Below are 111,459 nucleotides of genomic sequence, written 5' to 3'. Positions count from 1 at the left end.
TCCGGCGGACCAGGTGTTGCGGCTTGCGGCCCTGGCGCATGAAAGTGGCCTCGACGGCGTGATCTGTTCGCCCCACGAGATCGCGGCGTTGCGCAAGCAATGCGGTCCCGATTTCGTGTTGATGGTGCCGGGCATCCGTCCCGTCGGCAGCGCCGCCAACGACCAGAAGCGAGCGATGACGCCGCGCCAAGCGGTCGATCTCGGCGCCACCAACCTCGTCGTCGGCCGGCCGATCTACCAGGCTCAGGACCCGCGCGCCGCCGCCGAGGCGATCGCGCGCGAGGCCGGCGTCAACGAACTATGACCGTCGAGGCCAAGATCTGCGGATTGTCGACGCCTGAGACGCTCGATGCCGCGGTCGAGGCCGGCGCGGGCTTTGTGGGCTTCGTCACTTTTCCGCGCTCGCCGCGCCATATCGAATCCCTCGACCTTCTGAAGGCGCTGGGTGAGCGCGTGCCGCGGACCGTGGTTCGTGTCGGCCTGTTCGTCGATCCCGACGATGCGTTGATCGATGCACGGCTGGCGACCGGCGCCATCGACATGCTGCAGCTTCATGGTGCCGAGACACCGGAGCGGCTGGCTGCGCTCAAGGCAAGGACCGGCAAGCCGGTGATGAAGGCGATCAAGGTCGCGGCGCCCGCCGATGTCGAGCGCGGTATCGCGGCTTTCGCCGGCGTCGCCGACCGGCTGATGTTCGATGCGGCGGATGGCACCCTGCCGGGTGGCAATGCCAGGGCCTTCGACTGGACCTTCCTGTCGGGCCGGACGGTGCCGCTGCCGTGGTTCCTCGCCGGCGGCCTCAATCCCGACAATGTGGCCGAGGCGGTCCGCGTCACCGGTGCGCGCGCCGTCGACGTGTCTTCTGGTGTAGAAGCGGCACGCGGTGTGAAATCCACTGAATTGATCCGCGCCTTTCTGGGCGCCGTAAGAGTGCTTTGAGGAGCAGGGGCATGAAAGTCGAAGAGCGGCTGAAGGAACTCGGCATCGAGCTTCCCGAGGCGACGACGCCGATGGGCAGCTATGTGAATGCGGTTCGCACCGGCAATCTGCTCTTCTTGGCGGGCAAGGGGCCCGGCCTGCCGGGCAAGCCGCTGCCGGTGGGCAAGGTCGGACGTGATTTCTCGCTCGAACAGGCCAACCGCCTCGCACGAGACACCGGGCTCAGCATTCTCGGCGCCCTCAAGGCCGAGTTGGGCGACCTCGATCGCGTGAAGCGCATCGTCAAGGTGCTGGGCATGGTCAATGCCACGTCGGAATACGGCAGCCATCCGGAAGTGATCAACGGTTGCTCCGATCTCTTCGTCGAGGTGTTCGGCGAGAAGGGCCGCCATGCCCGCTCGGCGGTCGGCATGGGCTCGCTCCCGCGCGGTATCCCGGTCGAGATCGAGGTGATCGTTGAACTCGAGGACGACGCGCCGCCGCCGAGCGTCGTCTCAGCCAGGCCTGCGGCCGCCAAGCGCAAGACTTCGCCCGCGCCCAAGGCAAAGGCGGCCCCCAAGGCGAAGGCAGCCAAGAAGAAGAAGGCCTAGGGCTTTTGACCGGCCCCTGCCGGGGCTGCTAAGCCGGCCAGTCCCGACAGGAAGAGCAATGTCCACCGTACCCAACAGTTTCCGCACCGGCCCCGACGAGCGTGGGCATTTCGGCATTTTTGGCGGCCGCTACGTCGCCGAGACGCTGATGCCGCTGATCCTCGACCTGGAGAAGGCCTACAACGAGGCCAAGGCCGATCCGCAATTCCAGGCCGAGCTGAAGTATCTGCTGACGCAGTATGCCGGCCGGCCGAGCCCGCTCTACTTCGCCAAGCGCCTCACGGAGAAGCTCGGCGGCGCCAAGATCTATCTGAAGCGCGACGAGCTGAACCATACGGGCAGCCACAAGATCAACAACGTGCTGGGCCAGGTGCTTCTGGCCAAGCGCATGGGCAAGACCCGCGTGATCGCCGAGACGGGTGCGGGCCAGCACGGCGTTGCAACCGCGACCGCCTGCGCCCTGTTCGACATTCCCTGCGTCGTGTTCATGGGCTCGGTCGACGTCGAGCGGCAGGCGCCGAACGTGGCGCGCATGAAGATGCTGGGCGCCGAGGTGCGGCCGGTGACGGCGGGGGCCTCGACGCTCAAGGACGCGATGAACGACGCGCTGCGGGACTGGGTCGCGACCTGCGAGAATACCTTCTACTGCATCGGCACGGTGGCCGGCCCGCATCCCTATCCGGCGATGGTGCGGGACTTCCAGTGTGTGATCGGCGACGAGGTGCGCAAGCAGATCATGGAAGTGGAGGGCCGCCTGCCCGACACGCTGGTCGCCTGTATCGGCGGCGGCTCGAATGCCATGGGCCTGTTCCATCCCTTCCTCGACGACCCGGGCGTGCGCATCGTCGGTGTCGAGGCGGCGGGTCGCGGTCTCGATACCGAGGAGCATGCCGCGTCGCTGACCGGTGGCCGCCCCGGCGTGCTGCACGGCAACCGTACTTATCTGCTGCAGGACAAGGACGGCCAGATCACCGAGGCGCATTCGATCTCGGCCGGCCTCGACTATCCGGGCATCGGGCCCGAGCATTCGTGGCTGAAGGAAATGGGCCGGGTCGAATACGTGTCGGCGACCGACGACGAGGCCGTCGAGGCGTTCCAGCTCCTGTGCAAGCTCGAGGGAATCATCCCCGCGCTCGAATCCTCGCATGGCCTCGCGCACGTGATGCGACTCGCGCCGACCCTGCCGAAGGACAACCTGCTCGTGCTCAACCTCTCCGGCCGTGGCGACAAGGATGTCCCGCAGATGGCCGAGCGCCTCGGAATGAAGATCTGACCATGAGCCGCATCGAAAAGCGTTTCGCCCAACTCAAGGCCGACAAGCGCGCCGGGCTCGTGACCTACATCACTGCCGGCGATCCCGACACCGACGTCAGCTATCAGATCCTGAAGGGTCTGCCGGCCGCCGGCGCCGACCTGATCGAGCTTGGCATGCCGTTCACCGATCCGATGGCCGACGGCCCGTCGATCCAGCTGGCCGGACAGCGTGCTCTGAAGGCCGGCATGACGGTCGACAAGACCTTCGACATGGTGCGCCGCTTCCGCAAGGAGACCGGGGACAACGACACGCCGATCCTCCTGATGGGTTATTACAATCTGATCTACCAGCGTGGGCCGGAGCGTTTCTGCAAGGAAGCCGCCGCGGCGGGCGTCGACGGCTTCATCCTGGTCGACCTGCCGCCGGAAGAGGCGGACGAGCTCAAGCCGTACGCGACGGCCAATGGCATCGACACGGTGCTCCTGACCGCGCCGACCACCGACGATGTGCGCCTGCCGGCGGTGCTGAAATACGCGTCGGGCTTCGTCTATTTCGTCTCCGTGCTGGGCATCACCGGCACCAAGTCGGCGCCGGAAGAGGCTGTGCGCACCCATGTCGAACGCATCAAGCGCCATACCGGGTTGCCGGTGGGCGTGGGCTTCGGCATCCGCACGCCCGAGCAGGCGGCGGCCGTGGCGCGCCACGCCGACGCCGCCGTCGTCGGCACCGCCATCATCGACCACGTCAAGGCGGGCCTCGACGACAAGGGCAAGGCCAAGCCCGAACTCGTGCCGGGCGTCTTCGCCTACATCAAGGCCTTGGCGGATGGCGTCAGGGGTGTGCGGAAGGCGTGATCGTCCACCGACAACTCCGTCATCTCGACCGGAGCGCGCAGCGCGGAGTGGAGAGATCTTCTCTCCACGATTTGCCGGCTTTTTGTCGAGGCAAGGTCTCTCTACTGCGCCTCGCTGCGCGAGGCTTCGGTCGAGACGACGAGACTTAACTAATCCTCGAAGTTCAGGTCCGCGACGTAAGGGTTGGTCTTGCGTTCCCAGCCGAAGGTCGAGGTCTGGCCGTGGCCGGGGACGAAGGTGATGTCGTCGCCGAACGGCCACAGGCGGTGGCGGATCGAATCGAGGAGCTGGTCGTGATTGCCGCGCGGGAAATCCGTGCGGCCGATCGAGCCGCGGAACAGTACGTCGCCCACGAACGCGATCTTTGCCGGCTTGTTCACGAACACGACATGGCCCGGCGTGTGGCCTGGGCAGTGCACCACGTCGAAAGTCACGTTGCCGAGGCTCACCGTCTCACCATGGGTCAGCCAGCGGTCGGGCACGAACGGCTTGTAGACCGGGAAATTGTACTTGGCGCCGGACTCGGGCAGGCCCTCGATCAGGAACAGGTCGTCCTCGTGCGGGCCCTCGATCTTCACGCCGTAATGCTCTGCCATGGTGCCGGCGGCGGATGCATGGTCGACATGTCCGTGGGTCAGCAGCACCTTGGTCACCTTGATGCCCTGCTGGTCGATCGCCTGGCGCAGCATGTCGAAGTCGCCGCCGGGGTCGACGGCGGTCCCCTCCATGGTCTCATCGCACCAGACGATGGAGCAGTTCTGCTGGAACGGGGTGACGGGGGCGATCATGACCTTGAGCATGCTTCCGATCTAATGCCTCCCGCGGGCCGTTGGAAGGGCGTATGCTGTCGGCTTCTCCGGCATCGATGGCAATGAACGTGCGTCTCCTGCTGTGTATTCTGGGCCTGTTCGCCCTCTCGCTGGCGCCCGCGCGGGCCCAGATCGCCTCCGTGGCCTCGCCGACCGGCCCCGTTCCGGCCGGCCCCTACGTCGTCGTCGACGCGGCGACCGGGGAGACATTGCTCGACCGCAATGCAGGCGCGCTCTGGCACCCCGCATCGCTCACCAAGATCATGACGATCTACATCGTCTTCGAGGAGTTGAAGACCGGCCGCCTGCAGCTCGGCAGCACGCTCGCCTTCTCGGAGAATGCGCGCAGGAAGCCCGCCTCGCATCTCGGTCTCGCGCCGGGTCAGGCCATCACGGTGGAACAGGGAATCCAGGCGCTGGTCGCCCGCTCCGCGAACGACGTCGCAACCGCGTTCGGCGAGCAGATTTCCGGCTCGGAGCCGGCTTTCGCCCAGCGCATGACCGACACGGCGAAGCGTCTGGGCATGACGGCCACGATCTTCCGCAACGCCAATGGCTGGCCCGATCCGGAACAGGTGACGACGGCGCGCGACATGGCCATTCTGGCGCTCGCGATCATCAAGGACTTCCCCGAGTATTACGGCTACTTCCGCACCAAGGACTTCATGCTGGGCAAGCAGCGGATCGGACCCGGCGTGAAGTTCCTCGAACTCTATTCGCCCTATGCCGACGGGCTGAAAACCGGGTTCATCTGTGCCTCGGGCTTCAACATCGTGGGCAGCGCGGTGCGGGACGGACGGCGGCTCGTCGCCGTCGCCTTCGGGTTCCGTCGCTCCGACCTGCGCGACGAGTTCCTGGTTCGCCTGTTCGACGAGGCCTATGCGCAGAAGACGGCCGGCAGCCGCCAGAAGATCTGGCAGACGAAGAACTCAGGCGGCGCGCCAACGACGGTATTTCCCTCCGCCGAATGCAATCCCATGCGCTATGACTATCCCGGCGATGCCGTGTGGCTCGGCACTTTCGGCGACTGGCGCACTGCCAAGAACGCGTTCGATGCCGGACAGGCCCGGCTGATGGCGATGGGCATAGCCCATGCCGGGAAGGAATGGATCCTGCCGGTCGCATCGAACCAGGTGACCAAACAGGCGGCCATCATCGCGGACCTGCAGCCGGAGACGGCGCAGAGGCTGTGCGCCGAGTATCAGGCCCGGAAATCCTTCTGCGTCGTGAAGAAATCCTCGGACATCGCCGCGCCGTTCAGCGGGTTCTGGCGCTGACCTTGGCCGGTCCCCTCATTCGTGCGATACCGCGCCCATGAACTGGCTGACCAACTTCGTCCGCCCCAAGCTGCGTGCGCTGGTCGCCCGCAAGGAAGTGCCGGACAATCTCTGGGTGAAGTGCCCCAAGTGCGAACAGATGCTGTTCACGCGCGACTGGGAGGCCAACCAGGAGGTCTGCAGCCATTGCGGCCACCACATGCGGCTACGGCCGATGAAGCGGCTGCCGTTCCTGTTCGACGAGGGTAAGTTCGAGCTGCATCCGCTGCCGCGGGTGAACGCCGATCCGCTCAAGTTCCGCGACACCAAGCGCTATGACGCGCGCCTGAAGGAGGCCCAGGCCAAGGCCGAGGGCACGACCGACGCGCTGGTCGTGGCGAGCGGCCTGATGGGCAGCCGCCTCTCCGTCGTGGCGCTGCTCGACTTCGGCTTCATGGGCGGCTCGATGGGCACGGCTGTCGGCGAAGGTCTGGTGATGGCCGCCGATCTTGCCGTCGCGCGCGGGGCGCCGCTAATCGTCTTCTCCGCTTCCGGCGGCGCGCGCATGCAGGAGGGCATCCTCTCGCTGATGCAGCTCACGCGCACGACGATCGCCGTGCGCAAGGTGAAGCAGGCAGGGCTGCCCTACATCGTCGTGCTGACCGATCCGACGACCGGCGGCGTCTCGGCTTCGTTCGCCATGCTGGGCGACGTCCATATCGCCGAGCCCGACGCCATCATCGGTTTCGCCGGCCCGCGCGTGATCCAGGACACGATCCGCCAGGAGCTTCCCGAAGGCTTCCAGCGCTCGGAATACCTGCTCGAGCACGGCATGGTCGATGCCGTCGTGCATCGTCACAAGATGCGCGAGACTCTGATCCGCATGGTCTCGCTGTTCATGGATCCGCTGATCGTCGAAAACCGCGCCCTCGCGGTGCCGTCTTCACGCTGAAGGAATTGCTGACGTGACCGCGAACGATCCGATCGTTCAGCGTCTGATGAGTCACCATCCGCGGGTCATCACCCTCGGGCTGGAGCGCATCGAACGGCTGCTCGTGCGCCTGGGTTCTCCCGAAAAGAAGCTGCCGCCGCTGATCCATGTCGCGGGCACCAACGGCAAGGGCTCACTGGTCGCTTACCTGCGCGCCATGGCCGAGGCTGCTGGCTATCGCGTCCATGTCTACACGTCGCCGCATCTCGTGCGTTTCAACGAGCGCATCCGCATCGCCGGCCGGCTGATCGACGATCATGAACTCGACGAGATGCTGACCGAGTGCGAGGAGGCGAACGGCGACACGCCGATCTCCTTCTTCGACATCACCACGGCGCTGGCGTTCCTGGCCTTCTCCCGCGTGCCGGCCGATCTCGGCATCATCGAGGTCGGCATGGGCGGGCGCTACGACAGCACCAACGTGATCGAGCCCGTCCTGTCGGCGATCACGCCGGTCGGTTACGACCATACGGGCTTCCTCGGCGACAAGCTCGAAGGCATCGCCTGGGAAAAAGCAGGCATCATCAAGCGCGCGACACCGGCCGTGATCGGCCGGCAGCGCGATGTCAGCGCCGAGGTCATCGGGACCGAGGCGGCCAAGCTGGCGGCACCGCTGTTCCGCATGGGGCGCGAATGGCAGGTGACGCCGCAGGAGACGGGTTTCCGCTACGAGAGCGATCTTCTCACGCTCGACCTGCCCAACCCGGCGCTGGCCGGCGCCCACCAGATCGACAATGCCGCGACCGCCGTCGCGTGCATCGAGCGCCTGCGGGCAGCACGCTTCGACATCGGCGACGCCGCGATCCGCACGGGGCTGGCGTCCGTCGAATGGCCGGCGCGGCTGCAGCGTCTCAGCAAGGGGCCTCTGCCGGGATCGATGCCGCCGGGTTGCGAACTCTGGCTCGACGGCGGGCACAACGAGGATTGCGGCATCGTGCTCGGCCGCATGGCGGCGGAATGGGCCAGGGAGCCGGCAGCACTGCCGCTCTACTTGGTCTTCGCCATGCAGACGACCAAGGACGCGTCGGGCTTCCTGCGCCCGCTCGCGCGCCACGCCACGGCGGCTCGGGCGGTGCCGTTCCCGGAAGGGCACGCCGCCTACACGCCGCAGGAGGCCTGCGCCAAGGCGGCCGATGTCGGCCTCGATTGCACGCCCGCAAACGACATCGGCGCGGCACTGGAAGACCTGTTGGCCACCCAGCCCACGCCGATGCGCATTCTCATCTGCGGCTCGCTCTATCTCGCGGGCGAAGTCCTCGTCCGCAACAGCTGAGCCGTTCCCGTCAGACGACGGTGTTGATCCAGCTCACCAGCTTCTGCTTCGGCTCGGCGCCGATCTTGGTGGCGGCGACCTGGCCGTTCTTGAACAGCAGCAGGGTCGGGATCGACCGGACGCCGTAGCGCGTCGGCGCCATCGGGTTCTCGTCGATGTTGATCTTCACGACCTTGAGCTTGCCGTCCATCTCCTTGGAGATGTCCTCCAGCGAGGGGCCGATCATGCGGCAGGGGCCGCACCATTCGGCCCAGAAGTCGACGAGGACGGGCGTGTCGGATTTCAGGACTTCCTCTTCGAAGGAAGCATCGGTTGCTTTGACGGTCATCGCGGGTTCTCCCAAATACACTACAGGCCGGTCGATGGGACCGGCGCCGCCCTTGGCCCAGAAGCTAGGAACGCACGCCCCCCGAGTCAAGATGCGGCGGCATAAGGCATTGATTTATCTAGGGTTTCTGCGGAGAGCTCCATGAGCCGCGGCGCCGCCGTCCAGAGCAGGAAAGCCCTCACCGTCCGGCCGGGATAGATCCGCTGGAGCAGGGCGCGATACAGCGCGAGCTGCCGGCGATAGGCCAGCGCCACACCGTCGGCCGCTTCGGGCGGCGGGCGGTTCGTCTTGTAGTCGACGATCAGCACTTCCGTGGACGAGACGGCCAGCCGGTCGACCTGGCCGCTGACGGTGAAGGTGCCGCGCGGCGTCTGCACGGTGCCGATCAACGGCACTTCCGCGCGCGATCCTTCGGCGAAAAGCGCGGCATGCGCCGGTGCTTCCGTGACGGAGAGCGCTTCGTTGGCCCATTGCCCGATATCCTCCGGCGAAAGCCCATGCGCGGGCTGCGCGAGGAAGCGGCGGGCGGCAGCAGCGCGCTCGGCGGCGGGCAGGCCGGGAAGATGGCGCAGCAGGTCGTGCAGCAGCAGGCCGCGCTGCCAGCGCCTGGGATCGTCGGCGATCAGCGGACTGTAGGCGCGCGGCGCGGCCGCCGCTTCGTCGGGGAGGGGCTGCGACGGGGCGAGCGGCGTCGGCGGGTCGGGCTCGCCCGGGGCGGGCTCGGTCCACCAGGGTGGCTGCGGCGCCTCGTCGGCGATCGGCAACTCGCGCTGCTCGGCTTCGACGACATGCCCTTCGTTCGTCAGTTCGAAGCCATCGCCCGACCAGCCGTCGGCCACGAGCGAGGTGAAGTCGAACCGCCGCGCCACGGCACGGCCGCTCCCGTCCTCGCTGCTGGCGCGTAGCCCGGCTTCGATGCGCTCGTACCAGCAGCCGCGATCGGGCTTCTTCGAGCCGACCCAGCCGCCGACATAGAGCCGGTCCTCGGCGCGGGTCATGGCGACATAGAGGAGCCGGTTCTGCTCCTCCAGCGCGCGCTCTCGCACGTCGCCGCGCCAGGCGCGCGCCGCTTCGTTGGCATCGTCGGTCCGCGGCAGCCAGAGACGCGCCTCCCCGTCGGCACCGGCCAGCAGCCGTTCGGAATCGCGCGGCACCCGCGTCGTGTCCGGCAGGTAGACGATCGGCGCCTGCAGGCCCTTCGAGGCGTGCACGGTCAGGATGCGCAGCTCGCGCCTGCGGTTCTGGTCAAGATCGCGCTTGATCTCGCCACCGCCGGTCTCGAACCAGCGCAGGAAGCCCTGCAGCGAACCACCCTCGATACCTTCGTACTGCAAGGCGCGCGCCAGCAGCTCGTCGATCGGATCCGAAGCCTCGCGCCCCAGCCGCTCCAGCAGCCGGCGACGGCCGCCTTCCGGGCCGAGCACGCGGGCGAAGAAATCGAAGGGCGTCTGGTAGTCGGCACGCCGCAGCCACTCGGCCAGGGTCGCATGGGCCGCGGCGAACGGCGCCTCGCTGGAGCGTTCGCGCAGGGCGCGCCAGAGATGACTGGGGCGCTTCCACGCCAGGATGAAGAGCTGGTCCTCGCTGAGACCGATCAGCGGAGACTTGAGGAGGGCGGCAAGGTTGAGATCGTCCTGCGGCAGCAGGACGAAGCGCGCCAACGCCAGCAGGTCCTGAATCGCGAGTTCCTGGCCGAGGTTCAGCCGGTCGACGCCCGCGACTTCGACGCCCTCGCGCTTCAGCGCGCGCACTAGCGCGTTCACGAACTCGTTGCGCCGTCGCACCAGCACCATGAAGTGACCGGCATGCAGCTTCTCGCCGTCGCGCGCGCGGCGCTCCGTGGCGATCAGGTGACTGGCGTGCGCGGCGATCAAACGGGCCAGCCGTTCGTGCGGCAACGCCTGAGAAGCGCTGCTTCCCGTGCCCTCGATGTCCTTCGTGTCGACCTTGTCTTCGCCTGCTTCGACCAGCGGCCACAACTCGACCCGTCCCGGCTCGTTCTTGCGGCTGGGCAGGTGGATCACGTCGCCCGGTTCGGCGACGCCCTTCGCCGCTTCGATTTCGCCGAACACCCGGTCGACGGCATCGAGCACGGCCGGTGTCGAGCGGAACGACACGTTGAGGTCGACCGGCACGAAGACACGGTCGGCGATGCGGCTGCGCTCGTCGAACCATACGCGCATCTCCTTCAGCTTGCGCGGATCGGCGCGCTGGAAGCCGAAGATCGACTGTTTGGTGTCACCGACGGCGAAGATCGTGCGGCTGCGGCCCACCGCGCCTTCGCCCACGAAGAATTCCTCGGTGAGGCGACGGATCACTTCCCACTGGTCGGGATTGGTGTCCTGCGCCTCGTCGACCAGCACATGATCGATGCCGCCATCGAGCTTGAAGAGCACCCAGGCGGCGCTTTCCGCCGTCTCCAGCAGGCGGCGCGTCGCGACGATCAGGTCGTCGTAGTCGAGCACGGCACGGCGGCGCTTGGCGCGCGTATAGCGATCGGCGACGTCGAGGCCCAGTCGCAGCAGGGCTAGGGTCAGTTCGACCAGAGCCTGTCCCCGCGCGCATTCGAGACGCTCGGCTTCGGCCTGGAGAATGTCGACGATGCCGGGCAGTCGCTTCTGTGCCGCCTTGGTCGCCAGCGACTTGCGCACCTGCCCTTCGCTGGTGAAGAACACGCCGCGATAGGCGGGACTCAAGTCATTGCGGTTGTCGGCCAGCCAGCTTGCGATCTTCTGGCCGTTCGGCGCATCGGTCTTGCCGCCTGTCTCGATCAAGGCCCGCGCCGCCTCGCGCAGGGCGGCTTCGTCGAGCGTCGGCACGCGCTCGCAGTTCAGTTGCCGGGACAGCCGGCGACTGAGCTTTGCGAGACCGGCTTCGTCGACGACATGGGCCTGCAGCCAGGCGCGCTCGCTCAGCAGCCGCGTCATCAGCTCCGCATATTCGGCGATCGAGACCTTGGCCGCGACCGTGGCGAGGGCGGCAGCCAGCGCAGGGGATGCCTCGCTTTGCGCCAGATCTTCCATCTGCTCGTCCTGCACGCGGCGCAGGATCGTCTGGGCCTCGGCCTCGTCGAGGATGTCGAAGCCGGGCGCCACGCCCGCCTCCAGCGGGAAGCGCTTCAGCAGCGCCTGGCAGAAGGCGTGGATGGTGAGGATGTTGATGCCGCCCGGCGCGTCGAGCACGCGCGCAAACAGGCGGCGCGCCACGATCCTTTGCACCGGGTCGGGCGTCTTGTCGATCAGCCTGGCGATGCCGGCGTCGAGCGTCGCCTCGTCGGCCAGCGCCCAGCGGCCGAGCTGGTGGGCGAGACGGTTGCGCATCTCGGCCGCCGCCGCCTTGGTGAAGGTGAGGCAGAGGATCCGTTCGGGCCGGACGCCGCCGAGCAGCAGCCGCGTCACGCGGTCGGTGAGGACCTTGGTCTTGCCCGTACCGGCATTGGCCTCGACCCAGGCGGAATGGTCGGGTGTGGTGGCGCGCCGTTGCGCGTCGGTCGCGAGCGCGATGGCGTCGAGTACGTCGCTCATTCGTCGCCCCCGCCTGCCGTCGACCATTCGGCGACACGTTCAAGATGGGCGTAGTCGTTGAAGTGCGGACCGTAGGCGGGCCAGGGCAGCGCCGCATAAGGCGTATCCGGGTTGGCGAAGTGCTCCGCCATTTTCTGGACGAGCGCCATCATCTCGGCCACCAGCTCGTCGCTGCCCTTGATCTCGCTCACCTTGCCGCCGTCACCCAGGCCGTTGGCCTGCCAGTAGGACAGGCGCACCGTCTCGGCCTTGCCCTCGATCTTCTCGAAGCCGCCGCGCTCGGCCATCGCAGCCTCGAGCAGGAGCTGTGGCGCGAACAAGGCTTCCAGCTCGTCCTTGGTCGGCACTCGACCGGTCTTGTAGTCGATGATCTCCCAGGTGCCGCGCTCCAGCTCGTCGACCCGGTCGGCCCGCGCCTCGATGCGCAGCGGATGCGCGGCAGGCCCCACGGTCATCGCGGCCTTGCTTTCGCTGGCCAGCAGCCTCGTGCCGGCGGCACGGCGCGCGTTCTCCGCGTCGACGAACCAGCGGGCGAGACGCTGGAAGCGCGGCCACCAGAAAGCCCGTTCAGCCGGCGCCGTCAGCAGGTCGGCGAGATGCTTCTCGCCCAGTTCTTCGAACTCGCGCACGGCATCGGGTGGCAACACGCCGGAAGGATGTGCCTTCAGGAATTCGTCGAGTGCGTCGTGCAGGGCATTGCCACGATCGGCCGCGCCCAGCTCAGCCTCCAGCGGATCGAGCGCCTCCAGTCCGAGGATGCGCCGGGCGTAGAGACCGTAGGGATCGCGCCGCCACTGTTCGACGCTGGAGACGGACAGACGCTTGGGCCGCGCCTCGAGCGGCGGGCGCGGCTCGGGCCGCAGCCACGGTATGTAGTCGTCCGGCCGGTCGATCTTTTCCGCCCAGGCGACGAAGCTGCGGCGGCCGCGCTGGATATATTCCGGGACCGGCGCCGAGCCGAGCTCGTAACCGAACAGGGCATCGAGGCGGGCCAGCCAGCGCGACGGCACGGTCGGCGCGCCGCCTTCGCGCTCGGCGCGCGTCAGCAGGACGCGCTCGGCGCCGAGGGCTGCCACGAAATCGTGCGCAGAAAGGCCGATTCGACGCTCCGGCTGCTGCAGGCCGAGATCGTTGCGCATCGGGCGGTTGATCCACGGTCCGGTCTCGACGGCGGGCGGCCAGGTGCCTTCGTTCAGGCCACCCAACACCAGAAGATCGGCGCGCTGCAGTCGGGCTTCGAGCGGGCCCCAGATCGAGAGGCGCGGATGGCGTCCGAAGGCGGGCCGGATGGTTTCCGGTTCCAGCATCGCGTCGAACAGGCCGGGCCATTCGCCGGATGCAATCGCGGGCCGGTCGGTCCAGGCGGTGCGCAGTCGCCCCAGCACGTCGGCCAGCGCACCGCCCGCGTCGCCCGACCATAGCGCCTCCACCGAGGCGATCTTCTCCGCTGCGGCGACGGTCGCGTCGAGCAGCGCATCCGGCGACGCGTCGCCCTGCATCAGCGCGACCAGTGCGGAGGTGGCGTCGCCCAGCCGATCGATCAACGTGCGCACGGCGGTGCGATCGGCGGGATCGCCGAATTTTGCTTCTTCGATGCGAGCGCGGATCGCGTCGAGGCCCGGCGCCGGCTTGAGGCCGCGCAGGCACTTGCGGTCGAGCCGCCGCGTCGCATCGAGGACGGCCGCGCGTTCGCTGCCCAGGGTGCACAGCGGATGCTTGAGCAGCGCCAGCAACTCGACCGGCGCGAAGCTCGAATCGACGGTGGCGATCAGCGCATGCAGAAGCGTGGCGGGCGGCGTGTCGGCGAGCGCCGCGCCGGCCGAATCGTCGATGTCGATCTGCCAGCGCTTCAATTCGGCGGTGACCCTCCGTGCGAGTTCGCGGTCAGGTGTGACCAGGGCTGCGGTGCGTGCCGGTGTGTCGAGGACGCTGCGCAGCGCCAGCGCCACGACCAGCGCTTCCTGGTGCGGCGTCGCGCAATCGGCGCGGGTCACATGCTCCAGCGACGCCGGCTCCGGCTTGACCCAGGAGTCGCTGGTCTCGGCCGGCCGCATCAGTTCGGTGATGAGGAAATGACGCGCCGAGCCGCCCGCGACCCCGGGCCATTCCGCCACGTCGCTGCGCGCGCGGCCCAGCGCGCTCAGCAATTCGCGAAGACCGTATTGCGGATGCGACGGATCGAGCGCCTCCCAGCTCGCGTCGTCCATGTCGTGATCGAGGCCGGGCAGGACGACCGCGCCCTGCGGCAGTTCGACGATGGCCGCCAGCAGGTCGCGGGTCGCGGGCTGCGAGCCGGTCGAGCCGGCGGCGATCACCGGTGTCTGCGGCGGCCGTTCACGCCAGCGTCTGGCCTGGTTGCGGATCGCCAGGGTACGCCGCTCGATGGCATCGATCCGTCCACGCGCGGCGAGCATCTGCGGCCAGTGTTCGCCGACGATGGCCAGGAACTTCAGCGTGCGCTGCCAGTGGCTGGCGAAGTTGCCTTCGACGAGGCCTTCGAGCCGATCGAACGACACGCCTTCGATGGCGAGTTCGTCGAGCAGGCGGCCGAGCTCGCGGGCAAGTTTCAGCGCCTGTGCCGCCGACTGCGCAATGGGATGGCCCTGGTCGTCGGTGAAGGCTGCCACGAGCTGTGCGAGCAACGCCTCGCGTTCTGCGGGCTCGATGGCGGGCGGCAGGGTGAGCGCGTCGCCGTCGCCCGAGGCGATCTCCCATTCGCCGTCGTCGACGTCGCCCAAAGGCGCCATGCGCGGTAGGATCGTGGGTGTGCCGTCGGCGGCCCGCAGGAAGGCTTCGCGCAAGGCGCGCACCGAGCGCCGCGTCGGCAGCAGAATCAGGACATCGGCGAGGGCGAGGGGATCGCCGCTGTACTCGGCCAACACCACCCGCGCCAGCTCGTCGGCGAAGCGCCGCTCCGCGCCGATGGTGAAGAGACCTTTCATCCCAGCACGCGTTCCGCCTCGGCAAGCGCCGACGGCGTGCCGACATGGAACCAGTCGCCATTGTGCACCAGGGCGAACAGGCGGCCCGCCTGCTCCGAGCGGTTCCACAGCTTCAGCAGAGAGAAGGGACCTTCGGGCGAGCCGTTGAACAGGCGTGAATCGCAGACCGAGACGCTGGCGAAGAGATAGGGTGCGGTCTCTGCCGTGCCGCGATGGCGCGCGCGGCCGTCCGGTTCGAGATAGTAGTCGCCGCGATCCTTCTCCTCGCGGCCGATGGCGCTGGCCAGCGGATGGAGCAGCAGCAACGCATCCATGCGATTGGGATCCCACGCCGACGCCAGCCGGCCCAGCATCGATTCAGGTCCGTCGCGCCACAGCCCGTCGCCGTTCAGGACGAAGAACGGTCCATTGCCGAGCAGGGGCAGGGCATTGCGCACGCTGCCGCCGGTTTCGAGCAGCCGGTCTTCATGAATGATGCGGGCGCGGCCACGCAGGCAGTCGGCGATCTGGTTGCCCAGGTGATGCACGTTGACCACGATGTTCTGCACGCCGCTGCTCTGCAGGCGGTCCATCGCGCGCTCCAGCATCGACCGGCCCGCGACCGGGATCAGCGGCTTGGGTGTCGAGTCGGTGAGAGGGCGCATGCGCTCGCCGCGACCCGCTGCCAGGATCATGGCGCTGCGGATCACGAAGTTGCTCCGATGCGGCGCATTGCCGAAGGCAGCGTGCGATCGACCCAGCGGCGCAGGGGCGACAGCGCCTCATGCTGCAGGGCGCGCTCGAACATGCGCCACACGCGCGGCAGGTGCTGCAGGTAGTCCGGCTTGCCGTCTCGTCGCAGCAGGCGGACGAAAAGCCCGATGATGCGGGCGTGGCGTTGCGCGGCCATCAGTGCGAAGCCGGTGCGGAAACCGGACGCGTCGGCGATCCCGGCTTCGCCGATGTAGCGGTCGAGGCAGGCGGCATGGACGGCGGGCGCCACATCGCGGCGGGCATCCTCGATCAGCGACACGAGATCGTAGGAAGGATGGCCACGCAGGGCGTCCTGGAAGTCGAGCAGGCCGCAGGCCTTCACCCCGGGCCGCGCCGGCAGCCAGAGGAGATTGTCCTTGTGGTAGTCGCGCAGCAGCAGCGTCTCGCCCGTTGCCGGCAGCACCGCCAGGCATTCGCGCCATGCGGCGACGTAGCGCGCGGTCTCCTCCGGCGGCGTCGGCTTGCCGGTCGCTTCCGGCAGGTACCATTCCGGCAGCAGCATCGCCGCCTCGATCAGCGTGTCGCCCGCATAGGCGCCCAGTCCGGGAATCAGGCTGCGCTCGCCCGCACGATAGATCTCGACCAGCACGTCGGTGGCGCGGCTGTAGAGCTCGCCTTCGTCGCCGCCCGCCGCCAGCACGCGCGCATAGGTGTCGTCGCCGAAGTCCTCCAGCAGCAGGAAGCCGTGTTCGGCATCCTCCGCGAGAATCTCCGGTGCGCTGAGGCCGAGGCCGATAAGGTGCCGGCCGATCTGCACGAAAGGCCGCACGTCTTCCTGCGGTGGCGGCGCATCCATGACGACGGCCGAGCGGCGCGGCCGGCTCAGCCGGAAATACTTCCGGAACGAGGCGTCGCCCGCCAGCAGCCGTTCGCCGGCATCGCCCCAGCCGGCCCTGCCCACGAACTCGGCGCGCAGCAGGTCACGTTCAGACTTCGCCAAAGCGGGAATCTCCTTCCAGGATTGCGCGCCGCCCCTCGCCCTCGACCGACAGGCGGACGGTGAGCCGCCGGCGCGGCAGCAACGGGCCCAGACGCTCCGCCCATTCGACCAGCACCACACCATCGGCGCGGGCTTCTTCCCAGCCCAGTTCGAAGACCTGCTCCGGCTCTTCGAGCCGATAGAGGTCGAAATGCCAGAAATTGCCGCGCGGGGTCTCGTAGACCTCGACCAGGGTGAAGGTCGGGCTGGGCACGATCAGCGCCGGATCGCCCGCGGCGGCGCGCAGGATGGCGCGCGCCAGGGTCGTCTTGCCGGCACCCAGGCCGCCCTCCAGCGCCACGACGTCGCGCGGTCTCAGGCGGGCGGCGATCGCCGCGCCCAGCCGCTCGGTCGCGGCCTCGTCGGGAAGGGACAAAGAAAAAGTCGGCATCTTTCGATGCCGACTTCTAGCATGCACGCCTGTGGGCGATTAGTAGCGGTAGAGGTCGCCCTTGAACGGGCCGGCCTCGGGCACGCCGATATACTTGGCCTGGTCGGGACGGAGCTTCGTCAGCTTGGCGCCGACCTTCTCCAGGTGGAGCGCCGCGACCTTCTCGTCGAGGAACTTCGGCAGCGTGTAGACCTGCTTCTCGTACTTGCCGGGGTTGGTCCACAGCTCGACCTGGGCCAGCGTCTGGTTCGAGAAGGAGGCCGACATCACGAAGCTCGGATGACCGGTGGCGTTGCCCAGGTTCACCAGGCGGCCTTCCGACAGTACGATGATGCGCTTGCCGTCCGGGAACTCGACCTCGTCGACCTGCGGCTTCACGTTGTGCCACTTGAAGTTACGCAGCGAGGCGATCTGGATCTCGCTGTCGAAGTGGCCGATGTTGCAGATGATGGCGCGGTGCTTCATCGCCTTCATGTGGTCGAGCGTCAGCACGTCGACGTTGCCGGTCGCGGTCACGAAGATGTCGGCCTTGGGCGCCGCTTCTTCCATGGTGACGACCTCGTAGCCCTCCATCGCGGCCTGCAGGGCGCAGATCGGATCGATCTCGGAGACCATCACGCGGCAGCCGGCCTGGCGCAGCGAGGCGGCCGAGCCCTTGCCCACGTCGCCGAAGCCCGCGACCATCGCGACCTTGCCCGACATCATGACGTCGGTGCCGCGACGGATGCCGTCGACCAGCGACTCACGGCAGCCGTAGAGGTTGTCGAACTTCGACTTGGTCACCGAGTCGTTGACGTTGATGGCCGGCCACAGGAGCTTGCCTTCCTTCGCCATGTTGTAGAGGCGATGCACGCCCGTCGTCGTCTCCTCGGTGACGCCGCGGATCGAGGCGCCGAGCTTGGCGTACCAGCCGGGCTTTTCCTTGTTGGTCTTGAGGATCGCCTTGTAGAGGACTTCCTCCTCCTCGTTGGTCGGCTTGGAAACGAGGGAGGGATCCTTCTCCGCGCGGGCGCCGAGATGGACCAGCAGGGTGGCGTCGCCGCCATCGTCGAGGATCATGTTCGGCTCGCCGCCGTCATGCCATTCGAAGATCTTGTGGGTGTAGTCCCAGTATTCCTCGAGGCTCTCGCCCTTGATGGCGAAGACCGGCGTGCCAGCCTTGGCGATCGCCGCAGCGGCATGGTCCTGCGTCGAGTAGATGTTGCACGAGGCCCAGCGCACATCGGCGCCCAGCGCCTTCAGTGTCTCGATCAGTACGCCCGTCTGGATGGTCATGTGCAGCGAACCGGCAATGCGCGCGCCCTTGAGCGGCTTCTTCGGGCCGTATTCCTTGCGGATCGACATCAGGCCCGGCATCTCGGTCTCGGCCATGTCGAGTTCCTTGCGACCCCAGTCGGCGAGCCCGATATCCTTGACGATGTAGTCGGCCATTTGGCGCTCCTTCTATGCCGGCGTCGGCAGGCGACGAATTGTGAAAAGCGGGCGTGTCATAACAGCGGTGCGGGACCGCCTCAACGCGCCGGATCAACATATAAGCAAGAATTTATGTCGATATGCGCGAGGCTTTATGCCGGGCGCGCAGGGCCTTCAATCTTCGCCGAACTTGCCCTCGACGAGCGTTGAAATGGCTGCCATCGCGTCTGCAGCCTGCCGGCCCGAGCAGATGAGCTCGATCGAGCTGCCGATGCCGGCGGCCAGCATCATGAGGCCCATGATCGACAGCCCCGAGACTTCCTGGCCCTTGTAGGAGACGCGCACGACGGCATCGAACTGGCCGGCGGTGCGGACGAACTTGGCGGCGGCACGGGCGTGCAGGCCGCGCTTGTTGCCGATCGCCAGGCTCCGCTTCAGGGCGCCGATGCCGGCCTCCGCACTCGAATTTTCTGCGATGTCGGTCACGAAGCTTCCTTGGCCAGGATTCGGGAGGCGACGGTGATGTATTTGCGGCCGGCTTCCTGCGCCATGCGCACGGCTTCGGCGATGGGCCGCGTGCGGACGCTGGCGAGCTTCACCAGCATCGGCAGGTTGACGCCGGCCAGCACTTCGACCCGCGCCTGCTCCATGATGGAGATCGCGAGATTGGAGGGCGTGCCGCCGAACATGTCCGTCAGCACGATGACACCCTCGCCCGTCTCGCAGGCGCGGACCCTCTCCAGTATTTCCCCGCGTCGTTTTTCCATGTCGTCGTCGGCGCCGATGCAGACGGTCGACATGCATTGCTGTGGACCGACGACATGTTCCAGCGCGGCTTTGAATTCCTGCGCCAGATTGCCGTGAGTCACGAGTACGATACCAATCATTCTGTGCTCTACCCTGCGCCCCCGGCCTCCCCGGCCGCCCCGACGTCCCGGTGCGAGAGAGTGACGGACCGGCCCGCACTCCGCAACCAGTCTGCAAGCTCCTCGGCCAGCGCCACGGACCGGTGCTTGCCGCCGGTGCAGCCGATGGCGATGGTCAGATAGCTCTTGCCCTCGGCGTCGAAACGCGGCAGCAGCGGCCCGATCAGCCCTTTCAGCCTGTCGACAAATGGATGGTAGTCGGGGTCGGTTGCGATGAACGCCGCTACCGCCGGATCGCGGCCGGTGAGGGGTTTCAGCGCCGGATCGTAATGCGGATTCTTGAGGAACCGGGCGTCGAACACCAGGTCGGACTCGCGCGGCAGGCCGCGGCGGAACGAGAACGACATCACGGAAATGCGCGTGCCGACACTGAGGCCGAGGCTGAAATGGCCGGCCAGGATCTGCTTCAGGCGGTGCGGCGAAAGCGACGACGTGTCGAGGGAGACGTCGGCTGATTCGCGCATCCAGCCGATCTGCCGCCGTTCCTCGATGATGCTGTCGACCACCGGGCGGTCGGGCGCCATCGGATGCGGCCGGCGGGTCTCGGTGTAGCGCCGCTGCAAGGTCTCGGTGTCGGCGTCGAGGAACAGCAGCCGGACGGCAAGGGCTGGATGCTTCCGCAGTTCGCCGATACGGGCCACGAGTTCCCGGGCGTCGAAGCCGAAGGTACGGGTATCGATGCCGAGGGCGAGCGGTCTGGCTTTCTCGCCCGCGTCGCCGCCGGTCGAGCGCATGAGATCGTCGAGCAGCGGCAGCGGCACGTTGTCGACGGCGACATAGCCCAGGTCGTCCAGCACGTTCAGCGCGGTCGCGCGGCCAGCGCCGGACAGGCCGGTGACCACGACGAACGGCCGGCGCATGTCGCGTTTCGTGTCGGGGGCGGGGGAAGTCGACGTGTCCGGCATGGGCTGTGCGCCGCAAATCATGCCGCTGCGATCTGCGCGAGGGCAAGGCGCAACTTCGCAGGGGCGGACGCCTCGAAGGGCGCGAGGGCCACGACCGGCAGGTCGATGCCCAGCAGATTTTCATGGGCCGGGTCGGGCAGGCGTTCGATGCGGTCGGGCGGCACGAGATCGACCAGGAGGGCGATCGTCGCCCGCGCGAGCAGTCGGGTGCGGCCGAGCTTCACGATGCCGACTCCGCGGACCTCCAGTAGGCCGGCAATCGTGCCCGGCGGCGTGCCGACGAGGCCCTTGCCGTGCTGGATCAGCGCGGTCTGGTCGTCGGCCACCAGGCGGGCGCCGGCCTCGACGAGGCGAAGCGCGAGATCGGACTTGCCGGCGCCCGACGGACCCCGCAGCAGGACGCCGCGCCAGACCTTGCCGGGACCCTGCAGGGCGATGCAGGTCGCGTGGACATAGGTCGTGACCTTGATCGCCACTCAGTACGTCACTTGCGACCGCTGGCCGCGGGCAGCCGTACGGTGAAGCGGGCGCCCAGCACCTTGCCGTCGGGACCGCGCCGGTTGGTGGCCGCGATCGTGCCGCCGTAGGTTTCGACGATCTGCCGGCAGATCGACAGGCCGAGGCCGGAATGCTGGCCGAAATGCTCGGTCGGGCGCTCGGAGTAGAAGCGCTGGAAGATCGATTCGAGATTGTCCTCGGGGATGCCCTGGCCCTCGTCGTCGATGGTGACGACGAAGGGGCCGTTGCGTGGCTCGCGGCTCAGTTCGACGAGAATGCGCGAGCCCTTGGGCGCAAAGGACAGGGCATTGTCGATGACGTTGCGGAACACCTGCCCGTAGCGGCCGTCATGGCCGTGCGCGATGAAGGGGGGATTGGCGGCGACGCGGAACTCGACCTCGACGCCGGACTTCTGGTTCGCGGTCACCGCGTAATGGTGGACCATGTCCCGCAGCAGCTTGTCGAGATCGACCGGCCTCACCTCGCCGCGCATCAGTTCGGCGTCGAGCCGCGAGGCGTCGGAGATGTCCGAGATCAGCCGGTTGAGCCGATTGATGTCGTCCATGACGATGCCCATCAGCTTGGCGCGGCGCTCCGCGTCGAGATTGGGATGGCCCGCCATCTCGATGGCCGAGCGCAGCGAGGTCAGCGGGTTCTTGAGTTCGTGCGCGACGTCGGCGGCGAAGCTCTCGATGGTGTTGATGCGCAGCCACAGCGCCTCGGTCATCGAGCGCAGCGCATCGTTCAGGTCGCCGATCTCGTCGCCGCGCTTGCCGAGGTCGGGAATCTCCGGCCGGCTCTCGCGCGCCAGGCGCACTTCGTCTGCGGCGCGGGCGAGGCGCACGATCGGCTGCGTGATCGTGCCGGCGAGATAGAGCGACAGCAGCACGGTGATGCCGAGTGCCGCCGCGGCGATCGTCAGCATGTCGTAGCGGACTTCGCGCAACGAGGCGGCAATGGCGCGGTTGTCGCGCGTCAGGAGGAGGGCGCCCAGCACCTGCTTGTAGCGCTGCACCGGCACCGCGGCGCTCAGCATCAGCCGTCCCTGCCCGGCGCTGCGCACGGCCGACGCGTTGAAGCCGCGCAGCGCGCTGGCCGCCTCGGGGAAGTCGCGCAGGGTCGGCACGGGCTTTTCGACATATTCGGGATAGTGGTGGACGCGGGAAAGCTGGCGGGCCAGCCAGTCGCTGACGCGCTCGCCGATACTGGCCTGGGTTTCGGACTCGGCCGGCACCTCGGGCGGCGGCAGCGGCACGACATGGATGCGTCCCGCCTCGTTCAGCATTGCCGAATCGCCCAGCAGCTCGCCGGTCTCGCTGAACAGGCGTGCCCTCACGCCGGTCGGGCGGACCAGCCGCGTCAGAAGCTGGCGTGCGGCCTCGGTGTCCATGCGATTCACCGTGGTCTCGCCACCGACCACCGCGACCTCGCCGATGCCGGCCGCCACCATCTCGCCCTGCACCAGCAGCGAGGCGAGTTCGGTGTCGATCAGCTCCTCCTCGTAGTCGCTGAGATAGACCGCACCGAGCGTCAGCAGCGCGACCGGGATGAGGTTGAGCAGGAGGATGCGCCGCGTGAGCGGCGAGTAGCCGCGGCCGGTGCTGCGTCGCCGGCGCAGCAGCGACGGCGACTCGGCCGCGCCAGCCGGTGCAGCACCGCCGGTCGCGGCTGGTGCCCTGCGCAACATGCGCGGAAACAACCGGCCGAGCGCCGTGGCGATCCGGGAGCCTGTGGTCTGGTGCCCGAGCGGCCGTGCGCCGGGGTCAGGAGTCGCGATATCGGTATCCGATGCCATACAGCGTTTCGATCTGCTCGAACTCGCCATCGACCTCGCGGAACTTTCGGCGGACGCGCTTGATGTGGCTGTCGATGGTGCGGTCGTCGACGTAGATCGTCTCGCCGTAGGCCGCGTCCATGAGCTGGTCGCGGTTCTTCACGTGGCCGGGTCGCTCGGCGAGCGACTTCAGGAGCAGGAACTCCGTGACCGTGAGGTGCACTTCCTTGCCCTTCCAGGTGCATTGATGACGGCTCGGGTCGAGGACCAGCTCACCACGCACGATGCGCTCGGCGGCGGATTCGCCCTTGGCGCCCCCCACATCGGCCCGACGTAGCACGGCGCGGATGCGCTCCAGCAGCAGGCGTTGCGAGAACGGCTTGCGGATGAAATCGTCGGCGCCCATGCGCAGGCCCAGCACCTCGTCGATCTCCTCGTCCTTGGACGTGAGGAAGATCACCGGGAACTGCTGCGTCTTGCGAATGCGGTTCAGCAGTTCCATGCCGTCCATGCGCGGCATCTTGATGTCGAAGATGCCGAGATCGGGAGGCGACTGGTTGAGGCCTTCCAGAGCCGATGCACCGTCATTGTAGGTCTTGATCTGAAACCCTTCGGCTTCGAGCAGCATCGACACCGACGTGAGGATGTTGCGGTCGTCGTCGACGAGGGCGATGTTCTTGCGCACGGCTTGGCTTCTCCTGCAGCGGACAACGGCTTCTCTATCATGCTATCATAGACCAGACCGCCGCCGCCGCCTTCCGGTCCACGATATTCACCGAACAATTGCGGCTTTTTTGATCCGAAAATGACCCAAGACGACATGTCCCGCACCGTGCGCGGCCTCTTGCGCGCCCTCGACCGGGCCGCCCTGGCCACCCTCCTGCCGGGCGAACCGGCCGGCTGGCCCTATGCCTCCCTGGTCCTGGTGGCGGTCGATCACGACCTGTCGCCGATCCTTCTGCTGAGCGATATGGCCGAACATACAAAGGCGATCAAGGCGGACGACCGCGTCGCCCTGCTGTTCGACGGGACCGGCGGACTGGACCAGCCGCTGACGGGCCCGCGGGCGACCGTGCTGGGCCGGGCGGAGCGGACCGGCGACGAACGCCTCAAGGCACGCTTCCTGGCACGCCATCCGGACGCCGCGCTGTACGCGGGGTTCAAGGATTTCGGTTTCTATCGCATCGCGCTGGAGCGGGCCCATCTGGTGGGCGGCTTCGGCAAGATCCGCTGGATCGATGAGGCCGAACTCGCTCCGCCGCGGGCCGAGGGCCTTGCCGAGGCCGAGGCAGGCATCATCGATCATATGAATGCCGATCACGCAGATGCCATTCAGCTCTATGCCGCAAAGTTGATCGGCCTGGCCGGCGACGGCTGGAAAATGACGGGGATCGATCCCGAGGGAATCGATCTGCGGCGAGGCGGGGAGGTGGCGCGCCTTGCGTTCGATGCGCCGTTGCAGGCGGCCGGCGAGGCGCGCAAGGTCCTGGTGCACCTGGTGGCCAGGGCCCGCTCGATACCGTGATTCCACCGTGGCGGGTGGAAGGTTTCGCGTCGCAGCATTCTTCTCGCGAGTGCGAAGGCCGATTCACACGCCTGTCACCACTAACTTGTCGCAAGGGACTTGCCTCCCCGCGGCCCTGCCAGTAGCGCATAGTAGTCAAACACCTCAGCCATTCGGATCGGCCGGAAAGCAGGAGAAACGCTGTGCATCAGGCGGGCTTCATCGTACCCAAATTTGGACTGGAAGCGCTCGGACTCAAGAACCTGAGCAATGTCTACTGGAACCTCCAGGTTCCCGCGCTCTACCAGGAAGCGATTCGCCGGCACGAGGGCGTGGTGGCTGACGGCGGCGCGCTGGTGGTGCGGACCGGCATCCACACCGGTCGCTCGCCCAACGACAAGTTCATCGTCGAGGACTCCGAGAGCAAGGGTCGCATCGACTGGGGCAAGACCAACAAGCCGATCACGCCCGACCGCTATCGCGCGCTCTACAACCGCATGATCGCCTACGCGCAGCGTCGCGATCTTTTCGTGCGCGACTGCTGGGCCGGCGCCGACCCTGCGCATCGCATCGGCGTACGCGTGGTCAACGAGACGGCGTGGCACAATCTCTTCGCCCGCAACATGTTCCTTCGGCCCAAGCCCGAGGAACTGGAGGGGTTCAAGCCCGAGTTCACCATCCTGAACCTGCCGGGCTTCCAGGCCGACCCGAAGCTCGACGGCACGGCGTCGGACTGCGCCATCCTGGTGAACTTCACCGAACGCGTCGTGGCGATCTGCGGCACCTGGTATGCCGGTGAAATCAAGAAGTCGGTGTTCACGATCCTGAACTACCTGCTGCCGGACAAGAACGTCCTGCCGATGCACGCCTCCGCCAACCTCGGTCCGAACGGCGACGTCGCGGTCTTCTTCGGCCTGTCGGGCACCGGGAAGACGACGCTGTCGGCCGATCCGACGCGTACGCTGATCGGCGATGACGAGCATGGTTGGGCCGAGGACAGCCTGTTCAACTTCGAGGGCGGTTGCTACGCCAAGGTGATCAAGCTCAGCCGCGAGGCCGAACCGGAGATCTATGCCACGACCGGCCGCTTTGGCACGGTGCTCGAAAACGTCGTGATCGATCCGGCGACCAGCCGCCTTGACCTCGACGATGGCGCCCATACCGAGAACACCCGCGCCTGCTATCCGCTCGACTTCATCCCGAATGCTTCTGATACCGGCATTGCGGGCACGCCCGAGAACATCGTGATGCTGACGGCCGACGCGTTCGGCGTGCTGCCGCCGATCTCGCGGCTGTCGCCGGAGCAGGCGATGTACCACTTCCTTTCGGGCTACACGGCGCGCGTCGCCGGCACCGAGAAGGGCGTGACCGAGCCGCAGGCGACCTTTTCGACCTGCTTCGGCGCGCCGTTCATGCCGCGCCATCCGACCGTCTATGCCAAGATGCTGGGCGAGAAGATGGCCCGCCAGAACGTCAAGTGCTGGCTCGTCAACACCGGCTGGTCGGGCGGCGGGTTTGGCGTGGGCGAACGCATGTCGATCCGTCACACGCGCGCGATGGTGCGCGCCGCGCTCGACGGCACGCTGGCTTCGGTCCCGTCCTCGGCCGACCCGCACTTCGGCATGCAGGTGCCGAACGCCTGCCCGGACGTCCCGGCCGAGGTGCTGAACCCGAAGAACACCTGGAAGGACAAGAAGGCCTATGACAGCGCCGCGCGCGATGTCGCCCAGCGCTTCGAGAAGAACTTCCAGCAGTTCGAGAGCCATGTCGACGACAAGGTCAACAAGTCGGCCATCCGCGCCGCCGCATGACCTGACGGGACATCGCTTCCGCGCGGCGGACATCCTATGATGTCCGCCGCGTGAGCCAGATTGTCGAAACAGCCCCTGCGAAAGCCCCCTCGCGCCGCCCCTGGCGGATGCCGCTGGTCGCTGCGCTGGCGCTGGCCTTCGTCTCGCTCTCGCTGATCTCCGGCGTCGCCTACATCGTCGTGCTGGCCGGTGCGACCGGCACCGCCGAACGGCTGCTGGTCGACCGGGCCGCCCGCGTGGTCGATGCCCAGGTGGCGCTGGTCCGCAGCCGCCTCGATCCCGTGAGCGAGCAGCTCGAGCTGATCGCGGCCCTCGCCGCCGGCGGCCGCGTCGACATCGAATCGCCGGTCGCGGTACGCGAGCTGCTGGCCGTGATGATGCAGCGGGTGCCTGCCGTCTCGGCGGTCGGCTTCGCCACGCTCGATCTCAAGCTCCATCGCGCCGTGCGTGAGCCCGACGGCACGATCGAGCGCGAAACCCTCTCGCTGGTCGACCAGCCGCAGGGCATGGAGCGCTTCCGCCAGCTGCAGACGGCGCAGCACACCTTCTGGGGGGCCCTGTTCTGGAGCGAGACGATCAAACAGCCGGTGGTCAACGTGCGCACACCGGTGAGGCGCATCGACAATGCCTTCATCGGCGGACTGATCGCCACGGTGGCCGTCGGCGATCTCTCCTATCTCATCGGTGACCCGAAATCCGGCGGCGATGATCGCTATTTCATCCTGGTCGGCCGCGACCACGTGCTTGCGTCGCGTCGCCTGATCGATCCGCGCGGGCTCGGCCTCTCCGAGCAACGCCCCTTGCCCACGATCAAGGAGGTGGACGATCCGGTCCTCGCCAAGATCTGGGATCCGCCGGTTCGTTCGCCGCAGATCGACCGCGCACTGGGGGCCTTGGGCCATGTCGTCGAGGAGGGCGGGCGGCGCTGGGTGTTCGTCTATCGCGAGCTCAGGCGGTTCGGGCCCGAGCCTTGGCTGGTTGGGCAGTATTTCCCGATCGAGGACGCGACCGGCGATCTCGACCGGCTGACCAACGGGGCGATTGTCGGTGGCATCACGCTGGCTGTCGCCGCGCTGCTTGCGCTGGTCATGGGGCTCAGCATGGCGCGGTCCATCCGCACCCTGACCTCTGCGGCCGAGCTGATCGAGCAGCTCAAGTTCGACGAGCCGTTCCATCGCAAGTCACGGCTGCGGGAGATCGACGACGCCGGCCACAGCCTCGACAAGGCACGCGGGGCGCTGAAATGGTTCGGTGCCTATGTGCCGCGCCGCCTGGTCTTCGGTCTGATGGAACTGGGGGAGGATGCGGTGGCGTCGCGCCGCCGGGTCGTTACCGTGATGTTCACCGACATCGTGGGCTTCACGCCGCAGGCCGAGGAGCTGCCGGAGCAGGAAACGGCCGACATGCTCAACCATCATTTTGCCCTGCTGGGCAGCTGCATCGAGAACGACCAGGGCGTGATCGACAAGTACATCGGCGACTGCGTGATGGCGGTGTGGGGCGGCCTGTCTTCCATGGAGGACCATGCCGACCACGCCGTCCATGCCGCGCTCGAGATGGGGCGCGTCGTGCACGAGGACAATCTGCAGCGCATCGCCGCCGGCAAGAAGGCCGTCCGCCTGCGTGTCGGCATCCATTCGGGCCCGGTGATCGTGGGCAACATCGGCGCGCCAGGGCGGGTCAACTACACCGTGGTCGGCGACACGGTGAACGTGGCGCAGCGCTTCGAGCAGATGGGCAAGGAGTTCATGGGCCCTGACGAGGACGTGATCATCCTGGTGAGTGGCGACACGATCGCGGCGATGAAGCATCCCGAAGCGCTGGGCGAATTGCCCAAGCCGGAACTGCGGCAGGTGAAGGGCCGGGACGAGCCGGAGCAGGTTTATCGCCTCATGTAACGGGCGCCACGTGGGCGGGCGCCTCCTGTGACGAGGTGCTGCGCTGGACGGGAAGCGGTCTTCGCAAGTAGTGTGCCGCAGGCTTCTTTACCGACATTGTGAGGGAACGAGCAGGACATGGAACGACGCAAACTTCTTGCATTGTCGACGGCCGCGCTCGCTCTCGCCCCCTTCCACGGGCTGCGCGCGCAGGACTCGAACAAGCCGTTCACGACCGAGCAGCTCGACCAGATGCTGGCGCCCATCGCCCTCTATCCCGACGCGCTGCTGTCGCAGGTCCTGATGGCCGCGACCTACCCGCTCGAGGTCGTGGAAGCAGCGCGCTGGTCGCAGGCCAATCCCAATCTCAAGGGCGACGCCGCCGTTGCGGCGGTGAAGGACAAGAGCTGGGACGTCAGTGTGAAGTCGCTCGTCGCATTTCCGCAGACGCTGCAGATGATGAGCAACCAGCTCGATTGGACGCAGAAACTCGGCGACGCGATGATCGGCCAGCAGAAGGACGTCGCGACGGCGGTCCAGCGGCTGCGCGCCAAGGCGCAGGCCGCCGGCAACCTGAAGTCGACCCCGCAGCAGACGGTAACGACCCAGTCGAGCGGCGGCGCCAGCGCGATCGTCATCGAGCCGGCCAATCCCGAGCTGCTCTACGTTCCCTATTACAATCCGGCCTGGGCGTATGGGGCCTGGCCCTATCCGGCGTATCCGCCGCCCTATTATCCGCCGCCGCCGAACTACGGTGCGGCGCTGATGACCGGCATGATGTTCGGCCTGGGCGTCGCCGCGGGTGCGGCCATGTTCGGCGGCTGGCACTGGGGTTACGGCGGCGGTGGCTGGGGCAACAGCTACACGACCGTGAACGTCAACCGGGCGACGAACATCACCAACAACTTCAATGCCGACCGCTATCGCAACGGCCAGTGGAGCCACGACCCGGCGCATCGCGACGGCGTGCCCTACCGGACGCCCGCCGAGCGGCAGGAGTTCGGCCAGCATCGTCCCGATTCGGCGGCGCAGCGTGAGCAGTTCCGCGGCCAGCTCGACGGGCGTGGCAACTACACGCAGCGCCCCGGAGAGAATCGGGCCGGCGAGAACCGGCCGGCGGAGAATCGCAGCTTCGAGAATCGGACGGCCGGCGATCGGGGCGCTTTCGGTGACATCAACCGCGGCGGCAGCGGCGCCACCCGCGACTTCGACCGTGGCAGCCAGTCCTGGGGCAACCGCAGCTGGGGTGGCGGCGGCGAGCGCTTCGGCGGCGGCGGCGAAAGGTTCGGGGGAGGAGGACGGCGATGAGCGGCACGATGTTCCGGCGCGGTCTCCTGGGCCTCGCGGTTTTCGTCGGTCTTGCAGGGGGCCTGGCCGGTGGTGCATTCGCCCAGCAGGCGGCCAAGCTCCAGGGGTTCCCGACAGCCGAGGCGGCCGCGACCGCCTTCACCGACGCGGTTCGCAAGGGCGACCAGAAGACATTGGGGGCTCTGCTGGGGCCGCAATGGGGCGAGTTCGTCCCGACGACGTCCGCGCAGCGTGAGGAGCGTCGGAAGGCCTATCTCGCCGCGTGGGACGAAAGCCATGAGGTGAAGGTCTCCGGTGACAAGGCGACCGTCATGGCCGGCAAGGCCGGCTGGACCTTGCCGATCCCGATCGTGAAGGACGGCGCGGAGTGGCGCTTCGATCCGGTCGCCGGCTGGCGCGAGATGCGCCTGCGCCAGATCGGCCATGACGAAGCCGCCGTCGTGCAGACGATGCTGGCGATCGTCGATGCCCAGCGCGACTACGCGGCCATGGATCCGATGAAGACCGGTTCGCCGGTTTATGCACGGCGCCTTCTCAGTTCGCCCGGCCGCAAGGATGGTCTCTACTGGGAGACCAAGGCCGGGGAGCCGCAGAGCCCGCTGGGGCCGGCGGTTGCCCGCGCCCAGGCCGACGGCAACTCTCCCGACGGCCATTACGGCTACTATTTCCGCCTGCTCTACGGACAGGGCGCGGCGGCGCCCGGCGGCGCGCGCGATTACATCGTGAATGGCCGCATGATGGGTGGTTTCGGCGCCATTGCCTGGCCGGTGCGCTATGGCGTGACCGGCGTGATGACCTTCATCGTCGACTACAAGGGCGAGGTCTACCAGCAGGACCTGGGGCCCGAGACGGCGCAAAAAGCAGGCATGATCAACATCTTCAATCCTGATAAGGGTTGGGTGAAGGCGGACATGACGCCTCCGTGACGGTGGCGTTGGCGAAGGGGAGAGGTGTGATGAAGACGAAGATCCTGACGCTGGTCGTCGCGGCGGGCTTCCTGGGCGGTTGCAACACCAGCAACCTGTCGGATGGCCAGACGGGCGCGATCGTCGGCGCCGCGGCCGGCACCGGCATTGGCCTCGCGACTGGCGGCAGCTTCGGCGCGGTGGTCGGCGCCGGCCTGATCGGCGGCGCGGTCGGCTATCTCGGTGGCACCGCCATCGGCAACAGCAAGTAAGGGGAGATGCGTATGACCTCCAGATTCCTCCTCTCGCTCGCGGCTCTCGTCGGCGTCTCGGCCTCCGCCCAAGCCCAGATGCCGCCGCTCAATTTCGACCAGGCGGCCTACATCACCTGCCGCGAGGCGCATGCGATGAACCCGGAAGCCCGCAAGGCGCTGGCCGTGTTCCTCGCGGAGCATTCGGCGCGGGTGCGCGGCGTCATGATCCCCGATGGCGAGCAGGGCGCCCAGCTCGCCCATCTGGTGCGCGGCGGCTGCACCCTGTCGCCGGATGCGTACCTGTTCACGGTGGTCGATCGTGCCATCGTCGCCGAGAGTTCCAAGCTCCCGAAGCGCCGCTAGTTACATCCAGCTACGGCTTCCAGCGGGTCACGCCGAGAGCTGCCAACACCAGGTGGGCGGCGTGACGTAGCCGGCAGAGGCGAAGGCCTGCGCGTCGGAAGTCCTCCATCTGGAGCGCCGTCGGATACCCCAGATACTGGCCATCCGAGAGCCGCTGCGGTTGTCCTGCGGTCCTGTCGGTCGCGAGACGCGCCACTGCGGCCGGCAGGGCGCGCGCACCGGCCAGGAAGAATTGCGTCGTCAGTTCCCCGACCGAGGTTGCGCCATCGATCGGCACTTCGACCTGGGCAATGATGCGGCCGGCGTCGATCGTGCGATCCTCAATCGCGTGAACCGTGGCCCCTGAAATGTGCTCCCGCCTCGCCTGTGCCCAAAGTACGGGACAGGGGCCGCGCAGTTTGGGAAGCAGGGACGGATGAACATTCAACGCAGCCACCTTCGGCAGGCCGATCAGCGGTGGCTGCAGGATCTGGTCGAAGTTCATGACGACGATGAAGTCGGGAGCGCACGCCTGTACGGCGGCAAGCGTTTCGGCGGAATTGACGTAGGATGTTTCGACGAACCGCGCATTATGACGCCGCGCCAGCTCGGGCAATGTCGCCAGTGCCGGAGTTCGGCGAGTGACCCGCGAAATCCAGCGCGCGAAATAGGCGACGATCGGCACCGATATCAGGTCGAAGCCTAGCCAGAGATTGAGCGGGATGCCGAAGCGCCGGAAGCCGGCGGTCGTCTGCTCCCAGAAGGTGCCGTGACTGGAGCCGAACCGCCGCGAGGACAGGACGAGACCGATGTCGTTCCCGAGTTCCGCGAACATCGCGTTCAATGCCGGGAGGCAACACAGGCTGTCGATATGGCAAAACACGATCGTACGCGTCTTCTGCCCGTTCTCCGGAGCGGACGCCATGCCGCCCTACTCCTTCAAGATCCGCGCACTCAGCCAGACCGGAAGCAGCGCCGTGAACCAGACGCCGAGGGCGACGCCAAAGGGGAAGGCGATGCGCGGTCTGTTGCGGGCGAGACCGTGGCGGATGATCTGCGAGGCTCGCGCGGCACTCATCGATTTGGGTCTGGGATCGGCGATCGCGTCGCTCATGCGGCTCGCCACATAGCCCGGGCAGACGACGCTCAACCCGACATTGGCTTTTGCGAGTGGGAATCGAAGACTCTCCCCCCAGACGCGTATGGCCGCCTTGCTCGCGTTATACGAAGCGGAGCGTGGGCGGCCGAAGAAAGCCGCGAGGGACGAAATCACGCCAACCTGTCCCTGGCGCCGCGCCATGAGGCGATCAATCAGCGGCTCGACCGTGTTCAGTACGCCCGTGACGTTGACCGCGATGGTCCTGTGAGCCGAGTCGAAGGGTTCGATGCCCAGGTTGTTCTGGTCGAGCGATATCCCGGCATTGGCAACCAGCAGGTCGACGGGATGGGCATCGTCGAATGCCTTCAACCAGAGTGCCATTGCGGACCGGTCGGTGGTGTCGACAGTCTCGGCAAGCACTGTCGCTCCCCTGGTCCGGCAGGTGTCTGCAACCGCAGACAGCCGCTTGGCGTCACGGCCCGTCAGGCCAAGAACGATGCCGGGCGCAGCATAGTCGATGGCCAGGGCTTCCCCGATGCCACTCGAAGCGCCAGTGATGATGATATGGCGGAATGTTTTCATGTTGGGCAAATGCCTTGAAATGATAGTGACCTTGCGAGTGCTGGACCACGCAATTATGTTGGCCGACAGCGCATTGACCGATGGTCGAAAGTCGGGACGTGACCCGTAGATTGCTGTTCGACGTCACCGGGCTGCTTCACTGGTACGCCTTCTTCTCGAATCCCTCTGGCACACAAAGGGTGGCTGAAAAGCTGCTTTCCTCGACGGCTGTTCAGCAGAACAGGCAGGTGGAGTTCGTGGCGCGGGCGCTCGGCGGCGACGAATTATACAGGGTCGATGGTGGCACATTGCGTGATCTCCAGGATCCGCGGCGGCGCCGGGCGGCGATAGCGCGCCTGCGCGCCCTCTTCACGATGACCATGCGACAGGCACGGCCAAGGGGCCCGCTGTCGGACATGACCATTATCCATGTTCCCTACTTCCTGCTCGGCATGGCCCATCTGGCGCCGTTGGTCGAGGCTTGGTTCAGCAGGCGATTGCCGACCGCCTTGCCGTCGCTGGAAGTCGTGCGGGAGCCCGGGCCGCAGGACATGTTTTTCAACTCAGGGGATTTGTGGTGGCAGAACCACTACGCCCCGTTCGTGCTTCGGCTGAAAGCCCGCACGGGGGTGAAGGTCGTGCAGTTGATCCACGATCTTTTCTTTATCGAACGGCCTGACTGGTTCTCACCAGCCTTCGCGCGCACTTTTACGTCCACCTTTGGCGGGGTTGCACCTGGCGTCGATCGCTGGCTGGCCAATTCGACCTTCGTGAAGGAACAGCTGGAGGCTTACATGGAAAGCCACCTGCTGCCTCCGAGACCTGTCGAGGTCCTTCCCATGGGCTGGGACAGTTTCGCGGCTTCAAGCGGAGAGGATCGCCCCGGCGCCGCGGCGGTGCTCCGGCGCTACGGCATCGTCGGTCAGCCATTCATCCTGTTCGTCGGAACCGTTGAGCCGCGCAAGAATCTGGCAACGCTCCTCGATGTCATGGAGGACCTGCGCCGGGACCTCGGTGGGCGCGTTCCAGAGTTGGTTGTCGTGGGCGGTTACGGCTGGAGCGCGAAGAGTCTTGCGGCGCGCCTGTGGCGCAGCCCGCAAACCAGGTGGCTGACCAGGGTTCGCGACGCCGATCTGTCTGCCGTCTATCGCGCCGCGCTCTTCACCGTATCACCTAGCTACTCCGAGGGATGGGGACTGCCGGTGCAGGAGAGCATCGCCCATGGCGTGCCCTGTATCGCCTCGACCGGCGGAGCGCTGCGTGAGTCCGGTCGGGGCCTCGCCGTTCACTTCGATCCATTGAATCCGGCGAGCTTGAAGTCTGCGATGGCCCATTGGATCACCGATGGCGCCGCCCTCCGGCGAGAGCGGATGAGAATTGCCGAGGCCCTGGACTCGGAGCATTTCCCGACCTGGGACGATGCGGGAGAGGTGTTGCTGAAGCAGGCGATCCTCGATGGGAACGGACGCGACCCGTGAGTGCAAGGGTGCTCTACGACCTGACGGGGCTGGTCCATTGGTATGCCTACTTCCGGCACCCCGGCGGCGTGCAGAGGGTCATCGAGAAGGTGGCCTCTTCCGATGTCATCCGCCAATCGTCCGCGGTCGAGTTCGTGGTGCGCATACTCGGCAGCGATCGATTCTACAGGATCGAACCCGAACTGATTGCCGACCTCGCCAGCAGGCGCTCGTCGGCAATTGCGCGCCTGCGACGCATCCTGGCACAGGGATTGAGATTGGCGTCGCTGCAGGAAATCGTGTCCGAAGGTCGATATTTCCACTTGCCGTATCTGGCGGCCGGCCTGACCCGGATGGAAGGTCTCATCGAGGCCTTGACGGAAGGAGCCGCGGGGCGCTCGTCGCCCGTGCTCGATATCGTTGCGCCGCCTGGCGCGCAGGACACGTTGTTCAATCCCGGCGACCTATGGTGGCAGAAGAAGTATGTCGCGACGGTCGCTGGCTTGAAGAAGCGAACGGGTGTGCGGATCGTCCAGATGATCCATGACCTCTATCTCATCGAGCGGCCAGAATGGACTCCCGCCGATTCGGTGCAGATCTTTGCCGGGCAGCTTCAGGGGATCGCCCCGAGCGTGGATTGCTGGCTGACCAGCTCGCAGTTCGTCAGGCAACAGGTGCAGCGCTATCTCGCCGACCGATCGGTCCCCGAAAAGCCGATCACTGTCCTGCCGATGGGCTGGGACAGCTTCGAGGCCTTGCGCGACGTGGGCCAGAATCGTCTCTCCGACCGGCTGGTCCTTGGGCGTCACGGGCTGATCGACAAGCCGTTCATTCTGTCGGTCGGCACGATCGAGCCCCGCAAGAATGTTCCGGCGCTGCTCGATGCAACTGATGAACTTCGCGCACGATTTGGCGACGTCATGCCGCGTCTCGTGATCGTCGGTGGCTACGGCTGGAAAGCAGCCGATGTGCGGGCCCGGCTGGCATCTGGATCCCGCAACGGCACCCTGGTCTGGCTCGAAAATCTTTCCGACAGCGATCTCGGGGTCCTTTACAGGAACGCTCTCTTCACGGTCATGCCGAGTCACGGTGAAGGCTGGGGGCTGGCGGTGCAGGAGAGCCTTGCGCTCGGGGTGCCCTGCATCGCCTCGGATGCCGGTGCGACGCGCGAGGCCGGCCTCGATCTCGCGACCTACTTCGATCCCTCGAGTGCCGAAGGCTTGACGCGGGCCATGGCCGCCTGGATCTCCGACGGCGAGGCGCTGACGGCGGCGCGGGATAGGATCGCGCAGGCGCAGGCGACACGGACGTTTCCCAGTTGGAACGATGCGGGAAGCGTGCTGCTCAGGTCAGCTTTATCATGACGTGCCTGGCATAGGCCGGGCGCGTCGTCAGCCGCTCGTACCATGCCCGCAGGTTCTTCAGCTCCGGTCGTTCGATTTCAAGTGCATACCAGCGGTAGACGAAGCAGCCGACCGGAATGTCGCCCATCGTGAACTGGTCGCCTGTGACGTAGCGCCGGCCCGCGAGCCAGCCGTCGAGCCGGCCGAACAGCTTGCCGGCCTCCGTGGCGGCCTTGCCGATCGCCGCCATGTCGCGCTTCTCCGGCGGCGTGCGGATCAGGCCCCAGAAGGCGAGGCGCATCGGCTCGGCGATGGTGCTGAGCTGCCAGTCCATCCATCGGTCGGCCTCGCTGCGCAGGCCCGGCTCCGTGGGCCACAGGCTCCCCGCAGCATACTTGGCCGCGAGATAGCGCACCGCCGAATTGCTCTCCCAGACGATGCGCCCGCCCTCGTCGATGGTCGGCACGACGCCGTTGGGATTCATGTCGAGGTACCATTTCTGGTCGTTGCCCCCGAACGCCCCGCCGACGTCTTCGCGCTCGTATTTCAGCCCGCACTCGTCGGCGCACCACAGCACCTTCATCACGTTGATCGAATTGGCGCGGCCCCAGATTTTCATCGGATCATTCTCCTTGTATTCAGCATTCCCATTCCGGCTTGCCATCGATGATGCGCAGGACTTGCTTTGCCGTCGGATCGTCGTTGGTAAAAAACGGCTCCCCTTCGAATCCGATCCGCGTGTCGTCCAGCCAGACGGGATTGGGGCGCAGAGCGTATTGCTGGCCGGCTCCCGGACAGGCTGGCATGGTCTTCACCTCGAGAATCGTCGGGGGATTCGTCTCCATATCTATGATCTGCAAGCCATTGCCGTAGGCTGGCGACAGGTCAGCTGCAACTGCGTGGCGACCGGACGGTGACAGAAGAGGCGGCGCGAATACCGGCGTGAGATGGCCATCGCGCTCCGAGATCAGGAAGGCCGTCCTTCCTTCGTAGAGGCCGACATCGATCACGTATTGACGATGCTTCGGCCACCAAGCCACCAGCTCGTGTCGGCGGACACTGTCAACAGGGCAGGCGTATGCAATGCAATCGACGATCCGCGCCGTTCGGTTGTCGTCGAGTCTAAGCCATAGGACGCCGCTCATGCGAACAGCTTGCTCGGGGATCGAAGCGAGTACTGCAGCCTCGGGTGAAAGGGCTGCGCTTTTGCGCTGGTCTTCGCAGCAGGTCCTGTTCTCGATTGTGACGTCTGACTCCGCGTGCACTGGCATCGCCAGGAGAAGAGTCAGAGTCGCCAAAATCGCGCGCATCGCTCGCTCCTAGTGCGCCGCCGCCCAGTTGTCGCCGACTCCGGTGTCGACGACCAGCGGCACCGTGAGCGAGGCGGCGCCTTCCATGATCTTGCGGGTCACGTCCCTGGTCTTGTCGAGCTCCTTCTCCGGCACCTCGAACAGCAGTTCGTCGTGGACCTGCAGGAGCATCCTCGCCTTGAGGTTGGCCGCCGTGAGCGCGCCCGGGAGGCGGATCATGGCGCGCTTGATGATGTCGGCGCCGCCGCCCTGCAGCGGGGCGTTGATTGCAGCGCGTTCGGCGAAGGCGCGCATGCCCTGGCTCTTGTCGTGGATGAAGCGCAGATGGATCTTGCGGCCGAACGGTGTCAGCACGTAGCCGTGCTTGCGTGCGAAATCCTTGGTCCGCTCCATGTAGTCGCGGATGCCGGGATAGCGCTGGAAATACTTGGCGATGTACTCCTTGGCCTCCTGCTGGCCGATGCCCAGCTGGTTGGCGAGGCCGAAGGCCGAGATGCCGTAGATGATCCCGAAATTGATCGCCTTGGCGCGGCGGCGCATCAGCGGGTCCATGCCCTTCACCGGCACGCCGAACATCTCGCTCGCGGTGATGGCATGGATGTCGTCGCCGCGCGCGAAGGCTTCCTTCAGCGCGGGAATGTCGGCGACGTGCGCCAGCAGGCGCAGCTCGATCTGCGAATAGTCGGCGCTCAAGAGCTTGTAGCCTGTCTCGGCGATGAAGGCCTGGCGGATCTTGCGGCCTTCCTCGCTGCGCACCGGGATGTTCTGCAGGTTGGGATCGGTCGAGGCGAGGCGGCCGGTCGCGGCGCCGGTCATGTGATAGGAGGTGTGGACGCGGCCTGTCTTCGGATCGACCTGGCGCACCAGCGCATCTGTGTAGGTGCCCTTGAGCTTGGCGAGCTGGCGGTGCTCCAGGATCTTCACCGGCAGCGGATGGCCCTGCGCCGCGAGGTCTTCCAGTACCGAGGCGTCGGTCGCCCACGAGCCGTTCTTGTTGCGCTTGCCGCCAGGCAACTTCTGTTCGTCGAACAGGATCTCGCCCAGCTGCTTGGGCGAGCCGACGTTGAACTCGCGACCGGCGATCTTGTGGATCTCGCCTTCGAGCTCGGCCAGCCGCTTCTCGAAATCGGCGCTCAGCCCCTTGAGCTTCAGCGCATCGACCTTGATGCCGGCGCTCTCCATCGACAGCAGGACCGGGATCAGCGGCCGCTCGATCGTCTCGTACATCGAGGTGACGCGCTCCGGGACCAGCCGCGGCTTGAGGCGCGCCCAAAGCTGCATGGTGACGTCGGCATCCTCGGCGGCGTAGTCGCGCGCCTTGTCGAGCGGCACCTTGTCGAAGGTCACCTGCTTGGCTCCGCTGCCGGCCACGTCGGAGAACTTGATGGTCTTCTGGCCGAGATGCAGCTCGGCCAGCTCGTCCATGCCGTGGTTGTTCTTGCCGGCGTCGAGGACGAAGGAGATCAGCATCGTGTCGTCGACCGGGCCGATTTCGATCCCATGCCGACGGAACACCGCCATGTCGTACTTGATGTTCTGGCCGACCTTCAGAACCGCCGGGTCTTCCAGCAGTGGCTTCAGCTTGGCGATCGCGACGTCGAGCGGAATCTGCCCCTCCAGCAGCTTGCCGGCATCCTGGGCGCCGCCGTCGCCCAGAAGATCGAGCGCCCCCTGCACGGCGGCGCCGGGGACACGATGCATCAGTGGCATATAGGCCGCGCGGCGGCGCCTCGAGTCGACGTCGCCCCAGGGACCTTCCAGCAAAGCCAGCGAAACACCGACCAGACCGGCATTGTTGGAATCGAGCCCATCGGTCTCGCAGTCGAATGCCACCGTGCCCGCCTTCGTCGCCTCGGCGATCCATTCGTCGAGCAGCTTCTCGTCCTGGATCAGCTCGTAGTCGGCGGTCGTGAAGTCGCGATTGGGCTTCTTCGACGAAGAGGCGGCAGGCGCCGGCGTCGGCTCGGCCTTCTTCGCCGGTGCTGGCGCGGAGGCCGGCGTCACCGGAGCGGTCGCGGCACCCAGTTCGCTCGTGAATCGCTGCAGCAATGTCCGGAAGCCCTGCTGTTCGAGCCACGGCAGCAGCACGTTGGGATCGGGCCGGCGCTTGTCGAAGGAATCGGGATCGGCCGGCGCCGGCACGTCGTCGCGCAACGACACCAGCTGCTTGGAGATGCGGATCAACTCGGCATTGTTCTCCAGCGATTCGCGTCGCTTGGGCTGCTTGATCTCCTTGGTGCGCTCGAGCAGCGTTTCGAGGGAACCGTACTCGTTGATCAGCTGTGCTGCGGTCTTGATGCCGATGCCCGGCGCGCCTGGCACGTTGTCGGTCGAATCGCCCGCCAGCGCCTGCACGTCGACGACCTTGTCCGGGGTGACGCCGAACTTCTCGAACACCGCTTCGGGCCCGAGCTTGATCTTCTTGATCGGATCCATCAGCTCGACGCCCGGCCGCACCAGCTGCATCAGGTCCTTGTCGGAGGAGACAATGGTGCAGGTGCCGCCGGCTTCCAGCGCCATGCGGGCGTAGGTCGCGATCAGGTCGTCGGCCTCGAAGCCTTCGAGTTCGCATACCGTGACGTTGAAGGCGCGGGCGGCCTCGCGGATCAGCGGGAACTGCGGGATCAGGTCTTCGGGCGGTTCGGGCCGATTGGCCTTGTACTTGTCGTAGATCTTGTTGCGGAAGGTGACGCTGCCGGCGTCCAGGATCATGGCGATGTGGTCGATCTCGGGGTTGTCCAGAAGATCGGCCACCAGCATGCGGCAGAAGCCGAACACGGCATTGATCGGCGTCCCGTCGGGCCGGTTCATCGGCGGCAGGGCATGGTAGGCGCGGAACAGATAGCCCGAGCCGTCGATCAGGTAGAGGTGACGGATCGGCTTGTTCTCGCCGTCTGCCGGGGTCGTCGCGGGAGCCTTGGATTTCGCCATGGCCAAGGCCTAGCACGCTGGGCCCTGCGGCGGGAGGTGGGGCTGTGTTACGATCGGTGCATGGCGATCGTCCTGTCCGAGAATTTCCGCGCATTGTTCTACGCGCCCTTCTATGCCGCCCATGCCAGCGGTGCCTTCAAACGGGCCGGCGTCGAGGTCGAGCTGCGGCCCTCGTCCGATCCGCTGGAAGCTGCGCGAGCGCTGCGCGCCGGCGAGGTCGACGTGATGTGGGGTGGGCCGCTCAGGGTCATGATCGCGCGCGACAAGGATCCGGCTTCGGATCTGGTCTGTTTCTGCGACGTGGTGGCGCGCGATCCCTTCTTCATCGTGGGGACAAGGCCGCGCCCGGATTTCAGGTTCGCCGATCTCCTGTCGGTCAAGCTGGCGACGGTTTCCGAGGTGCCGACGCCGTGGGTCTGCCTGCAGGACGACCTGCGGCGCGCCGGTCTCGATCCCGCGAAGGTCGACCGGATCACCGACCAGAGCATGGGCGAAAACGAGACGGCCTTGCGCGAAGGCAAGGTCGATGCCGTGCAGGTCTTCCAACCCTACGCCGAGAACCTCGTTTCCACGGGCGCCGGCACCATCTGGAACGCCGCCGCCGATCGCGGCCTCACCGCCTATACGACCCTGGTGACCCGGCGCGCCCTGCTGGGCGACCGCGCCGACGACCTCGCGCGCATGATCCGCGGCATGGATGCCACCCTGAAATGGTTTGCCACGGCGCCGTCCCTCGAGATCGTCGACGTCGTGCAGTCGTTCTTTCCTGACGTTCCGCGCGACCTGTTCGCCGCCTGCATCGATCGCTATCGCACGCTCCAGCTATGGGGCCGCGATCCGGTCATCCACCGCGAAGGCTATGACCGGTTGCACGCCGCGATGCGTTCGTCGGGAATCCTGTCGCGCGACATTGCCTTCGACGACGTGGTCGACACGAAGCTGGCCCGCCACGCGATCGGCGCTTGAAGAGACATAGTCAGCCGAGGTCCTTGAGGTAGCGCTCGACGGGCGCCAGCTTCTCGAGACGCGGCATGTCCTGCACGACCTCGCCGGGGCGGCACCAGGGATAGGGCAGGGCGGTGATCCAGCCCATGATGCTGGCGAGTTCGCGGGCCGGCAGGACTTCCATCACGTCGATGGTGATGACCAGTTTCTCGACCAGACAATTGGCGTCAGACGAGAATTGCCAGTCGTAGAGTCCGCTGCCGACACGAAGCCCGCCGTCGCTTCTGGCCGACATGGCGACGAGCCACGGGCAGGTGAAACGGCGTTGATCGGACGGCGTCGGCTGCCTCAGGCCGAAAGTGTAGACATTCTCGAAAGCCGTCGCGAAGCGTCGAACGAGGATTTCCTCGAGCTCGGGCAATCCGTTGGCGGTGCTGGGGAAGGAAATGGCGTCGGTCTTCACCACCATTTCCAGCCGGGCGTCTTGGGCGAAGGCGTGGCGCATCAGGAACGGGCGGTTGCCGTCCTTGGCGTGGAAGTACGTGCTGATGGCTTCGAGAGGGCTTGGCATGGGGATCAGCCTAGATCGTGGCGCACGCTCTTGCCATGCTGACGGATCGAATCATCAGGGGAGGTGGAAATGGCGCTGTACGAACTCAGGACCTACACGCTCTATGTCGGCAAGATGGGCGAAGCCGTGAAGCTCTATCAGGATTACGGCTTTCCGGCGCTCGACAAGGGCGGCCATGCGAGGAACCTCGTCGGCTATTTCCAGGGCGACACGGGCACCATCAACCAGATCGTCCATCTCTGGAAGTTCGACGACGATGCCCATCGGCGCCGTCACTGGGTCGCAGTCTTCGCCGACCCCGCCTTCATGGACGGCTTCGCGGTCAAGTTCCGTCCCCTAGTGATGAGCCAGGAAGTGAAGCTGTTGAACGCGGCGCCCTGGGGCCCGCATCCCTGACGCGTCAGCCTATTCGGGCCTGATGCCCTTGTCCTGGATGATCCTGCCCCAGCGCGCGGACTCGGCGCGCACGAAGGCGGTGAACTCGGCGGGCGTGTTGCCCCCGGGCTCGGCGCCCAGCGCCGCCATCTGCGTCTTCACGTCGGCGCTACGGAGCGCCTTGGCGACCTCGTCGTAGATCCTGCCGGCGATGGCGGGCGGCGTGTCCTTCACGAGGAACAGGCCGTTCCAGCCCACCACCTCGTAGCCCGGCACGCCGGACTCGGCGATAGTGGGAATCTCCTGTGCGAGCGCCGCACGATGATCCGTCGTCACGCCCAGCGCTTTCAGCTTGCCCGACTTCACCAGCGGCAGGGTGCCCGGCATGTTCTCGATCATGAAGCTCAACTGCCCGCTGACGAGGTCGGCCAGCGCCGGCGCACCGCCGCGATAGGGCACGTGCGTCACGTCGATGTTGGCCATCGACCGAAAGAGTTCAGTGGCGAGGAACGGCGTGCTGCCGACGCCACCCGAGCCGTAGTTGAGCTGCGCGGGCCTCGCTCGCGCCAGCGTGATGAGTTCCGTCACCGAGTTGGCCGGCAGCGAGGGATGCGCGACCAGCAGCAGCGGCGCCGTGTTGACCAGGGTGAGCGGGATGAAATCCGTCATCGGGTCGTAGGGCATCTTCGCCATCAGGAACGGATTCACCACCAGCGACGGGTTGCCCATCAGAACGGTGTAGCCGTCGGCCGGTGCCTTCGCGACGACGTCGGCGCCGATCGTGCCGCCGGCGCCGGGGCGGTTGTCGATCACGATCGGCTGGCCGAAGGCGGGACCGAGATGCTGCGCCAGCAGCCGCGCCATGATGTCGAGCACGCCGGCACCGGCCGGGAATGGTACGACGACCCGAATGGGACGATCGGGCCAGGCCTGGGCGCGGGCAGCGCGCGCAAGCGGCAGGGCGGACAGCGAGAGAGCGAGCAGGCGACGCTTGGACAGAGACGGCATCCGGTACCTCGAGCGAGTCCGCCAACTCTAGTGCACCGTGCCCGCCGCGCCAGCCTGCGTCGCAAGGCGTTCGCTGCAACCCGCGACGTTCCGGGCCTTGCGACGGTCGAGGCGGGGGGCTATCAGCATCCCGTCATCGGGGAGTAGCCGGCCTCACCCCAGAGGCGGATGTGTCAACAGACTTGGGTCCTTCGGGAACCATGGCCCATCCGGCGACCGACGGTCCGCAATGGACCGCGCTTGGCGAGACCTTTGGCTTTCCAGCATCTTCACCCGCGGGATCGGGCGGTGCCGGGAGCCACAGGTTCGTGCTCGGTCCCGCTATGTGTATCCGCCGTGGAAGCCTTCTTCGTTTCAACAGGACTCGTTGCCGTCGCCGAGATCGGGGACAAGACGCAACTCCTGGCCATGATCCTCGCCACCCGCTATCGCCGGCCGGTTCCCATCATCCTGGGAATCCTGGTCGCGACCCTGGCGAACCACGCGCTCGCCGCCTGGGCCGGCGCTGCCGTTGCCGCCTGGCTGGGTCCCGACGCGATGCGCTGGATCCTGGGCATCCTGTTCCTTGCGATGGCCGTGTGGTGCCTGATTCCGGACAAGGAAGACGAAGGCCCGAAGGTCGCCGGCGCCGCCGGCGCGTTCATCGCCACGGCCATCGCCTTCTTCCTGGTGGAGATCGGCGACAAGACCCAGATCGCCACGGTAGCACTCTCGGCACGTTTCAACGACCTGTTCGCGGTCACCGCCGGCACGACGTGCGGCATGATGATCGCCAACGTCCCCGCCGTGCTGTTCGGCGACGTGCTTTCACGCAAGGTGCCGCTCACGCTCGTGCGCTCGCTCGCGGCGGCGGCCTTTGCCGTGCTGGGTGTGATCGCCCTGCTCAAGCTCGATATGGGCCTGCTGGGCGGCTGATCCTCCGGCGTTGGGCCGGCGCTATGCCACCGCGTTCGACAGCCGGCCCAGCCCGTCGATCTCGATCGTGACGCGGTCGCCGCGCTTCAGGAACTTCGGCGGCGTGAAGCCGATGCCGACGCCGACAGGCGTGCCGGTGGCGATGACGTCGCCCGGCTGCAGCGTGATGCCGGCGGAGATCGTCTCGATCAGGGTCGGGATGTCGAAGATGAGGTCGCGCGTGTTGGCGTCCTGGCGCAACTCGTCGTTCACCCAGCACTTCACGCCGAGGTTTTCCGGATCGACCTCGTCGGACGTCACCAGCCACGGGCCCATCGGGCAGAACGTGTCCAGCGACTTGCCGAGGAACCACTGCTTGTGCTTGCCCTGCAGGTCGCGCGCCGTCACGTCGTTGATGATGGTGTAGCCGAAGACGTGGCCGTAGGCATCGGCCTTGGCGATGCCGCGTCCGCCCTTGCCGATGACCAGGCCGAGCTCCGCCTCGTAGTCCACGGAATCGCTGACTCCCTCGGGATAGCGGATGTCGGCGCCATCGGCGATCACGCACTCGGGTGCCTTGGTGAAGATGATCGGCGCCGTCGGAATCGCGTCGGCGGCCGAGCTGGCGCTGCTGTCGAAGCCCGAGCGCGTGAACTCCCTCGCGTGCTCGTGGTAGTTCTTGCCGACGCACATCACGTTGCGCGGCGGACGCGGGATCGGCGCCTCGATCTTCACGGCCGACAGCGGCAGGCCTGCGCCTGAAGGCTTGATCTTCGATCTGATCGTTTCGAATTCACCGACGACGGCTCCGAGGGTGGGGACGGCGCGCCCCAGCATCTCCTCGAGCGGCCAGAAGGTCCTGCCGTCCGGGCTGACGAGCGCGGCCTTCGAGGTGCCGCCGTGGGTGATCGTGGCGAGCTTCATTGTGCCTTGCCCTGCTCGGCGTCCTTGCCCCAGCCCTTCTTCTCGGCATCGAAGAAGGAAGCGAAGACCTTCCGGATGGTGCTCTCGCCGATATCGCGCGTGATGAACACGACGCGGCTCTTGCGGTCGTCGCCTTCCGGCCAGGCGTCGAGCGTGGCCGGCGGGTGGAAGACGTGCTGCACGCCGTGGATCACTACCGGCTTGTCGGTGTCCTTGACGTTCAGGATGCCCTTCATGCGCAGCAGGTCGGGGCCGCGATAGGTCACCAGCGCGTCGAACGCCGCGGCCACCGTCGACCAGCTCATCGGCTCGTCGAAGGTCATGCAGAAGGAGCGGATGCGGTCGTCATGACGGTTGACGTCGTGCGGATCCTGCTCGCCGTGCCCATGGGCGTGGTCGTGGGAATGGCCGTGATCGTGACCATGCCCGTGATGATGGTGGCCATGCGCGTGGTCATGGCCGCCCTCATAGGCCTCCGCCTGCAGCCACTTCTTCACATCGGCGCTCTTGGTCTCGGGATTGTAGAGGCCGGCATTGAGGATCTGGTTGGGATCGATCTCGCCCGTCGCGACCTCGTGGAAGGGGGCGCCCGGATTGAGATGCTGCAGGCGATGCTTCAGGTCCGCGAGCTTCGGCGCGTCGGCGATGTCGACCTTGGTGAGCAGCAGGCGGTCGGCCACCGCGGCCTGCTTCACCGCCTCCTCGTGATTGTCGAGCGTGCTCGCACCGTTCACGCCGTCCACCGTCGTCACGACGCCGTCGAGGCGGTAGCGCGACGCCAGAAGCGGGTCGGTCATCAGCGTGTGCAGGATGGGCGCGGGGTCGGCGAGGCCCGTGGTCTCGACCACCATGCGCTTGAACGGCGAGACTTCGCCGCGCGAGCGCTTCAGGAACAGCTCGCTCATGGTGCGCACCAGGTCGCCGCGCACCGTGCAGCACAGGCAGCCCGAATTCAGCGTCACCATGCCCTCGTCGTCGGACTTCTCGACCAGCAGGTGGTCGAGGCCGATCTCGCCGAACTCGTTGATGATCACGGCCGTGTCCGCCAGCTCGGGCCGGCGCAGCAGCTTGTTCAGCAGGGTGGTCTTGCCGCTGCCGAGGAAGCCCGTCAGCACGGTGACGGGAATGCGCTGCTCGGCAGCGTTCTGCGGATCGCTCATCGAAACATCCTGTGTTCGGGGATCACGCCCGCCAGAAGCGCTCGACCTTCCTGAACTCCTTCCAGGCCCGCTCCAGCTTGCGGCGGCGGCGCTTCTCGCCGCTTGCCGCCTGCCTGGCGAGGACCTTGAGCGGCAGTGCCGTGTCCTCGGAGGGACGGGAGGCCGTCGCGATGTCGGCCAGCATGCGAGCCGCCGTCGCGCGATCGTTCAAGGCGCCGAGCGCGCCCTGCAGGCGCACCGTTGCCTCGATATAGGGCTTGGCCGCGGGCGAGGCAAAGGCGGGGCTGAGGTAAGTCGCGGCGTAGCGCAGCTTCTTGATGCCGATTCGCAGCTGGTGGAGCTGCTCCTCGCTCAGGCGGGCGAACAGCCGGCCGCGGCGGACGACCTTGCCATGGCGGGAATCGAGGACGTGACGGCCGAACTCGTCGAGGCGCAACTCGCCCGGGACCCCCAAGGGGACCCGCTCTGCGGCGAAGGCGGCGAGCCTCTGGTCGAAGGCTTCATAGCGGGCGCTGCCGAGGGCGGCACGGGCCCGCTCCAAGTGGCTGGCCGCCAGCCGCGCACCGACCCGCTTCACGACCGGTGGCACGTCGGTCACGCTTTCGGCCAGGAAAACATGCAGGTCGCGTGCGGGACCGCACTCGCCGGCCAGCCACTTGGCCTCGGCCGACAGGGCGCGGACCTCCGGATTGTCGACCGCAGGGCGAAATACGCTGAACGCGGCCCGCAGGCGGCGCAGCGCGACGCGGGCCTGGTGGATGCCGATCGGCCGCCGGCTCTGCAGGACGATATCCCGGTATTTCGCCAGATCGGCCCGGCATGACGCTGCGATCATGCGAAGAGCCGCCCCGGGAGGCGTTTCAGGGGTGAGTTTTTGCCCGGAAGCCGACATTGCCTTTCGACCGTAGCGGCGCCCGGCGAGGGAGCAACCGCAAAGAGAGACAGTCTGATGAAGGTTTTATGTCATCCGGGCGACGGGGGGATGGTCCCGGTCCTCCGGATTTCACCCGTGGGTCCCGCCGTTTGGGGGCGTCTGTTACGGCGTCTTTGCAGTGGCGGCAGCGGCCCGGCGTGGCCTAGAATCATTCCATGAGTATCGATGCGGCGGCCTTCAAGAAGGGCATGCGCCACCTGGCGGCGAGCGTAACCCTCATCACCACCAAAGTTCAGGACCAGCGCGGCGGGCTCACCGCCACGGCGGTCTGCTCGGTTTCGGCCGAACCCCCGCAGATCCTGGTCTGCGTCAACAAATCGGCCAGCGCCCATGACCCGATCGGCGAAGCCGGCTTCTTCTGCGTCAACATCCTCTGCCCCGAACACCGCAAGCTCGCCGAGCGCTTCGCCGGCATGGACGGCACCGAGGGCGACGATCGCTTCCGTGACATGGGCGAGTGGACCACGCTCACCACCGGCGCGCCGGTGCTGAAAGGATGTCCCGTGTCGTTCGATTGCAAACTCGTCACCGAACTCTCGGCCGGTACGCACACGATCTACATCGGCGAAATCGTCGACGTGGCCCTGCACGACACGGCCGCACCGCTGCTCTACGCGGACGGCGCCTTCGTGCACGGTGACGCCCTGAAGAAGGCGGCCCAGGCAGCCTGACGAAGGCGGGGTTGCGCCCCGGCGCCAACCCACTATGTTCCCGCCCGCCCGAACGGGCGCCTGCTGGGGCGTCGCCAAGCGGTAAGGCAGAGGATTTTGATTCCTCCATTCCCAGGTTCGAATCCTGGCGCCCCAGCCATCGCGCCCCGTCCGGGGCTTCGACGTCCGTCTGCTTTCTTGGATGAACTGCTCGAGCGACAAGGTCTATGAACTTTCTCAAGAATACGCTTCTGGTCGTCGTCCTCACCGCCATTTGTGCGCTCTGCCTCGAGGGAATGACGCGGCTCTTCCTCGATACCGGCATGCTCTACGAACTCGAGATGTGGCGGTACGCACGCGACGTGAAGGTTCGGGACATGAATCCCGATCTCGGGCATCGCCATCGTCCCAATGCGCAGGCCCAGCTGATGGGCGTCGGGGTGACGACCGACAGCCACGGCTTCCGGTCGTCGGAGATCCCCGAGAAGGCGCCGCCGGGCGTGGCGCGCATCGCCTTCGCCGGCGATTCGACGACCCTGGGATGGGGTGTCGCGCAGAACGAGACCGCCGCCGCCCGCGTGACGGCCGCGCTGGTCGGCGAGGGCCGCAAGGTCGACAGCTACAATCTCGGCGTCGGCAATCACAACACGCTGCAGGAACTCACGCTGTTCCGCGAGAGCGCGGCAAAGATGAAGCCCGACATCATCGTGCTCAGCTACTTCATCAACGATGCCGAACCGATGCCGACCTATGGCCAGACCTCGTGGCTCGACGAGCATTCGGCGGCCTGGGTCGTCTTCAAGTATCGCCTCGATTCGCTGATGCGCCAGTTCGGCGAGGCGCCCGACTGGAAGCGCTATTATCGCGAACTCTACAAGGATGACGCCGCCGGCTGGCGGCAGACGCGCAAGGCCCTGCAGGGCTTCGCGACGACGGCGCGCGAGATGGGCGCCAGGCTCGTCGTGTTCAACATTCCCGAGCTGCGCGAGCTGAAGCCCTATCCCTTTCCCGAGGTCACCGCCAAGGTGAAGGCCGATGTCGAGGGGCTGGGCGTGCCGTTCTTCGACATGCTGCCGACGGTCGAGAACCTCGACCCGGCGAGCCTGTGGGTGACGGTTCCGGACCCGCATCCGAACGGCGCTGCGATGGCGGCCTTCACCACGATGATGGTGCCCGAGCTCAACAAGCTGCTGGACGGCCTGTGCCGGGATGAAGGCAAGGGCTGCAAGTAGAATGCGGTTCCTCAAGGACGCGCTTCTTGTCCTGATTTCGCTCGCGGTGAGCGCCGTCGTGGCCGAGGGCGTCGTTCGATACATCGACGGCTACCCGATCCTGCTGACGCCGCTCGGTGAGCCGATGGGCCTGGCCAGCGTGAAGCAGGATTCGGTCGACAAGGTCCCGCGCGCTGCCGGCGTCGAGCGCGCCTGGTTTTTCGACGGACCGCCGCCGCTGCCCAACAAGCGTGACGTGCCCGAGGACTGGGAACGCCTCTATCGCTTCGTCGAGGCCAATCCCGTCGGCGGCATGCGGTTTCGCCCCTCCGACGCCTTCAAGGTCTGGAACACCAGTTTCTCCGGCGATCCCTGCCGGCACTGGTTCCTGCGGTATGCGCCGGGCCAGCTCTTCCTCTACGACGCGCCGGACGGCCAGCCGCGGCCACCCTACCGGTTCCTCCCCGACGTCACGATCCCGAGTGGCCTGACCACCAACCAGATCGGCTGGCGCGGGCCGCCGATCGAGAATCCGAGGCCCGAGAAGACGGTGCGCATCGTCTTCGTCGGCTCCTCCACCGTCGTCGAGGCGCACCATCTGCCCTACTCCTGGCCTGAATATGTCGGTCACTGGATGAACGTATGGTCCAAAGCGAAGGGCCTGGGCATCCGGTTCGAGGTCCTGAACGCCGGCCGCGAAAGCATCATCTCGAGCGACATCGCGGCCGTCGTGCGCACCGAGGTGCTGCCGCTCAGGCCCGATCTCGTCATCTATCACGAGGGCGGCAACCAGTTCCGGCCGGCCTCGATCGTCGAGAAGGTGCCGCAGGATCCGGTGACCCGGCCGTCAAGCGCGCAGGAGCCGGCCGCCGTGAAGTGGCTGAAGGAGGCCGCGCGCTACTCCGCCCTGATCGGACGCGTCCAGGCGGCGTTCGCCATGGCCGGGGCCACCGCCGGCAACAACAGCGGCGCCGAGTGGCCCAAGCCCGACTACAAGGTCATCTGGCCCGAAGGGCTCGACGAGATGAACCCGGATCTCGACTTCGCCAACCTGCCGGTGAACCTGAACGTCATCCAGAAGGACCTCGACCAGATCCGGTCCGACCTCGGGAAGATCGGCGCCGACATGGCGCTTACCTCGTTCTTCTGGATGGTGAAGGACGGCATGGTCGTCGATCCGGTGCGGCACCGGTTCATCATCGAGCAGCTCAATGCCGCCAACTGGCCGTACCGCTATCGCGACCTGGAACGGCTGGCGAAGTTCCAGAACCGGCTGTTCGCCAAGTACGCGGCGGTCCACGGCATCGCCTTCATCGATCTCGTGGGCAACACGCCGTTCGACCCGGACCTGTTCGTCGATGCCGTGCACACGTCCTATGCCGGCACGCGGATCCGCGGCTGGGCGGCGTTCAACCTGCTGGTGCCGCTGGTCGAGAAGAAGCTCGCCGACAAGGCCTGGCCGCGCCCCTGGCCTGCCGGCGCATCGACGGCGCTGCCCACCTTCTCGCCGCGGCTGACCAAGCTGGAGTGCAAACCCTGAGGATCACTCCGCGTGGCGGCGGAGATGATCCAGGAGGAGTTCGTTGACCCGCGCCGGCACCTGGTCGGCGGCATAGTGGCCGACGCCGGGCAGCACCTCGAACCGATAGGGCGCGGCGATGAACTCAGCCGTCCCCTCCGCGGCCGCGCGGCCCACAGTGTCATCTGCATCGCCCCAAAGATAGAGCGTCGGGACCCTGATCGGACCGAGCAGCATCCGCTCGCCGCGGGCGCGATACCAGGCCAGCGCCGCTTCCATCGCCGGCGCGTTGCCGAGCACGGATAGATGAAGGTCGATGGCTTCCTTCGGCACGCCTTCCTTGGCGTGTCGCTTGCGCAGCCACGCGCAGTCGTCGGCCAGGACCTTCGGCACGGCATCGGGTTCGAGGAACGCCTGGTGATGGCCGGAGCGCCGCTTCTGCTCGCCATCGGGCATCGCCAGCGCCCGCGCGAACGACATCGGATGCGGACGCGACAGGATGGTGAGGGAACGCAGCCGTTCGGGATGCTGGAAGGCGATGGCCCAGGCGAGGCTCGCGCCCCAATCGTGGCCGACGAGATGGAAGCGCTTGTCGCCGTGTCCGACCGCCGCCGCCAGGTCGAGCGCGTCGCCGGTCAGCCTGTCGAAGCGGTAGGAATCGAGATTGGCCGGGGCGGGTCGGGCGCCGGCCGAGTAGCCGCGCTGGTTGGGCGCCACCGCGAAGTAGCCGGCCTCTCCCAGGACCGGAACCTGCGCCTTCCAGAAATGCCGCGACACACCGAAGCCGTGCAGCATCAACACCAGCGTGTCGCTGTCATTGCCTGCCACCGACACGTCGAACACCAGTCCGGGCGCGGTCTCGATCCTGCGGACGTCCATCTCGTTCATTCCCCTTCGCCGGCGCGGCCCCATTTCGCCTCGAGGCGGCGCCATGCGCGGGCAAGCCGTGCGGCGCGATCCTCGAACAGGTCAGGGGCAGCTTCCTTGCCCAGCAATGTTTCCTCGACTTCATAGTGGGGCCGCGCGCCGCCATCAGCCAACAGGTGCTCGACCGCGACGCCGCGCTCTGCGAGACGGCGCGACACCAGCACCGTGCGATGACAGTCGAGCGGTTCCTTCTCGGCGCACATCAGGCAAAGCACCGTGTCCGCCGCGCCATCGATCACGCGATCGAGCGCGGCCTTGAACTCGGGCCGCGCGGCGAGCTGGTCGTAGCTGCCGCCACTCTCGGGTTTACCGCCGAGCGCAGCGCCTTCATGGATATAGGTGATGCCGGCCTCGGCCAGAGACCGGACGAGGTTCTTCTGGCCGAACTGCGGATGTCGGCGCGACCACGGTGTCGAGCGCACGTCGACCAGCCGCTCGACGCCGCCTGCCTTCAGGAGCGCCACGAAGCGTTCGATCGGATGGTTGGAGTGGCCGATGGTCTTGACCGGTTTCATGCGAGGTGGCGCACCTTCTCGATGAAGGCCTGGGTCGCGGCGGAGGGATCGTCGCGCCGGCAGGCGAGGTTGAGCGGCACCTTGATCGCGGGCCGCCCGGTGAGAGGGCGGTAGGTTACACCCTCCAGCGGCAGCCGGCTGAGCGATGCCGGCACGATCGTGATTCCAAGGCCGGCCGCCACGAGATTGAGCGTCGAGACGATGCGGGGCGCTTCCTGGCTGACATGGGGGCTGAAGCCCGCGGCGCTGCAGGCCGCGATGATGACGTCGTAGAGGCCGCGCCCGTCGGCCCGGCGATAGAGGATGAAGTCCTCGGTCGCGAGGTCCTTGAGGGTGAGCTTCGGCCGGCGCGCGAGGCGGTGGCGCACGGGCAGGGCGGCCGACATCTCTTCGTGCAGCAGCTCGTACAGCTGCAGGCCCTGTGGCTCGACGAGTCCGGAGCGGATGAAGGCGATGTCGAGCCGCTCGTCGTGCAGCGCGGCCAGCAGGTCGCCCGAACTGTTCTCCTCCAGGACGAAGGAAATGTCGGGCCGCTCGCGGCGGAACTCGCGGATGGCGCGCGCGACCAGCGGATGGAAGGGGGCGGAGGTCGTGAAGCCCACGGCGATGCGGCCGGTCTCTCCACGCGCCGTGCGCCGCGCCTTCACCGTGGCGCGATCGACGGCGGCGAGGATCGCCTCGGCATCGGCCAGGAACGAGCGGCCGGCATCGGTCAGGCTGACGCCGCGCGGATGACGCAGCAGCAGGGCCGCGCCGATCTCCCGCTCGAGCGCGCGGATCTGCTGGCTGAGCGGCGGTTGCTGCATGTGCAGCTTCTCGGCCGCGCGGGTGACATGACCCTCATGCGCCACAGCGACGAAATAGCGGAGGTGCCGCAGTTCCAATGGCATATCCAGAAAGTATGGAAAGTACACTTATCATATATTTGAACACTGTCGAAGCCAGTCCTAGAAAGCCCACGACCTCACCCTGAGGAGCGCGCAAGGCGCGCGTCTCGAAGGGTGGGCAACGGCTCCGGTGGGTGCCCATGCTTCGAGACGCCGCTGCGCGGCACCCCAGCATGAGGAGGCCGCCGGATCGGCGAGGGGTGAGATGGCGATATCGATGGCCCTGGGGCTCGGCCTCCTGATGGTGTTCACCGCCTTCCTGTCCGGCATCTTCGGGATGGCGGGCGGCATGGTGCTGATCGGCGTGCTGCTGTTCCTGCTGCCGCTGCCCATGGCCATGGTGCTGCATGCGGTGACGCAGATGGCGTCGAACGGCTGGCGGGCGCTCCTGTGGCGGCGGCATATCCAGTGGCGCATCACCGCCTTTTACGTGATGGGCTGCTTCATCGCGGTCGGGATCTGGTCGCTGACCCTCTACGTGCCGGAGAAGGCCGTCGCGCTCCTGATGCTCGGCCTCTCGCCCTTCGTGCTGCGGATCGTGCCGACGCGGTGGATGCCCGCGACGCTCGGCCCCATGCAGGCGCTGGGCGGCGGCATCGCCTGCATGGCCCTGATGCTGCTGACCGGTGTGACCGGGCCGCTGGTCGACCAGCTCTTCCTGCGCTCCCCGATGAACCGCCAGCAGATCGTCGCCACAAAGGCCTCGTGCCAGGTGTTCGGCCACGGCTCGAAGCTGCTCTACTTCGGCGCGCTGATTGACCAGGCGGGATCGGTCGAACCGTGGGTTCTGGTGATGGCCGTCGGCGCCTCGATGCTCGGCACCTCGCTCGGCAAGCAGATCCTCGAACGCCTGTCGGACGCCCAGTTCCGCGCCTGGGCGGGACGACTCATCACGGTGCTGGGTCTCTACTATGTCGGCTACGGCTTGGTGCTGCTGGCCGGGATTGCCTAAGATGGCGCGTGGACATTCCAGCAGGTTTTCGAGAACTCACTGAGGCGACCGGATTCACCGCGGCCAACGGGCCGTGGTTCGAGAAGGTCGAAGGCAACAGGGTCTGGCGGGGTTTCATGCCCGGCCCGCAGCATGCCAATGCGCTGGGCATCGTGCATGGCGGCATGATGGCCGCCTTCATCGATGCGGCTCTGGGCTCGGTCGTGTATCACGCCATCGACCGGCGCTGCGTCACCCTGAAGCTGACGCTCGACTATCTGACGCCGGCGCGGGTCGGCGACTGGCTCGAGGCCACCGGCGAGCTGCTGGGGCATGACGAGCATGTGGCGCAGGTGAGGGGCCGTCTTTATGGTCCGCGCCACGATGTGCTGGCCGGGTTGGGCGATTTCGCGCTGCTGCGGCCGGGACGCCCTCTGAAAGTCCGGAGCTAGAGTGTCTTCTTCCGAAATTTCCGACAATCCGCCCGAAGGCTTCAAGCTCGTCGATTTCGCCCGCGGCCGGCCCGAGCCCACCTTCAACACCCATGTCGGCAACATGTACGTGAAACGCGGCGAGAAAGGCACGCGAGACGAGTTCGTGCTGGCGATCCGTGTGCGGCAGAACATGTGCAACCCCGCGGGCGGCCTGCATGGCGGCATGATGATGACGGTGGCCGACCTCGTGGGCACGATGGGCGGCGGCTATCTTGCCGGCCTGCGCAAGTTCCTGCCGACCGTCAGCATGACCTTCGACTTCGTGGCGCCGGCGCGGGTCGGCGACTGGGTCGAGGGCCGCGCCGAGCTGATCCGCCAGACGCGCACCCTGCTGTTCACCAACATCTACCTGACCGTGGGCGAGCAGAAGATCCTGCGCGCCTCGTCGATCGCCAAGATCTCGTCGGGCGACGGCACCGGCTACACGAAGGCCGACGCTACCGCCCCGGCGGCCGCGACCTGAGGGACGACTTCAGGAAGTCGACGAAGGAGGTGACGCGGGCCGAGATGCCGCGTCGCGCCGGGACCAGCGCCAGGATATCGGCGCCCTCGAACGACCAGGGTGCCAGCACGCGTTTGAGTTCGCCGCGCTTCACGAAGGGGCCGGCATCCCATTGCGAGCGCAGCATCAGGCCGAGGCCGGCCAAGGCCCAGTTGCGCACGACCTCGCCGTCGTTGCTCGTGAGGGTCGGCGTCACGCGCACGGCACCGGCGCGGCTGCCGCGCTTGTGGCGCCACAAGGTCACGTCCTCGTTGTTCTCGCGCACGCAGAGGCAGTCGTGCTGCAGCAGGTCGCGCGGATCTTCCGGCGTGCCGCGCCGGTCGAGATAGGCGGGCGCGGCGCACACCCAGCGGTCGTTGCGCGCCAGAACGTGCGCCACCCAGGTCGAATCGCGGACGGCACCGATATGCACGACGACGTCGGCATCCTCGCTGTCGGTCCAGGGCCGTTCCGACAGATCGAGCGTCACGCGGATCGCCTTGTGCCGTTCGGCGAAGCGGGCGACCAGCGGCGCCACGTGCAGCCGGCCGAAGCCGAACGGCGCGACCACCCGCAGCGGACCCGATAGCGCGCCGCCCTCTTTGCCGAGCAGGTCGGTGAGCGCCCCCATCCGGGCAAGCATTGCTTGCGCCTCGCTCACCAGATGCTCGCCTTCGCCCGTGAAGCGCAGGCGCCGCGAACTGCGCACGACCAGGCTAACGCCGAGCACCTGTTCGAGCTTCTTGAGGCGAAGCGACAGGGCCGGCGGGGTGACGTTGAGCGACCGCGCCGCGCCGCTCAGCGAGCCGGTGCGCGCCAGCGCTTCCATGAACTGCAGGTCGGTCAGGCTGATCATTCAGTTTTCCTTAACTGAACTGTTCATCCGATTTAAGCACGAAGGGCCCGCGACTTGCTACGTTCGGGGCATGACGACGACCTTTCCCAAAGCCGTGCTCTTCGATCTGCTGACGGCACTCCTCGACTCCTGGACCCTGTGGAACGACGTGGCGGGCTCGGAAGAACGCGGCCGCGCCTGGCGCGCCGGGTATCTGCGGCTCACCTATGGCTGCGGCGCTTACATCCCCTACGAACAGCTGGTGCGCGAGGCGGCGGTGGCGACCGGCCTGCCGGGCGAGGCCGCGGACGCGCTGGAGGCGCGCTGGCTGGAGCTGCCGCCCTGGAGCGGCGCGCAGGCGGCACTCGATGCGCTGGCGGGCCGCACGAAGCTCGGCGTCGTCACCAACTGCTCGATCCGGCTCGGCCGTCAGGCGGCGAGTCGCCTGAAGGTCCATTGGGACTGCGTCATCACCGCCGAGGAGGCCGGGTGCTACAAGCCCGATCCGCGGCCCTACCGCCGGGCGCTGGAAGCACTGGGCGTCGCGCCCGGCGAGGCCGCCTTCGTCGCGGGCTCCGGCTACGACCTGTTCGGAACCTCCGCCGTCGGCCTCAGGACCTACTGGCACAACCGCGTCGGCCTCGCGCGCCCCGACGGCGCACCGCCCGCCGCGCTCGAGCGCTCGACGCTCGACGATCTTCTCCCCTGGCTGGAAGGACGTTTGTCATGATCTTGCGCCGACTTCTGCTCACCCTCGCGCCGCTCCTGCTGGCGGCCGGCACGGCCACCGCCCAGGGCTTCCCCACCAAGCCGCTCACCCTGATCGTGCCGTTCCCGGCGGGTGGCCCCAGCGACGCGCTGGCACGCGCGCTCGCGCAGGGCATGGCGGCGGATCTCAAGCAGACCGTGGTCGTCGAGAATATCGGCGGCGCCAGCGGCACGATCGGGCTGACCAAGCTCGTGAACGCCACGCCGGATGGCTACACGATCGGCTTCGGCACGATCGGCACGCATGTGGCCAATGCCGCCCTGTTCAAGAAGCTGCCCTACGATCCGCTGACCGGCTTCGAGCCGATTGGCCTCGCCGGCACCGCGCCGCTGTTGCTGGTCGCCAAAGCAGGCCTGCCGGTCTCGAACCTCAAGGAGTTCATCGCCTATGCCGAGACGCACAAGGCGGACATGACCTATGGCAGCGCGGGCGTCGGTTCGATCTCCCACTATGCCTGCGTCGTGCTGCTGTCGGCGCTCAAGCTTAACATCACCCACGTGCCCTATCGCGGCGTGGCGCCGGCGATGAACGACCTGATGGGCGGCCACATCGATTTCATGTGCGACCAGACGACGACGGCGCTGCCGCAGATCGCCGGCGGCAAGATCAAGGCGCTCGCGGTGCTGAGCGACCAGCCTCTGCCGCAGCTCCCGGGCGTCGCCACGGCGGCGAGCCAGGGCTACGACGTGAACCTGCGCTCGTGGAACGCGCTGTTCGCGCCCAAGGGCACGCCGCAACCGGTCATGGCGCGGCTGAACGAGGCGCTGCGGGCCGCGGTGGCCGATCCGGCGCTGGTGAAGCAGATGAATGCGGTGGGCGTTGATCTGCCGTCGCCGGATGCGCTGCAGCCCGCTACCGTGACGGCGCTGATCGCGCGCGGGCTGGAAAAGGACGTGCCGGCGCTCAAGGCGCGCGGCGAGTATCTCGACTGAAGGGTGGAAACTTGAAGCTGATCGACATCGAGACCCCGGCGGCGCTGATCGACCAGCGCCGCATGGAAGGCAACATCGCGCGCATGCAGGGCCATCTCTCTTCGCTCGGCGTGCGCCTGCGGCCGCATGTGAAGACCTCGAAATGCATCGCGGTGGCGCGTGCCCAGCAGAAGGCGGGCGCCGTGGGCATCACGGTCTCGACCCTGAAGGAGGCCGAGCAGTTCTTCGCCGCGGGCTTCGGCGACGTGCTCTATGCGGTCTGCATCGTGCCGGACAAGCTCGACCGCGCGCTTGCGCTGATCCGCAAGGGCTGCGCGCTGACCCTGCTCGTCGATTCGGTGGCGGCGGCCGAGGCCGTCGTGGCCAAGGGCAAGGCGGCCAACCAGAAATTCCAGGTCATGATCGAGATTGATTCCGACGGCCACCGCTCGGGCGTGCAGCCCGAGGCGCCGGAACTGATCGCGATCGGGAAGGCCCTGCAGCAGGGCGGTGCTGCGGTGAAGGGCGTGCTGACGCATGCTGGCAGCTCCTACGATCTCGACACGCCGGCGGCCTTGCAGGCGCTGGCGGAGCAGGAGCGGGCTCTGTGCGTGCGCGCGGCGGAGCGGCTACGCGCGGCGGGCATCGCCTGCCCGGAAGTCAGCATCGGCTCGACGCCGACGGCGATCGCTGCGCAGCATCTCGAAGGCGTCACCGAGGTGCGGGCCGGTGTCTACGTCTTCTTCGATCTCGTGATGTCCAACGTCGGTGTCTGCACGCCGCAGGACGTGGCGCTGTCCGTGCTGACCGAGGTGATCGGCCACCAGGCCGAAAAGGGCTGGGTGATCGTCGATGCCGGCTGGATGGCGATGAGCCGCGACCGCGGCACGCAGCGCCAGAAGATCGACTATGGTTACGGCGCCGTGTGCGACGTCGCCGGAAACATGATCGACGGGCTGATCGTGTCAGGCGCCAACCAGGAACACGGCATCGTCTCGCGCCGCGACGGCACGGCCGACACCGGCCTGATCGAGCGCTTCCCGATCGGCACAAAGCTCCGCATCCTGCCGAACCACGCCTGTGCCACGGGCGCGCAATACCCGGCCTACGTTGCGGTGACGCCCGAAGGAACGACCGCGTCGTGGCCGCGCTTCCAAGGCTGGTGAGCCAATGGAGCGCGCAACTCCAGTTGCGCTCATGTCTTGCCTGTCGACAGAGCTTGAGCGCAACTGGAGTTGCGCGCTCCAATGGGACAGTTGAACCCTAAACGGTCGCGCCGAAGTGGCTCCCGAGGGCGCGGCGGCCTGAATCCGTCAGGCGCACGGTACGGCTGCGGCGTAGCCGCTCGGCCCAGCCGCGCCTGAAGAAGGTGTCGGCGATGGCGGCGCCCAGGGCGCCCGAGATGTGCGGCCGGCGTTCGCTCCAGTCGAGGCACTGGCGCGCGAAGTGGCGTGAGCTTGCCTGGCGCGCCGTGTCGAGATCGACGCCGAGCCGGTCGCAGAACTGTTCGCCCGATTGCGTGAGCTGCCAGTCGCGCGGCCCCTTGGGTTCGAGATGGCCCTGCCGGGTCAGGGAATCGGTGACGGCGATGCCGACCTGGCCTGCGAGATGGTCGTAGCAGGTGCGGCAGAAGCGGAGATCGGGATCGCGCCGCCATGCCGCGCTCATCGATGCCGGCGTCGCCCGGGTGCCGGCCAGCGCCATCAGCGATTCGATGGCGTGGGCCACCTCGGACGAGGCGAGGCGATAGAAGCGGTTGCGGCCCTGGGCGCGGGCCGCCAGCAGGTTGGCCTCCACCATGCGCGACAGGTGCCCGCTCGCGGTCTGGGCGGTGATGCCGGCATTGTGCGCGAGGTCCGACGCGGTATGGGCGCGGCCGTCCATCAGCAGCGACAGCATGGAAGCACGCGCCGGATCGCCCATCAGGGCGGCGATCTCGGAAAGGGCGTTCACGGTGGTCATGGGCGGACTCTATGCCCGGCCATCCGCGCTCGCCACGGTCAATGGTTCGGCGGCGGCCGAAGCGTCAACGCCACTTCGGATTGGCGATGGCGATCTTGTCGGCGATGGTGGCTTCGAGATGGGCCATCAGGGCGGCGTCGGTCTCGTCGCGTTCACCGGTGCGCAGTTGCCGCGCCAGCTCGCGGTTCAGCTCGTCGAGCGGGGCCTCGCGGCCGAGAAGCCTGGCGAGGCGCTCATGCTCTCTCGCATCGGCGGCCGGTCCGAGGCGTACCTCGCGTTCGAGGATGGCGAGCGAGTTCACGGCGACCCGCATCTGGAAGCCGAGCCGCGGCTCGGTGCGATCGAGTGCGGGCGTCGCTTCCTCGCGCAGGAAGTCGGCGATGGCGGCGAGAAGCTCGGCGGCGGTGGGACGGTCCTGGGCCACGATCACGCTCCCTGCTTCAGCAGTTGCAACAGATCGACTTCGGTCTCGACGGCGCGCCGGCCGATCGAGGCGTGCTCCATCGACTTGATCGAGCCCGAGAGGTGCTTCCACGCCTGGTTGAGGCAGATGACGCCCCAGTGCACCGTGCCGAAGACTTCCCACCAGTGCGCGCGAGCCGGATCGACCCTGCCGCCGCCGGCGCGCTCATAGGCGGCCCACAGTTCCTCGCGACTGCCGAAGCCGCCGGCCGGCTTGTCGATCGCGCCGAAGCGCCAGCTCTTTACGCAGAGCCAGCCCAGATCCTCCACCGGATCGCCGAGATGGGCGAGTTCCCAGTCGAGGATGGTCGTCACGCCGGTCTCGTCGACGAGGTAGTTGCCGGTGCGGTAGTCGCCATGCACCAGCACCGGCCGTTCGAGCGGTGCAGGTTTTCGGCGATCGAGCCATGACAGGGCCAGTTCGAAGACCGGTTGCGACCGGCCCAAGGCGTCGAGCGAGCGGCGGAGCTCGGCGATGTGGTCGGCGGCCTCGCGGCGCGGAAGAGGTGGCAGGGTGGCGGAATCGGTCGCATGGATGCGCGCCAGGATCTCGCCGAGCTGGCCCGCGATCTTTCCGCGCGCCGCTTCATAGGGAGCATCGCGCAGCAGTTTGCGCGCAATCGCAATGCCGCCGACCCGGCGCATCACATAGGCCTCGCCCAGCCCGTCCTGCGGCGTGAGTTCGAACAGCGGCTCGGGGGCGCGCACGCCGGCCTCGTGGGCCGCGCGCAGCACCCGGAACTCGGTGGCGCGGTCGATGGCGACGGCTCGTTCGCGCTCGGTCTTCCCCTGCGCCGGCGGGTCACGGCGCAGGATCAGCGGCTGGCGCGTGCCGTTCACGATGGCGTCGAAACTCCAGGTCTGGCGCGAGGCACCGCCGGATTGCCGGCTCAGCCGCTCGATGGTGACGAGGCCGCCGAAATGGCGGCTGGCCGCCTCGCCGAGGACGCGGGCGACGGTTTCTGTTTCAGTCGACGTGTGAACGCTCATTTACCGGGACTGTGGCACAGGCTCCGCCGCATGGTAAGAGGACCGCGCCAACTGGGGAGATCAAGCAAGTGTCGAGTGCCTTCGCCGCGATGAACGGCCTGTACCTGGAAGACCTCAAGCCCGGCATGTCGGCGATGTTCGGCAAGACCGTGACCGACGCCGACATCAAGGCCTTCGCCGGCGTGTCAGGAGACACCAATCCCATCCACCTGCACGACGGCTTCGCGCGGACCACGCGTTTCCACCAACGCATCGCGCACGGCATGCTGAGCGGCAGCTTCATCTCGACCGTGATCGGCACCAAGCTGCCGGGGCCGGGCGCGGTCTACATTTCCCAGACCATGAACTTCATGGCGCCGGTCCTGATCGGCGAGACGATCACCGCCGTCGCGACCATCACCGCCATCGACGAGAAGCGCCGCCGGGTGACGCTGAAGACCCAGTGCCTGAACGGCGACAAGGTGGTGATCGACGGCGAAGCTGTCGTGCTGGTGCCGCGACGCGACGCGGCCTGAGCGCATCGCATGGTTCCGGTGTTCGACGACTGGCATTCGGTGCCGGCGGAGTGGGCGGGCGGCGTGGTGGCGCTCGGCAATTTCGACGGCGTGCATCGCGGCCACCAGGCGCTGCTGGCGCAGGCGCGCGAGAAGGCCGGGGAGCTCGGCGCACCGCTGCTCGCCTTCACCTTCGAGCCGCATCCGCGTGGCTTCTTCGTGCCCGACACCGGCCCGTTCCGGCTCACGCTCGCGCCGGCCAAGACCCGGCTGCTCGCCGAGCATGGCGTGAAGGCCGTGCTCGCCCAGCATTTCGATGCGGCGTTCGCGGCCCTTCCGGCGGCCTCGTTCATCGGGGACGTGCTCGTGAAGGGGCTGCGTGTGCGCCATGTTGTCTGCGGCTACGACTTCACCTTCGGCGCGCGGCGCAGCGGCAACGTCGAGATGCTGCGGGCCGAGGGCACGGGGCTCGGCTTCGACGTCTCGGTGCTCGATCCGGTGACGCATGAAGGCGAGATCTATTCGTCGACGCGCATCCGCGAGGCGCTGCGCCATGGCTGGGCGCGCGACGCCGCCGGGCTGCTGGGCCATCAATGGGAGATCGAGGGTAAAGTCGAGCTGGGCGACCAGCGCGGCCGCACCATCGGGTTTCCGACCGCGAACGTGGCGCTCGGCGAGCACCTGCGCCCGCGCTTCGGCGTCTATGCCGTGCGCGCGCTGGTCGATGGCCAGGAAAGCCAGGGGTGGCGCAACGGCGTCGCCAATCTCGGCAGGCGTCCGACCTTCGGCAAGCTGCAGGAGAATTTCGAGGTCCATCTGTTCGATTTTGCCGGCGACCTCTACGGCAAGATCCTGCGGGTCGCGCTGGTGGATTTCATCCGGCCGGAGATGAAATTCGCCGGCCTCGACCAGCTCAAGGCCCAGATCGCGGCGGACGGGGAGCGCGCCCGCGCTATCCTCGCGGCCTGAGAAGGGCGTCGAGAAAGAGATCGAGCGCGGCGTCCATCGCCGCGAGGGCTTCGCCCGAAGACGACACGCCCCACTGGGGCAGGTGGCCGTCGATGCGCATGCGCGCCAGTCCGTAGACGAGGGCGCGGGCGGCCAGCTTCGCGCCGGTGGGCGCACCTGCCGCATCGAGCAGGCGGCCCATTAGCGCCTGGATGTCCTCGTTCTCGCGCTTCATCGACGACGAGCTTTCGTAATCGATCAGCCCGCGATTGGAGACGACGGCGAAGTGCGTCGGATTGTCGGAAGCCCAGTGGAGATAGGCGCGGCCGATCGCCCGTAGCTGCGCGAGCGGAGGCTTGGCCGCGATCGGCTCGACGGCCGCCAGCACTGCCGCGTGCAGCCGGTGCGTCGCTTCCTCGGCCACCGCGGTCATGAGGACGGTCCGGTTGGGGAAGTGGCGGAACGGTGCGCCCGAGGACACGCCGGACCGGCGGGCCGCTTCGCGCACCGTGACGGCCTCCGGCCCGCCTTCTTCGACCAGCCGCAGAGTCGCCTCTATCAGCGCTTCGCGCAGCTTGCCGTGGTGATAGGTGCGGCTCGGCTTTTTCTTCGCTTTTGCATCGGGGCGTCTGGCCATCCGGACACGCTAGCATCACGCGCATGTGAATGTAAGCAGTGTCTACATCGCATTGACCGGCCTTCGACTGGCAAAGTAATCAATGCTTACATTGCAGAGGAGTTCCATGATGAAGATCCGATTGCTCGAAGGCTGGTCGCTGCTCGGCCTGCTGTCCCTGATTCTCCTGGCGATTTCCGGTGTCTGTCTCGCAAGCCATGAATACGACGTCGCCGGCGTGCGCTCGGTGATCCGGCTCACCGCGCGTACCTCGCTCGTCCTGTTCGCCCTGGCCTTCAGTGCACAGGCGATGTTGACTCTGTGGCCCACTGCGCTGACTCGCTGGCAGCGCCGCAGTCGCCGGCAACTGGGCCTCGCCTTCGCCGCCTCGCACACGATCCACGCAGCGGCAATCGTGGCCTTCGCCCGAATGGATCCGCAGGGCTTCCACGAGCATGTGATGACAGGAACGCTGGTGAGCGGCGGCCTGGCCTATGTCTTCATCGTTGCGATGGCGGTGACCTCGTTCGACCGGACGGCCGCTTGGATCGGACCGGCGGCCTGGCGGTCGCTGCACTGGCTGGGCGGCTACTATCTCTGGGTGTCGTTCATCGTGACCAACGGCAAGCGCATCGGTCAGAGCCCGCTCTATGCCCTGCCGGTGGTCCTGATGCTGGCGATCCTGCTTCTCCGGATTGCCGCGCGGCGCCGGACGAGGTTGCTGTCGACCGCGGCCTGACGATGCGGAAAGGCAGACCGGCGGCTGCTCGTGAGGTATTGAAGCCCGTCACCTGGCGGGAGAAGGCAGATGAAGGCGTCCGAAGCGGGAGCGTTCTGGGAACGCAACGCCGAGACGTGGACGCGCCACGTGCGCGCCGGCTACGACATCTACCGCGACGCGCTGAACTCTCCGACCTTTCTCGACGCGCTGCCGCCCATCGATGGCCGGCGCGGGCTCGACATGGGATGCGGCGAGGGCGCCAATACGCGACACCTCGCCCGGCGCGGAGCCCGCATGGAGGGCATCGACATCGCGCCGACCTTCATCCGCCATGCGCGAGAAGCCGAATCCACTGAGCCGCTCGGCATCTCCTATGCCGTGGCCGACGGCACGTCCTTGCCCTTTGCCGCTGGCAGCTTCGACTTCGTCACCGCCTTCATGTCGCTGATGGACATGCCTGACATTGACGGCGTGCTGGCGGAGGCACGGCGCGTCGTCCGGCCGTGCGGCTTCCTTCAGTTCTCCATCCTGCATCCCTGCTTCTCGCCGCCGCACCGCAAGGTGCTGCGCGATGCCCGGGGCGAGGCGAGGGCGGTCGAGGTCGCAGATTACTTCAACGGGCGGGACGGCGAAGTCGAGCGATGGGGCTTCGGAAGCGCTCCGGCGGCGGAGAAGGCGGCCAGCCCGCTCTTCGAGGTGCCGCGCTTCCACCGCACCCTGTCGCAGTGGATCGATGCTCTCGTCGGTGCCGGTTTCGTCCTGGAACGCATGGTCGAGCCGTGCGCCACGCCGGAACTGGCGGCGGCCCAGCCGGTGGTCGCCGACACGCGCGTCGTGCCGCAGGCGCTGATCGTGCGGGTTAGGCGGCCGCGGGAGCCGGCGGGCGCTCCTTGACCCCCCGGACCCCCATCCCTAGATTGCGCGCCCTATGTTCACCAGGGCTTTCCAGGAGCGAATTACCCGCCCGGTCCGCTGACCGCGGCCGGGTCGTCTTGCCTGCCAGCGGCCGCCCGACGGGCGGCTGGAATTTGCTCCCTCCTGCGCCGAGTTTCTTGTGACAACTGATTATAAAACCAGCGTTTTCCTCCCGAAGACCGACTTCCCCATGCGCGCCGGCCTGCCCAAGAAGGAGCCGGAGCTCCTGAAGCGCTGGGCCGACATGAAGCTCTGGGACCGGATTCGCGAGGAGAGCAAGGGTCGCCCGAAATTCGTGCTGCACGACGGCCCTCCCTACGCCAACGGCAACCTGCATATCGGCCACGCGCTCAACAAGATCCTGAAGGACCTCGTCTCGCGCACCCAGCAGATGATGGGCAAGGACAGCCACTACGTGCCGGGCTGGGACTGCCACGGGCTCCCGATCGAATGGAAGATCGAGGAACAGTACCGCGCCAAGAAGCAGGACAAGGACCAGGTTCCGATCGTCGAGTTCCGGCGCGAATGCCGCGCCTTCGCCGATCACTGGATCACGGTGCAGCGCGAGGAGTTCAAGCGCCTCGGCGTCGATGGCGACTGGGACAATTACTACTCGACGATGAAGTACGAGTCCGAGGCCGTCATCGTGAAGGAACTGGGCAAGTTCCTGCTGAACGGCGGCCTCTACAAGGGATCCAAGGCGGTGCTCTGGTCGGTGGTCGAGAAGACCGCGCTGGCCGAGGCCGAGATCGAGTATCACGACCACACGTCCGACACGATTTACGTTCGCTTCCCCGTCGTGAAGTCGAAGGGCGGCAAGCTCGACGGCGCCTCGATCGTGATCTGGACGACCACGCCCTGGACCATGCCGGGCAACCGGGCGCTCGCCTACGGCCAGGACATCGCCTACGCGCTGGTCGAGGTCGCCGCCGTCGCCGAAGGCAGCAAGGCCCGGGTGGGCGAGCGGCTGGTGCTCGCGCGCGAGCTCGTCGATGCGGTCGCCGAGGAGACGAAATTCACGCCGAAGCTCGTGGCCGAGGTCACGGCCGAGGATCTGGAGGGGCTGATCGCGGCCCATCCATTCCGCGGCCAGGGCTTCGAGTTCGACGTGCGCCTGCTGCCGGGCGGATTCGTCACAGCCGATGCCGGTACCGGTTTCGTGCACATCGCGCCGGGCCATGGCGCGGACGACTACGAGCTGGGCATCGCCAACGGTGTCGAGGTGCCGGACACGGTCGCCGAGGACGGCAGCTACTATCCGCACGTGCCGTTGTTCGCCGGCAAGCGTGTCTATACGCCGGAGGGCAAGAAGGGCGACGCCAACCGCACCGCCATCGCCCTGCTCGACGAGGCGGGCAAGCTGCTGGCCTCGGGCCGCATCACGCACTCCTATCCGCATTCCTGGCGGTCCAAGGCGCCGGTCATCTTCCGCAACGCGCCGCAATGGTTCATCGCCATGGACAAGCCGATCCCCGAGATCGGCGGCACCCTGCGCGAAAAGGCGCTGGCGGCGATCGACGCGACGCGCTTCGTGCCGCCCGCCGGCTACAACCGCCTGCGCTCGATGATCGAGACGCGTCCCGACTGGAACGTGTCGCGCCAGCGCGCCTGGGGCGTGCCGATCGCGGTGTTCGTCGACAAGAAGAGCGGCGAGCCGCTGCGTGACGCCGAGGTGATGGGCCGCGTCGTCGAGGCGTTCCGCGCCGAGGGTGCCGACGCCTGGTTCGAGAGCCCGCCCGAGCGCTTCCTCGGCAACAAGTACAACGCGGCCGACTTCGAGCAGGTGACGGACATCCTCGACGTCTGGTTCGACTCGGGCTGCACCCACGCCTTCACGCTCGAGGGCAACGACCAGCTGAAGTGGCCGGCCGATCTCTATCTCGAAGGCTCGGACCAGCATCGCGGCTGGTTCCACTCCTCGCTGCTCGAGAGCTGCGGCACGCGCGGCCGCGCGCCCTATGACGGCGTGCTGACGCACGGCTTCACGCTCGACGAGCAGGGCCGCAAGATGTCGAAGTCGCTGGGCAATATCACGGCGCCCCAGGCGGTCTGCGACCAGTATGGCGCCGACATCCTGCGCCTCTGGGTGGTCGGCACCGACTACACCGAGGACCAGCGCATCGGTCCGGAGATACTGAAGCACCAGGCCGAAGCCTATCGCCGCCTGCGCAACACGCTGCGCTACCTGCTGGGCAGCCTCGACGGCTACTCGTCGGACGAGGCGGTGGCCCATGCCGACATGCCCGAGCTCGATCGCTGGGTGCTGCATCGCCTGGCCGAGCTGGACGCGGTTCTGCGCCGTGCGGTCGACGACTACGACTTCCACACGATCGCGACCGAGCTGCATAACTTTTGCGCCGTCGATCTCTCGGCCTTCTACTTCGACATCCGCAAGGACTCGATCTACTGCGACGCAGCCGGCTCGCGGCGCCGTCGCGCCGCGCGCACCGTCATGGCCGAGGTCTTCTCGTTCCTGACGGCGTGGCTGGCGCCGATCACCTGCTTCACGGCGGAAGAGGCCTGGCTGGCGCGGCCCGGCGACATGCCGGATGGCAAGGCCGAGAGCGTCCACCTGCGTCTCTATCCCACCATCCCGCCGGCCTGGCTCGATGCCGCGCTCGGCGAGAAGTGGAAGACCGTGCGCGCGCTGCGCCGCGTCGTCACCGGCGCCCTGGAACTGGAGCGGGCCGAGAAGCGCATCGGATCGAGCCTGCAGGCCGCTCCGCACGTCCATGTCGCGCCGGAATATCTGAAGGCGATGGAAGGTCTCGACCTGGTGGAGATCTGCATCACCTCGGGCGGCGATCTGGTCGCGGGCGAGGCGCCGGCTGGCGCCTTTACCCTGCCCGATGTGCCCGGCGTCGCCGTGGTGGCGAACCTCGCCGAGGGCACCAAGTGCGCGCGCTGCTGGCAGGTCCTGGAGGAAGTCGGCAAGTCGGCCGCCCATCCGCTGATCTGCCGGCGCTGCGAAGAGGCGGTCTCGGCATGAGGCGGATCGACCGCCAGGCCATGATCCTGCTCGCCGTCACCCTGGTGGCGGACCAGGTCTCCAAGCAGCTCCTGCTGGGATTCCTGCTGAAGGCCGGCGCCATCGTGCCGGTGATCGACGGGTTCTTCCGGCTCGTCATCGTCTGGAACCGCGGCGTCAGCTTCGGCCTGATGGGCGGTGACCAGGCGCTGCCGCCCTGGGTTCTGTCGGCGGTGGCGATCGCCGTCTGCATCGGCCTTTTCCTGTGGCTGCGACGAACCGACCGCCCCCTGACCGGATGGGGCATCGGCCTTGTCATGGGGGGAGCCATCGGCAATGTTATCGACCGTGCCCGTTGGGGAGCGGTGTTCGATTTCGCCGATTTCCACATTGGCCAATGGCATTGGCCAGCCTTCAATGTCGCCGATGCGGCGATCGTCGTCGGCGTCGGGCTCATGCTGATCGACTCGCTGCAAGGCGAAAAGAAACCGGCGCCCTGAAGCGGCCATGATCGGCAGACAAATATTCAAGACCAAGGACGGACGATGAAACCGACTCTCCTCCCGATTCCATTGGCCCTCCTGGCCTGCGGCAGCCTCGCACTGGGCGGCTGCGGCGCCTTCGACAATATCGGCGGCGGCAAGAAGACGTCGCCCGATGAATTCAAGATCGTCTCGCATTCGCCGCTGACCATGCCGCCCAACGCCGAATTGCGGCCGCCGCGGCCGGGCGAGCCGCGTCCCCAGGAAGTCACGCCCGCCGACCAGGCCAAGGAGGCGCTGTCGCCGGCGCTCGCCGGCCGCACACAGGCCCGCGTCAATGCCGGTCCCGACGCGGCCCGGTCGGGCAGCAGCTCCGAGCAGGCGCTGGTTGCCCGCGCCGGCAAGGGCGGCATCGATCCCAACATCAGGGGCCAGGTCAACACCGATACCAAGACCCTGGCCGAGAGCGACAAGTCGTTCATCGACAGCCTGATCTTCTGGCAGGACTCGCCGCCGCCGGGCGTGTTGGTCGATCCGGCCAAGGAGCAGCAGCGAATTCGCGATGCCCAGGCCTCCGGCCAGCCGGCCGCCGGGCCGACGCCGACGATCACGCGTCGCAAGCGCGGCCTGCTCGAAGGCATCTTCTGAGTTCGATGCCGCTTCCCGGCCGCCGCACCCTGCTCGGCGGCCTCCTCGCGGGCGCGGCCCTCTCTCCGTCCGGGCCGGCGCTCGCGAAGCTTTTCGCGGTCGGACAGCGCAACGCCGAGACCTTCACGCTCCCCAACGGCCTGCAGGCCATCGTGCTGCCGTCGCGCCGGGCGCCGATCGTCACCCAGGTCGTGGTCTACAAGGTCGGCAGCGCCGATGAGACGTTCGGCCGTACCGGCGCCGCGCATTTCCTCGAACACATGATGTTCAAGGGCACCGACAAGGTGCCCAGCGGCGAGTTCTCGCGCATCGTCTCGCGCAATGGCGGCCGCGACAACGCCTACACCACCTTCGATTCGACGGGCTACCATCAGACCATCGCGGCCGAACGGCTCGATCTGGTGATGCGCATGGAAGCCGACCGCATGACCGGCGTGCACATCACCGAGCGCGAGATCGTGCCCGAGCGGCAGGTCATCCTCGAGGAACGCCGCATGCGCACCGACAACGTGCCGGCGTCGCTGCTCGACGAGGCGGTGCGCGAACAGCTCTACGGCCGGCATAAGCCCTATGCCATGCCGGTCATCGGCTATGTCGACGACATCAAGCGGCTGGGCGTCAACGACCTCGCGGGCTTCTATCGTCGCCATTACGCACCCAACAACGCCGTCCTGATCGTCGCCGGCGACACCACGACGGAGCAGGTGCGCAAGCTGGCGGAGCGGTATTACGGCCCGATCGCCAGCCGCAAGATCGAGCCACGCCTCCGTCCCTCGCAGGGCGGCACCGACCTGCCGCAGAAGGTGATCCGAGCCGACGCACGGGTCGTCGAGCCGCGCTGGTCGCGGCTCTGGCTGGCGCCGTCCTACAAGGTCGGCGATACGAAGTATGCCTATGCGCTGCAGGTGCTGGCCCGGCTGTTCGGCGGTACCGAGACCAGCCGCCTGTCCCGGGTGCTGGTGGAGGAGCGCAAGACCGCACTGTCGGCCTGGGCCTCGTACGGCCCGTCGAGTCTCGGCCTCACCTCGTTCGACATCGGCGTGCATCCCGCCAAGTCGACCAGCCTCAACGCCGTCGAGGAGGCGGTGACGGGCGAGATGAAGAAGCTGCTCGACGGCGGCGTCACGGCCGGGGAGGTCGAGCGTGCGCAGAACCAGCTCCTGGCCGCCGCCATCTACTCGCAGGATTCGCTGGCGAGCGGCCCGCGCATCTATGGCACGGCGCTGAGCACCGGGAGCACAATGGCCGACATCGACGCCTGGCCACAGCGTATTTCCGCCGTCACGCCGGCCGAGGTGCTGGACGCCGCCCGGCATGTCTGGCGCGACGAGGGCGCCGTCACGGCATTGCTCACGCCCGCCGAAGGCAGCCGGTGAAGCCGCTGCGTCTCCTCGCGGCCGCACTCGCCGGCCTGTTCGCCCTGCTGCCCGCGGTGGCGGGCGCGATCGAGATCAAGGAGATCACGACGCCGCTCGGCATCAAGGCGTGGCTGGTCGAGGACAAGAGCACGCCCATCGTGGCGCTGTCGTTTTCATTCTCCGGCGGCACCGCCACGGATCCGGCGGGGCAGGCCGGCATCACCGACCTGATGGCGGGCCTGCTGACCGACGGCGCGGGGCCGCTGGATGCACAGGTTTTCCGCCAGCGCCAGGAGGACGCCGCGGCGTCGCTGGGCTTCAACGCCTCGCTCGACCGGCTGACCGGTTCGCTGCGCGTCCTGTCGGCCAATCGTGACGAGGGCTTCGAACTGCTGCGGCTCGCGCTGACCGCGCCGCGTTTCGATCCCGACATGGTGGCGCAGCGCCGGGCGCAGACGATTGCCGGCATCAACCAGGCGGCCCAGCGTCCGGGCTCGGTGGCGAGCCGCACCCTGATGGAGACGCTGTTCGCCGGCCATCCCTATGCCGCCGATCCCGACGGTACGCCCGAGGGGCTGGCGGCCGCGACGCCGGACCTCCTGAAGAAGCGGGCCGGGGAATTGTTGCTGCGCAACAGCCTGATCGTCGCCGCGGTCGGCGATATCAGCGAGGCCGAGCTGGCGCGTCAGCTCGACCGGTCTTTCGGCCTGCTGCCCACCGGCACGCCGCCGGCGCTGCCGCCGCAATGGGTGCCGCCGACCAAGCCGCGTGTCGTCGTCGTCGAGCGGCCGGTGCCGCAGAGTTCGGCGCTGATGGCGCTGCCCGGCATCCCGCGCGACGATCCCGACTGGTACGCGGCGCTGGTGATGAACCATGTGCTGGGCGGCGGCGGACAGCAGTCGCGGCTGTTCAACGAGGTGCGCGAGAAGCGCGGCCTGGCCTACAGCGTGTCGAGCGGCCTGCGCACCTACAAGCGCGCCTCGCTGCTGGTGATGTCGACCGGCAGCGCCAACGAGAGAGTCGCCGAGGCCATCAAGGTGATCCGTGCCGAGATGGGCCGGATGCGCAACGAGGGCATCACCGAGGCCGAGCTGACCGACGCCAGGACCTACCTGACGGGCGCCCTGGCGCTGTCGCTCGATTCGTCGGGATCGATCGCGGGCCTGCTGCATTCGATGCAGATCGACGGCCTGTCGCCCGATCACCTGACGCGGCGTGCGGCGCTGATCGCCGCGGTCAAGCTGGACGATGTCCGCAAGGTCGCGCGGCGCCTGCTGCGCGACGAGGCGCTGACCACCGTGGTGGTCGGCCGGCCTGTCGGTGTCACACCCGAACCCTGAGGATCGGTTTCTCATGTTCTACAGCCACGTGATCGACGATGCGCTCGAAAGCAAGGTCGGCAAGCAGGGACTGCATCGCGCCGCACTCGATCGCGAAATCGCGAACGCCAGCAAGGCCCTAGACAAGTTCCGGCAGTGGAAGGCCGACGGTACGTTGCCGCTGCTCAGCCTGCCCGGCACGCGCGACGATCTCGCGCTCCTGAAGCCGCACGCCGCGCGATTCGCGAAGTTCGAGCATGTGATCGTGCTGGGCACCGGCGGCTCGAGCCTCGGCGGCCAGACCCTCGTCGCTCTGAAGGACCAGGGGTTCGGGCCTCTGCAGGGTCACCCGAAACTGTGGTTCATGGACAATGTCGATCCGTCGACCTTCACGGAACTGGCCGCCCGCCTGCCGCTCGCGCGCACCGGCCTGATCGTCATCTCGAAGTCCGGCACCACGGCCGAGACGCTGACCCAGTTCCTGACCCTGCTGCCGGAGTTCGAGGCCAGGGTCGGCAAGGACAGGCTCGCCGAACATGTCATCGCGATCACCGAGCCCAGCGACAATGCACTCAGCCGCCTGGCCGGCCGCATCGGCTGCCCGATCCTCGATCACGATCCCCGGGTGGGTGGCCGCTTCTCGGTCTTGTCGCTGGTCGGCCTGCTGCCCGCGATGATCGCCGGCCTCGATGTCGGTGCGGTGCGCGAAGGCGCGGCGAGCGTGCTCGATCCGGTCCTCGAGGCGAGCGATGCCGGCGATCTGCCGCCGGCTGTCGGCGCGGCGCTGTCGGTCGGGCTCGCCAGGGAACGCGGCATCGGCACCACGGTGCTCATGCCCTATTGCGATCGCCTCGGCTATTTCGGCTTCTGGTATCGCCAGCTCTGGGCCGAGAGCCTGGGCAAGGGCGGCAACGGCACGACGCCGGTGCGGGCGATGGGTACGGTCGACCAGCACAGCCAGCTCCAGCTTTATCTCGGCGGCCCGGCGGACAAGATGTTCACCGTGCTGATCCTCGACACGGCGGGGAAGGGCCGGACGATCGCTCCCGAGGCGCTGGGGGGCGACAAGTCGCTGGGCTATCTCGAGAACCATTCCCTGGGCGACCTGCTGCTGGCCGAAGCCGAGGCCACCGCCGCCACCCTGGCAAACAACGGCCGGCCGACGCGCGTCATGCGAATCGCCACACTCGACGAAAGGGTGATGGGCGCGCTGATGATGCATTACATGCTCGAGACGATGTTCGCCGCCCATCTGCTGGGGGTCGACGCCTTCGATCAGCCGGCGGTGGAGGAGGGCAAGATCCTCACCCGCCAGTATCTCGCCGCGCGCGTATCTTCCACAGGACATCGGTCCTAAAATGACGGCGCCATGAGCGCCTCCCGAACCCTGCGTCGCCTGCCCTCGACGCTCGTCAACCGTATCGCTGCCGGCGAGGTGGTCGAGCGCCCGGCCAGTGCGGTGAAGGAGCTGGTCGAGAACGCGCTCGATGCCGGCGCGCGCCGCATCGCGGTCACCCTGAAGGAGGGCGGTCGCACCTTCATCTCCGTGGTCGACGACGGCGTTGGCATGTCGCCCGACGAGCTGCGTCTCGCGGTCGAGCGGCACTGCACCTCGAAGCTGCCCGACGACGACCTGACCGACATCCGCACGCTCGGCTTCCGCGGCGAGGCGCTGCCCTCGATTGCCTCGGTCAGCCGGTTCACCATCACCTCGCGCCCGGCCGGCGCGGACACCGCCTGGAGCCTCGAGATCGACGGCGGCGCCAAGGGTGAGCCGCGGCCCGCGGCGCATCCGCAGGGCACGAGGGTGGAAGTGCGCGAGCTGTTCTTCGCGACGCCGGCACGCCTCAAGTTCCTGAAGGAGCCGCGCACCGAGTCGGGCCATGTCGCCGATGCGATGCGACGGCTCGCGATGGCCCATCCCGAGGTCGCCTTCCGGCTGGAGAGCGAGGAGCGCGCGCTGATCGACCTCGCGGCGGCGAACCCCTCTCTCCTGTCGGGCGATGCCGCGCGGCTGGAGCGGTTGGGCGCCATCATGGGCCGCGAGTTCGCCGACAATGCCGTGGCGATCGACGCCAACCGCGAGGGCTTCCGGCTCACCGGCTTCGCCGGCCTGCCGACGCTCAACCGGCCGACCGGCCAGCACCAGTATCTCTTCGTCAATGGCCGCCCGGTGCGCGACAAGCTGCTGGCCGGCGCGGTGCGCGGCGCCTACCAGGACTTCCTGGCGCGGGACCGCCATCCAATGGTGGCGCTGTTCCTCGAGGCGCCGACCGAGATGGTCGACGTCAACGTCCATCCCGCCAAGACCGAGGTCCGTTTCCGCGACGCCGGCATCGTGCGCGGCATGATCGTGGGCGCGCTGCGCACCGCGCTGTCGGCCGCCGGCCATCGCGCCAGCACGACCGTGTCGGATGCAGCGCTTGGGGCGATTCGCCCCCATACGGGCTTCACGACGCCGCTTCCCATGGGGGGTGGATACAGCAACGGTGGCGGCTACTCGTCCGTGCCGCGCGGCCTTGCCGAATCGGCGATGCAGTTCATGGCGCCGCTCGACGGCCTGTCGGCAAGGGTCGAGGAGCAGCCTGCGAACATCGCGCCCGGCAACTATCCGCTGGGCGTGGCGCGGGCGCAGCTTCACGAGACCTACATCGTGGCCCAGACCGACCAGGGCGTGGTGATCGTCGACCAGCATGCCGCGCACGAGCGGCTGGTGCACGAGCGATTGAAGACCCAGCTCGAGGCCGAGGGCGTGAAGCGGCAGGCACTGTTGCTGCCGGAAGTCGTGGAGATCGGCGAGGACGGTGCGCGGCGCCTCACGCAACGGGCTGCGGAACTTGCCGACATGGGCCTGGTGCTGGAGCCGTTCGGTCTCGGTGCGGTGGTGGTGCGCGAGACGCCCGCCGTGCTGGGCGAGGTCGACATCCAGGGCCTGGTGCGAGACCTGGCCGACGAACTCGCCGAGATGGGTGATCATCTGTCGCTGAAGGAGAAGGTCGAGGAAGTCTGCGGCACGCTCGCCTGCCACACCTCGGTGCGGGCCGGCCGCCGCCTCACGGTCGAGGAGATGAACGCGCTGCTGCGGCAGATGGAGGCGACACCGCACTCCGGCCAGTGCAATCATGGCCGACCGACCTACGTCGAACTCAAACTGGCCGACATCGAGCGGCTGTTCGGAAGACGATGAAGAAGTTTTGCGCACTGCTCCTGATCGCCTGTGCCGCCGTTTCGGGCGCCTCGGCCCAGACCCGCGCGCCGGCGCCCCCGTCCGCTGCGCCGCTCGGCGCGACGCCGACGCCCGCGCCGGCCTCGCCGCTCGACGGCACGTGGCGTGGCACCAGCGACGGCGGCTCGTGCAATGCGCCGCTCGATTACGTGCTCACGATCGAATCCGGCTTCGTCGATGGTTCGGCCTACGACACCACGGCGCGCGGCCCGGTGCCCAATCCGAACAAGTCGGCGCCGCCGCCGCCGGGCCCCGGCCTGTGGCAGATCCACGGCGTGGCCAAGGTGGGGGCGCCCTTCAACCTCCTGAGCCTCGCCTCGGTGAAGGGTCCCGATCACCGCCGCGTGCAGCTCACCGCCCGCGGCGATGGCCAGAGCCTGGTCGTCAGCGAGACCAGCGGTTGCCGGCGGACGGCGCGGCTCACGCGAAGCTGACGAGGCCCAGCCGTTCGCGGCGCAGCCAGCGCACGAGCAGCAGCAACGCCACGACGGTGAGGCCGGTGGCGAGGCCGATCCACAGGCCGAAGCCGGCCAGCCCGCCCTGGAAGGCGAGCCCCACGCCCAGCAGAAGGCCGATGCCCCAGTAGCCGATGCCTGCATAGACCATGGGTACGCGCGTGTCGTGCAGACCACGCAGCATGCCGGCGGCCACCGCCTGGCCGCCGTCGGCCACCTGGAACAGGGCCGCGACCATCAGGAAGCTCACCGCCAGTTCGATCACGGGCAGATTGGTCGGCGTGTCGAGATCGAGGAACAGACCGACCAGGGTGCGCGGTGCCACGATCATCGCCAGCGCCGTCAGCGCCATGAAGCCCACACCCATCACGTAGGCGGTCCAGCCGGCACGGCGAACTCCTTCCCTGTCGTGCCCGCCGAAGGCCCGGCCGACGCGCACGGTCGCGGCTTGCGCGAGCCCGAGCGGCACCATGAAGGAAAGCGAGGCGAGCTGCATGGCGATCGAATGCGCGGCCAGCGCCGCGGCGCCGATCAGTCCCATCAGGAAGGTCGCGCCGTTGAAGACGGCGACCTCGAAGACCAGCGTCGCGCCGATCGGCAGGCCGAGATGCCCGAGCTCGCGGAAGCGCGGCCAGTCGGCGCGCCAGAAGCGGCCGAACAGGTGATAGCGGCGGAACTTGCGGTCGGCGAGCACGACGGCTGCCATCATCGCGAACATCAGCGTGTCGGCGAAGGTCGTGGCATAGCCCGCGCCGACCAGCCCGAGCTTCGGGAATCCGAGATGGCCGAAGATCAGCACCCACGCCATCGCGGCGTTCGCGACGACACCGGCGATGCCCGCGGCGAGCGCCCACAGCGGCCGCTCCAGCGCCGACACGAAGGACCGCAGTACGAGGAAGAAGAAGAACGGCAGCAGCGACCATTGCAGTGCCCGCACATAATCCGCTGCGGATTTCGCGAGCGCCGGCTCCTGGCCCATCGCCAGCAGGATGGCCTCGCTCTGCCACAGCACGATCCAGATCGGCACCGTGAAGCCCACGGCCATCCACAGGCCCTGACGCACTGTGCGGCGCACGTCGCGCACAGAGTGGCCCTTGCGGCCGAGCTCACGCGCGATCATCGGCGCGGTGGCCGTGGTGAGACCGAGGCCGAAGATCATGGTCGCGAAATAGAGGTTGGATCCCAGCGCGCCCGCGGCCAGCGCATCGGGGCCGAGCCATCCCATCATCACCACGTCGGTCGCCGTCATCAGCGTCTGCGCGAGATTGGTGAGGATGAGCGGCCAGGCGAGCAGCAGGGTCGCGCGGGCTTCCTCGCTCCACGTCGTCCTGCCGCCTCGTTCCGTCGTCCCGCCCTGCGCGTCGTTCATGCCGGCGCTTATAGCCGGCGCACCGTTACGGTCACAGGTCGCAGGTGATGCGTTCCTCGCTTCCGGCGAGCAGGCGGAAGAAGGCGTCCTGCGGTTTCTCAAGAACGAACATGGCGCGTGCATCGAGGCCGAGGTTGAGGCCTCGAACGACGGCGCCGCTGACGCCATGACTTACCACGACGGTGCGCACCCCGGACGCCGCGATTTCGGTCAGCACCGCTTCGCAGCGGCGGCGAAGGTCGAGATGCGTCTCGCCGCCGGGCGGGCAGTAGCCGTGCGGGTCGGCGCGCCAGTCGGCGAGCGCCGTCGGGTTATCGATCTCGATCTCGGCCCAGGAGAAGCCTTCCCAGCTGCCGTAGGACAGCTCGGCGAGCCGCATGTCCTCGCGCCATTCAGAGGAGGGGAGCCCGAGTTCCTGGCCAATGATTTCCGACGTCTCGCGGGTGCGGCCGAGCGGGCTGCGCAGGAAGATCGTCGGGCCGGGCTCGCGATCGAGTTCGGCTTTCAGTGTGCGGCCCATCGCCAAGGCCTGGACCCGCCCGCGCGCCGTCAGGTCGGAGTTCTTGTGGCCCTGCATGCGGCGCTCGGTGTTCCACGCCGTCTCGCCGTGCCGCAGCATGTAGAGGGGCGCAACAAGTTTCATGAGGGGAGCTTCACGATATCCGCTTGAGGATCACGATCTTCGCCGCGCCGTAGCGGCGCTCGTCGATCGCTTCGAAGCCATCCGGCGGCAACAGGTCTTCGTTGTGCGCGAGTTCGACGGTGACGATGCAGCCCGGCGTCATCCAGCCGGCGCCCGCAAGCGCGGTGATCGCGGCAGGCGCCTGGCCCGAGCGATAGGGCGGATCGAGGAAGACGAGGTCGCAGGCCTCGCGCGACGGCGGCGGCCGCGTCGCATCGGCGCGCACCACCTTGGCCGCGCCGGTCTCGCCGAGCTTGCGCAGGTTCTCGCCGATCGCCTTGACCGCGGCGGCATCGTTGTCAAGGAAGGTGACGTGGGCCGCGCCGCGCGACAGGGCTTCCAGGCCCAGCGCGCCAGAACCGGCATAGGCATCGAGCACGCGGGCATCGATCAGTGGCGAGGTACCGCCGTCCCCGTCGTCGCGCCAGCGCGCGTGGACCAGGATGTTGAACAACGACTCGCGGGCGCGGTTCGCGGTGGGCCGGGTCGCATCGCCCGGCGGTGTTTCGAGCATGCGGCCGCGGTGCTTGCCGCCGATGATCCGGATCATCAGGCCCGCCGGCGCTTGGCGTGGGGCGGCGTGGGTTTCGGCTTGGGCTTGGCCCAGCCTTCCTTGCGGGGCGGCCGCTTCACGCCCAGCAGGTTCTCGAGCGCCTGCGGCGGAACCTCGTCGACCTGGCCGCGCTCCAGCTCGCCCAGATGGAACGGCCCGAAGGCGACGCGGATCAGGCGCACCACCGGCAGGTCGAGATGGGCCAGCACGCGGCGCACCTCGCGGTTCTTGCCTTCGGTCAGCGCGATGTCGATCCAGGCGTTGGAGCGCTGCTGGCGGTCGAGGCTCGCCTGGATGGAACCGTAGCGCACGCCCTCGATGGTGATGCCGTTGGCCAGCTCGGCCAGTTTTGCCTCGTCGACAGTGCCGTGCACGCGGGCGCGGTAGCGGCGCGTCCAGCCGTTGGCCGGCAGTTCGAGTTTCCGGGCGAGGCCGCCATCGTTGGTCAGCAGCAGCAGCCCTTCCGAGAAGTAGTCGAGGCGGCCGACGGTGACGACCCTCGGCATGCCCTTGGGCAGCGACTCGAAGATGGTGCGGCGTCCCTCGGGATCGCGCGCCGTCACCATCTCGCTCGGTGGCTTGTGGTAGCGCCACATGCGCGCGCGGTCGGCGGCGGGCAGGGGCTTGCCGTCGACCTCGATCACGCTCCGGTCGGTGACGACGCAGGCCGGTGTCTCCAGCACCTTGCCGTCGACCTTCACGCGACCTTCCGCGATCCAGCGTTCGGCATCGCGGCGCGAGCACAGGCCCGCGCGCGCCAGGCGCTTGGCGATGCGCTCGCCTTCCTTGACGGGTTGTTCGCTCACTTTGCCGCCGCCGCTCCCAGGAAGGCGCGGAACAATTTCGCGTCGCCTTCGGAGATATGGAATTCGGGATGCCACTGCACGCCGATGCAGAAGCGGTAGGCCGGCGCCTCGATGCCCTCGATGACGCCGTCCGGTGCGGTGGCGTTGACGACGATGCCTTCCGGCTGGTCGGCGGCGGCCTGATGATGGGCGCTGTTCACCTGCAGTTCCTCGGCGCCGACGATGCCGTGCAGCTGCGTGCCCTTCGCCACCTTGACGACATGGCCGGGCTGGTCACGCGGGTTGGGCTGCTCGTGCGCCAGCGCGTCCTCGATGGCGTCGGGAATGTGCTGGATCAGCTTGCCGCCCAGCACGACGTGCAACAGCTGCTGGCCGCCGCAGATGCCCAGCACCGGCTTGTTCTGCGCGAGCGCTCCCTTGGTCACGCCGAACTCGAAGGCGGTGCGGCGGTCCTTGGTGACCACGGTCGAATGCCGCGCGCCGCCGCCATAGTAGGAGGGGTCGACGTCGAAGGCGCCGCCGGTCACCACCAGCGCGTCGATGCGCTCCAGATAGTCGACGACCCGGTCGGGCTCGTGCGGCAGCGCGATTGCCAGACCACCCGCCGCGTCGATCGCGTCGAGGTAGTTCTGGCGCAGCGCATACCAGGGAAACTTGGAGTATCCGCCTGGCTTTTCAGCATCCAGGGTGACTCCGATCAGGGGACGGGGCATGCGGGCCAAGATACGCGCGCGCGCCGCCGTGCGCTACAGTGCGCGCACGATGCCGGACGACTCGAAGCCCACCCCCATGGACAAGGCCCTCGCAGCCGCCCGCGCCGCCGGCGCGCGCGGCGAGGTGCCGATCGGCTGCGTGATCGTCGGGCCCGACGGTGCGGTGCTGGCCGAGGCCGGCAACCGCACCGAGGCGTTGAAGGACCCGACTGCGCATGCCGAACTGCTGGCGATCCGCGCCGCCGCGGCCACGCTGGGCTCGCCGCGCCTGGTCGGCTGCGACCTCTACGTCACGCTGGAACCGTGCCCGATGTGCGCCCAGGCGATTTCCTTCGCGCGGCTGCGGCGCGTCTACTGGGGTGCGGCCGATCCCAAGGGCGGCGGCATCGAGCAGGGCCCGCGCATCTTCGACCAGCCGACCTGCCACCACCGGCCCGACCTCTATCCCGGTGTCGGCGAACGCGAGGCGGGCGAGCTGCTGCGCAGCTTCTTCAGAGAGCGGCGTTAGGGCTTCACGAACTTCAGGACGAACTCGTCCTTGGGCTGCGGCGGGTCGGGTGTGTTCTTGTCGCGCGGGTCGTTGGGATTGCGCAGGAAGTTGCCCTCGGCGACCAGCTTGAAGCCTGCCGCCTCGACCTCCTTGCGCAGGAACGCCTCCTCGATGCGGTGCAGGGTGCCTGACTCGGAGATGCCGGTGCCCGGGCGGCCCGAATGGTCGGCGATGACGTAGAAGCCACCGGGCTTCAGCGCCTTGAAGGCAGCCGCGTTCATCTTCGCGCGGTCGACGCCCAGGAAACCGAGGTCGTGATAGTTGAACATCAGGGTGACGAGATCGAAGCGGCCGTTTGCGAGCTCGGCCGGCAGCGGATCCTCGAAGGGTCGCGACAGCGCCGTGATCGGTGCGGCGGCGACGCCGGCCGCCTTCATCTTCTCGCTGCGATCCGCCAGCGCCACGGGCGAGGGACGCGGCGGCGCGGGCGGCGTCGCCGGTGCGGCCACCGGCGCGGCGGTCGGGTTGGCATTGCCTTCCGGCGCGGCAGGCCGCGGCGCCGGCTGGCTCGGGTCGCGCGGCGGTCGGCTCTGGCCATAGACCGCACCCGTGGGCCCGATCGAGCGGGCGAGCAGTTCTGTCGTGTAACCGCCGCCGGCGCTGAGATCGAGCGCGGTGCTGCCCGGCACGATGGCGATGAAGGCCAGCATGTCGGCGGGCTTGCGGCGCTGGTCGTTGGTGCGGTCGGCGGCGCTGCGGTCCGGGCTCGCGAGTATCTCGGCGATGCGCGCGGGCGAATTCGGCTGCTGCGCCATGGCAGGGCCTGCCGCCAGCAGGAAGGCTGCGCCGGCGATCATCGCCCGTCTCTTGAAAGTCATTGTTTCACTCCCTGCCGGAGCGCCTCTGCCCATTCGACGCGGACACCGGCATCGGAGTCTTCGGCCGTTTGCCCGCGCCGCGCAATCTCGTCCGGCGCCAGTTGCGACAACGCCCAGACGGCGGCGCCTCGCACCAGCGGTGAGTCGTCCTGCAGCAGGCGTTCGACGGCCGGCAACGATTCAGACGGTGTGCCGCTATTGCCCAGCGCATAGGCGACGTTGCGCAGGAAGCGGTCGCGGCCGATGCGCTTCACCGCCGTGCCCGAGAAGCGCGTGCGGAAGGTCGCGTCGTCGAGAGTCGCCAGTTCCGACAGAAGAGGCGCCTGCAGCTCGGCGCGCGGCGTGAAGGCGGCTTCGTGCGACCGGCGGGCGAACTTGTTCCACGGGCAGGCGGCAAGGCAGTCGTCGCAGCCATAGATGCGGTTGCCCAGCGCCGTCCGGAATTCGCGATCGATCGGGCCGGCATGCTCGATGGTGAGATAGGAGATGCAGCGCCGCGCATCGAGCTGGTAGGGCGCGGGAAAGGCATTGGTCGGGCAGGCGTCGAGGCAGGCGCGGCACTGGCCGCAATGGTCGGTCTCGGCTTCGTCGGGTGGCAGTTCGGTCGACAGCAGCAGTTCGCCCAGGAACAGCCACGAGCCGAAGCGGCGCGACACGAGGTTGGTGTGCTTGCCCTGCCAGCCATGGCCCGCCTGCTGCGCGGCGAGCTTCTCCATCAGCGGCGCGGTATCGACGAACACCTTCAGGCTCTCGTGATAGGTGTCCCAGATGAAGCGGCCGAGCTGCTTCAGCCGGCTCTTCATCACGTCGTGATAGTCGCGGCCCTGCGCATAGACCGAGACGGCGCCGCGCTCGCGCTCTTCCTGCACGAAACGCGGGTCGCCGGCCGGCCCGTAGTTGAGCGCGACCGACACGAGCGTGCGCGCCTCGGGCCACAGGCCGGCCGGGTCGATGCGCTGCTCGGCGCGCTCGACCAGCCAGCCCATGTCGCCCTGGTAGCCGCGCGCCAGGAACGCTTCCATCCGTTCCCGCCGCACCTGCCGCGCCTCGGGCGAAAGCTGGGCGGGCGCGAAGGCCACCGCGTCGAAGCCCAGTTCCAGCGCCTTGGCGGCAATCGCGTCGCGCAGCTCGCGCGGCGTTGCCGGCTTCGGGGGCCGCTTCGGACGGGGCGGCAGCTTCGCCATCAACCCCGGCCGCGATAGGGCGCCACGCCGGTCTCGGGAAGCCACAGGCCCTTGGGCGGCGCGGCGGTCTGCCAGAACACGTCGATCGGCATGCCGCCGCGCGGATACCAGTAGCCCGCGATCCGGAGCCAGCGCGGCGCAAGCTCCTTCACCAGCCGCTTGCCGATGCCGACAGTGCAATCCTCGTGGAAGGCGGCCTCGTTGCGGAAGCTGTTGAGGTAGAGCTTCAGCGACTTGCTCTCGACCAGTTTTGCGCGGGGCACGTAGTCGATCACCAGATGCGCGAAATCGGGCTGGCCGGTCACCGGGCAGAGCGAGGTGAATTCCGGCTGCGTGAAGCGTGCAAGATAGAGCGTGCCCGGGTGCGGATTGGGCACCGTCTCGAGGACGGCCTCGGCGGGCGAGGCGGGGAGGGGCGTCTCATGCCCGAGCTGTTTGAGTTTTGCGTATTTAGCCATGCCCCCATCATATGCTAAGCGGGCCGCCATGACTCACAGGGTTGCCATCGTCGGCGCCGGACCTTCCGGCTTCTACGCCGCGGATGGGCTGCTGCGCGGCCGTCCCGACCTCCGCATCGACGTCATCGACCGCCTGCCGACGCCGTTCGGCCTGGTGCGGGCGGGCGTCGCTCCCGATCACCAAGGTACCAAGGCCGTGGTCCGCCAGTTCGACCGGCTGCTCGCCCAGCCCGATTTGCGCTTCGCCGGCAACATCGAGATCGGCCGCGACCTGTCGTGGCACGAGGTCATCCAGTCCTACGATGCGGTGATCGTCGCCACCGGCATGGTGGTCGACCGCAAGCTCGGCATTCCCGGCGAGGATCTGCCGCATGTCTGGGGCTCGTGGCGGTTCGTCGCCTGGCTGAACGGCCATCCCGACTTCCGGACCGGCCCCGATCTCTCGGGCGTGAAATCCGTGGCGGTGATCGGCAACGGCAACGTGGCGCTCGACGTGGCGCGCCTGCTGGCCAAGACGCCTGAGGAAATGACCAAGTCCGACATCCTGCCCGAGGCGGGCGAGGCGATCGCAGCGGCGCCCCTCACGGACATCCATGTTATCGGCCGGCGCGGCGCCGAACAGGCCTCCTTCACCACCAACGAACTGGCCGAGATGGGCCGCCTGGCGCGCGCCGTCGCGGTCGCCGATGCGAGCGTTCTGACGGCCGAGGCGCCGGCATCCGACCCGACGCCGGAGCGCCTGCGCAAGGCGAAGAACATCGAGACGCTGAAGCGCTACGCCGCGCAGACACCGGGCGACAAGCCGGTGACGGTGCATTTCCGCTTTCACGAGACGCCCAAAGCGATCCGTCCGGGAGAGATCGAACTCTCGACGGGCACCCTGGCCGCCGACCTGGTCGTGACCTGCATCGGCTATACCGGCGAGCCCTTCCCGCAGGCCGAGAACGTGTTCCCGGTCGGCTGGGCGCGCCGCGGCCCCAGCGGCACCATCCCGACCAATCGCGCCGACAGCCACGCCGTCGCCAAGGAAGTGATCGACTTCCTCGAGGATCGCGACCTCAAGAGCGGCCCCGACATCATGCCGCTGTGCGTCGACGCCGAGGGCTGGCGCCGCATCGACAAGGCCGAAGTCGCCGCCGGCGCCGCTCAGGGCCGGCCGCGGGTGAAGTTCGTCGACTGGCAGACGCTGCTCGAGGTCGCGCAGGGCGACTGATCGTTCGGCGCCCGGCGCGGGCATTTCGCCTGTCGCGCGCCGCGTGCTGCGGCTCTATACCTTGCGCCCTACGGGGAAGGCCAAGAGTTCAAGGAGTTTCCATGATGAAGTTCGGTCGTCGTTTCATGGGCGTGCTCGCCGCCGCCGCGGTGATGCCGCTGGTCGTGCCCGCGACCGCCTCGGCGCAGACCACGCTCAAGGCGGCGCTGCATTCGGATCTCAAGATCATCGATCCGGTCTGGACCTCGGCGTTGATCACCACCAACCACGGCTACATGGTCTACGACACGCTGTTCGCGGTCGACGACAAGCTCGAGGTCAAGCCGCAGATGGTCGACAAGTGGGAGGTCTCGCCCGACAAGCTGACCTACACGCTGACCCTGCGCGACGGGCTGGAATGGCACGACGGCAAGCCGGTCACGGCGGAGGATTGCGTCGCCTCGATCAAGCGCTGGGGCGCGCGCGATGCGATGGGCCAGAAGCTGATGGCGGTGACGTCGGACCTTTCGGCGCCGGACGCCAAGACCATCAAGTTCGTGCTGAAGCAGCCCTATGGTCTGCTGCTCTATTCGCTGGGCAAGCCGGGCTCGAACGTGCCGTTCATGATGCCGAAGTCGGTCGCCGCGACCGATCCCAACAGCCAGATCACCGATGCCACCGGCTCCGGCCCGTTCATCTTCAAGAAAGACGAGTGGAAGCCCGGGGAGAAGGCTGTCTACGTCAAGAACCCGAAGTACAAGCCGCGCCCCGAGCCGGCGTCGGGCTTCGCCGGCGCTAAGGTGCCGAAGGTCGATCGCATCGAATGGCTGTGGATCCCCGACACGCAGACCCAGGTCAATGCGCTGCTGGGCGGCGAGATCGACCTCGTCGAGATCGTGCCGGCCGACCTGTTGCCGCTCCTGAAGGCCGATAAGAACGTCACCGTCTATGTCGGCAACAAGGCCGGCCGCCAGTACACGATGCGCTTCAACGTGCTGCACAAGCCGTTCGACAACGCCAAGGTGCGGCTGGCCGCGCTCTACGCGCTCGACCAGAAGGCGTTCCTCGACGCCAATGTCGGCGACCCGGAATACTACAAGGTCTGCAACTCGCTGTTCCCCTGCGGCTCGCCGCTGGAATCGACCAAGGGCTGGGAGGACAAGCTCTCCGGCAACGCCGCCAAGGCCAAGCAGCTCCTGCAGGAGGCGGGCTACGACGGCACGCCGGTGGTGATGCTCCACCAGACCGACGTGGCCGGCCACAACAACCTCGCGACCGTGGCCAAGCCGCAGCTCGAGAAGGCCGGCTTCAAGGTCGACCTGCAGCCGATGGACTGGCAGACGCTGGTCGCGCGGCGCGCCAAGAAGGATGCGCCCAGCGCCGGCGGCTGGAACGTCTTCTTCACCTCGTGGGGCGCGGTCGACGTGATCAACCCGGCCGCCGCCGCCTTCCTCAACGCTTCCTGCGAGAAGGCGACCTTCGGCTGGCCGTGCGACGCCGAGCTGGAGAAGCTGCGCGATGCCTATGCCGCCGAATCCGATCCGGCCAAGCAGAAGCAGATCGCCGAGCAGGTCCAGCTGCGCGTGCTCGAGTATCCGACGCATGTGCCGCTCGGCCAGTTCACCTCGCCGACCGCCGTGCGCTCGAACGTGAGCGGCATGGTCTTCGCTCCGACGCTCGCGATGTGGGGCCTGGAGAAGAAGTGACCGCATAGCCTTCGGATCGTTTGCAAGCTCTGCACCCTGCCCTTAGAGTTTCTATGTTCTCAGGGCAGGGTGAAATTCCCTACCGGCGGTATGCGGCGCGAGCCGCGAGCCCGCGAGCGCCTTCCGCGAGGAAGGGTCAAGCAGATCAGGTGCGAGGCCTGAGCCGACGGTCATAGTCCGGATGAAAGAGAACGTGTGTCCCGCTGCTTTCGCAGAGCAGCGGGTCCGCGCGTGATCGCCTTGGGTGACGTGTCTGTTCGCCAAAGGAGATTGCCGTGACACAAGCCCACCACACACAGGCCCGCTACGCCTTCGTCAAAGCCCGGTGGCACGCCGACATCGTCGACCGTGCGCTCGAGGGATTCCTCGAACTGATTCCCGCCGCGCAGGTCGACGTGTTCGACGTGCCGGGCGCCTTCGAGCTGCCGCTGTTCTCGCGCGACCTCGCCGCGACCGGAAAGTATGCCGCGGTGGCCGCCGCCGCCTTCGTGGTCGATGGCGGCATCTACCGCCACGACTTCGTGGCCCAGGCGGTCGTGGACGGGCTGATGCGCGCCGGCCTGGATACCGGCGTGCCGGTCCTCTCGGTGTCGCTGACGCCGCATCACTATCAGGAAACCGAGCACCACAACGCGATCTTCCGCGCGCACTTCGTCGAGAAGGGCCGCGAGGCCGCCCGCGCCGCCCTGATGATCGGCAAGTCGCGCGCCGCCCTCGCGGCCTAGGCGACCCTTGCCATTCCAAACGAGGCGAGGGACCTTTCGCGGCCTCCGCAAAGGTCCCTCGCTCGCGCTCGGGATGACACCGAGTGCCGTCAGCGGTCGCTGCGGAAGACCGCCAGATCGGCGCGGGTGTCGGCGATCGAGAACCAGCGATGCTGGTTGGCGCGGAACTGGCGCCAGTTGGCCAGGATCTTCTTGAACTGCTCGTTCTGCGCCGCCTCCTCGTCGAGCACCGCCTCCAGCGCACCGCGCAGCGCCTTGATCACCTCGTCGGGCAGCACCGAGAGCTGGGTGCCGGCGGCGACCAGCCGGGCGATGGCCACGGCATTCTTGGCGTCGTAGGAGGCCAGCATCTCCGTCATCGAATAGTTGCAGGCGTATTTCAGGATGGCCTGGTAGCGCGGCGGCAGGGACGCCCAGGCGGCCTTGCCGATCATCAGCTGGTTGACCGCCTCCAGCTCCATGACGCCCGGCGTGTAATAGTACTTGGCGACCTTGTTGAAGCCGAGCTTCTCGTCGTCATAGGGCCCGACCCATTCGCAGGCGTCGAGCGTGCCGCGTTCCATCGCCGGATAGATGTCGCCGCCGGCGATCTGCTGCGGCACGGCGCCGAGCTTGGCGAAGACCTTGCCGCCGAAGCCGGCGGTGCGGATCTTGAGGCCGGAGAAGTCGGCCGGGGTCTTCAGTTCCTTGCGGAACCAGCCGAACATCTGGCCGCCGGTCTGCCCGGCCGGAAGGGCCACGACGTTGAAGCCGTCATAGACCTCGTCCATCAGCTTCCGGCCGTCGCCGAACATCATCCAGGCATTGTGCATGCGCGGGGTGAGGCCGAACGGCACGGAGCCATCGAAGACGAAGCTCGGATTCTTGCCGATGTAGTAGCCGGTGTAGGTGTGGCCGCATTCGACGGTGCCGTTCGACACCGCATCCAGCACCTGCAGGCCCGGCACGATTTCGCCGGCGCCGTACGGCGTGATCGTGAACTTGCCCTCGGTCATTTCGCCTACGACCCGCGCGATCGTCTGCGAGGCGCCGTAGAGCGTGTCGAGGCTCTTCGGGAAGCTCGAGGTGAGACGCCATTTCACCACCTCGCTGGTCTGTTGCCCGAAGGCCGGTGAAGCCGCCGCGACCGCAGCCAGTGAGGCTGCGGCGGGGCCGAACTGTCGACGCGTAACGCTCATGGGTTTCCTCCTGTTCTTGCCTTGTTGTGCAAATTCTAGGAGGGAGTCATTGGTACCGCTACCATAAAAACCGCAGCGATCAGCTGGCGCTCCAGCCGCCATCGACCGGCAGGGCCGCCCCGGTGATGTCGGCGGCGCCGGGGCCGCACAGGAAGGCGGCCAGCGCGGCCACGCCCTCCATCGCCACGAACCGGCCCGAGGGCTGGCGCCCGGCCATGAACTTCGCGATCGCCGCCTCGGGGGCCAGCCCTTCGGCGGCCGCGAATTCCTGCAGTCGCTGCTCGATCGCCGGGCTGGGCGAGGAGCCCGGGCAGATCGCGTTGCAGGTGATGTTGTCGCGCGCCGTCTCGAGCGCCACGGCGCGGGTGAAGCCGATCAGCGCCGTCTTCGTGGTGATGTAGTCGACCCGGTTCACGCCGCCGAACAGGCCATAGACCGAGGAGATGTTGATGATCCGGCCGAAGCCGCGGTCGCGCATGCCCGCGAGCACCAGGCGCGTCGTGTGGAAGGCGGAAGACAGGTTCACCGCCAGCGCCCGATCCCAGTCTTCCGGCCGGAACGTCTCGACCGGCGCGAAATGACGGACGACGGCATTGTTGATCAGGATGTCGACGCCGCCGAATTCCCGTCCGGCCGTCGCGATCAGGTCGTCGATCTGGCGTGGCTCGGCGAGGTCGGCGCCATGATGCAGCGCGCGGACGCCATGCTCCTCCTCGATCGCGCGGCGCCGCGCCTCGATCTGCGCCGGATCGCCGAAGCCGTTCAGCACGATGTTGCAGCCCTCGGCGGCGAGCCGCCGCGCCATCGCCTGGCCGAGCCCCTGCGTCGAGCCGGTGATGAGCGCGCATTTGCCCTTCAGCATGCCTGTGTCCTCAGCTGCTTTCGCGTTGCACGATTTCGAATCCGAGATCGACCCGAACGCGTTCGGCGGGTGCACCCTGCAGGCGGCGGACCAGCAGCTCGGCGCTCCGTTTGCCGATCTCCTGCCGGGGAATGCGCAGCGTCGTCACGCTGGGAACCGCGTGGCGCAGCAGGTCCACGTCGTCGAAGCTCGCGATGGCGATGCGCCCCGGAACGGCCCAGCCGCGACGCTGGCACTCGAACAGCGCCCCCACCGCCAGCACTTCGCCCGCGAAGAAGCCGGCATCGAGATCGGGATGCGCCTTCACCAGCCGCACCAGCGCATCGGCGCCCTCGCTGAAGCCGCCGGCCGCTTCGAGGACGAGGCTTCCGTCGGCTGGCCGGCCGAGTTCGGACAGCGCCGCGAAGTAGCCGCGGCGGCGCTCCTCGGAACGGTCGTTGTCGCGCAACGGCAGGGTGACGAAGCCGATCTTGCGGTAGCCGAGGCGCGCGAGGTGAAGCGTCATGGCGCGCGCGGCCTCGAAGTTCGAGTAGCTGACCGCCATGTCGAGCGGATCGTCGGGCAGGTTGCCGGTCTCAATCACCGGTATGCCGCTCGCCTCGACCAGCTTGCGCACCCGCTTGCTGTGGACCGTGTTGTGCAGGATGAGGCCGCAGACGCGCTGCGCCAGGAAGGCCGCGACCAGCGCCTCCTCGTCCTCGAGCCGGTGGCCGCTGTCGCCGATCATCAGGTGCAGCCCGTTGGCGCGCAGCGCGTCGGACGCCGCCTGGATCATACTGGCATAGAGCGAGTTGCGGATGCTGGGGACGATGAGCCCGACGACGTTGGTGCGGTTTGACGACAGGCTGCCGGCGATGCGGTTCGGTACGTAGCCGAACTCGCGCACCGCGGCCTCGACCTTGCGCCGCATCTTCTCCGATACCGCCGAGGGTTCGCGCAGCGCCCGCGACACCGTCATCGGCGACACGCCGGCATGACGGGCGATGTCGCGCATCTTGAGATTGCCGCCGCCCTCGGCCCGCCGTGCCTTGCTGTTCATTCGCCTGCCCGTTGATGCTCCCACGCGGCGATCATATGCTGGTAGCGATACCAGAAAAACGAAAGAGTGGCCGCGGGCCGGAGGAAATGGACATGACGGGTCAATTGCTGGGTTTCGTGGGCGTGGGGCGGATGGGCGGGCCGATGGCGCACCGGCTGCTCGACGCGGGTTACCGGCTCTGCGTCTACGACGTGTCGGAAGAGGCGACCAGGCCGCTGGTGGCGCGCGGCGCGCAGCTCGCCCAGTCGCCGGCCGACGTGGCCTCCATCGCCGAGACCGTGCTGATGAGCCTGCCGACACCCGCCATCGTGCGCGAGGTGGTCCTGGGTGGGAACGCCGGCATCATCAACGGCTCGGCGATCCGCACCCTGATCGATCTCTCGACCACCGGCCCCGGTGTTGCGGGCGAAGTCGCGGCCCGGCTGGCCGAGCGCGACATCGGCTGGGTCGACGCGCCGGTGAGCGGCGGCGTCACCGGCGCCCAGGCGGGAACGCTCGCGGTCATGGTGTCGTGCCCGACGCCGACCTACCAGGCGCTGCAGCCGGTGCTGAAGACCTTCGGCAAGCTCTTCCATACCGGTGAGAAGCCCGGCCTCGCGCAGACCGCCAAGCTCGCCAACAACATGCTGGCCGCGACCGCGCTCGTCGCCACGTCCGAGGCGCTGGCGATGGGCGTGAAGGCGGGCCTCGATGCGAAGGTGCTGATCGACATCATCAACGTGTCGAGCGGCCGCAACAGCGCCAGCCAGGACAAGTTCCCGCGCGCCGTGCTGCCGCGCACCTTCGACTTCGGCTTCGCCACCGCGCTGTCGCACAAGGACGTGCGCCTCTGCCTCGACGAGGCGCAGAACATGGGCGTGCCCATGCTGGTCGGCGCGGCGGTGCTCGAGATGCTCGCCGTCACCAAGGCTCGGTTCGGGGCGGACTCCGACTTCACCATGGTGGCGAAGGTGCTGGAGGAGTGGGCCGGCGTCGAGATCAAGGGCTGACGGGCGGCGCTCCGGAATCCGGCCGGCCTGCGATCAGGCTGGAACGTAGCTCAACCGGATCACGTCCCCGTCGATCCGGTCGTGCGTTACGAGGCGGAGCGGCGGCCGGGGGCCGGAGAAATAGGGCGTGCCGTGCCCCAGCACGACCGCATGCAGGTAGATCCGGTACTCGTCGATCAGGCCCAGCTCGGTGAGGCTGCCCGCCAGGGTCGGACCGGCGACTTCGATCTCGCCGTCGCGCCCGGCCTTCAGCTCCTGGATCGTGCGCTCCAGATCGCCCCGGATGAGGGTGGCGTTGGGTCCGACCGACTCCAGCGAGCGCGAGACGACCCATTTCGGCTGCCTCCGCCACGCCGCCGCGAAGGCGTGGCGATCCGCATCCCAGTCGGGATGATCGTCGTCCCAGTACCGCATCAGCTCGTACACGTGCCGGCCATAGAGACTGCCGGCCTGCGCCTCCGCCTCGGCGATGAAATGGCGGAAGAGTGCGGGACCGGGGCCAAACGACAGGTGATCGACATAGCCGTCCAGCGACTGGTTCATGCCGAAGACGAGCCTGGCCACCGCGTTTCCTTTCCCGGGCGAATCAGTCGAGACGGACGCTTACGCCTTCGAGGCCGGGGCGCGAGGCCGGGTAGCGCCTGGTGACCTCGGCATCGTGGCCGGGAATCACCATCTCTGTCCGCCCCTCGGCCAGCTTCTTCAGCTTGTCGTAGCCCGCCAGCATGTCGGCGACCGAGTAGACGATCGAGAACAGCTTGTCGTTGTTCACGCCCCAGAAGTAATGGCTGGCGTCGGACGCCAGCACGAGCCAGCCGTTGCGCGTGTTGATGCGCACCGACTGGATGCCCGCGGTGTGGCCGCCGATCAGGTGCAGCGAGATGCCGGGCTGCAGTTCCTCGTCGCCGTCGTGGAAGGCCAGCCGGCCGCCGTAGAGCGCCCGCACCATGCCCACGATGTCCTCGCACTCGTAGGCGTGGCGGAACGGTCCCTTGCACATGTGCCGGCCGGTCGCGAAGTTCATCTCCTTGTCCTGGAGATGGAATCGCGCCTTGGGGAAGCGGTCCCAGTTGCCGATATGGTCGTAGTGCAGGTGGGTGACGATGACGTCCTCGACCTCCTTCGCATCGACCCCGATCTCGGCCAGGAGATCCGCCGGATTCTTCTTCACCTCGCGGCCGCGCTGCTTGCCCACCGTGGCATTGAAGCCCGTGTCGATGACGATCGGCTTGCCGCCGATCGCGCGGTGGCCGTTCTCGTCGAGCGGGATCGCCACCCAGACGAAATAGTCCATCGGGAAGTCGGCGTCGTGCGGGTCGGGATTGATCTGCACTTCCCACGCCTTGCGCGGCAGGTGGGCGTATTTGACCGCATGCACCTCGTAAATGGGTGTCGAACGCATCTTTGTTTCCTTCCCGGCGGGTTTGTTGCCGGGACCCTAGCGCGGCCGCGGGCTCCCGCGCTACACTGACGCCATGGCCCGCACGGACCTCCTTGGAAAGCGAATTAGCACCGCGGTTTGCACAGCAAACCGTTGCGTTGCCGCGTTCGCCTGTCCTTCGTCCAAGGAATCGTCCGATGTCTGCCGTTCTCTCCCTCAAGCGTAGCAATTCCGCCGTCCGTTACTGCTTCGAAGCGGACGCCGACCCCGGCGTGCTGCCGCGCGCGCTCGAACTGATCGCCAAGCGCGGCCTCGTGCCGGCGCGCGTCTTCGCGCAAGCCGACGGCGATGCGTTGAGCGTCGAGATCGAGGTGGAGGGGCTGGAGCCGGCGGTCGCCGAACATGTCGGCCGGTCGTTGGGCCAGATCGTGGGCGTAAGGCACGTGTTTTAGAACGCCTTGACAACAACGACCTCACCCTGAGGAGCGCTCCGCAGAGCGCGTCTCGAAGGGTGGGCACGAGCACCACGTTTGTTACTCATCCTTCGAGACGCACGCCTTCGGCGTGCTCCTCAGGATGAGGTGGTGGTGTGCCGAACGGCTTAAGCCGCCAACCGCTCGACGATCGCGTCGATGTGCAGGCGGGCGACGTCGATCGCGGGAAAGCCCGCCGTCGTCTCGTCGAACATGACGGTGAGGTCGGTGCCGGCCAGCAGGATCGTCTCGACGCCGTCGCGGCGCTGCAGCTCGGCCGCGAGGTCGCGTAACTTCGCGGCGTCGGCGTCATTCGAGCGCTGGCTGTCGAGGATGCGCTGATAGGCGGCGCCGGCGAAGGCGATCTCGTCGGACTGCGGCTTCACGATCTCGACCTCGGGCGCGTAGCGCTGGAGCTGGCCCCACAGGCTGCCTTCGATGGTGAAGACCGTGCCCAGCAAGGCCACGCGACGGATCTTCCGCGCGCGCAGCTCGGCGCCGAGCGTTTCGACGATATCGATGATCGGCAGCGTCGTGAGCTTCTTCACCCGGTCGATGGCGATGTGCGGCGTGACCGCGGGGATCGCCATGACCCCGGCACCGGCCCGCGCCATGCGGTCGAGGAACGACACGAGATAGGCTGCCAACTCGTCGAGCTTGCCGGCCCGTACCAGCCCCTGCCCGAAATCGACATCGGCATGGGTGAAGACGAGATCGGGCGTGACGCCGCGGAGTTTACAGGCCGCGGCGATCCGCTCGTAGTAGTGGACGGTGGCGCCGACGCCTAGCCCGCCCACGATCCCGACGCAGGTCATGGCGGGCTTACTGCGCGATGGTGATGTTGTTGTCGCGGATCACCTTGCCCCAGGTCTCGACCTCGCCCTTGGCGAAGCTGTCCATCTGGGCGGCGGGCCAGTCCTTCAGGACGGTGCCGAGCTGGTTGGCGCGGGCGACGACGGCTTCCATCTTGCCGATCTTGACCATCGCGGCGTTGAGCTTGTCGACGATCGGCTGCGGCGTGCCGGCCGGCGCGAACAGGGCGAACCAGCCGTCGAGGGTGAAGCCCGGCAGGCCGGCTTCCGCCGTCGTCGGAATGTCGGGGAAGGAGGGCAGGCGCTTGTCGCTGGCCAGCGCCAGCGCCTTCACGTTGCCATTGCGGATGTGGCCGGACACGGCGGGCGGCGTCACGATCAGCACCTCGACCTGGCCCGCCACGATGTCGGCGGTCGCCGGTCCCGACCCCTTGTAGGGCACGTGCACCATGTCGAGACCGGCCGCCTTGTTCAGCAGCACGCCGCCGAGATGCGGCACCGAACCCGCGCCTACAGAGGCATAGTTCAGCTTGCCGGGATTGGCCTTGGCGTAGGCGATGAAGCTCTTGAGATCGTCGACCGGCACCTTCTTGGCGACCACGATGACGTGCGGCGCCATCGCGCCCATGGCGACGCCCACGAAATCGTCGGGCTTCCAGTTGAGGTCCTTGATCAGCGCCGGGTTGGCCGAGTGGTAGGCCGAATACTGCATCAGGATCGTGTAGCCGTCGGGCTTGGCGCGGGCGACGAGAGCGGTGCCGATATTGCCGTTGCCGCCGCCCTTGTTGTCGACGATCACCTGCACGCCCAGCTCCTGGCTCAGCAGGTCGGAATAGAGTCGCGCGACGAGATCCGTGCCGCCGCCCGGCGGGGCGGGCACCACCATGGTGATCGGCTTGTCGGGATATGAACCTTGCGCGCGGGCGGTGCCGGCGAGGGCGGTCGTTGCGAGGCCGGTGGTCGCCAGCGCGACGAAGCTGCGGCGTTTCAGCGGGCGTTTCACGGGAAGTTCCTCCTCCAGACGTCTTTCAGTTCCGGCCGTTGATCGGCCTTGCGCGCGATGGCGAAGAGCTTGGGCGTCTCGGTCTCGAACCAGCCGCGCCGCGGGCGCCAGCGGGTCATGACGCCGATATAGATGTCGAGGGCGGAGAAGCGCTCGCCCAGGAACCACGGCGCACCGGCCGCGCTCTCGACCTGGCGCCACAGGCGCTGGGCATAGGCGTCGGTGGCGGCGCGGAACGGATCGCGCGCATTGTTCACCGAGACGAAGCGTGCCGGATCGTCGGCATAGGTGAAGGTCGGGTAGATGTTGGCGACCAGGAACACCAGCCAGCGCAGGAACGCCGCGCGCTCCTTCGCACCCGGCGCGGGCACCAGCGAGTCGCTGCCCGTGACGTCGGCCAGCAGCAGGGTGATGGCCGCGCTCTCGCTCATCACGCTGCCGTCGGGCAGGACGAGCGTCGGCACCTGGGCCAGCGGATTGACCTTCTCGAGCTTCGCCTTGGCGTCAGGGTCCTTGAACAGGTCCCCGACCGGCTCGTAGGTGAAGGGCAGCCCGTACCAGTCGAGCTGCGCCTCCACGAGGGCCGAGCCCCAGCCCGGCCGCCCCCACAGCGTGTAACCGCCGCTGATGTTGCCGCTCACGAAACGCCGCCTACGGCTTTTGCAGCGGCTGGATCAGGCTCGACGTGTCCCAGCGTCCGCCGCCGCGCGCCTGTACCCGCTCGTAGAACTGGTCGACGAGTGCCACCAGCGGCATGGCGGCCTTCTGGCGCTTGCCCTCGGCCAGGGCGATGCCGAGGTCCTTGCGCATCCAGTCGACGGCGAAGCCGTAGTCGAACTTGCCGGCGATCATGTTCTGCCAGCGATTCTCCATCTGCCAGCTCTGCGCCGCGCCCTTGGAGATGGCGCCCAGCGCCTTCTCCATGTCGAGCCCGGCGCGCTGGCCGAGGTTCAGCGCCTCGGCGAGGCCCTGCACGATGCCGGCGATGCACATCTGGTTCATCATCTTGGTGATCTGGCCGGCGCCCGACGGTCCGATCAGCGTCACCGCCTTGGAGAAGGCGTCGGCCACCGGCTTGGCGCGCTCGAACGGCGCGGCATCGCCGCCGCACATCACGGTGAGCTGGCCGTTCTCGGCGCCCGCCTGGCCGCCCGAGACCGGCGCATCGATGAAGTCGATGCCGAGCTTCTGGCCCGCGGCATGGAGCTCGCGCGCGATGTCGGCCGAGGCGGTGGTGTTGTCGAAGAAGATGGTGCCCTCAGCCATGCCGGCAAACGCGCCGTCCGGCCCCAGCACGACCGAGCGCAGGTCGTCGTCGTTGCCGACGCAGCAGAACACGATCTCCTGGCCGGCCGCGGCCTCGCGCGGCGTCTTTGCGGCCTTGCCCTTGTGCTTCTGCGTCCAGGCCTCGGCCTTGGCGAAGGTGCGATTGTAGACCGTGACATCGTGGCCCTTGGCGGCGAGATGCCCCGCCATCGGAAAGCCCATCACGCCCAGTCCCAGAAATGCCACCTTGGCCATCGTTCCCTCCCGCGAAATCCGCCCCGTCCGCGGGGCGGCGGCGATCATAGAGGCAAAATTGGACGGTGCCAGAGGGGCTAACCCGGACGGCCGAAGGTTCGATCGGGAGACGGCGTTGCCGGTGCCCTTAGGCGGGCGCTGCCGTCCGGCGTTGCTCATGGAGCTGAGCCGATTTGCAGAAGAGCAGGAGCGTGTCCGCGATCCGGGTTCGCTTGCGGACGATGCGATCCGTCGGGCCTCCTACACCGACGGCGAGGGGCGACTTGTCGGTGGGGGACATGAAGGGCATTGCGATCGCGGAGCTTTCGGGCACCGAATCGCCGCGTGTCTCAGCATAGCCCTGGGCACGGAAACGTCGAATTAGGGGCAGGAAGGTCCGTGGGTCAACGATATGGGCGCGATCCGATTCCGTGTTGCTGCGGCGGAGCAGTCGGGTGATTTCGGCGTCCGTCTTCGGCATGAGAAGGGCGCGCCCGAGCGCGGAGCGGGTCAGCGACCTGTAGAGGCCGGAGGCGATGATGGGCCGGTCCGGTTCGCTGACACGTTGCACCATGACGTACTGCGCGGCCGCGCCGTTCTGGATGCCCAGGAAGACGGTCTCGCCGGTCGCCGTCTGCAGTCGGTCGAGTAGGGTACCGACGCCGCTCTCGGCAAACAGGCGATCGACCCAGTTGCCGAGCAGAGCGACGCGAATGGTCGGCACGAACCGGCCGCCCGCGGCTTCGTGGTGCAGGTAGCCCAGGACCTTGAGGCTGTGCAGCAACATGCTCGCGCTGGGCTGGGGGATCGCGAGACTGCTCGACACTTCGCCCACGGCGAGGGGGCGCCGCTCGCGAGAAAACAGTTCGAGCAGTGCCAGGGTGCGTTCGGCGGATTTGACGGTGCGGGCAGGGGTCATGCGCGATCATCGCACAGTCCATTACATATGTAATTTCCTGGCGATGCCCTCGGCCCTCCCGTCACACCGGCGTATGCTCATGGCATGACTTTATCCGAGATCGGCGCCTTCTCGGCGACTCCGTTCGGCAAGCTCGACTACGTGGCGCTGCTGGTCGACAGGCTCGACGAGGCTTCGGCGCATTATCGCGAGACCTTCCAGGCGACCGTAACGCCACCCCAGGACTATGCGCAGTACGGGTTTTCCTCGGTCTATGTGGATTTGGGCTACGCACGGCTGAAGCTGATGCAGCCCCTCGAACGCCCCGAAACGATCGTGAACCTCGCCGAGGACCGTGCGCGCTACGGGCTGCACCATGTCAGCTACCAGGTCGAGCATCTCGTGGCGTTGCGCGAGAGGCTGGTCGACCAGGGTTATCGTCCCTACGGAGCGAACGCGGTGACCGACGTTGCGGGTGGCAGGACCACCTTCCTCCGCCCGCCGGATGCCATCATGCCTCTGATGCGTCTGTTCGAACCTCACTGATGAGGCTCTCGCGGAGCTGGAGATAGTCGACCCGTAGCAGGTCGCCAGCGCCGCCACTCCATCGATCCAGTGCTCGTTCCGACCCTGCCGCTGACATCGTCGCGAGGCATAATCGAAACCAACGAAATAAACGAAACAAACGAAAGGAAGAAGCCCCCGCGAGCGCTTCCGGGGCCCGCTGGGGCGGTTTGGCGCCCTGTCGAGCCTCGGAATGTAATTGAACGGAAGGTGCAAAGACTCCTTGCGCAAGCTCCCTCGACATCGGAGAAATCCGACGCTTGGGGGAGAGTGGATGCTGTCGATAACAAAAATGCTGAAGCCGGTGGGATGGGGCATCGCCACTTGTGTCGCCGGCTGGCCGGCCGGTCCGGCCCTGGCCCAGGCCGGTGAGCCCACCAACATTCCCCTGAGCTTCCTGACGCAGAGCGGCGGCACGCAGCGCCTGGTCATCAATGTCGGGATCAACGGCGGCGCTCCCAAGCCGTACCTCTTCGATACCGGATCGGCGCTGTTCAACAGCGTGTACAATGCGGACTGGTGGCCGGGCCTCGCGCCCGATCCCTCGGCGCACAACGTCGCGAGCACGCCCGGCCTGCCGCAGGGCATCCAGTACTGCTACGGCACCTCCAAGGAGTGCCGCGGCTACACCGGCAACATCGTCGCGGTCCCCGTCCTCAACTTCTATGCGAATTCCGACAAGGGGACGCCGGTCGCGGCGACGCTGGCTGCCACGCCCGGCTACCAGATCAATGCCGTCTACGAGCATACGGATTCGAGCACGACGTACTTTCCGGGATACTGGTCGACGCCCGCGTGGACGCAGGATGGCACGCCGCCGATCGAAAGCACCCTGTTCGGCACCTTCGGCGCAGGCAACTTCATCAGCAACAAGACCAGCAAGGTGGAACCCGGCACGAGCTACACGACGGGCGGCGTGCTCGGCCAGACGATCGTCGCGGGCGGCGGCGTCGTCTCCCAAGGCTACGTGGTGGCGGCGAACGGGCAGAAGAACCCGACCTCGTCGGACAACGGACCGCAGCAGGCCAATGGTCAGAGTGTGCTGATCGGCGGCAAGCCCGACCGGGTTGCGATCACGGGCTGCAGCCCGTGCGTGACGGTGGGACTGACGCCACAGATGCTGGGCCAGTTCATGCCGATCGGGCTGCCCGCAAGCAATCCGACGGGCTCCGGCGTGGTGCCGTGGACGGATCCGGTGGGAAGGCTGTTTCCCAATCCCTATGGCGGCGCGCCCCAGACCAACGCTTCGACGGAGTTCGGCGCGAACTTCACGATGACCCTGACGAAGCCCGGCGACTCCCGGCCTTCGGTGGTGGAGACCAAGCCCGGGCTGCTCGACACCGGGACCCAGGATCTCACGCTGAACACCAGGCAGCCCGACGACGGTCTCAAGACCTACTATGACAATCTGGGCGCCTATTACGTGAATGCCGGCGTCAAACTCGACGTCACCGGCGCGAACGGCGCCGCCATCCCCGGCCTGCCGACGACCTCGTCGATCCTGACCGCGCCGGGGTCGGAGAGCTTCAACACCTACAACGCCTCGATCGGAACGAACGCCACGAACACCTTCGGCCTGTCCTTCTTCCTGGCCAATTCGGTGCTGTTCGATCTTTCGGATCGGCTCACGGGCTACACGCCGTTCTTCGTCACCAACCAGGCGCTCGACACGACCGGCGGCCCGCTCATCGTCGACGGCTCGAACGTCCTGCTGGGACTGGCCGGCGCCGTCTCCGGCACCGGCGGCGTCACCATCAATGCCGGCGGCGGCGTGCAACTGAGCGCCACCAATACCTATACCGGGCCGACGACGATCGCTTCCAACGGCCAGCTCTACGTCACGGGGCCGGGCAGCATCGCGCTTTCCTCCGGCGTGGCGAACGACGGCATCTTCGACATCTCGCGCGCCTGGGCTCCGGTGGCGATCCAGACCCTGAGCGGGGCGGGTCATGTGAGTCTGGGGGGGCAGAACCTGCGGATCACCAACGGCAGCAGCCTCTTCTCGGGCATCATCTCCGATCGCAACGACAATGCCCTCTTTGCCTATCCCGCCAGCGGCGGCAGCGTGACCGTGGCCGGCGGTGTCCAGATCCTGAGCGGCGCCAACACCTACACCGGCGGCACGACCGTGACGGGCGGGGCGACGCTCGGCATCTTCCACGACACCAACCTGGGCACGGGCGGCCGCCTGGCGCTCGACGGCGGCACGCTGGCGGCGATGGCCTCTTTCACGTCGTCGCGCGCGATGACGCTCGGGGCCAATGGCGGCGCGATCGACACGCGCGGCAACACGCTCACGCTGACGGGCCGCGTATCGGGGGCGGGCGGTCTCTACAAGCAGGGCGAGGGCCTGCTCGTCCTGTCCGGCCTCCACGACTATCTCGGCGGCACGACGGTCAACGAGGGCACGCTGCGGCTGGGCGCCGGCGCGTCGCTGCCCTCGACCGGCGCGCTGACCGTGAATGGCGGTGTCTTCGACCTCAACGGCAACAGCCTCACGGTGGGCGCGCTCTCGGGCGCCGGCGGCACCATTGCGCTGGGCAGCGGCACGCTTATCTCCGACGATGACGCCGCGACCGTGCTGGCCTCGGTCATCACCGGCACCGGCGGCCTCACCAAATCGGGCACCGGCTCGCTGAACCTCACCGGCGTCAACACCTATACCGGCCCGACCCGCGTCACCGGCGGCCGCCTCGCGGTGAACGGCAGCATCACCAGCGACGTCACCGTGGGCACGGGCGGAACGCTGGGCGGCGCCGGGACCGTCTTCGGCTCGGTGACTAACGGCGGGGTGCTGGCGCCCGGCAACTCGATCGGCACGCTGACGGTCAACGGCGCGCTCGTCGTGAGCGCCGGCAGCACCTACCAGGTCGAGGCCAACAGCCTGGGCCAGGCCGATCGCGTCAACGTCACGGGCGCGCCCGGCACGGCCACGCTCAACGGCGGGGGCGTGAGCGTGCTGGCGGCGCCGGGGGTCTATGCGCCCTCCACGACCTACACCATCCTGAACGCCACGGGCGGCGTCACCGGCACGCTGGCCGGCGCTTCCACCAACCTGCCCTTCCTGCAGGCGTCGTTGAGCTACGATCCCGGCAACGTCTTCCTCACCCTGGCGCCGGGCGGCTTCGCGCGCGGCGCCGCGACCGCCAACCAGGCCGCGACCGGCGCCGTCCTGGATCGCAGTGTCGCGGGCGCGACCGGCGACTTCGCCACGGTGATCGGCACGCTCGCGGGCGTCAGCCTGCAACAGGGCCAGGCCGCTATGGACGCGATCAGCGGCCAGAACTATTCCGGCTTCGCGACCGCCGGGATCGGCAACAGCCTCGGCTTCATGAACGTGCTGGGCCAGCAGATGAGCCTCGCCCGGGGCGGCGCCGGCAGCGGCACGCGCACGGCGCTGGCGCAGGCCTGCGACGCCGTCGCCTGCGACGATGCCGCGAGTCCGTGGAGCCTCTGGGGCAGCGTGGTGGGCGTCACGGGCAGCGTCGCCGGAACCGGCGGCGCGGCGACGCTCACCTACAACAGCGGCGGCGCCGCGGCCGGCGTCGACTACCGCGTCGCGCCGAACCTGCTGCTGGGCCTGGGCGTAGGGTTTGCCAGCGGCAACCAGTGGCTGAGCGGGTTCAGCGGCCGCGCCACCACCGACTCATACCAGGGCACGCTCTACGCCTCCTTCACGCAGTCGGGTTTCTATCTCGATGCGCTGGCGGGCATCGGCTTCAGCAACAACAACATGACCCGCCAGATCCCGATCGCCGGCCTGATCTCGCGGACCGCCTTCGGCCAGACCTCGGCCAGCCAGTTCCTGGGCCAGGTCGAGGCGGGCTATGCGATCGGCCTGCACGAGGCCTCCCGGGCGCGCGCCACGCCGTTCGCCCGCCTGCAGGGGATCACCAACAACCAGGCGGGATTCGGCGAGTGGGGCGCCAATTCGCTGGACCTCACCGTGGCGCAGCAGACGACCGGGTCGCTGCGCACCACGGTCGGCGTCGACCTCGAGGGTGCCTTCGACCTCGGCTGGCGCGACGCCCTGGCGCTGCAGCTGCGGCTGGGCTGGGCGCATGAATTCGCCGACACCGCGCGGCCGGTCACCGCGACCTTCGCGGGCGCGCCGGGCGCCGCCTTCACGGTCTATGGTGCGGCCCCGCAGCGCAATGCCGCGGTCATCGGCCTCGCCGCCAGCACCGCCATCGCCCCGTCGACCAGCCTCTACCTGCGATACGATGGCGATGTCGGCACGGGCACCGACAACCATGCGCTGAGCGCCGGGCTCCGGATGAGGTGGTGAGCCCGCCCGTCGCGGCCGCCGCTCAGCCGGTGAAGCGCAGGCCCGGCACGTGTGAGGTGAGCCAGGGGCGGAGGCCCGATACCCGCGCAAAGAAGGAATAGTCGTCGTACTGGTCGCCGCCATTGGCGTTGACGCCGACCACCGCCCAGCCGGCCGGCGTCTGCATCCACAGCGAGCCGCCGCTGTCGCCCGAAGCCAGCAGCCCGTCGAGCCGGCCGGCGCCTTCGGTCTCGCGGCGCAGCTTCACCGAGAGCCAGTTGCCGCGGTCGCCGGTGCGCGGCGGCGGCTGCACCAGGTCCATCGTCTCGTGGACGACGTTGGTGGCGGCGGCCTTGCTTCCCGAGGGTCCGTCATAGGCGTCGTTCTGGCCGATCGAACCGATGCCGCGCGCGCCGTAGCCGACCATCACCACCGGGGCACCCTGCTCGCGCGTGCCGCCATAGAGCAGCGGTGCCGGGCCGCCGCCGTTCATCGGCCCGCGGATCCGGATGAGCACGACGTCGTAGCCCGTGGTCTCGTCGTTGTCGCCGTTGAACAGCGGATGGCGGATCTGGCGGTCGCCCTTGCACGGGGTACCGTCGGGCGCGCGGAAGGTGTAGTCTAGGACCGAGTTGTCGCGTGTGAAGAGATGCGAGGCGCTGAGCACCCAGGCATTGCCGCCGTAGTTGCCGAGCCACGTGGCCGAGCCGATGCCCCAGTCCTGGCCGCCGTCGGTCGAGAGCGCGATGACGGGGGCGAACTGGCTCTGGTCGGCCAGCGCCTCATGGGCGCGGAAGCCCTCGCTCTCGCGGCCCGGCCGGCCGCCCTCGGACCGCCAGGTGCGGTCCAGCACGATCACGGCGCCGGCGGGCCGTGCGACGGGGAGTGTGGAGAGGCCGGCGAGGCCGGCGGCGAGCAGGTGGCGGCGGGAAACGGTCATGAATCGAACGCAGCATGACCGGCGCCCGCGCGGCTGGCAAGGGCCGCCAGGGCCCGGTAATCGAAATAAATGAAATAAACGAAACAACTGAAACGAAGGTCGCACCCCCGGATTCGGTCAGTTTCCGAGTGCCAGCAGTGCCAGCAGTGCCAGCACCACCGCCACCCCGGTCACCAGCGGCGGCAGCGCGAGCGGCCAGGCGCGGCGGTAGAGGGCGGCGTCCGAGGTCGAGAGGCCGAGGATCGCGGCGCCCATCGAGACGCGGATCGGCGACAGCATGGTGAGGTTGGCGGTGACGCTGTTCTGGACCGCGGCGATCCAGGCCGGATCAAGGGCGAGGGCGCGGGCCAGCGCGGTCTCCATCGGCATCAGCATGGCGTTGGCCGCGGCGCCGCTGCCGGTCAGGAAGCCGCCGACCGCGGCGAACAGCGGCACGCCCAGCGCCGCGCCGCGTCCCGCGACCGCCCGCAGCGCCTCGGCGATCGAGGTCGCCATGCCGGAGCCGACATAGAATTCCGCCATCACCACGAAGGCGAGCGTCACGGCGCAGGCCCGCCAGGCGCCGGCGGCGGCTTCCCGGGCGACCTTGCCGAGCGGGGCGCGGGCCAGCAACACCACGGCAACGCCGATCGCCAGTAGCCAGAAGCCCGGGGCGTAGAAGGGCGCGAAGGCCGGCTGGTTGTCGAACGGGCGCAGCGCCCACAGGGGCTTCAGGAGGTCGCGCAGCGGCGTGACCAGGCGGGTGGCGCAGAGCGCCAGCGTCAGCGCCACATAGGGCGCGGCGGTGCGCAGGGTGGTGCGCAGGCGCGCGGCGTCGGGCCGCTCGTCGCGCCAGAAGCGCACGGCCAGCAGCAGGGCGGTCGGCGCGGCGGCCGCGATCTCGACGTCGCTGAAGCGGTTGGCCAGCCACACCAGGACCAGCAGCGCCACTGTCCACAGGAGGTCGTCGAGCTTCTGCAGCGCCGGCACCGCGACGCCAGCCTCGCGGGCGAAGCGCCAGTAGAGGAGGAGGTACATCGCGTGGATCGGCACCTGTAGCACCGCCGAGCTGAGACCGAGCTGGCCGGGCGTCAGGCCGGCCAGGGTCGCGCCCACGGTGGTGCCGATGGCCAGCGCGCCCCATGGCACCAGCGACTGGCTGTAGAGGCCGAGCAGCAGGGCCGACATGCCGCCGACACCCAGCCGCCGCAGCGCCGCCAGGGCGATGATGTAGCCGACACCGAAGCCGGTCACCGATTCGGCGAAGGGCGCCAGCAGGAAGCAGACCGAGAAGAGGCGGCGCGGCGAGGCCTCGAGCGTCCCGGCGCCCAGCGCCCCGCCGCGGGCGAGGGTCGCGCGATGAAAGAAGACGCCGGTGACGATGATCGCGATGACGTGCCAGGACAGCCACAGGCCGGCCGGCACCTCGCGGCGGAACAGCAGCGCCACGGCGGCCGGGCCATCCGCCTGCAGAACGAGCGTCGCCGAGGCGGCCAGGGTCGCCGCGAGCCCCGCCAGGCCCGCGACCAGCGCGCTGGCGCGGCCCGAGGCCAGCAGGCCGAGCACGAGGAGGAGGGGCAGGAGCGAGAGGAGTGTGGTCATGCGGGGCTTCTATAGCCTTCCCGCGCGCCGCATGCTTCGGTTCCGGCCGAAGCGCGGGGAGGAGCGGTCGGGCGCCCGAAAACGCCACCTTGCGCCCGCGCTCCCTTTCCCTTAAACCCGCCGCCGATGCCCCGATAGCTCAGCTGGTAGAGCACGTCATTCGTAATGATGGGGTCGGCGGTTCGATTCCGTCTCGGGGCACCATTCTTCCATCCAGACTAGTTCTTTGTCGTCCGCGCTCGTTCGCCGACCCCTCAGAACGCTCGTAAAATCAGGCTTTGAGCGTATATTGACGCTCGGCGCCGTTCGCGGCCGTCCGAAAGAATCCGGCTTCTCTGGGTACACTGTAGGTACGCTGGAAGGGCCGGGTACACTGGCGACTCGCAGTTTACGAGGGACCTCTCCCATGGATGAACTGAGCGACACCAAAATCCGCAATGCCAAGCCGGCCGACAAGGAGTACACGCTCGCTGACGGCCAGGGCCTAAGCGTTGTGGTGCGACCCAATGGGACTAGGCTGTGGCTCTACCGCTACCGTTTCGGCGGCAAACGCAAGAACCTGTCCTTTGGCACCTTTCCCGGCGTCGGACTGAAGTCCGCCCGCGAGAAGCGGCACGACGCAGAGAAATTGCTAGACCAGGGGCAGGATCCGGCCGCAGTGCGCGAGGCGCAGCGAAAGGACGACGAGAAGCACAAGCACACCTTTCGCACGGTCGGCGAGGAATGGGTGAGCAAGAAGCTCGAGAAGGAAAACAAGGCCAAAGCGACGATCAAGCGGGAGCGTTGGAATCTCGGCCAGCTCAATCGCGAGATCGGCGATCGACCGTTGTGTGAGATCGAGCCTCCCGATTTGCTGACGGCGATGCGACGCGTCGAAGCCCGCGGCCGCTACTATACCGTCGGCCGGCTGCGCTCGACGGCCTCGCGGGTCTTCCAATTTGGTATTGGCGCGTCGTATTGCAGCAGCGATCCCACCCGCGATTTGAAGCACGCGCTTACCAAGGCACCCAAGGCAAACCCGCGTCCGGCTCTGACCGACCCGGACGAGGTTGGCGACCTGATGCGCCGCATTGAAGTTTACGACGCCAAAAACGGCGGATTAGTGCGCTACGCGCTCAAGCTGATCGCCTTGACCATGGTGCGGCCGGGCGAGCTTCGGCTAGCGGAATGGACCGAATTCGACGAGGCGAACCGGATATGGTTGATTCCCGCCGAGAAGATGAAGATGCGCGATGATCACGAAGTGCCTCTTTCCCGCCAGGCGCTCGCTATTCTTTTGAAGCTGCGGCCGTTGAGCGGCCGATGCCGCTACTTGTTCTCATACGATGATGATGTGCCTATGTCTGACAACACGCTCAACAAGGCTCTACGGATCATGGGCTACGATACCGGTCCCGGAGGCGACCATTGCGCGCACGGCTTCCGTTCGACAGCGTCGACCTTGCTCAACGAGGAGGGTGCGTTCGACGGCGATGTCGTTGAATCCCAACTTGCCCATTCCACGGAGGAAAAGAAGCGGCGGCGACGCGACGAGGTGGTGCGGCGCCAACTTGGCAAGGGCGACAAGAACAAGATTCGCAGCATCTATAACCGAGCGGAGTATTGGACCGAGCGTGTACGTTTGATGCAGCACTGGGCTGACCGGCTCGACAGCCTTCGCGACGGGAGGCTCACCGTCTCGCTAGGCAGGTCCGCGGCCTAGCTTGTTCTTGATTCGACCCTGGGCAGCGAAGCGTGAAATTCGTCCACGCTGTCGAGGTCGATCATGGTCTTGCCTCCCATTTTATAGGCCCTGATCCGCTGCTGGGCGATCAATTCGTACGCTTTGGTCTTTCCGAATTTTCCATAGCGGCAACCGTCCTTAAATTCGACGAGACGACGCTGCTTGCCGATGCCTTTGTTACTCATGGTTCGCGCAAGTGCGTCGCAAATTTCTCCCATGATCGAATGATCAGGCCAAGCTGCACGAGCGGGCTTTTCCATCTCTCGACAAGGTGTTGAAGCGCACTCGCTGGGGAGACGGCGGCCAGGGTGACGCTGATCGCGCTCCGGCTGATGTTGTTTTGACGTCATCGACACGGCTCCCATCGCCTAGATTTGTCGATCTACGTCTTCGACGGTTACAAAGCCAAGAGCCTGTGATGCTGGCGCTAGCTCCGGCGTGTTATGGAGTGCAATTGGGGCGGATCGGCCGCTAAAGAAGCCTCATTGCCTTGAGATCGTAGTTTCAAATCCCGCCCCCGCAACCAAATCGGACGAAGAACTACAGAAGCTTCAACGAGTTGTTGGGGTTTTGTTTTGGCTGCCAAGTGTGGCCTCACTAAATTCAATGGCTTAGGGGGTAGATTCAAATCACGTCACGCCTAGCTTCGAGCGAGTACGGCAACATGCGCTATGACACGCTGCTCTTCGCCGTCATGGTGGAGCTGTGTGCCAGATGATCGTCGCGACCTGTCACGCGACACGACGGCGCTCGTTGCGCCAGAAGCCGATCAGCAGTATCGCCGCCGTCGCGACCTGCGCCGAAATACCTTGCACGGTTGGATAGAGTCCGACGACTTCCAGGCGGATGAACGCGGCGACAGGCGTAACAGGCAGCCATCCGGCCTCCTGGAGGGCGGCCACGCCTTTGCCGACCAGCACGACGCAGAGGACGGCGAGCAGCGCCGAGCTGTACGCAAAGAACTTGCCCACCGGCAGAGTACGACCGAAGCGCAGCAGGGCCCAGGCAATGACTATCAAGACGGCGACCGCTGCCGCAGCGCCGGCGATGACCGCGCTAGAGTTCCCCCCGTTCCAGATGGCGGCGTAGAACAGGATCGTCTCGAACACTTCGCGGTACACCACAATGAACGTTAGTCCGAACAGCCCCCAGGCGGACTGCCGCGAAAGGGCGTGGCCGAGCTTGTCGCGAATGTAGCGCTGCCACGTATCCGCTTGGCTCTTACCATGCATCCATATACCGACCCAGAGCAGGATGACCGCTGCGAACAGCGAACCCAGTCCCTCGGTCACTTCACGGTGTGCACCGCTGATCGCGATCAAGTAGGTCGCCGCTACCCAGGTAAGCGCGCCGGCGGCCAGCGCGGAAATCCAGCCGAAATGCAGGTAGGGCTCGGCGTCGCGCCGGTCGGTCTTGCGCAGAAGCGTGAGCATCACGATCACGATCAGCATTGCTTCAAGCGCTTCGCGAAGCAGCACGGTGAACGCGCCGAAGAAACTGGACGCCGCCGTCGCTTGCCGAGGATCGAGCGCGGCCTCGGCGTCGCTGAACAATCCATCCAGCACCCTGACCTGGCTGCGGATGTCTTCCACCGCCTCGCCGCGCTGAAGGGTGGATCGAAGCTCGCCCATCGCGGCTTCGATACGCCGCATCAATGCGCCATCGTGGACTGCCAGCAATTTCTCGACCGGTTCGAAGCCGTCGAGATAAGCCGACAAAGCCAGATCCGTAGCCGCCGCGCGATTGCCCTTCTCATAGGCCAGAACTGCTTCGGACAGTCGCGAGCGTGCCAAGGCGAGCGAGGCGTTCGACGTCTGAACTACGGCATCGGGATTGCGCCGCAGATAAGCGGTGAGCCTGTTGGCCGTGTCTTCGCCGAGCGTAGCCGCGAGCGTGACCGGCCTGTCGCCGACCAAGCTCGCCAGCGTGGTGCGGCTACGCAGGCCTGGGTCCGCTTTCCACAGCTGTTCGCCCCTGGCCGCATCCTCGGTGGGATAGGCAAGCGAACCCACATAAAAGGCGAGAGCCCATCGGTCCTGGGACGGCAGATGCGCGAAGCTTGCCATGCTTGTCCCGTCGATTCCCTGGCCGATTACCTGGTAGAGCGCGAAGATGCTGCGCTCCCCGGCACGCTCTTTGTCGGTGAAGGCGATGGGAGGCGGGTTCAGGCCTTCCGAGGCCGGCCCTTTGCCGTTGCCGCTTACGCCATGGCAACTCGCACAATGCTCGGCGTAGAGTGCCTTCCCGCGCTGGAACTCAGGTACCACGGTCGGGGCCAGCGGGACCGGGTAGGCTTTGACCAGGTCCGCGGCAAACGATCGCGACAAGGTGGCAACAACCTCTGGCGCCGCCTTCCGCTCAATCGCGGCCTGGAGGTCGGCGGCCTGTTTCAGGAGAGCTCCCTTCTCGCCGGACGATGGCAAGGCATCCAGCTTGCCTTTCGCCGTACTCGCAAATTCAACCATCTCGGCGTACTCGTCCGCATTGATGACCTCGCCATCGCGGACGGCCTCGCGGTAGTCGACCGCGACATAGTCGAGCAGCCGCCATATGGTCAGAACCGAATCCGTGTCCGCGCGGACTGCGACTCCGGAGATCAACTGGAGGGACAGCAGGAAACAGAACGCCAACGCCCGAATTGTCATAGCCCGCCACTTCATCGCCAATGCGACTTACTTTCAAAGAATAGCGGATTGAACGATCGTCGTCGACCGATGGTCTACTTCCAGGATACTCCAGCGCAGGTCGCGATGACCGCCTTGCTCCTGATTGGCTTCTGGAACAATCAGCGTCTCGCTTCCGCGCAGCGCACGGATTCAGAGGGCTGAAGCGGCACATTATTTTGCGATCAGAAGGTGCCAAAGCGCTCTGATTGTCGCTGCACATTCGTCTTTTGAGCCTCGTGCATTGACGTTGCCAGCAGATCGGTGGCGTTGTGATTCGTGGCGTGGACACGCTCCGCGCTTCAGAAGTGCAGCGCCAGGGAAAACGCGGTGCAAGCACCGAGGATACTTTCCTTCTTGATCCTTTAGTGGCTACAGGGTGCACCATGCGCTTGCATGTGCCGGCGGCAGCGATCTCCCTGCGGGCACGACCTTTGCGACCTGAAACGGAGCCGCTGAAAATGCGTGTGTTGCTACGCCTGGCGCACGCAATCGACGGTCTAAATAGAACCGTCTCTCAGTTCGTACGTTGGGGATTGCTCGCGAACGCCGTCCTCATCACGGCAAACGCTCTGAGCCGCAAATTCTTCTCTCTGGCGTGGGCGTCGGCGTTCGATCTCCAATGGCAATTTTTCGCCGCCGTGGTCTTGCTGATGGCTGCTTATACCTTTCAACGAGACGAGCACGTGCGGATCGACATCCTGGCCGGCCGGCTGGGCGAACGGGGCCTTGCCTGGCTGGATCTCATTGGAATTTGCCTCGTTCTTCTGCCGGTATGCGCAGCCCTCGTATGGGTGAGCCTGCCGCAGTTCGTCATCGCCTTTCTTTCGGGTGAAAGCCGGGCGACGCGGGAAAGTACCAGTCACATTCCTGCATGGATCATAAAGGGCTTCATCCCGGCTGGATTTCTTCTGCTCGCTCTGCAAGGCATCGCCGAAGCCATCCGCTGCGTTGCGTGTCTCAGGGGCGTTCTTCCGCGACCGATGCACCGGCGCAGACTGATCGAGGACCGCTGAGATGACGGAAATCTTTGCGCCGGCGATGTTCCTCTGCCTGGTGTTGGTACTCTTCGCCGGGTTTCCGGTTGCCTTCTCCCTGGCGGCGGTCGCTGGCGCATTCGGCGCCATCGGCGTCACGACGGGCCACTTCAACGTTACCTTCTTGAACAATATGCTTTTCCGCATTCAAGGGACGTTCAACAACGACAACCTGCTGGCGCTGCCGCTGCTGATTTTTATGGGAATGCTGCTGGAGCGCACCGGGATCGCCGAGGAAATGTTCACAGCCCTGAATCGCTTATTCGGGCGTCTTTCCGGCGGGTTGGCGTACACAACCATTGTTGTTGGAGCAGCCCTCTCTGCGATCACCGGATTCGTTTCAGCGTCGGTGGTTGCCATCGGGCTCATATCGCTGCCCGTGATGCTGCGCGCAAGATACGATCCGAAACTTGCCACTGGGGTGGTAGCCGCGGCCGGCACGCTTGCTCAGGTCATTCCGCCAAGCCTCGTTCTCATCATTCTAGCAGAGCAGCTCGAAGTGTCTCTTCTCGAGATCTATCGAGGCGCGCTCTTGCCGGCGGCACTCCTTGTCGCTTTGTATCTGTCGTACATCTTCCTCGTCACGCGCCTGTCGCCCGAGCGCGCTCCTTCCACATTGGGCAGGTATGTTGCGCCACGGTCGCAGATAGTCCTTGAGGTTGTGCGCGCGGCCGTACTGCCGTTGGGTATAGTGTCTGCCGTGCTGGCAGCAATCTATTTCGGTGTAGCGACGCCGACCGAGGGCGGAGCCATTGGGGTCGTCGCCGTAGTGCTGCTGGCGTTGGCAACGCGAAAGTTGACCGGGCGCAACCTTCGCCAAGCAATGGATGTGACCGGCATATTGTGTTCCGGTATCATCTTTCTATTGCTCGGAGCATCCTTCTTCATGTTGGTGTTCCGTGGCCTTGAAGGCCATCTTTGGATCGAATCTCTCTTCACGTTTCTGCCCGCAGGCCAAGTGGGCTTCATCGTATTCATCAACGTGGCGATTTTCTTCCTGGCGTTCTTTTTGGATTTCTTCGAAATCGCTTTCATCGTGCTGCCGCTGATCGCGCCGATCGCGCGCCATCTCGGCATCGACATGGTGTGGTTCACGGTGCTGCTCGCCGTCAACCTTCAGACGTCTTTCATGCATCCGCCCTTTGGAATCGCTCTCTACAATCTTCGAAGCGTAACGCCGTCCTCCGTTTCTACGTCGCAGATCTATTGGGGAGCCGTGCCGTTTCTGGCTCTGCAGATCTTGATGGTTGGGCTCCTTATTGCGGTACCGCAAATCGTGACGCGGACTCCGGCACCAGCTGCCGACCCGGCAACGATCAATATAGAGCTGGCTCCGCCACCAGCTGAGAACTGAGGCAGCCGACCGAGCATCAGCGCATGTTGGTGAGCGCATCGATCACGCGGCAATCAACAACGCGGCCATTCTTGCAGGCACGCACCATGCGTCTTAGTTCATCACGCAGCACGGTGAGGCGGCTCAGCCGGCTCTCGACAGCTGAAAGCTGGGCCGAAGCCAGGTCCGATGCCGCCTTGCAGGACAGTTCGGGCTTCTCTTGCAGGGCAAGCAGAGCCCGTACGGAAACCAGTTCAAACCCCAATTCGCGCGCGTGACGGATGAAGGCCAGTCGGCCAGCATCTTCGTTGCCGTATATGCGGCGGCCGTTGGGCGCGCGGCGTGCCTTCGGCAATACGCCGGCGCGCTCGTAGTAGCGAATGGTTTCAATGTGGACGCCACTTTGCTTCGAAAGCGTGCCGATGGACATCATTGCCGGCCACCTCGCCTGTTTCTGTAGTTTCTACAGGATGTATGCTTGTGACATGCAAAGCAAGGACAATGGCCGCGACAACAACCTTTGATTCTCTCGCGATGTCCTGACCGCGAAACCTCTCGGGAGACAAGCAATTTTGTGGAGCGTCTCGTGACCCGACAAAGGCCAAGCCAGTGCCAATCGCCGGAGTCAATTCGACGAATTGGCACCGCGCGATGACGCGCCCGACAGCCGCGTTATCCGCTCCTATTGTCAGTCGAACGCGTCTCCGAGGGAGCCGCGGCGGCGCCGACGCCCGCGATCAGCACAATCATCGCGACGATCGTAGCCGCGCTCGTCATAGTCGCCGCCTCGATTGCCCTGCGGGATTGGCGCGGGTTGAGGCGGCAGAAAGGGAGTGCCGCCTTGAGGCAGGAAGCTGTCCAGGTCATCGGACCCTCATCGTCTCATTCAGCGGGTCCCTGCTCGATCAAGGCCCTCCTTAATGGATCTCGTTCGCCAGAGGGAGGCAGTCATCAACAGGGTGGCGCCCGTGACGATCAGTACGTCCGCCATATTGAAGGCCGGCCAATGCCAATCGCCGACATGGAAATCGAGGAAATCGGTCACCGCGCCCTGACGCAGTCGATCAACCACATTGCCGGCGGCGCCGCCGGCGATCAGGCCGGCACTGATAGTCTCAAGGCGTTTTTCGGCTCGGATGGCCCAGACCATTAATCCTGTCACTATGACCGCACTGATTCCGGCTAGCAGGAGCGGACGCTCAAAGAAAAGCTCGCGAAACATCCCGAAGGCGACGCCGGTGTTGAAGCCGAGAGAAAGATTGAAAAATGGTGCGATCTCGATTGTGCGCGGCGGCACCATCACAAAGTTGACAATCAGCCATTTGGTGACGAAGTCGATCCCGAGAGCGATGGCAAAAGCAACGCCAGTCCAAGTGGCTCGATGCGGCAATGTTCCAGATTGCACGGTCAATGTGTCCTCATCCGGATGCCATCGCACCGTCTACCGCAGTGACGATTGTTGCGGGTGGTCGTCATCGAGGTCGAATACCTGTATGCCACAATCAGCGCGCTGGGCCTGCTGCAGCAACCGCGGGCCGTTGATGCACGCGCGTCGGAACTCCAGATCCCGTCGATGGACCGTCCATCGTCTGGCCACGGTTGAGCAGGCGCAGACCGTTTAGAACGACCAGAAGTGACGCGCCAACGTCGGCGGCGATGGCACCCCATAGCGATGCGAGACCAATCACCGTCAGAGCTGTGAACACGAGCTTCACGGCGATGGAAAACGCAACGTTCTGCCGGATCACGGCGAGAGTCGCGCGCGAATGGCGCACGAGCCAAGGAAGTTTGGACAGATCGTCCGACATAAGCGCCACATCGGCCGTTTCGATGGCGGCGTCGCTGCCCATGGCGCCCATTGCGATGCCGAGATTAGCACGCCCCATCGCCGGAGCATCGTTGACCCCGTCGCCGACCATGGCAACCGACCCGTGGCGCCGGACCAAATCCTCGACGGCTGCCACCTTGTCGGCCGGTAGAAGCTCCGCTCGGACCTCGTCGATGCCCGTCTGCTTCGCAATCGCTTCTGCCGTCGCCCGATTGTCGCCTGTGAGCATCACGACGTGTTTGATGCCTGCGAGGTGCAGCGCCGTTACGATGTCCCTCGCTTCCGGCCTGACGGCATCGGCAACGGCCACGAGACCCCAGATCTCCTGCCCAATGCCCACCCCGACGATGGTGCGACCGGCGCTTGAAAGTGCATCGGCCCGCAGAAGAACTGCATCTGAGTTGATGCCCTGCTCCTCAAGATAGCGTCGCGAGCCGAGCCACGTCTCGCGACCGGCCACTCGCCCGGTTACGCCTCGGCCAGCGATGGCTTGGACGCCCTCGGCGGGTTCGGCGGCGATCTTGAGTTCGGCGGCTTTCGCCAGGATGGCGCGCGCAATCGGATGCCCGCTGCGCGCCTCCAGGGCCGCGGCCAAGCCGAGAACGTCGGTTTCGTTACGGCCGCCGAGCGGCACGATCTCGACGACCTGTGGCCGCCCTTCGGTGAGCGTGCCGGTCTTGTCCATCGCAACGGCCTTGAGGTGCGCGGGCGTTTCGAGATGAATGCCGCCTTTCACCAAGACACCCTGTTTCGCCGCGCCGGCGAGTGCAGCCACGATCGTCACTGGCGTCGAAATCACGAGGGCGCAGGGGCAAGCGATCACAAGGAGCACCAGCGCACGGTAGAACCAGACGTCCCAGGCGCCGGCCAGCAGCAGCGGTGGAGCCAAAAAGATTGCGACGGCAAGCGCCATCACGACAGGCGTGTAGATGCGCGCGAATTTCTCCACCCACTGCTCACTTGGCGCGCGTCGGCTCTGTGCCGAGCCGACCATCCGGATGATCTGGGCGAGTGTCGTGTCGTTT

At 67.2% G+C, this 111,459-nt stretch carries 109 protein-coding genes, 2 tRNA genes and 2 riboswitches (2 of these 113 cut by a window edge); of the genes, 54 read left to right on the top strand and 57 right to left on the bottom strand.

Translation table 11 applies throughout. The features are described 5' to 3' along the window. The 5 genes in view from pyrF to trpA are tightly spaced (at most 58 nt apart) and all read left to right on the top strand, a layout consistent with a single transcriptional unit that may run on beyond the window. Window positions 1-304 carry the final stretch of an orotidine-5'-phosphate decarboxylase gene (gene pyrF / locus Q0Q48_RS01075; protein WP_295132546.1) on the top strand. The gene continues 449 nt to the left of window position 1, outside the view, so 304 of the gene's 753 nt are visible here — the last part of the coding sequence; the start codon falls outside the window, past its left edge; the stop codon is at window positions 302-304. Further along, entirely contained in the window at window positions 301-939 is a 639-nt protein-coding gene (locus Q0Q48_RS01070; RefSeq protein WP_295132543.1) for a phosphoribosylanthranilate isomerase, read from the top strand. The genes pyrF and Q0Q48_RS01070 overlap by 4 nt, the downstream gene beginning before the upstream one ends. An 11-nt stretch (window positions 940-950) precedes the next feature. After that, window positions 951-1,529, top strand: coding sequence for a RidA family protein (locus Q0Q48_RS01065; RefSeq protein ID WP_366915264.1), 579 nt, complete (start codon window positions 951-953; stop codon window positions 1,527-1,529). Window positions 1,530-1,587: 58 nt separating this feature from the next. Then, on the top strand, window positions 1,588-2,802 hold the full coding sequence (gene trpB / locus Q0Q48_RS01060) for a tryptophan synthase subunit beta (protein ID WP_295132541.1): 1,215 nt from the start codon (window positions 1,588-1,590) through the stop codon (window positions 2,800-2,802). Window positions 2,803-2,804: 2 nt separating this feature from the next. Further along, complete coding sequence (gene trpA, locus Q0Q48_RS01055; RefSeq protein WP_295132538.1) at window positions 2,805-3,638, top strand: tryptophan synthase subunit alpha; 834 nt, start codon at window positions 2,805-2,807, stop codon at window positions 3,636-3,638. Window positions 3,639-3,787: 149 nt separating this feature from the next. Here the strand turns inward: trpA and Q0Q48_RS01050 are convergent, their stop codons facing one another. Further along, window positions 3,788-4,438 carry an MBL fold metallo-hydrolase gene (locus tag Q0Q48_RS01050; protein ID WP_295132535.1) on the bottom strand — a complete coding sequence of 217 codons (651 nt, stop codon included), beginning with the start codon at window positions 4,436-4,438 and terminating at the stop codon, window positions 3,788-3,790. A 71-nt stretch (window positions 4,439-4,509) separates the two neighbouring features. Here Q0Q48_RS01050 and Q0Q48_RS01045 point away from each other — a divergent pair, with 71 nt between their 5' ends. The 3 genes from Q0Q48_RS01045 to Q0Q48_RS01035 are packed head-to-tail and all read left to right on the top strand — an operon-like array spanning window position 4,510 to window position 7,967. Next, on the top strand, window positions 4,510-5,724 hold the full coding sequence (locus Q0Q48_RS01045) for a D-alanyl-D-alanine carboxypeptidase family protein (RefSeq protein ID WP_295132532.1): 1,215 nt from the start codon (window positions 4,510-4,512) through the stop codon (window positions 5,722-5,724). A 37-nt stretch (window positions 5,725-5,761) separates the two neighbouring features. Further along, complete coding sequence (gene accD / locus Q0Q48_RS01040) at window positions 5,762-6,655, top strand: acetyl-CoA carboxylase, carboxyltransferase subunit beta (protein ID WP_295132530.1); 894 nt, start codon at window positions 5,762-5,764, stop codon at window positions 6,653-6,655. Window positions 6,656-6,668: 13 nt separating this feature from the next. After that, the gene (locus Q0Q48_RS01035) at window positions 6,669-7,967 is read left to right on the top strand and encodes a folylpolyglutamate synthase/dihydrofolate synthase family protein (protein ID WP_295132527.1); all 1,299 of its coding nucleotides are present in this window, start codon (window positions 6,669-6,671) and stop codon (window positions 7,965-7,967) included. A 10-nt stretch (window positions 7,968-7,977) separates the two neighbouring features. Here Q0Q48_RS01035 and trxA read toward each other — a convergent pair whose 3' ends face one another. From trxA to Q0Q48_RS00970, 13 genes are all read right to left on the bottom strand, one after another. Further along, window positions 7,978-8,295: a thioredoxin gene (gene trxA, locus Q0Q48_RS01030; protein WP_295132524.1), complete on the bottom strand. Its 318-nt coding sequence runs from the start codon at window positions 8,293-8,295 to the stop codon at window positions 7,978-7,980. Between the two features lie 86 nt (window positions 8,296-8,381). Then, a complete protein-coding gene (gene addA / locus Q0Q48_RS01025) occupies window positions 8,382-11,819 on the bottom strand; it encodes a double-strand break repair helicase AddA (protein ID WP_295132519.1) in 3,438 nt (1,145 codons plus the stop codon). Further along, the gene (gene addB / locus Q0Q48_RS01020; RefSeq protein ID WP_295132516.1) at window positions 11,816-14,761 is read right to left on the bottom strand and encodes a double-strand break repair protein AddB; all 2,946 of its coding nucleotides are present in this window, start codon (window positions 14,759-14,761) and stop codon (window positions 11,816-11,818) included. The genes addA and addB overlap by 4 nt, the downstream gene beginning before the upstream one ends. Beyond that, a complete protein-coding gene (locus Q0Q48_RS01015) occupies window positions 14,758-15,450 on the bottom strand; it encodes a nucleotidyltransferase family protein (RefSeq protein WP_295132514.1) in 693 nt (230 codons plus the stop codon). The genes addB and Q0Q48_RS01015 overlap by 4 nt, the downstream gene beginning before the upstream one ends. Continuing rightward, the gene (locus tag Q0Q48_RS01010) at window positions 15,447-16,454 is read right to left on the bottom strand and encodes a phosphotransferase (RefSeq protein WP_295132510.1); all 1,008 of its coding nucleotides are present in this window, start codon (window positions 16,452-16,454) and stop codon (window positions 15,447-15,449) included. Before Q0Q48_RS01010 ends, Q0Q48_RS01015 begins: the two co-directional genes overlap by 4 nt. Continuing rightward, window positions 16,441-16,884 (bottom strand): tRNA (adenosine(37)-N6)-threonylcarbamoyltransferase complex ATPase subunit type 1 TsaE, encoded by a 444-nt coding sequence (tsaE, locus tag Q0Q48_RS01005; protein WP_295132506.1) that lies wholly within the window; start codon window positions 16,882-16,884, stop codon window positions 16,441-16,443. Before tsaE ends, Q0Q48_RS01010 begins: the two co-directional genes overlap by 14 nt. A gap of 39 nt (window positions 16,885-16,923) precedes the next feature. Then, complete coding sequence (gene ahcY / locus Q0Q48_RS01000) at window positions 16,924-18,315, bottom strand: adenosylhomocysteinase (protein WP_295132500.1); 1,392 nt, start codon at window positions 18,313-18,315, stop codon at window positions 16,924-16,926. 156 nt (window positions 18,316-18,471) lie between these two features. Further along, entirely contained in the window at window positions 18,472-18,783 is a 312-nt protein-coding gene (locus Q0Q48_RS00995; RefSeq protein ID WP_295132497.1) for an HPr family phosphocarrier protein, read from the bottom strand. Beyond that, the gene (locus Q0Q48_RS00990; protein ID WP_295132495.1) at window positions 18,780-19,184 is read right to left on the bottom strand and encodes a PTS sugar transporter subunit IIA; all 405 of its coding nucleotides are present in this window, start codon (window positions 19,182-19,184) and stop codon (window positions 18,780-18,782) included. Before Q0Q48_RS00990 ends, Q0Q48_RS00995 begins: the two co-directional genes overlap by 4 nt. Window positions 19,185-19,192: 8 nt before the next feature. Then, window positions 19,193-20,083 (bottom strand): RNase adapter RapZ, encoded by an 891-nt coding sequence (gene rapZ / locus Q0Q48_RS00985; RefSeq protein WP_295132490.1) that lies wholly within the window; start codon window positions 20,081-20,083, stop codon window positions 19,193-19,195. A gap of 62 nt (window positions 20,084-20,145) precedes the next feature. Next, complete coding sequence (locus Q0Q48_RS00980; RefSeq protein ID WP_295132483.1) at window positions 20,146-20,604, bottom strand: HPr kinase/phosphorylase; 459 nt, start codon at window positions 20,602-20,604, stop codon at window positions 20,146-20,148. Between the two features lie 8 nt (window positions 20,605-20,612). Continuing rightward, on the bottom strand, window positions 20,613-22,421 hold the full coding sequence (locus Q0Q48_RS00975; protein ID WP_295132480.1) for a stimulus-sensing domain-containing protein: 1,809 nt from the start codon (window positions 22,419-22,421) through the stop codon (window positions 20,613-20,615). Then, on the bottom strand, window positions 22,390-23,085 hold the full coding sequence (locus tag Q0Q48_RS00970) for a response regulator transcription factor (protein ID WP_295132478.1): 696 nt from the start codon (window positions 23,083-23,085) through the stop codon (window positions 22,390-22,392). The genes Q0Q48_RS00975 and Q0Q48_RS00970 overlap by 32 nt, the downstream gene beginning before the upstream one ends. A gap of 120 nt (window positions 23,086-23,205) precedes the next feature. Here Q0Q48_RS00970 and Q0Q48_RS00965 point away from each other — a divergent pair, with 120 nt between their 5' ends. The 7 genes from Q0Q48_RS00965 to Q0Q48_RS00935 all read left to right on the top strand — a co-directional run bounded on the left by Q0Q48_RS00965 (window position 23,206) and on the right by Q0Q48_RS00935 (window position 30,422). Beyond that, window positions 23,206-23,925 (top strand): DUF2470 domain-containing protein, encoded by a 720-nt coding sequence (locus Q0Q48_RS00965; RefSeq protein WP_366915263.1) that lies wholly within the window; start codon window positions 23,206-23,208, stop codon window positions 23,923-23,925. Between the two features lie 182 nt (window positions 23,926-24,107). Next, window positions 24,108-25,715 carry a phosphoenolpyruvate carboxykinase gene (locus Q0Q48_RS00960; RefSeq protein ID WP_295132474.1) on the top strand — a complete coding sequence of 536 codons (1,608 nt, stop codon included), beginning with the start codon at window positions 24,108-24,110 and terminating at the stop codon, window positions 25,713-25,715. Between the two features lie 50 nt (window positions 25,716-25,765). Further along, complete coding sequence (locus Q0Q48_RS00955) at window positions 25,766-27,613, top strand: adenylate/guanylate cyclase domain-containing protein (protein WP_295132471.1); 1,848 nt, start codon at window positions 25,766-25,768, stop codon at window positions 27,611-27,613. A gap of 117 nt (window positions 27,614-27,730) precedes the next feature. After that, window positions 27,731-28,900 carry a DUF3300 domain-containing protein gene (locus Q0Q48_RS00950; RefSeq protein ID WP_295132468.1) on the top strand — a complete coding sequence of 390 codons (1,170 nt, stop codon included), beginning with the start codon at window positions 27,731-27,733 and terminating at the stop codon, window positions 28,898-28,900. After that, on the top strand, window positions 28,897-29,826 hold the full coding sequence (locus Q0Q48_RS00945) for a DUF2950 family protein (protein ID WP_295132465.1): 930 nt from the start codon (window positions 28,897-28,899) through the stop codon (window positions 29,824-29,826). Before Q0Q48_RS00950 ends, Q0Q48_RS00945 begins: the two co-directional genes overlap by 4 nt. 29 nt (window positions 29,827-29,855) lie before the next feature. After that, the gene (locus Q0Q48_RS00940; RefSeq protein ID WP_295132463.1) at window positions 29,856-30,077 is read left to right on the top strand and encodes a bacteriocin; all 222 of its coding nucleotides are present in this window, start codon (window positions 29,856-29,858) and stop codon (window positions 30,075-30,077) included. A gap of 12 nt (window positions 30,078-30,089) precedes the next feature. Beyond that, on the top strand, window positions 30,090-30,422 hold the full coding sequence (locus tag Q0Q48_RS00935; protein WP_295132458.1) for an HdeA/HdeB family chaperone: 333 nt from the start codon (window positions 30,090-30,092) through the stop codon (window positions 30,420-30,422). A 10-nt stretch (window positions 30,423-30,432) separates the two neighbouring features. On the opposite strand, the gene Q0Q48_RS00930 is transcribed toward Q0Q48_RS00935, so the two are convergent. Together Q0Q48_RS00930 and Q0Q48_RS00925 are read right to left on the bottom strand one after the other, a co-directional pair. After that, on the bottom strand, window positions 30,433-31,326 hold the full coding sequence (locus tag Q0Q48_RS00930; RefSeq protein ID WP_295132456.1) for a formyltransferase family protein: 894 nt from the start codon (window positions 31,324-31,326) through the stop codon (window positions 30,433-30,435). Window positions 31,327-31,332: 6 nt separating this feature from the next. Beyond that, window positions 31,333-32,082, bottom strand: a complete 750-nt coding sequence (locus Q0Q48_RS00925; protein WP_295132453.1) for an SDR family NAD(P)-dependent oxidoreductase — start codon at window positions 32,080-32,082, stop codon at window positions 31,333-31,335. Window positions 32,083-32,180: 98 nt separating this feature from the next. Between Q0Q48_RS00925 and Q0Q48_RS00920 the strand changes: the two genes are divergently transcribed. Together Q0Q48_RS00920 and Q0Q48_RS00915 are read left to right on the top strand one after the other, a co-directional pair. After that, a complete protein-coding gene (locus Q0Q48_RS00920; RefSeq protein ID WP_295132450.1) occupies window positions 32,181-33,539 on the top strand; it encodes a glycosyltransferase family 1 protein in 1,359 nt (452 codons plus the stop codon). Then, window positions 33,536-34,882 carry a glycosyltransferase family 1 protein gene (locus Q0Q48_RS00915; protein ID WP_295132447.1) on the top strand — a complete coding sequence of 449 codons (1,347 nt, stop codon included), beginning with the start codon at window positions 33,536-33,538 and terminating at the stop codon, window positions 34,880-34,882. Before Q0Q48_RS00920 ends, Q0Q48_RS00915 begins: the two co-directional genes overlap by 4 nt. Here Q0Q48_RS00915 and Q0Q48_RS00910 read toward each other — a convergent pair. Genes Q0Q48_RS00910 through polA form a run of 3 tightly spaced genes read right to left on the bottom strand, consistent with a single transcriptional unit; the run spans window position 34,863 to window position 39,102 of the window. Beyond that, window positions 34,863-35,480: a glutathione S-transferase gene (locus tag Q0Q48_RS00910; protein WP_295132444.1), complete on the bottom strand. Its 618-nt coding sequence runs from the start codon at window positions 35,478-35,480 to the stop codon at window positions 34,863-34,865. The genes Q0Q48_RS00915 and Q0Q48_RS00910 overlap by 20 nt on opposite strands. A 19-nt stretch (window positions 35,481-35,499) precedes the next feature. Next, entirely contained in the window at window positions 35,500-36,171 is a 672-nt protein-coding gene (locus Q0Q48_RS00905) for a hypothetical protein (RefSeq protein WP_295132441.1), read from the bottom strand. 9 nt (window positions 36,172-36,180) lie between these two features. After that, on the bottom strand, window positions 36,181-39,102 hold the full coding sequence (gene polA / locus Q0Q48_RS00900) for a DNA polymerase I (protein WP_295132438.1): 2,922 nt from the start codon (window positions 39,100-39,102) through the stop codon (window positions 36,181-36,183). A 60-nt stretch (window positions 39,103-39,162) separates the two neighbouring features. Between polA and Q0Q48_RS00895 the strand changes: the two genes are divergently transcribed. Beyond that, entirely contained in the window at window positions 39,163-40,068 is a 906-nt protein-coding gene (locus Q0Q48_RS00895) for an ABC transporter substrate-binding protein (RefSeq protein ID WP_295132435.1), read from the top strand. A 10-nt stretch (window positions 40,069-40,078) separates the two neighbouring features. Here the strand turns inward: Q0Q48_RS00895 and Q0Q48_RS00890 are convergent, their stop codons facing one another. Further along, on the bottom strand, window positions 40,079-40,618 hold the full coding sequence (locus tag Q0Q48_RS00890) for a hypothetical protein (protein ID WP_295132432.1): 540 nt from the start codon (window positions 40,616-40,618) through the stop codon (window positions 40,079-40,081). Window positions 40,619-40,687: 69 nt separating this feature from the next. On the opposite strand from Q0Q48_RS00890, the gene Q0Q48_RS00885 reads away from it, so the two are divergent. Next, window positions 40,688-41,014: an NIPSNAP family protein gene (locus Q0Q48_RS00885; protein ID WP_295132430.1), complete on the top strand. Its 327-nt coding sequence runs from the start codon at window positions 40,688-40,690 to the stop codon at window positions 41,012-41,014. Between the two features lie 9 nt (window positions 41,015-41,023). On the opposite strand, the gene Q0Q48_RS00880 is transcribed toward Q0Q48_RS00885, so the two are convergent. Next, a complete protein-coding gene (locus tag Q0Q48_RS00880; protein ID WP_295132427.1) occupies window positions 41,024-42,001 on the bottom strand; it encodes a tripartite tricarboxylate transporter substrate binding protein in 978 nt (325 codons plus the stop codon). A 126-nt stretch (window positions 42,002-42,127) separates the two neighbouring features. Continuing rightward, window positions 42,128-42,346, top strand: a riboswitch (yybP-ykoY riboswitch). Here Q0Q48_RS00880 and Q0Q48_RS00875 point away from each other — a divergent pair. Next, window positions 42,338-42,916, top strand: a complete 579-nt coding sequence (locus Q0Q48_RS00875) for a TMEM165/GDT1 family protein (RefSeq protein ID WP_295132423.1) — start codon at window positions 42,338-42,340, stop codon at window positions 42,914-42,916. (Overlaps the previous riboswitch by 9 nt.) Window positions 42,917-42,937: 21 nt before the next feature. Here Q0Q48_RS00875 and Q0Q48_RS00870 read toward each other — a convergent pair whose 3' ends face one another. Genes Q0Q48_RS00870 through Q0Q48_RS00860 form a run of 3 tightly spaced genes read right to left on the bottom strand, consistent with a single transcriptional unit; the run spans window position 42,938 to window position 45,814 of the window. Then, entirely contained in the window at window positions 42,938-43,819 is an 882-nt protein-coding gene (locus Q0Q48_RS00870) for a fumarylacetoacetate hydrolase family protein (RefSeq protein WP_295132421.1), read from the bottom strand. After that, window positions 43,816-44,979: a GTP-binding protein gene (locus tag Q0Q48_RS00865; RefSeq protein WP_295132418.1), complete on the bottom strand. Its 1,164-nt coding sequence runs from the start codon at window positions 44,977-44,979 to the stop codon at window positions 43,816-43,818. Before Q0Q48_RS00865 ends, Q0Q48_RS00870 begins: the two co-directional genes overlap by 4 nt. 22 nt (window positions 44,980-45,001) lie before the next feature. Next, window positions 45,002-45,814: a CHAD domain-containing protein gene (locus Q0Q48_RS00860; RefSeq protein WP_295132415.1), complete on the bottom strand. Its 813-nt coding sequence runs from the start codon at window positions 45,812-45,814 to the stop codon at window positions 45,002-45,004. Window positions 45,815-46,068: 254 nt separating this feature from the next. Here Q0Q48_RS00860 and Q0Q48_RS00855 point away from each other — a divergent pair, with 254 nt between their 5' ends. From Q0Q48_RS00855 to Q0Q48_RS00840, 4 genes are all read left to right on the top strand, one after another. Continuing rightward, complete coding sequence (locus Q0Q48_RS00855) at window positions 46,069-46,584, top strand: flavin reductase family protein (RefSeq protein ID WP_295132412.1); 516 nt, start codon at window positions 46,069-46,071, stop codon at window positions 46,582-46,584. Window positions 46,585-46,648: 64 nt separating this feature from the next. Further along, window positions 46,649-46,723 (top strand) — tRNA-Gln (locus tag Q0Q48_RS00850). Window positions 46,724-46,790: 67 nt separating this feature from the next. Further along, on the top strand, window positions 46,791-47,795 hold the full coding sequence (locus Q0Q48_RS00845; protein WP_295132409.1) for an SGNH/GDSL hydrolase family protein: 1,005 nt from the start codon (window positions 46,791-46,793) through the stop codon (window positions 47,793-47,795). Window position 47,796: 1 nt separating this feature from the next. Next, window positions 47,797-49,314 (top strand): hypothetical protein, encoded by a 1,518-nt coding sequence (locus Q0Q48_RS00840; RefSeq protein WP_295132406.1) that lies wholly within the window; start codon window positions 47,797-47,799, stop codon window positions 49,312-49,314. Window positions 49,315-49,317: 3 nt separating this feature from the next. Here Q0Q48_RS00840 and Q0Q48_RS00835 read toward each other — a convergent pair whose 3' ends face one another. The 3 genes from Q0Q48_RS00835 to Q0Q48_RS00825 are packed head-to-tail and all read right to left on the bottom strand — an operon-like array spanning window position 49,318 to window position 51,625. Then, window positions 49,318-50,181, bottom strand: a complete 864-nt coding sequence (locus tag Q0Q48_RS00835) for an alpha/beta hydrolase (protein WP_295132403.1) — start codon at window positions 50,179-50,181, stop codon at window positions 49,318-49,320. After that, window positions 50,178-50,735 (bottom strand): DUF488 family protein, encoded by a 558-nt coding sequence (locus Q0Q48_RS00830; protein ID WP_295132401.1) that lies wholly within the window; start codon window positions 50,733-50,735, stop codon window positions 50,178-50,180. Before Q0Q48_RS00830 ends, Q0Q48_RS00835 begins: the two co-directional genes overlap by 4 nt. After that, window positions 50,732-51,625 carry a LysR family transcriptional regulator gene (locus tag Q0Q48_RS00825; protein ID WP_295132397.1) on the bottom strand — a complete coding sequence of 298 codons (894 nt, stop codon included), beginning with the start codon at window positions 51,623-51,625 and terminating at the stop codon, window positions 50,732-50,734. Before Q0Q48_RS00825 ends, Q0Q48_RS00830 begins: the two co-directional genes overlap by 4 nt. Before the next feature lie 202 nt (window positions 51,626-51,827). Between Q0Q48_RS00825 and Q0Q48_RS00820 the strand changes: the two genes are divergently transcribed. Genes Q0Q48_RS00820 through Q0Q48_RS00810 form a run of 3 tightly spaced genes read left to right on the top strand, consistent with a single transcriptional unit; the run spans window position 51,828 to window position 53,510 of the window. Next, window positions 51,828-52,574 (top strand): sulfite exporter TauE/SafE family protein, encoded by a 747-nt coding sequence (locus Q0Q48_RS00820; protein WP_295132394.1) that lies wholly within the window; start codon window positions 51,828-51,830, stop codon window positions 52,572-52,574. Between the two features lie 8 nt (window positions 52,575-52,582). After that, window positions 52,583-53,005 carry a PaaI family thioesterase gene (locus Q0Q48_RS00815; RefSeq protein ID WP_295132391.1) on the top strand — a complete coding sequence of 141 codons (423 nt, stop codon included), beginning with the start codon at window positions 52,583-52,585 and terminating at the stop codon, window positions 53,003-53,005. Window position 53,006: 1 nt separating this feature from the next. Beyond that, window positions 53,007-53,510: a PaaI family thioesterase gene (locus Q0Q48_RS00810; protein WP_295132388.1), complete on the top strand. Its 504-nt coding sequence runs from the start codon at window positions 53,007-53,009 to the stop codon at window positions 53,508-53,510. On the opposite strand, the gene Q0Q48_RS00805 is transcribed toward Q0Q48_RS00810, so the two are convergent. Then, a complete protein-coding gene (locus Q0Q48_RS00805; protein ID WP_295132385.1) occupies window positions 53,485-54,384 on the bottom strand; it encodes a LysR family transcriptional regulator in 900 nt (299 codons plus the stop codon). The two genes, Q0Q48_RS00810 and Q0Q48_RS00805, sit on opposite strands and share 26 nt — an antisense overlap. Window positions 54,385-54,454: 70 nt before the next feature. Here Q0Q48_RS00805 and Q0Q48_RS00800 point away from each other — a divergent pair, with 70 nt between their 5' ends. Genes Q0Q48_RS00800 through Q0Q48_RS00790 form a run of 3 tightly spaced genes read left to right on the top strand, consistent with a single transcriptional unit; the run spans window position 54,455 to window position 57,209 of the window. Beyond that, window positions 54,455-55,093 carry an HAD-IA family hydrolase gene (locus Q0Q48_RS00800; RefSeq protein WP_295132384.1) on the top strand — a complete coding sequence of 213 codons (639 nt, stop codon included), beginning with the start codon at window positions 54,455-54,457 and terminating at the stop codon, window positions 55,091-55,093. Then, complete coding sequence (locus tag Q0Q48_RS00795) at window positions 55,090-56,064, top strand: tripartite tricarboxylate transporter substrate-binding protein (protein WP_295132381.1); 975 nt, start codon at window positions 55,090-55,092, stop codon at window positions 56,062-56,064. Before Q0Q48_RS00800 ends, Q0Q48_RS00795 begins: the two co-directional genes overlap by 4 nt. Before the next feature lie 11 nt (window positions 56,065-56,075). Continuing rightward, a complete protein-coding gene (locus Q0Q48_RS00790) occupies window positions 56,076-57,209 on the top strand; it encodes a DSD1 family PLP-dependent enzyme (protein ID WP_295132378.1) in 1,134 nt (377 codons plus the stop codon). A gap of 97 nt (window positions 57,210-57,306) precedes the next feature. Here Q0Q48_RS00790 and Q0Q48_RS00785 read toward each other — a convergent pair whose 3' ends face one another. The 3 genes from Q0Q48_RS00785 to Q0Q48_RS00775 form a co-directional block, all read right to left on the bottom strand. Then, window positions 57,307-58,005 carry a helix-turn-helix transcriptional regulator gene (locus Q0Q48_RS00785; RefSeq protein ID WP_295132375.1) on the bottom strand — a complete coding sequence of 233 codons (699 nt, stop codon included), beginning with the start codon at window positions 58,003-58,005 and terminating at the stop codon, window positions 57,307-57,309. Window positions 58,006-58,069: 64 nt separating this feature from the next. Continuing rightward, window positions 58,070-58,429 (bottom strand): DUF6285 domain-containing protein, encoded by a 360-nt coding sequence (locus Q0Q48_RS00780; protein WP_295132372.1) that lies wholly within the window; start codon window positions 58,427-58,429, stop codon window positions 58,070-58,072. 2 nt (window positions 58,430-58,431) lie between these two features. Continuing rightward, window positions 58,432-59,457, bottom strand: a complete 1,026-nt coding sequence (locus Q0Q48_RS00775; protein WP_295132369.1) for a phosphotransferase family protein — start codon at window positions 59,455-59,457, stop codon at window positions 58,432-58,434. Window positions 59,458-59,525: 68 nt separating this feature from the next. Here Q0Q48_RS00775 and Q0Q48_RS00770 point away from each other — a divergent pair, with 68 nt between their 5' ends. After that, window positions 59,526-59,972, top strand: coding sequence for a MaoC family dehydratase (locus tag Q0Q48_RS00770; RefSeq protein WP_295132366.1), 447 nt, complete (start codon window positions 59,526-59,528; stop codon window positions 59,970-59,972). Window positions 59,973-59,981: 9 nt separating this feature from the next. Next, a complete protein-coding gene (locus Q0Q48_RS00765) occupies window positions 59,982-60,920 on the top strand; it encodes a bifunctional riboflavin kinase/FAD synthetase (RefSeq protein WP_295132363.1) in 939 nt (312 codons plus the stop codon). On the opposite strand, the gene Q0Q48_RS00760 is transcribed toward Q0Q48_RS00765, so the two are convergent. Next, window positions 60,904-61,536 (bottom strand): TetR/AcrR family transcriptional regulator, encoded by a 633-nt coding sequence (locus Q0Q48_RS00760; RefSeq protein WP_295132360.1) that lies wholly within the window; start codon window positions 61,534-61,536, stop codon window positions 60,904-60,906. The two genes, Q0Q48_RS00765 and Q0Q48_RS00760, sit on opposite strands and share 17 nt — an antisense overlap. 109 nt (window positions 61,537-61,645) lie before the next feature. Between Q0Q48_RS00760 and Q0Q48_RS00755 the strand changes: the two genes are divergently transcribed. The 10 genes from Q0Q48_RS00755 (at window position 61,646) to Q0Q48_RS00710 (ending at window position 73,586) form a co-directional block, all read left to right on the top strand. Further along, a complete protein-coding gene (locus Q0Q48_RS00755; protein WP_295132356.1) occupies window positions 61,646-62,254 on the top strand; it encodes a hypothetical protein in 609 nt (202 codons plus the stop codon). A gap of 69 nt (window positions 62,255-62,323) precedes the next feature. Then, a complete protein-coding gene (locus Q0Q48_RS00750; protein WP_295132353.1) occupies window positions 62,324-63,130 on the top strand; it encodes a class I SAM-dependent methyltransferase in 807 nt (268 codons plus the stop codon). Between the two features lie 211 nt (window positions 63,131-63,341). Beyond that, window positions 63,342-66,140 (top strand): isoleucine--tRNA ligase, encoded by a 2,799-nt coding sequence (ileS, locus tag Q0Q48_RS00745; protein ID WP_366915259.1) that lies wholly within the window; start codon window positions 63,342-63,344, stop codon window positions 66,138-66,140. After that, window positions 66,137-66,619, top strand: a complete 483-nt coding sequence (gene lspA, locus Q0Q48_RS00740) for a signal peptidase II (protein WP_295132348.1) — start codon at window positions 66,137-66,139, stop codon at window positions 66,617-66,619. The genes ileS and lspA (Q0Q48_RS00740) overlap by 4 nt, the downstream gene beginning before the upstream one ends. A gap of 45 nt (window positions 66,620-66,664) precedes the next feature. Then, window positions 66,665-67,249: a DUF3035 domain-containing protein gene (locus tag Q0Q48_RS00735; RefSeq protein ID WP_295132346.1), complete on the top strand. Its 585-nt coding sequence runs from the start codon at window positions 66,665-66,667 to the stop codon at window positions 67,247-67,249. Window positions 67,250-67,254: 5 nt separating this feature from the next. Further along, window positions 67,255-68,625: a pitrilysin family protein gene (locus tag Q0Q48_RS00730; RefSeq protein WP_295132345.1), complete on the top strand. Its 1,371-nt coding sequence runs from the start codon at window positions 67,255-67,257 to the stop codon at window positions 68,623-68,625. After that, window positions 68,622-69,947 carry a pitrilysin family protein gene (locus Q0Q48_RS00725; RefSeq protein WP_295132342.1) on the top strand — a complete coding sequence of 442 codons (1,326 nt, stop codon included), beginning with the start codon at window positions 68,622-68,624 and terminating at the stop codon, window positions 69,945-69,947. The genes Q0Q48_RS00730 and Q0Q48_RS00725 overlap by 4 nt, the downstream gene beginning before the upstream one ends. 13 nt (window positions 69,948-69,960) lie before the next feature. Then, the gene (locus tag Q0Q48_RS00720; RefSeq protein ID WP_295132339.1) at window positions 69,961-71,283 is read left to right on the top strand and encodes a glucose-6-phosphate isomerase; all 1,323 of its coding nucleotides are present in this window, start codon (window positions 69,961-69,963) and stop codon (window positions 71,281-71,283) included. Window positions 71,284-71,295: 12 nt separating this feature from the next. Next, on the top strand, window positions 71,296-73,113 hold the full coding sequence (gene mutL, locus Q0Q48_RS00715) for a DNA mismatch repair endonuclease MutL (protein ID WP_295132336.1): 1,818 nt from the start codon (window positions 71,296-71,298) through the stop codon (window positions 73,111-73,113). Then, window positions 73,110-73,586: a hypothetical protein gene (locus tag Q0Q48_RS00710; RefSeq protein ID WP_295132333.1), complete on the top strand. Its 477-nt coding sequence runs from the start codon at window positions 73,110-73,112 to the stop codon at window positions 73,584-73,586. Before mutL ends, Q0Q48_RS00710 begins: the two co-directional genes overlap by 4 nt. On the opposite strand, the gene Q0Q48_RS00705 is transcribed toward Q0Q48_RS00710, so the two are convergent. The 5 genes from Q0Q48_RS00705 to Q0Q48_RS00685 are packed head-to-tail and all read right to left on the bottom strand — an operon-like array spanning window position 73,573 to window position 77,730. Then, on the bottom strand, window positions 73,573-74,976 hold the full coding sequence (locus Q0Q48_RS00705; protein WP_295132330.1) for an MATE family efflux transporter: 1,404 nt from the start codon (window positions 74,974-74,976) through the stop codon (window positions 73,573-73,575). The two genes, Q0Q48_RS00710 and Q0Q48_RS00705, sit on opposite strands and share 14 nt — an antisense overlap. 31 nt (window positions 74,977-75,007) lie before the next feature. Continuing rightward, a complete protein-coding gene (locus Q0Q48_RS00700; protein ID WP_295132327.1) occupies window positions 75,008-75,619 on the bottom strand; it encodes a histidine phosphatase family protein in 612 nt (203 codons plus the stop codon). Window positions 75,620-75,629: 10 nt separating this feature from the next. Continuing rightward, window positions 75,630-76,208: a 16S rRNA (guanine(966)-N(2))-methyltransferase RsmD gene (gene rsmD / locus Q0Q48_RS00695; RefSeq protein ID WP_295132324.1), complete on the bottom strand. Its 579-nt coding sequence runs from the start codon at window positions 76,206-76,208 to the stop codon at window positions 75,630-75,632. Next, window positions 76,208-77,017 (bottom strand): pseudouridine synthase, encoded by an 810-nt coding sequence (locus Q0Q48_RS00690; RefSeq protein ID WP_366915258.1) that lies wholly within the window; start codon window positions 77,015-77,017, stop codon window positions 76,208-76,210. Before Q0Q48_RS00690 ends, rsmD begins: the two co-directional genes overlap by 1 nt. Then, window positions 77,014-77,730 carry a gamma-glutamyl-gamma-aminobutyrate hydrolase family protein gene (locus Q0Q48_RS00685; RefSeq protein WP_295132321.1) on the bottom strand — a complete coding sequence of 239 codons (717 nt, stop codon included), beginning with the start codon at window positions 77,728-77,730 and terminating at the stop codon, window positions 77,014-77,016. Before Q0Q48_RS00685 ends, Q0Q48_RS00690 begins: the two co-directional genes overlap by 4 nt. Before the next feature lie 76 nt (window positions 77,731-77,806). On the opposite strand from Q0Q48_RS00685, the gene Q0Q48_RS00680 reads away from it, so the two are divergent. Next, on the top strand, window positions 77,807-78,238 hold the full coding sequence (locus Q0Q48_RS00680) for a nucleoside deaminase (protein WP_295133736.1): 432 nt from the start codon (window positions 77,807-77,809) through the stop codon (window positions 78,236-78,238). Here the strand turns inward: Q0Q48_RS00680 and Q0Q48_RS00675 are convergent. Genes Q0Q48_RS00675 through queF form a run of 3 tightly spaced genes read right to left on the bottom strand, consistent with a single transcriptional unit; the run spans window position 78,235 to window position 80,740 of the window. After that, complete coding sequence (locus tag Q0Q48_RS00675) at window positions 78,235-79,098, bottom strand: methyltransferase (RefSeq protein ID WP_295132318.1); 864 nt, start codon at window positions 79,096-79,098, stop codon at window positions 78,235-78,237. The genes Q0Q48_RS00680 and Q0Q48_RS00675 overlap by 4 nt on opposite strands. Next, on the bottom strand, window positions 79,095-80,282 hold the full coding sequence (gene queG / locus Q0Q48_RS00670) for a tRNA epoxyqueuosine(34) reductase QueG (protein ID WP_295132315.1): 1,188 nt from the start codon (window positions 80,280-80,282) through the stop codon (window positions 79,095-79,097). Before queG ends, Q0Q48_RS00675 begins: the two co-directional genes overlap by 4 nt. Next, window positions 80,282-80,740: a preQ(1) synthase gene (gene queF, locus Q0Q48_RS00665; protein ID WP_295132312.1), complete on the bottom strand. Its 459-nt coding sequence runs from the start codon at window positions 80,738-80,740 to the stop codon at window positions 80,282-80,284. Before queF ends, queG begins: the two co-directional genes overlap by 1 nt. A 28-nt stretch (window positions 80,741-80,768) precedes the next feature. Here queF and Q0Q48_RS00660 point away from each other — a divergent pair, with 28 nt between their 5' ends. The 3 genes from Q0Q48_RS00660 to Q0Q48_RS00650 all read left to right on the top strand — a co-directional run bounded on the left by Q0Q48_RS00660 (window position 80,769) and on the right by Q0Q48_RS00650 (window position 84,363). Continuing rightward, window positions 80,769-81,953: an FAD-dependent oxidoreductase gene (locus tag Q0Q48_RS00660; protein WP_295132308.1), complete on the top strand. Its 1,185-nt coding sequence runs from the start codon at window positions 80,769-80,771 to the stop codon at window positions 81,951-81,953. A 101-nt stretch (window positions 81,954-82,054) separates the two neighbouring features. Beyond that, window positions 82,055-83,638 (top strand): ABC transporter substrate-binding protein, encoded by a 1,584-nt coding sequence (locus tag Q0Q48_RS00655; RefSeq protein WP_366915256.1) that lies wholly within the window; start codon window positions 82,055-82,057, stop codon window positions 83,636-83,638. A gap of 51 nt (window positions 83,639-83,689) precedes the next feature. Then, a riboswitch (FMN riboswitch) is annotated at window positions 83,690-83,835 on the top strand. Window positions 83,836-83,913: 78 nt separating this feature from the next. Further along, a complete protein-coding gene (locus tag Q0Q48_RS00650) occupies window positions 83,914-84,363 on the top strand; it encodes a 6,7-dimethyl-8-ribityllumazine synthase (RefSeq protein WP_295132305.1) in 450 nt (149 codons plus the stop codon). An 89-nt stretch (window positions 84,364-84,452) separates the two neighbouring features. On the opposite strand, the gene dctP is transcribed toward Q0Q48_RS00650, so the two are convergent. The 3 genes from dctP to Q0Q48_RS00635 form a co-directional block, all read right to left on the bottom strand. Continuing rightward, window positions 84,453-85,541, bottom strand: coding sequence for a TRAP transporter substrate-binding protein (gene dctP, locus Q0Q48_RS00645; RefSeq protein WP_295132302.1), 1,089 nt, complete (start codon window positions 85,539-85,541; stop codon window positions 84,453-84,455). A 79-nt stretch (window positions 85,542-85,620) separates the two neighbouring features. After that, window positions 85,621-86,403, bottom strand: a complete 783-nt coding sequence (locus Q0Q48_RS00640) for a 3-hydroxybutyrate dehydrogenase (protein WP_295132300.1) — start codon at window positions 86,401-86,403, stop codon at window positions 85,621-85,623. Window positions 86,404-86,413: 10 nt separating this feature from the next. Further along, window positions 86,414-87,442, bottom strand: coding sequence for a LacI family DNA-binding transcriptional regulator (locus Q0Q48_RS00635; protein WP_295132297.1), 1,029 nt, complete (start codon window positions 87,440-87,442; stop codon window positions 86,414-86,416). Between the two features lie 92 nt (window positions 87,443-87,534). Between Q0Q48_RS00635 and Q0Q48_RS00630 the strand changes: the two genes are divergently transcribed. Continuing rightward, entirely contained in the window at window positions 87,535-88,431 is an 897-nt protein-coding gene (locus Q0Q48_RS00630) for an NAD(P)-dependent oxidoreductase (protein ID WP_295132294.1), read from the top strand. 33 nt (window positions 88,432-88,464) lie between these two features. Here Q0Q48_RS00630 and Q0Q48_RS00625 read toward each other — a convergent pair whose 3' ends face one another. Together Q0Q48_RS00625 and Q0Q48_RS00620 are read right to left on the bottom strand one after the other, a co-directional pair. Further along, window positions 88,465-88,995 carry a dihydrofolate reductase family protein gene (locus Q0Q48_RS00625; RefSeq protein ID WP_295132291.1) on the bottom strand — a complete coding sequence of 177 codons (531 nt, stop codon included), beginning with the start codon at window positions 88,993-88,995 and terminating at the stop codon, window positions 88,465-88,467. Between the two features lie 22 nt (window positions 88,996-89,017). After that, window positions 89,018-89,833: an N-acyl homoserine lactonase family protein gene (locus tag Q0Q48_RS00620; protein ID WP_295132288.1), complete on the bottom strand. Its 816-nt coding sequence runs from the start codon at window positions 89,831-89,833 to the stop codon at window positions 89,018-89,020. 176 nt (window positions 89,834-90,009) lie between these two features. Between Q0Q48_RS00620 and Q0Q48_RS00615 the strand changes: the two genes are divergently transcribed. After that, window positions 90,010-90,264: a hypothetical protein gene (locus tag Q0Q48_RS00615; protein WP_295132285.1), complete on the top strand. Its 255-nt coding sequence runs from the start codon at window positions 90,010-90,012 to the stop codon at window positions 90,262-90,264. A gap of 149 nt (window positions 90,265-90,413) precedes the next feature. On the opposite strand, the gene Q0Q48_RS00610 is transcribed toward Q0Q48_RS00615, so the two are convergent. The 5 genes from Q0Q48_RS00610 to Q0Q48_RS00590 all read right to left on the bottom strand — a co-directional run bounded on the left by Q0Q48_RS00610 (window position 90,414) and on the right by Q0Q48_RS00590 (window position 94,519). Next, window positions 90,414-91,100, bottom strand: coding sequence for an aspartate/glutamate racemase family protein (locus Q0Q48_RS00610; RefSeq protein WP_295132282.1), 687 nt, complete (start codon window positions 91,098-91,100; stop codon window positions 90,414-90,416). A gap of 7 nt (window positions 91,101-91,107) precedes the next feature. Continuing rightward, window positions 91,108-92,100, bottom strand: a complete 993-nt coding sequence (locus Q0Q48_RS00605) for a tripartite tricarboxylate transporter substrate binding protein (protein ID WP_295132279.1) — start codon at window positions 92,098-92,100, stop codon at window positions 91,108-91,110. Next, window positions 92,097-92,741 carry a glutathione S-transferase family protein gene (locus Q0Q48_RS00600; protein ID WP_295132276.1) on the bottom strand — a complete coding sequence of 215 codons (645 nt, stop codon included), beginning with the start codon at window positions 92,739-92,741 and terminating at the stop codon, window positions 92,097-92,099. Before Q0Q48_RS00600 ends, Q0Q48_RS00605 begins: the two co-directional genes overlap by 4 nt. Window positions 92,742-92,751: 10 nt before the next feature. After that, entirely contained in the window at window positions 92,752-93,621 is an 870-nt protein-coding gene (locus tag Q0Q48_RS00595) for an NAD(P)-dependent oxidoreductase (protein ID WP_295132273.1), read from the bottom strand. A gap of 127 nt (window positions 93,622-93,748) precedes the next feature. Beyond that, complete coding sequence (locus Q0Q48_RS00590; protein WP_295132271.1) at window positions 93,749-94,519, bottom strand: helix-turn-helix domain-containing protein; 771 nt, start codon at window positions 94,517-94,519, stop codon at window positions 93,749-93,751. 84 nt (window positions 94,520-94,603) lie between these two features. On the opposite strand from Q0Q48_RS00590, the gene Q0Q48_RS00585 reads away from it, so the two are divergent. Beyond that, on the top strand, window positions 94,604-95,044 hold the full coding sequence (locus Q0Q48_RS00585) for a VOC family protein (protein ID WP_295132268.1): 441 nt from the start codon (window positions 94,604-94,606) through the stop codon (window positions 95,042-95,044). A gap of 292 nt (window positions 95,045-95,336) precedes the next feature. After that, entirely contained in the window at window positions 95,337-99,350 is a 4,014-nt protein-coding gene (locus tag Q0Q48_RS00580; RefSeq protein ID WP_295132265.1) for an autotransporter domain-containing protein, read from the top strand. Between the two features lie 22 nt (window positions 99,351-99,372). On the opposite strand, the gene Q0Q48_RS00575 is transcribed toward Q0Q48_RS00580, so the two are convergent. Together Q0Q48_RS00575 and Q0Q48_RS00570 are read right to left on the bottom strand one after the other, a co-directional pair. Beyond that, entirely contained in the window at window positions 99,373-100,269 is an 897-nt protein-coding gene (locus Q0Q48_RS00575) for a trypsin-like serine protease (protein ID WP_295132262.1), read from the bottom strand. 117 nt (window positions 100,270-100,386) lie between these two features. Then, entirely contained in the window at window positions 100,387-101,850 is a 1,464-nt protein-coding gene (locus Q0Q48_RS00570) for an L-lactate permease (protein WP_295132258.1), read from the bottom strand. Window positions 101,851-101,978: 128 nt separating this feature from the next. Between Q0Q48_RS00570 and Q0Q48_RS00565 the strand changes: the two genes are divergently transcribed. Together Q0Q48_RS00565 and Q0Q48_RS00560 are read left to right on the top strand one after the other, a co-directional pair. Then, a tRNA-Thr gene (locus Q0Q48_RS00565) sits at window positions 101,979-102,054 on the top strand. 202 nt (window positions 102,055-102,256) lie between these two features. After that, window positions 102,257-103,552, top strand: coding sequence for an integrase arm-type DNA-binding domain-containing protein (locus Q0Q48_RS00560; RefSeq protein WP_295132254.1), 1,296 nt, complete (start codon window positions 102,257-102,259; stop codon window positions 103,550-103,552). Here the strand turns inward: Q0Q48_RS00560 and Q0Q48_RS00555 are convergent. Then, complete coding sequence (locus Q0Q48_RS00555) at window positions 103,549-103,923, bottom strand: hypothetical protein (RefSeq protein ID WP_295132251.1); 375 nt, start codon at window positions 103,921-103,923, stop codon at window positions 103,549-103,551. The genes Q0Q48_RS00560 and Q0Q48_RS00555 overlap by 4 nt on opposite strands. Window positions 103,924-104,304: 381 nt before the next feature. After that, window positions 104,305-106,203, bottom strand: coding sequence for an FTR1 family protein (locus tag Q0Q48_RS00550; protein ID WP_295132248.1), 1,899 nt, complete (start codon window positions 106,201-106,203; stop codon window positions 104,305-104,307). A gap of 317 nt (window positions 106,204-106,520) precedes the next feature. Here Q0Q48_RS00550 and Q0Q48_RS00545 point away from each other — a divergent pair, with 317 nt between their 5' ends. Together Q0Q48_RS00545 and Q0Q48_RS00540 are read left to right on the top strand one after the other, a co-directional pair. After that, entirely contained in the window at window positions 106,521-107,252 is a 732-nt protein-coding gene (locus Q0Q48_RS00545; protein WP_295132245.1) for a TRAP transporter small permease subunit, read from the top strand. Between the two features lies 1 nt (window position 107,253). Beyond that, complete coding sequence (locus tag Q0Q48_RS00540) at window positions 107,254-108,627, top strand: TRAP transporter large permease subunit (protein WP_295132242.1); 1,374 nt, start codon at window positions 107,254-107,256, stop codon at window positions 108,625-108,627. Window positions 108,628-108,643: 16 nt separating this feature from the next. On the opposite strand, the gene Q0Q48_RS00535 is transcribed toward Q0Q48_RS00540, so the two are convergent. The 3 genes from Q0Q48_RS00535 to Q0Q48_RS00525 all read right to left on the bottom strand — a co-directional run. After that, window positions 108,644-109,039, bottom strand: a complete 396-nt coding sequence (locus Q0Q48_RS00535; RefSeq protein ID WP_295132239.1) for a helix-turn-helix domain-containing protein — start codon at window positions 109,037-109,039, stop codon at window positions 108,644-108,646. A gap of 453 nt (window positions 109,040-109,492) precedes the next feature. Further along, window positions 109,493-110,011: a signal peptidase II gene (lspA, locus tag Q0Q48_RS00530; RefSeq protein ID WP_295133730.1), complete on the bottom strand. Its 519-nt coding sequence runs from the start codon at window positions 110,009-110,011 to the stop codon at window positions 109,493-109,495. Window positions 110,012-110,108: 97 nt separating this feature from the next. Then, window positions 110,109-111,459 carry the 3' portion of a heavy metal translocating P-type ATPase gene (locus tag Q0Q48_RS00525; RefSeq protein ID WP_295132236.1) on the bottom strand. 1,703 nt of this gene lie beyond the right edge of the window, so the window shows 1,351 of its 3,054 coding nt (coding positions 1,704-3,054); its start codon lies off the right edge, out of view; it ends in the stop codon at window positions 110,109-110,111.

The organism is uncultured Reyranella sp., from assembly GCF_945957355.1.
Lineage (GTDB): Bacteria > Pseudomonadota > Alphaproteobacteria > Reyranellales > Reyranellaceae > Reyranella.
This window is presented reverse-complemented; position numbering and strand designations above follow the sequence as displayed.

Bases quoted from the DNA above. Each gene is read 5' to 3' on its own strand.
- Q0Q48_RS01070 (WP_295132543.1), top strand. From the start codon at position 301: ATGACCGTCGAGGCCAAGATCTGCGGATTGTCGACGCCTGAGACGCTC.
- Q0Q48_RS01065 (WP_366915264.1), top strand. From the start codon at position 951: ATGAAAGTCGAAGAGCGGCTGAAGGAACTCGGCATCGAGCTTCCCGAG.
- trpB (WP_295132541.1), top strand. From the start codon at position 1,588: ATGTCCACCGTACCCAACAGTTTCCGCACCGGCCCCGACGAGCGTGGG.
- trpA (WP_295132538.1), top strand. From the start codon at position 2,805: ATGAGCCGCATCGAAAAGCGTTTCGCCCAACTCAAGGCCGACAAGCGC.
- Q0Q48_RS01050 (WP_295132535.1), bottom strand. From the start codon at position 4,438: ATGCTCAAGGTCATGATCGCCCCCGTCACCCCGTTCCAGCAGAACTGC.
- Q0Q48_RS01045 (WP_295132532.1), top strand. From the start codon at position 4,510: ATGAACGTGCGTCTCCTGCTGTGTATTCTGGGCCTGTTCGCCCTCTCG.
- accD (WP_295132530.1), top strand. From the start codon at position 5,762: ATGAACTGGCTGACCAACTTCGTCCGCCCCAAGCTGCGTGCGCTGGTC.
- trxA (WP_295132524.1), bottom strand. From the start codon at position 8,295: ATGACCGTCAAAGCAACCGATGCTTCCTTCGAAGAGGAAGTCCTGAAA.
- addA (WP_295132519.1), bottom strand. From the start codon at position 11,819: ATGAGCGACGTACTCGACGCCATCGCGCTCGCGACCGACGCGCAACGG.
- addB (WP_295132516.1), bottom strand. From the start codon at position 14,761: ATGAAAGGTCTCTTCACCATCGGCGCGGAGCGGCGCTTCGCCGACGAG.
- tsaE (WP_295132506.1), bottom strand. From the start codon at position 16,884: ATGCCGACTTTTTCTTTGTCCCTTCCCGACGAGGCCGCGACCGAGCGG.
- ahcY (WP_295132500.1), bottom strand. From the start codon at position 18,315: ATGGCCGACTACATCGTCAAGGATATCGGGCTCGCCGACTGGGGTCGC.
- Q0Q48_RS00990 (WP_295132495.1), bottom strand. From the start codon at position 19,184: ATGATTGGTATCGTACTCGTGACTCACGGCAATCTGGCGCAGGAATTC.
- rapZ (WP_295132490.1), bottom strand. From the start codon at position 20,083: ATGCGCCGGCCGTTCGTCGTGGTCACCGGCCTGTCCGGCGCTGGCCGC.
- Q0Q48_RS00975 (WP_295132480.1), bottom strand. From the start codon at position 22,421: ATGGCATCGGATACCGATATCGCGACTCCTGACCCCGGCGCACGGCCG.
- Q0Q48_RS00965 (WP_366915263.1), top strand. From the start codon at position 23,206: ATGACCCAAGACGACATGTCCCGCACCGTGCGCGGCCTCTTGCGCGCC.
- Q0Q48_RS00950 (WP_295132468.1), top strand. From the start codon at position 27,731: ATGGAACGACGCAAACTTCTTGCATTGTCGACGGCCGCGCTCGCTCTC.
- Q0Q48_RS00945 (WP_295132465.1), top strand. From the start codon at position 28,897: ATGAGCGGCACGATGTTCCGGCGCGGTCTCCTGGGCCTCGCGGTTTTC.
- Q0Q48_RS00940 (WP_295132463.1), top strand. From the start codon at position 29,856: ATGAAGACGAAGATCCTGACGCTGGTCGTCGCGGCGGGCTTCCTGGGC.
- Q0Q48_RS00935 (WP_295132458.1), top strand. From the start codon at position 30,090: ATGACCTCCAGATTCCTCCTCTCGCTCGCGGCTCTCGTCGGCGTCTCG.
- Q0Q48_RS00930 (WP_295132456.1), bottom strand. From the start codon at position 31,326: ATGGCGTCCGCTCCGGAGAACGGGCAGAAGACGCGTACGATCGTGTTT.
- Q0Q48_RS00925 (WP_295132453.1), bottom strand. From the start codon at position 32,082: ATGAAAACATTCCGCCATATCATCATCACTGGCGCTTCGAGTGGCATC.
- Q0Q48_RS00910 (WP_295132444.1), bottom strand. From the start codon at position 35,480: ATGAAAATCTGGGGCCGCGCCAATTCGATCAACGTGATGAAGGTGCTG.
- Q0Q48_RS00905 (WP_295132441.1), bottom strand. From the start codon at position 36,171: ATGCGCGCGATTTTGGCGACTCTGACTCTTCTCCTGGCGATGCCAGTG.
- polA (WP_295132438.1), bottom strand. From the start codon at position 39,102: ATGGCGAAATCCAAGGCTCCCGCGACGACCCCGGCAGACGGCGAGAAC.
- Q0Q48_RS00895 (WP_295132435.1), top strand. From the start codon at position 39,163: ATGGCGATCGTCCTGTCCGAGAATTTCCGCGCATTGTTCTACGCGCCC.
- Q0Q48_RS00890 (WP_295132432.1), bottom strand. From the start codon at position 40,618: ATGCCAAGCCCTCTCGAAGCCATCAGCACGTACTTCCACGCCAAGGAC.
- Q0Q48_RS00885 (WP_295132430.1), top strand. From the start codon at position 40,688: ATGGCGCTGTACGAACTCAGGACCTACACGCTCTATGTCGGCAAGATG.
- Q0Q48_RS00880 (WP_295132427.1), bottom strand. From the start codon at position 42,001: ATGCCGTCTCTGTCCAAGCGTCGCCTGCTCGCTCTCTCGCTGTCCGCC.
- Q0Q48_RS00870 (WP_295132421.1), bottom strand. From the start codon at position 43,819: ATGAAGCTCGCCACGATCACCCACGGCGGCACCTCGAAGGCCGCGCTC.
- Q0Q48_RS00865 (WP_295132418.1), bottom strand. From the start codon at position 44,979: ATGAGCGATCCGCAGAACGCTGCCGAGCAGCGCATTCCCGTCACCGTG.
- Q0Q48_RS00860 (WP_295132415.1), bottom strand. From the start codon at position 45,814: ATGATCGCAGCGTCATGCCGGGCCGATCTGGCGAAATACCGGGATATC.
- Q0Q48_RS00855 (WP_295132412.1), top strand. From the start codon at position 46,069: ATGAGTATCGATGCGGCGGCCTTCAAGAAGGGCATGCGCCACCTGGCG.
- Q0Q48_RS00845 (WP_295132409.1), top strand. From the start codon at position 46,791: ATGAACTTTCTCAAGAATACGCTTCTGGTCGTCGTCCTCACCGCCATT.
- Q0Q48_RS00840 (WP_295132406.1), top strand. From the start codon at position 47,797: ATGCGGTTCCTCAAGGACGCGCTTCTTGTCCTGATTTCGCTCGCGGTG.
- Q0Q48_RS00835 (WP_295132403.1), bottom strand. From the start codon at position 50,181: ATGAACGAGATGGACGTCCGCAGGATCGAGACCGCGCCCGGACTGGTG.
- Q0Q48_RS00830 (WP_295132401.1), bottom strand. From the start codon at position 50,735: ATGAAACCGGTCAAGACCATCGGCCACTCCAACCATCCGATCGAACGC.
- Q0Q48_RS00825 (WP_295132397.1), bottom strand. From the start codon at position 51,625: ATGCCATTGGAACTGCGGCACCTCCGCTATTTCGTCGCTGTGGCGCAT.
- Q0Q48_RS00820 (WP_295132394.1), top strand. From the start codon at position 51,828: ATGGCGATATCGATGGCCCTGGGGCTCGGCCTCCTGATGGTGTTCACC.
- Q0Q48_RS00805 (WP_295132385.1), bottom strand. From the start codon at position 54,384: ATGATCAGCCTGACCGACCTGCAGTTCATGGAAGCGCTGGCGCGCACC.
- Q0Q48_RS00800 (WP_295132384.1), top strand. From the start codon at position 54,455: ATGACGACGACCTTTCCCAAAGCCGTGCTCTTCGATCTGCTGACGGCA.
- Q0Q48_RS00795 (WP_295132381.1), top strand. From the start codon at position 55,090: ATGATCTTGCGCCGACTTCTGCTCACCCTCGCGCCGCTCCTGCTGGCG.
- Q0Q48_RS00785 (WP_295132375.1), bottom strand. From the start codon at position 58,005: ATGACCACCGTGAACGCCCTTTCCGAGATCGCCGCCCTGATGGGCGAT.
- Q0Q48_RS00775 (WP_295132369.1), bottom strand. From the start codon at position 59,457: ATGAGCGTTCACACGTCGACTGAAACAGAAACCGTCGCCCGCGTCCTC.
- Q0Q48_RS00765 (WP_295132363.1), top strand. From the start codon at position 59,982: ATGGTTCCGGTGTTCGACGACTGGCATTCGGTGCCGGCGGAGTGGGCG.
- Q0Q48_RS00760 (WP_295132360.1), bottom strand. From the start codon at position 61,536: ATGGCCAGACGCCCCGATGCAAAAGCGAAGAAAAAGCCGAGCCGCACC.
- Q0Q48_RS00755 (WP_295132356.1), top strand. From the start codon at position 61,646: ATGAAGATCCGATTGCTCGAAGGCTGGTCGCTGCTCGGCCTGCTGTCC.
- Q0Q48_RS00750 (WP_295132353.1), top strand. From the start codon at position 62,324: ATGAAGGCGTCCGAAGCGGGAGCGTTCTGGGAACGCAACGCCGAGACG.
- ileS (WP_366915259.1), top strand. From the start codon at position 63,342: ATGCGCGCCGGCCTGCCCAAGAAGGAGCCGGAGCTCCTGAAGCGCTGG.
- lspA (WP_295132348.1), top strand. From the start codon at position 66,137: ATGAGGCGGATCGACCGCCAGGCCATGATCCTGCTCGCCGTCACCCTG.
- Q0Q48_RS00735 (WP_295132346.1), top strand. From the start codon at position 66,665: ATGAAACCGACTCTCCTCCCGATTCCATTGGCCCTCCTGGCCTGCGGC.
- Q0Q48_RS00730 (WP_295132345.1), top strand. From the start codon at position 67,255: ATGCCGCTTCCCGGCCGCCGCACCCTGCTCGGCGGCCTCCTCGCGGGC.
- Q0Q48_RS00720 (WP_295132339.1), top strand. From the start codon at position 69,961: ATGTTCTACAGCCACGTGATCGACGATGCGCTCGAAAGCAAGGTCGGC.
- mutL (WP_295132336.1), top strand. From the start codon at position 71,296: ATGAGCGCCTCCCGAACCCTGCGTCGCCTGCCCTCGACGCTCGTCAAC.
- Q0Q48_RS00710 (WP_295132333.1), top strand. From the start codon at position 73,110: ATGAAGAAGTTTTGCGCACTGCTCCTGATCGCCTGTGCCGCCGTTTCG.
- Q0Q48_RS00705 (WP_295132330.1), bottom strand. From the start codon at position 74,976: ATGAACGACGCGCAGGGCGGGACGACGGAACGAGGCGGCAGGACGACG.
- Q0Q48_RS00700 (WP_295132327.1), bottom strand. From the start codon at position 75,619: ATGAAACTTGTTGCGCCCCTCTACATGCTGCGGCACGGCGAGACGGCG.
- rsmD (WP_295132324.1), bottom strand. From the start codon at position 76,208: ATGATCCGGATCATCGGCGGCAAGCACCGCGGCCGCATGCTCGAAACA.
- Q0Q48_RS00685 (WP_295132321.1), bottom strand. From the start codon at position 77,730: ATGCCCCGTCCCCTGATCGGAGTCACCCTGGATGCTGAAAAGCCAGGC.
- Q0Q48_RS00680 (WP_295133736.1), top strand. From the start codon at position 77,807: ATGGACAAGGCCCTCGCAGCCGCCCGCGCCGCCGGCGCGCGCGGCGAG.
- Q0Q48_RS00675 (WP_295132318.1), bottom strand. From the start codon at position 79,098: ATGACTTTCAAGAGACGGGCGATGATCGCCGGCGCAGCCTTCCTGCTG.
- queG (WP_295132315.1), bottom strand. From the start codon at position 80,282: ATGGCGAAGCTGCCGCCCCGTCCGAAGCGGCCCCCGAAGCCGGCAACG.
- queF (WP_295132312.1), bottom strand. From the start codon at position 80,740: ATGGCTAAATACGCAAAACTCAAACAGCTCGGGCATGAGACGCCCCTC.
- Q0Q48_RS00660 (WP_295132308.1), top strand. From the start codon at position 80,769: ATGACTCACAGGGTTGCCATCGTCGGCGCCGGACCTTCCGGCTTCTAC.
- Q0Q48_RS00655 (WP_366915256.1), top strand. From the start codon at position 82,055: ATGATGAAGTTCGGTCGTCGTTTCATGGGCGTGCTCGCCGCCGCCGCG.
- dctP (WP_295132302.1), bottom strand. From the start codon at position 85,541: ATGAGCGTTACGCGTCGACAGTTCGGCCCCGCCGCAGCCTCACTGGCT.
- Q0Q48_RS00640 (WP_295132300.1), bottom strand. From the start codon at position 86,403: ATGCTGAAGGGCAAATGCGCGCTCATCACCGGCTCGACGCAGGGGCTC.
- Q0Q48_RS00635 (WP_295132297.1), bottom strand. From the start codon at position 87,442: ATGAACAGCAAGGCACGGCGGGCCGAGGGCGGCGGCAATCTCAAGATG.
- Q0Q48_RS00630 (WP_295132294.1), top strand. From the start codon at position 87,535: ATGACGGGTCAATTGCTGGGTTTCGTGGGCGTGGGGCGGATGGGCGGG.
- Q0Q48_RS00620 (WP_295132288.1), bottom strand. From the start codon at position 89,833: ATGCGTTCGACACCCATTTACGAGGTGCATGCGGTCAAATACGCCCAC.
- Q0Q48_RS00615 (WP_295132285.1), top strand. From the start codon at position 90,010: ATGTCTGCCGTTCTCTCCCTCAAGCGTAGCAATTCCGCCGTCCGTTAC.
- Q0Q48_RS00610 (WP_295132282.1), bottom strand. From the start codon at position 91,100: ATGACCTGCGTCGGGATCGTGGGCGGGCTAGGCGTCGGCGCCACCGTC.
- Q0Q48_RS00595 (WP_295132273.1), bottom strand. From the start codon at position 93,621: ATGGCCAAGGTGGCATTTCTGGGACTGGGCGTGATGGGCTTTCCGATG.
- Q0Q48_RS00590 (WP_295132271.1), bottom strand. From the start codon at position 94,519: ATGACCCCTGCCCGCACCGTCAAATCCGCCGAACGCACCCTGGCACTG.
- Q0Q48_RS00585 (WP_295132268.1), top strand. From the start codon at position 94,604: ATGACTTTATCCGAGATCGGCGCCTTCTCGGCGACTCCGTTCGGCAAG.
- Q0Q48_RS00580 (WP_295132265.1), top strand. From the start codon at position 95,337: ATGCTGTCGATAACAAAAATGCTGAAGCCGGTGGGATGGGGCATCGCC.
- Q0Q48_RS00575 (WP_295132262.1), bottom strand. From the start codon at position 100,269: ATGACCGTTTCCCGCCGCCACCTGCTCGCCGCCGGCCTCGCCGGCCTC.
- Q0Q48_RS00570 (WP_295132258.1), bottom strand. From the start codon at position 101,850: ATGACCACACTCCTCTCGCTCCTGCCCCTCCTCCTCGTGCTCGGCCTG.
- Q0Q48_RS00560 (WP_295132254.1), top strand. From the start codon at position 102,257: ATGGATGAACTGAGCGACACCAAAATCCGCAATGCCAAGCCGGCCGAC.
- Q0Q48_RS00555 (WP_295132251.1), bottom strand. From the start codon at position 103,923: ATGACGTCAAAACAACATCAGCCGGAGCGCGATCAGCGTCACCCTGGC.
- Q0Q48_RS00540 (WP_295132242.1), top strand. From the start codon at position 107,254: ATGACGGAAATCTTTGCGCCGGCGATGTTCCTCTGCCTGGTGTTGGTA.
- Q0Q48_RS00535 (WP_295132239.1), bottom strand. From the start codon at position 109,039: ATGATGTCCATCGGCACGCTTTCGAAGCAAAGTGGCGTCCACATTGAA.